Genomic DNA, 112,851 nt, shown 5'->3' on the forward strand with positions numbered 1-112,851 from the left:
CGCCTTTAACCGGTCGATTTCTTCGCGCAGATCGGCCTTGGTGGCCAAAAGCGCCGCCTCCGCATGCAGCCGGTCGCGATCGAGCGACGGCGCATCCTGCAGGAGTGCCGCAAGCTGGGCCGAAAGGCGCTTTGCGATCTCTTCCGGCGAGCGCGAAATATCGTTTTCGACCTGGGCCGTCAGCTCTGCAATGCGTGCGACGTGCCCCTTGAGCACACCCGCCATGGCAGCGCCTTCGCTCTCGCGCATCGCGACCAGACCGGCAATTGCCTGGTCAAGCGAGGTCAGGACGGCTGCATCGCGTGCCGCCTGCGTCTCGGCGCCATCCTCGGCCTCGCGGATATCGACCAGGCCACGGATGCCGAGCAGGGTATCGAGCCGGAGCGGTGCCGGATCGACGAGATCGCCCAATTCCTCGCGCAGCGCCAGAACGGCCTTCAGAGCGTCGCGGTTCAAGACAGCCTCGACATTCGCCTGCTCGACGGACAACGTCAGCGTCGCCTGCAGATTGCCGCGTGATAGCTTTTCGGAGATGCGCTTGCGCACTTCCTGTTCCAGCCTTTCCAGACCCGGTGGCAGGCGCAGGCGCACGTCGAGGCTCTTGCCGTTGACCGAGCGGATTTCCCAGCCGAAACGATAGCGTCCATCGGCTGCCTCGCTGCGGGCAAAGCCGGTCATGGATTGCAGGGTCATGAATGTCTCCAGACTGTCATTCCACCAAAGCGGAGGCAGCCCATGCGGGCTGCCGGTACCACTTCGGATCATATGCGCATCCAGCCTATAATGCCGGATGAAAGGCAATGCGCGGAAAGGCGATCAGTTGCCCTTCGGCGGCTTCTCGGCCTCGTCGCCATCCGGCTGGCCGTCGACGACCTCGTTTCCGCCACCGGCAGCCGCGCGCTCAGCCTCGACCCGACGCCAGCGCTTCACATTGGCATTGTGCTCTTCGAGCGTTGCCGCAAAGACGTGACCACCCGTGCCGTCGGCGACGAAATACAGATCCTTGCTGCGCCAGGGATTGGCGACGGCTTCGAGGGCTGCGCGGCCGGGATTGGAGATCGGCGTCGGCGGTAGGCCCTTGATCTGGTAGGTATTGTAGGGCGTCTGCTTGGCAATGTCGGACTTGTAGATCGGACGGTCGGAGGGTTTACCCTCGCCACCGAACAGGCCGTAGACGATGGTCGGATCGGACTGCAGGCGCATGCCCTTCTGGATACGGTTGAGGAAAACGGAAGCGACATGGGCGCGCTCATCTTCCTTGCCGGTTTCCTTCTCGACGATCGAGGCGAGGACCAGAAATTCCTCCTTGGTCTTCACCGGAAGATCCGGATCACGCTTTTCCCAGATCTGGTCGACCATCTTCTGCTGGGCGGCGCGCATCTGCGAGAGGATCTCGTTGCGCTTGGTGCCGCGCGAGAACTTGTAGGTATCCGGGCGCAGGCTGCCTTCCGGCGGCTGTTCGGACGGAAGGTCGCCTTCCAGAACCGGGTCCTCGGCAAGCCGCAGGAACATCTGGCGGACGGTCAGGCCTTCGGGCAGCACGACGGAATAGAGGATGGACTTGCCGGACACCATCGTGTCCATCACGTCCTTCATAGAGGCATGCGCCTTGATCTCGTATTCGCCGGCCTTCAGCGTCTCGCCATTGCGCAGATAGGTCGCGGTCACATAACGGAAGATGCGGGCTTCCGAAATGATGCCGTTGCGCTCCAGATTGGCGGCAATTTCCGACAGGCCATTGCCGGAGCGGACGAGGAAGTGGGAATTGGTCTCGAGCGGACCCGGCTCCTGATAGACGCGGATCATGTAATAGAAGCCGGCGACCGCGGCGATGCAGATCACCACGACCATGGTCATGACAAAATTCAGGAAGATGACGAACTGGCTGCGCGCCTTCTTGGAGCGGCGCGGCGGTTCCGGCACGCGCTCGGGGCGCAGCGCTTCGTTCGGCGATTTCGGAATGATCGGGCCACGCGCAGCACCATTGGTGCCGGCAGGTGCAGTACCGTTTCCGCCAGCAGCGGGGCCAGAACCTGGGGGATTGTCGCCTAGATTGTTGGAATTATTCACCCACACCCCCGTAAAGCACTAAAAACTACCGCTCGCTATCTGGCCAAGCAATGCGGCAAAAACAGGTCCCGAAGAGGATTGTGTCCCGACGCCCGCTCCGAAGAGCCGGCGCCGGGCATTGATTACGCTTCGTAGCGACGCAGAACGAGCGATGCGTTGGTGCCGCCGAAACCGAAGGAGTTCGACAGCGCCACGTTGATGTCGCGCTTGCGGGCCGTATGCGGCACGAGGTCGATCGCCGTCTCGACATCGGGATTGTCGAGGTTGAGCGTCGGCGGGGCAATGTTGTCGCGGATGGCAAGCGCCGAGAAGATCGCCTCGACGGCACCGGCAGCACCGAGAAGATGGCCGATAGCCGACTTGGTCGACGACATGGAGATCTTGGACGCGGCATTGCCGACCAGACGCTCGACAGCGCCAAGCTCGATCGTGTCGGCCATGGTCGAAGTGCCGTGGGCATTGATGTAATCGAGATCCGACGCGGCAAGGCCTGCACGCTTCAGAGCCGAGGTCATGCAACGGAAAGCGCCATCGCCATCTTCCGACGGGGCGGTGATGTGGAAAGCATCACCCGACAGGCCGTAACCGACAACTTCGGCATAGATCTTGGCGCCGCGCGCCTTGGCATGTTCGAGCTCTTCGAGCACGACGATGCCGGCGCCCTCGCCCATGACGAAACCGTCGCGGTCGCGGTCATAGGGGCGCGAGGCCTTCTGCGGATCGTCATTGTGCTGGGTCGACAGCGCCTTGCAGGCGGCAAAACCGGCCAGCGAGATGCGGCAGATCGGCGATTCGGCACCACCGGCAACCATGACATCGGCATCGCCGAGCATGATCAGACGGGCTGCGTCACCGATTGCATGCGCGCCGGTCGAACAGGCCGTGACGACCGAATGGTTCGGGCCGCGCAGCTTGTGACGGATCGAAACCTGGCCGGAGACCAGATTGATCAGGCGGCCGGGAATGAAGAAAGGAGAAATACGGCGCGGGCCCTTGTCGCGCAGCGTATAGCCAGCTTCGACAATGCCTTCGAGGCCGCCGATACCGGAACCGATCAGAACGCCGGTGGCGATCTGGTCTTCGTCGGTCTTCGGGTGCCAGCCGGCATCGGTCAGCGCCATGTCGGCGGCGGCCATGCCGTAAAGGATGAAAGGATCGATCTTGCGCTGTTCCTTCGGCTCCATCCAGTCATCTGCATGGAATGTGCCATTGGAACCATCGCCAACCGGAATACGGCAAGCGATCTTTGCGGGGAGGTCTTCGACCTCGAATTCGGTGACGACACGCGCGGCATTCTCGCCGGCGAGCAATCTCGACCAGCTGATTTCCGTTCCGCATCCGAGAGGAGATACCATGCCGGTACCGGTGATAACGACACGCCTCATCGCCAGCGCCCTACCCTGTTATTCATGTGCCAATTGCTGAAACGGCCCGAACTAGCGGGCCGTGACTGGGGCATTGCACGGAAGCCGTGCGCCCGAATGTATTCGCCGATCAGGCCTGGGCCTTCTCGATGAACTTGACGGCGTCGCCGACCGTCAGGATCGAGTCAGCAGCGTCGTCCGGAATTTCAACGCCGAATTCTTCTTCGAACGCCATGACCAGCTCGACGGTATCCAGCGAGTCCGCGCCGAGATCGTCGATGAAGCTTGCGCCTTCGACTACCTTTTCGGCGTCGACGCCGAGATGATCAACAACAATTTTCTTAACGCGTTCTGCGATATCGCTCATGTCGGTTTCCTCGACCTTTATCTTCTCGAATGCCTCAATGGCATCCGTACCCTGTTGATACCTGCCGCAGGCGCCGGATAGCGCCTATGCGGGCAAACCCCTTGGCCCCTCTCCAGGTTCCTGCCACATGCTCACGCATTATGACGACCTGAATTTCGGGGTGACTTTGATATAGTCTAGGCCCGCTTAACACGGTTTCCGTGCTACGCAAAGCCAGAATTTGTTCCTGCACACCCCCGCCAACAGCCTATCGCATATGGGCGGGAATGGCACAGGCCCTATCAGATCATTGCCATGCCGCCGTTGACGTGGAGAGTCTGGCCGGTGACGTAGCCTGCCTCGTCGGAAGCGAGATAAAGCACGGCTGCGGCGATGTCTGCGCCGGCGCCCATGCGCTTCATCGGAATGGCGCCCATGATGGCGTCCTTCTGCTTCTCATTGAGCTTGCCGGTCATCGCGCTTTCGATAAAGCCCGGTGCAACACAGTTGACCGTGACGTTACGCGTGGCGATTTCCTGGGCGAGCGACTTCGAAAAACCGATCATGCCGGCCTTGGAGGCGCAGTAGTTCGCCTGGCCCGGATTGCCGGTGACGCCGACGATCGAGGTTATGTTGATAATGCGGCCAAAACGGCGGCGCATCATCGGATGGGTGAGTTCGCGGGTCAGGCGGAAAACCGAGGTGAGGTTCACTTCCATGACCGCATCCCAGTCCGCATCGCTCATGCGCACGAACAGGCCGTCCTTGGTGATGCCGGCATTGTTGACGAGAATATCGACGCCGCCGAGTTCAGCTTCAGCCTTTTCGCCGAGCGCCTTGACTTCGTCACGGTCGGAAAGATTGGCCGGGAAGATGTGGACGCGTTCGCCAAGTTCGGCAGCCAGCGCCTCGAGCTTTTCGACGCGTGTGCCGTGCAGGCCGACAATGGCGCCCTGCTTGTGGAGGAGCCGGGCGATCTCTTCGCCGAGGCCGCCGGTTGCGCCCGTCACCAGTGCCTTGCGGCCGGTCAGATCAAACATGCTTCTGTTCCTTCTTCTTCAGCCGAGAATGGCGGCAATCGCCGCGTCAATGTCGGCCGGTGTATTGACGGCTACGCCGGAAATATTCTTGTCGATGCGGCGGGCAAGGCCGGTCAGCACTTTTCCCGAGCCGATTTCGTAAAGCGTGGTAACGCCATTGGCGCCGAACCATTCCACCGTCTCGCGCCAGCGCACCTGGCCGGTGACCTGGGTGACGAGGAGTTTTGCGATTTCGTCCGCATCGGTGACCGGCGTGGCGCGAACATTGGCGACGACCGGCACGATCGGGTTGTGCTTTTCGACCTTGTCGAGCGCGTGGCGCATGGCATCTGCCGCCGGCGCCATCAGGTCGCTGTGGAAAGGTGCCGAGACCGGCAGCATGATGGCGCGCTTGGCGCCCTTTTCGGTGGCAAGCGCCGCAGCCTTTTCGACCGCTGCCTTCGAGCCGGAAATCACCAGCTGGCCGCCGCCATTGTCATTGGCGATCTGGCAGACGCCGTCTGCACGGGCTTGCCCGCAGATCGCATCGACATCACCATGTTCGAGGCCGATGATCGCCGCCATGGCGCCCTGCCCGACCGGAACGGCCGACTGCATGGCATCGCCACGGATGCGAAGCAGGCGGGCAGTATCGGCAAGCGAGAACGTGCCGGCGGCACAGAGAGCGGAATATTCGCCGAGGGAGTGGCCGGCGACATAAGAAACCTTGTCGGCCAGCTTCAGGCCACGGGCTTCGAGAACCCGCATGGTCGCGATCGACACGGCCATCAGCGCCGGCTGGGCGTTTGCCGTCAGCGTCAGCGTGTCTTCCGGGCCGTTCCACATGATGTCGGAGAGCTTCTGGCCAAGCGCCTCATCGACTTCCTCGAAAACCGCGCGGGCTTCGGGGAAGGTCTCTGCAAGCTCCTTGCCCATGCCGACGGACTGGCTGCCCTGACCGGGAAACGTGAATGCGATGCTCATAGGGTATCCTTCCCTTGTATTTTGCCTCTCCATTCACATTCACAGCCGCAGAGTCAAGGGTTAGGCCCCTTGCGATGAAGCGGATCTGCGACACTCCACACCTCTTGCGCTGCAGCAAAAGCCGCTTAAAGTCCGCCGGCATTTCAAATGACGGGACTTCACTTGATGAAATACAGGACACTCGGACGCACGGAACTCTCCGTGTCGGAAATCTGCCTCGGCACCATGACATGGGGCTCGCAGAACAGCGAGGCCGACGCGCATGAGCAGATGGATTATGCGCTCGCAAACGGCGTCAATTTCTTCGATACGGCAGAACTCTATCCGACGACGCCGGTCAAGGCCGAGACGCATGGCCGCACCGAGGAACTGATCGGCACATGGCTGAAAAAGAGCGGCAAGCGCAAGGACATCGTGCTCGCCAGCAAGATCGCCGGCGGCGGCCGTCCGCATATCCGCGGCGGCCAGCCGATCACGCCTGCGACGATCGTCGAAGCGGTCGACGCCAGCCTGAAGCGGCTGCAGACCGATTATCTCGATCTCTACCAGATCCATTGGCCGAACCGCGGTCATTACCATTTCCGCGGTTCCTGGACCTATGACGCAAGCAAGCAGAACACGGCCGAGTCGATCGACGGCATTGCCGAAAAGCTGGAAGCGCTGGACGGCCAGGTCAAGGCGGGAAAGATCCGCGCCATCGGTCTTTCCAACGAGACCGCCTGGGGCACGATGCAATATGTCCGCATCGCCGAGGAAAAAGGCCTGCCGCGGGTCGCCTCGATCCAGAACGAATATAACCTGCTCTACCGGACGTTCGACCTCGACCTTGCCGAAGTCGCGCATCACGAAAATGTCGGCCTGCTTGCCTATTCGCCGCTCGCAGCCGGCCTTCTCTCCGGCAAATATGTCGGCGGCGCCCGGCCGACCGGTTCGCGCGGCACGATTAACACCGATCTCGGCGGCCGCCTGCAGCCGCTGCAGGAGCCGGCGGTCAAGGCCTATCTCGATGTCGCGAAAAAGCACGGCCTCGACCCGTCGCAGATGGCGCTCGCTTTCTGCCTGACGCGGCCCTTCATGGCCTCGGTCATCATCGGCGCCACGACGATGGACCAGCTGAAGCTGGATATCGCCTCGGCCGACCTGACGCTGTCGGATGAGGTGATGGCCGATATCGCTGCGGTTTACCGGCTTTATACGATGCCGATCTGAACTGGTGCGACGATAAGAAAAGTCCCCTCCCCACCCTCCCCACAAGGGGGAGGGCTTAACCCAGCCGATCCGTCAGCGCCCAAATTGAAGCGAGTGGGTGCGGCAGGTTTTCTCCCCCCTTGTGGGGGAGATGGCCGGCAGGCCAGAGAGGGTCTTCATGCTAAAACTCAGCATTGCATTTACCTCTCGCTTACCCATCCACGACAATTGCCTGTCGTGGCCGGTCATCGCGTCCTAATCTATTCTCAACGAAACTCCGGCATGATGGCGGATGGTGCGGCACGAGCCTGTTGGCTGTCGATGTGCGCATGCTGGAGAGTAGCGCCGTGACGACGATCACCAATGCCTTTTACCGGAATGCGAACGCGGCGAGTTACGCCTCGGTGCTGTTTACCGGTTCCGCATCGACTGCGGCGGCCTCGACGGCCCGGCAATCCGTGTCTTCTTCCGAAAGCGAAACGGGCGTTTCCACCGCGGCCCAGAAGGCGCTTGCCCGCATCACCGAAATCCTGGCGCTCGGCAATGGCACGGCCGATGATGGCGCCGGTGTCAGCGAGACCTATGGCTATATTACCAGCGCAACCGGCACCGAAGACGACGACAAGCTGACGCTGACGGGCCGCGCCGTCTCCAATCTGACAAGCGGCGGCGGCGATGACACCGTCATGATCAAGAGCGATACCGTTTCCAATATCGATTCTGGCGAAGGCAATGACACCCTGCAGATCAAGGGCGAACTTATTAACGACATTCAGGCAGGCAGCGGCGATGACAAGATCGAGCTGGCGGCAAAGCTGGTTCTCGATGTCTCGGGCGGCGACGGCAATGACGATATCAAAGTGTCCGGTGACACGCTGATCAATATCGATGGCGGCGACGGCGACGACCGCATGTATCTCGAAGGCAACCGCATCTTTGCGAGCGGTGGCGCCGGCAATGATACGGTGACCATCCACCAGACGGGCAAGGACAGCGTCGCCGAATACACGTTCGGCAAGGGCGACGGGCAGGATACGGTTGCGAGCGACGGGAGCCTTTCGGTGCGGTTCGATGGTTATACCGAAGACGACCTGTCGATCTCCGTCATCGGCAATGTGCTGACGGCCAGGGTCAAGGGTTCCGACGACAAGATCAGCGTCACCCTCGCAAACGAGGCGCTGAACGACGGCAAGCTCACCTATGCATTTGCAATGGATCAGGGCCAGACCGTTCTGAAGATCGGCTGAGACGACGCTCCTCTCTCACGATAGGTCATCCTCGGGCTTGCCCCCCGAGGATCTGATCACGCCCAATATGTTTCCAACAACACAGGTGGTTAGATGCTCGGGACAAGCCCGAGCATGACGGGTGAGAGCTTATTGCTCCGGTCCAAACAGCAAAGGCGCCACCTTGCGGCAGCGCCTAACGATCTTGAGATCGCGCTTTCGCCCGATCAGGCGATGATATCAAAATGCGCGGCCGTGAGTTTCAGGCCATGATCAAGCGTCGCGAACTGCACGGCAGCCCCCTTGCCATTGCCATCGGCATCATACCAGAGCTTTCCCGACTTGTTGTCGTAGATGATGCGGTCGCTGGCGTCATGCGCCTTGGTGCCGGTATAAAAGGCTGCGGCCGAGAGATCGCCGACCTTGCCGATTTTCTTGAAGATATCGTCGTCGAGAATGATGCGGTCGTCCTTCACCGAAAAATCGGTGATCGTGTCGACATTCGTCGCCCCCAGCTTGGTGTCGAAGACGAACGTGTCCTTGCCCGCACCGCCGGTCAGCACATCCTTGCCGAGGCCGCCATAGAGCGTGTCATTGCCGGCATCGCCCTTCAGCACATCGTTTCCGGCGCCGCCCTTCAGCGTGTCATTGCCCTTGCCGCCATAGATCGTGTCGGCAAACTTGCTGCCGGTGATCTTGTCATTGCCGGAAAGAATGGTGGCAACGGCCTTAGAAATATCTTCGCCATCACCGATCGCATTGAACTGGTCCGCGGTGATCTTGAACCCGGTGCCGACGAAGAGTTTGGTGCCGCTCGTCACCTGCGTCAGGCTGGTCAGCGTACCGCTCTCAAGACCCATGATCTCGCCATGTTCGGTGACGTAGCTCAGATCGTCGCCGCGCACTTCCGTATAGTTCTTCGAATCGGCGTAGACGCGCAGTCCGTCCTTTCCGTCGACACCATAGGTCTTGAGCTTGTCGTATTTGTCGAATTCGAAGAAATCGTAGTTTTCAAAATTGTCGAAGTGGAAGCCGGCAGATCCGATGCTGCCAAGAACAATATTCGCCATGAAATCCTCGTCATTATCAATGGGCTGGCGCGATCCGAAGAACTCGGTGCCATGTCGTTCTATTTGCACCCGCTTAAGATCGAACTTCCTGATACAGTAAAGGTTTAAGGAACCGCGTTTCAGAGCGACGGCTCCGCACCATCCCTTTGCGCTTTACTTCCGGCGGTGTTTCGGCCTGCTTCTTAAGGCTTTTATGCGCTTCGCTTTGACATTTCGCGGCCTTGTCGCTACGAGGGCGCCATGTTCGGTCGCGATCGTTGCGGCCAGGGCGCTCAAAATGCGCACGAAATTCCGAAAGACAGATTTATGACCGATTACAACGGCGCCGTTCCGGCGATCGCCAAGGCATTGGCCAAACGCGGCTATGAGACGCTGACGCCCGTCCAGCAGGCGATGCTCGATCCGGCACTGGTGAACTCCGACGCGCTCGTTTCGGCGCAGACCGGCTCCGGCAAGACGGTGGCCTTCGGCATCGCCATGGCGCCGACGCTGCTGGAAGACGGCGAAAAGTTCGACCGCGCCGGCGCGCCGCTTGCGATCGTCATCGCGCCGACCCGCGAACTTGCCATGCAGGTGAAGCGCGAGCTGGAATGGCTTTATGAAATGACCGGCGCCGTCATCACCTCCTGCGTCGGCGGCATGGATATCCGCTCAGAGCGGCGCGCGCTGGAACGCGGCGCACACATCGTCGTCGGCACGCCCGGCCGTATCTGCGACCATATTCGCCGCAATGCGCTCGACATGTCGGAAATCAAGGTCGCCGTTCTCGACGAAGCCGACGAGATGCTCGATCTCGGCTTCCGCGAGGATCTCGAATTCATCCTGGAATCGGCGCCGGATGGCCGCCGCACGCTGATGTTCTCGGCCACCGTGCCCGCTGCGATCGCAAAGCTTGCAAAAAGCTACCAGCGGGATGCCAAGCGCATCTCCACCCAGACCTCGGAAAAGCAGCATGTCGATATCGAATATCGCGCGCTGATGGTCGCTCCGTCGGACCGTGAAAACGCCATCGTCAACGTGCTGCGTTATTACGAAGCGCCGAATGCGATCGTGTTCTGCTCGACGCGCGCTGCCGTCAACCATCTGATGGCGCGGCTCAGCAACCGCAATTTTGCCGCCGTCGCCCTTTCCGGCGAACTGACCCAGAACGAACGCACCCATGCGCTGCAGGCCATGCGCGATGGCCGTGCCCGCGTCTGCATCGCCACCGACGTCGCTGCCCGCGGCATCGACCTGCCCGGCCTCGATCTCGTTATCCATGCCGACCTGCCGACCAATCCGGAAACCCTGCTTCACCGCAGCGGCCGTACCGGTCGCGCCGGCCGCAAGGGCATCAGCGCGCTGATCGTGCCGCTCAACCAGCGCCGCAAGGCCGAACGCATTCTTGGCGGCGCCGCCGTCACGCCGACCTGGGCGCGCCCGCCGTCGGCCGAAGAAGTCACGACCCGCGACGACGACCGGCTGCTCGCCGATCCGATTTTTGAAGAAAAGCCGGGCGAGGAAGAGGCAGGCCTGATCGCCCGCCTGATCGAAAGCCATGGCGCGGAAAAGCTGGCGAGCGCTTTCGTCAATCTCTACCGCTCCAAGAATTCGGCGCCGGAAGACCTGATCGAGGTTGCCGTCGATGGCACCCGCAAGCCGCGCGAAGGTGCCCGCGATGGCGGCGATCCGGCCTCGCGTCCGCTGACGCCGCGTGGCGATTTCGGCGAGGCCGTCTGGTTCTCGCTCTCCGTCGGCCGCAAGCAGCGCGCCGAACCGCGCTGGCTGATCCCGACCATCTGCCGTGCCGGCGACATCACCAAGAACGAGATCGGCGCGATCAAGATGCAGGCCGACGAGACGTTTGTCGAAATCGCTGCCGCCAATGCCGAGCGTTTCATGCAGAAGCTCGGCAAGGACGGCATGATGGAACGCGGCATCCGCGTCACCCGCCTCGACAGCGCGCCTGATTTTTCGAGCTTCAAGCGCGAGTCCTACGACGACAGCGCTCCCCGCCACGACGGTCCGCGCATGGACAAACCGTGGAAGGGCAAGAACAAGGAAGGCGGCTTCAAGGACAGCCCCCGCAAGGAGGGCGGCTACAAGGATGGCCCGCGCAAGGAAGGTGGCTATAAGGATGGCCCCCGCAAGGAATGGCAGGGCAAGGACCAGGCCGCCCCGAACAAGCCGACAAAGGGGGCCAAGTTCTCCGGTGGCGACAAGGCCCGCGACGACCGTCGGGTCGATGACGAAGTCTGGGGCGAAAAGCCCAAGGCCCGTCCGGCCGGCGACAAGCCTTTCAAGAAGCCCTACAAGGACGGCGCCTCGCAGGACAAGCCGTTCAAGGCTGGCAAGCCTTTCAGCAAGGACAAGCCGAAATCCGGTGGCCCGAAGCCCGGCGGCAAGGGCGGCTTCGGCCGCGGCAAGTAAATTCCGAAAGAGGCCGGCGGCCATCGCCGGTTCCCGAAGCGACAGCTTATTGGATCAATAGAAACCGACACCCCTGGTGGCCCCAGCCGCCGGGGGTGTTTGCTATTGGAAATTTAACGGCTCCTGCCCGCTTGCGCTTTCCGGTGCGGGAATTTTATGTCGCGCATTCACGCGGGCTGGAAAGTCGACAAATAGTCATGTATTAAAATCAACCTTGGGTTACGGCGCTAGCCACAGCAACCCAAATGCATTCGCTGCCATAAAATCGCATGACATTTTTATCCCGTGATTGTCGCCGGACCGCGAAGCCGTTTCGCCGCGTCCTTCCGCGTCCGGCTGGAGGAGGTCTGCCATGGCATTTCTGTACAAGATCACCCGCGACGGCCGGGACTTCTTTGCCGCTCCCGACACTCTGCCGCCCTTCTTCGTCGGCAGGCGCGTGCCCTACAAGGACAATATCGGGCTCTACAACATCTTCGGCGGCAGCAAACTGGAAAAGCTGGACTTCAAGGCCGCCGATTTCACAGGGCAATTCGGCTTCTGGGCAGAATTCATCGAGCCGACGGCGCTCTGCGAGGGACGCAACTTCCTGACACTGAATACCTATGACCGCGCGGCCTTCACTTTCGGCTTCGGCCAGTTCGCAGCGCATGTGCCGGACGGGGATTTCGTTGAATACCTGCGCTCGCTGCTCTCCCTACCGGATGCCGGCGATTATTTTCCGCATCTCGTTCTGTCCGGCGGCCATATCTGCAGCATCAATGGTGCCGGCCAGAAAGTGCCACTCGAAGACAGCAACTCCACCAATGGCTTGATGAAATACCTCAACCCCACGCTGGACGAGGTAGAAGATGCCGAGGTGATTGCGGCCGCAAGACTTATCCATTTCACCTCCCAGTCGAAAGATGCGCGCGCCGTGCAGGTCGACCAGATGGTCAAGACTTTCAAATCCTTCATGAAACGTGCCGAACAGCGGATACCGCTCGATGGACGGCCAGCCGAGCAATGCTGCCTCATTGCCGACGTGCTGCATCAGGGGCGCGGCGGCAAGATGACATGGCCGCTGATTGCCGAGGCTATGGCAAGCGCCCATCCTTTCGACGAACTTCTGGCGATCGGCTCGTCGGAATGGGACGGGAGACGAAAGACGCTGAAAAAGGCGCTTGCCGCCAATGCGAACTTTCAGGCAAAGCACTGGAACAGCGCCAGGCATGATTTCGCCTGACCTGCGTTCGATCCGGCAGGCACCTGCGAATACCTTCCTCAGGTAATTCCCCCTGCCCCTTGCCTTTCCCGCAAAAATCCGTATAAGCCGCCCTGTTCGAAACACCCGGTCTTCTGGCTGGTGGCTGTACGGAGGGCAGGTTCTGATAAGGAACCGCAGGACACATAAGTGGTCCGGCCTCCCGTGTCTCCGCTCTCGACCGTCTCGAAACAACAACTTTTCTTGCCGGCCAAAAGCCAACAGGAGCAGTCGTTGAGGCTTAGCCGCCGAAACCGGGTGACAAAACAACCGCAAGAAAAGGCAAAGCTTACATGGCTCTTTACGAACACGTATTCCTTGCCCGGCAGGATATGTCCGCTCAGCAGGTTGATGCCCTCGTCGAACAGTACAAGGGTGTCATCGAAGCTAACGGCGGCAAGGTCGGGCGCATTGAAAACTGGGGCCTCAAGTCCCTCACCTACCGCATCAAGAAGAACCGCAAGGCTCACTATGCGCTCATGGACATCGAAGCACCGGCAGCTGCCGTGCATGAGATGGAGCGTCAGATGCGCATCAACGAAGACGTTCTTCGTTACATGACCATCGCTGTCGAGAAGCACGAAGAAGGTGCGTCTGCCATGATGCAGAAGCGCGACCGTGACGACCGTCCGCGCCGCGAAGGCGACGACCGCGGCCCGCGCCGTGACTTCGGCGATCGTGGCCCGCGCCGCGAATTCGGCGACCGTCCCCCGCGTGAAGGCGGCTTCGAGCGCGCACCGCGCCCGGCTCGCGACGCTTAATCGGATAGAAGGAGATAAAGACCAATGGCTGACGTATCCTCTTCCCCGGCTCGCCGTCCGTTCCACCGCCGCCGCAAGACCTGCCCCTTCTCGGGTGCAAACGCTCCGCGGATCGACTACAAGGACGTTCGTCTCCTGCAGCGCTACATTTCCGAGCGCGGCAAGATCGTTCCTTCGCGTATCACGGCCGTTTCCCAGAAGAAGCAGCGCGAACTGGCCCAGGCCATCAAGCGCGCCCGCTTCCTCGGCCTGCTGCCTTACGTCCTGGCGTAATTGACTTTCGACCCGCCGGTCTCTGATCGGCGGGTCTTCTCCCTTCCGCGTTGGGCGCGGATCGGAAACTGAACCAAACCCCATGTTGGGGATGAAGCGTCTGACAAACAGATTCAGACTTCCTCCCCTAACTGCTTGAACCGGCAGGACAGCGAGACCCGTGACGAACAAGATTCAGACAGTGCTGCCGACCGGCATTATCGCCGGTATCGTTGCCACCCTGCTCGTGCTGGGTGCGAGCGCACAGTCGTCGCTTGCTTCCGTCCTTTATGCTGCTTCCGCACTTCCCATTCTGATCGCCGGTCTCGGCTGGGGCAATCGTGCCGCCATTATCGGCGTGCTGACCGCCGCCATTCTCGGCGCTGCCCTCGTCTCGCCGCTGTTTGCGCTGGCCATGGCGATCTTCACGCTGATCCCGGCCGGCTGGCTTTCGCATCTCGCCAATCTGGCGCGGCCGGCTTCCGAACTCGGCGGCCCTGACCACCTGATGGCCTGGTACCCGATCTCCGACATTCTCCTGCATCTCTGCGGTCTCGTGACGATCGCCGTCATCATCCTCGGGATTGCGATCGGTTACGGCCCGGAACTGACCGGTCAGATGGTCGATGCGATGAATTCCGCGCTGCAGGTGCAGGAACCGGATTTTGCCGTCCAGGCCGATGCGCTTGCGCAGACCAAAAGCATGCTGGTGCTGATGCTGCCGATGTTCCAGGGCGGCATCTGGGTCATGCTGCTGTTTGCGGCTTTCTACATTGCTGTGCGCATCGTCTCGCGCTCCGGCCGGGCGTTGCGTCCGCGCGAAGACATGCCGTCGGCGCTGCGCATGAACCGCCATGCGATCTTCATCTTTCTGGGTGGCGTGATCCTCACCTTCATCGGCGGCGTGCCGGCGATGATCGGTGCCACGATCTGCGGCACGTTTGGCGCCGGCTTCCTGATGGCCGGTTTCGCCTCGCTGCATTTCCGCACGCTTGGCAAGGACTGGCGCCTGCCGGCCCTCATCCTCTGCTATCTGTCGACCATGCTGGTCCTGCCGGCACTCGCCGTCGTGGTTCTCGGCCTCTCCGATACCCGCCGCACGATCGCGCTGACGCCGGTCAAGGGTACGGGCGGTGCAGCCGGCCCGAAGACAGACAAGACATCCGGTCGGGACGACAAAGACCCCGATCAATCCAACAATGACAGCAATTGAAAACTTGAAAGGAAACGAGAAATGCAAGTCATTCTGCTTGAACGTGTAGCCAAGCTTGGCCAGATGGGCGAAGTCGTCAAGGTTCGCGACGGTTTCGCACGTAACTTCCTGCTGCCGCAGGGCAAGGCACTGCGCGCCAACGACGCCAACAAGAAGCGCTTCGAAGCCGAGCGTGCAACGCTCGAAGCCCGTAACCTGGAGCGCAAGAGCGAGGCCCAGACCGTTGCCGAAGCCCTGAACGAAAAGAGCTTCGTCATGGTCCGTTCGGCTGGCGAAACCGGCCAGCTCTACGGTTCGGTTGCTGCCCGCGACATCGTCGAGGCGCTCGCTGCCGAAGGCTTCAACATCGGCCGCAACCAGGTCGACCTCAACGTTCCGATCAAGTCGATCGGCCTGCACAAGGTCACCCTGCACCTGCATTCGGAAGTCGAGATCGAAATCGAAATCAACGTTGCCCGTTCGGCTGAAGAAGCCGAGCGTCAGGCCAAGGGCGAAAGCCTCACCTCGGCCGACGCCATCTACGGCGTTGACGAAGACGCCCTGCGTCCGGAAGACTTCTTCGATCCGGAAGCCGACCGCGACGGCGACGACGAATAAGCCTCTTTACAGAGACCTTATCCACAGGACGCCCGGGTCTCGCACCCGGGCGTTTTTTTGTCTCTTTCATACGGTAAAATGCGAGTCGTTCCGGCCTCCCGCATGCGTGCACAGTCAACCGGTTTCGTCGCTTCATTGCGTTTTTTGTTTCTTGAAAATGACGGATGCTGTGGAAAGCTGTGGGAATCTCCGCTGCTGCAAAAGCACGGTTTATCGGCCCTGCGCTTGTCTCTAGAACCGACCGCTTGAATGGCTTTGGGAATGGATTGGACGGATCAGAAAAATGAATGAAGCCGCGCGCAACGTGACATCGCTTTCGAACAAGGCCGCCGAACCGCATTACCGCGAGGCGCCGAACAATATCGAGGCGGAACAGGCCCTGCTCGGCGCGATCCTCGTCAACAACGATGCCTATTACCGCGTTTCCGACTTCCTGAAGCCGACCCACCTGTTCGAGCCGCTGCATCGCAAGATTTTCGAGGTCGCCGGCGATATCATCCGCATGGGCAAGACCGCCAATCCGGTGACGATCAAGAATTTCGTGCCGGCCGACGAAAAGGTCGGCGACATGACGGTGGCGCAATATCTCGCCCGTCTCGCCGCCGAAGCCGTGTCGATCATCAACGCGGAAGATTATGGCCGGGCGATCTACGACCTGGCCTTGCGCCGTGCGCTGATCACCATCGGCGAGGATGTCGTCAATATCGCTTACGACGCGCCGCTTGACATGCCGCCGCAGAGCCAGATCGAAGATACCGAACGCCGCCTGTTCGAGCTTGCCGAAAACGGCCGCTACGACGGCGGCTTCCAGTCGTTCAACGACGCCGTGGCGCTCGCCATCGACATGGCGGGGCAGGCTTACGAGCGCGACGGTCACCTTTCTGGCATTTCGACCGGTATCATGTCGCTCGATGGCAAGATGGGCGGGTTGCAGCGCTCCGACTTGATCGTGCTTGCAGGACGCCCCGGCATGGGCAAGACCTCGCTTGCCACCAATATCGCCTATAATATTGCCGCGGCTTATGAGCCCGACTACCTGCCGGATGGCACGCCGAAGGCCAAGAACGGCGGCGTCGTCGGCTTCTATTCGCTGGAAATGTCGTCCGAACAGCTGGCCACGCGTATCATTTCCGAGCAGACGGAAGTTTCTTCGTCAAAGATCCGCCGCGGTGACATTACCGAGGCCGATTTCGAAAAGCTGGTCGCATGCTCCCAGATGATGCAGAAGGTTCCGCTCTTCATCGACCAGACCGGTGGTATTTCTATCGCCCAGCTTTCCGCCCGCGCCCGCCGTCTCAAGCGCCAGCGCGGCCTCGACTGCCTGGTGGTCGACTATATCCAGCTGATGACCGGTTCCGGCAAATCCGGCGAGAACCGCGTTCAGGAAATTACCCAGATCACCACGGGCCTGAAGGCGCTCGGCAAGGAGCTGAACGTTCCGATCATCGCCCTCTCCCAGCTGTCGCGCGGCGTCGAAAGCCGCGAAGACAAGCGTCCACAGCTCTCCGACCTTCGTGAATCCGGTTCGATCGAACAGGACGCCGACGTCGTGCTCTTCGTGTTCCGTGAGGAATATTACGTCAAGAACATGGAGCCTCGCGATCTCGCCGATCCAAAATACCCGGAATGGGAAGCGCATATGGACCGCGTCAAGGGCACGGCCGACGTGATCATCGCCAAGCAGCGCCACGGACCGACCGGCACCGTCAAGCTCGCCTTCCAGTCGGAATTCACCCGCTTCGCGGATCTGGCCGAGCCGAGCTTTACGCAATACGAAGAACCTTGATCGCTACGCCGATTTGACAGACGGCCTTCATGTTGGCACTCTCGCCAACATGAAGGCCGAACTGCTTTACCGGTCGAAAAACGTTCTGTCGGACGGCGCCATTGTCGAGATGGTGATCTGGAAAGTGCCAAGGCGCGTTGAGGGCAGCCAGCACTTCCATAAGTACAGCCTGTTCTACGGGTATGCAGGCAGTAGAATCGTCGCCTACGACAACGAACGTGGCAAGGGTGATCATCGGCATCTGGACGGCAACGAAGAGCCTTACGAATTCTCGACCGTCGAGGCGCTTATTTCCGACTTTCTTCGCGACGTGCATGTCAGGAGGCAAGGATCGAGATGACCACGGCAACGATCAGAATTCAGCGTTCCGACGACGACGCGTTGAAGCACGCGGCGGATGGTTTTGTGGTCGCCTGGAAATCCGGACAGGCACAGGAACACGTCTTCAGCTTTTCATCCCCCGAGCAGTTGTTCACCGTGCTCAGCCCCAAGCGCTGGAAGCTGATTGAGACCCTGCAGAAGCTCGGACCTTCGACCTACCGGGCGCTGGCGACCGCCCTCTCCCGTGATGTGAAGAGAGTTCACGAAGATACGGCAGTGCTGATCGAATGGGGACTCGTTGAAATCAACGAGGACGGCCGCATTCACGTTCCTTACGATGTCATCAAGGCCGACTTCGATCTGCGCAGCGTCGCCTAACCTTGAAGTTTCACGCATGAGGACGCTGACAAGCCCCTCACCCTAACCCTCTCCCCGCATGCGGGGAGAGGGGACGCGCCCAGCACGACGTCTGAGGGAGGCGGTGACCGTACAGCTATTCCCTTCTCCCCGTCAGAACGGGGAGAAGGTGCCGACAGGCGGATGAGGGGCGAGGCGCGCCGAATTTACATGTCTGTTTCCGACTTAATTGCCCGCAGCGATCGCCCGATAGGCTTCGCGGCCGCCTGAAAAAGTGCGGCGGACGGCGGGGGCGGCGCCTTCCGGCCAGTCGATCAGAACCAGATCGGCTCGTTTGCCGATCTCGATGGTGCCGCGGTCGTCGAGGCCGAGCGCACGGGCCGGGTTGGCGGAGACGAGCGGCCAGAGCTCGTGCAGGGCGCCGACGCCATCGGCCTTGAGGCGCGCGAGGCCGAGCAGCATGGCGGGATAGTAATAATCCGACGCCAGAATATCACAGAGTCCTTCGCGGATCATGTCGGCGGCGCCGATCGAAGCGAGATGGCTGCCGCCGCGAGTGGCGTTCGGGGCGCCGAAGATGATGAAATCGCCGGCCTCGCGGGCGGCGCGGGCGACACGCATGTTCATCGGGAACTCGCTGATGCGGGCGCCGCGGCCGCGGTAGAAATCGCGGGATTCGACCTGGCTGTCGTCATGGGAGAGCATCGGCGCGCCTGCTTCGCGGCCGAGTCTTGCCACTTCCTCGATCGCGGCCGGCACGTCAGGACGGCGCTCCCACATGGCGCGGACCATGGCGACCATGTCGACCACCGGCATTTTCGCCCGCTTGGCGCGGTCGGCCATCTTGTCGGCGAATGCCGGAGTTGCCGGATCCATGGCCGGATAGGCTGGGTCTAGATCGAAGGGACGTTCCTGCAGCGAGACGGACGGGTCGAGCAGCAGCATGGACGTATGATCGTTGAAGGCGATCGAAGGGCGCTTCGGGCCGGCGAGCGCCTCGCGGATCAGATCGATCGCCTCGAAGCAAAAGGTTTCCCAGCGCAGCTGGACGCGGTTGTCGACCATCAGGCGCGGTGCCAGCGTGTTCAGCGCCTCGACGACGGCGCGGCCGTTCTCGACCGAGCGCAGGCCCGGTTCCCAGCTCAAGGTGAGCGCATGATAGGCGGTGGCGATGCCGTTTGCGGCGAGCTGGCGGTCGGTTTCCAGAAGCGAGGCAGCGATCGGGAACATCGTGCCGGGACGCGGCATGATCTGACGCTCGAAGGCGTCGCCATGGATATCGACGAAGGCAGGGGCAAGCAGATGATCGCGGCCATCGATGATCTCGGCACCATCGCGGGCACCATCGATCGCAGTGATCTTGCCATTTTCGAAACGCACGGCAGCGCGCTCCAGACGATCACCAAAAACAACGGTCGCACCGTCGATCACCACTGCCGGATTGTTCTGCATCGATTTCATTCCATTCGAGAAAGAGGCTTTGCCGCGCAGTCGAATCCCAAGCTCAAGGCGATTCTGCGCGCGAGCGCGCTCTGTAGCTGCGCGATATAACAGATTTGAGAAGGCCGCTGTGCATCGATGCAATAGGCCGGAGGCGCGCGCAAAACCTGTGCAACGATCCGGAATCTTGGGGTGCTGTCTTTTTACCGCCGCGGAAACGGATAAGTATCGGCACACCCTATCTGTCGGCGAGGCCATTCTATGAGCGAGTTTGAAGTGAGCGATATCGACGTGGATTTCGAAGACGAGATCATCGACGAATTCGATATCGCGCCGGCAAGGCTCACGATCGATCTCGGTGCCCTCGCAGACAACTGGCGGGAGATGGCAAAACGTTCCGGCAAGGCGCGGACAGCCGCCGTGGTCAAGGCCGACGCCTATGGCCTCGGCCTCGAGGATTGCGGCGTGGCGTTTTACGAAGCCGGCGCCCGCGATTTCTTCGTCGCCGTGGTGCAGGAAGGCATGACGCTGAGGAATTACGCGCCGGATGCCCGCATCTACGTGCTGTCCGGTATCTGGCCGGGACAGGAAAAACTTTTCTTCGAAAACGACCTCGTGCCGGTTCTCGTCTCGGAAGAGCAGCTGGCTTTCTGGATGTCGGTGACGGCGGAGTTCGGCGAACACCCTTGCGCGCTGCATATTGATACCGGCTTCAACCGTCTCGGCATTCCGCTGGAAGATGCGATCGCCTTTGCCGACGACGTGTCGCGGCCGGCGAGCTTTTCACCGGTTCTCGTCCTGTCGCATCTGCATAGCGGCGACACGCCCTCCTCCGAGCTCAATCGCCGGCAGCTGGAGTCTTTCCAGCGGGTTGCAGCCGCTTTCGAAGGTGTTCCCGCAAGTCTCGCCGCCTCGTCCGGGACCTTTCTCGGGGCCGAGTATCATTTCGACCTCACTCGCCCCGGCATTGCCGTTTATGGCGGCGAAGCGGTCGGTGGCGTGAAAAATCCGATGCGGCCGGTCGCCAAGGCCGAGGCGCGCATCATCCAGATCCGCGATGCCAGGAAGGGCGAGACGGTAAGTTATGGTGGCACCACGACGCTTTCCCGCGACAGCCGGCTGGCGATCGTCTCGGCCGGTTATGCGGATGGCTATCTGCGTTCCCTCTCCGGCTCCGGCGTGCCCTTGCGCGGCGCGGTGCCGGAAGGCGCTTTCGGCTTTATCGCCGGCCACCGCGTGCCGGTCGTCGGCCGTGTGACCATGGATCTGACGATTTTCGACGTGACCGATGTGCCTGCGTCAAAAATCCAGGCCGGCGACTATGTCGAACTGTTCGGCCCCAACATGCCGCTCGACGAGGTTGCCCGCGCCGGCGGCACGATCGGCTACGAACTGCTCACCAGCCTCGGCCTGCGCTATGAGCGGCGGTATATCTATCCGGACGACTGATCCCGCCGTCTCGCCTTTTCGTATCCCTCTTGGAAGCCTGAAATCTTCGTGCTAAAAGAGAACAAAAGGAGATCGAAATGGCCGAGATCCATCTCAGCGACGAAGACAAAGCGTTCATCAACGAACAGGTGAAGGCTGGCATCTACAAGGATGCCGACGCGGTCGTGGCTGCCGGATTGCGTCTGCTCGGCAGCGACGAAGGCAAGGTGGAAGAGCTTCGCCACCTTATCCAGCAGGGCATTGACGATGTCGATGCAGGACGGGTGTTGCGTTTCGAAAGCGCCGAGGAGATGACGGCACATATTTTGAAGATGGCGGAGGAACGGAAGAATGAAGCCGCGTCGTCTCAAGATATCGCTCGAGGCGCTGAACGATCTTCGCGGCATGTATGAATATATCGCCGAATTCGATCCGACTGCCGGCAAGCGCTTTCTTGATGATATCAACGGCAAGATCGCATGGATGGCGAAGCTCGGCATTACCGGCAGCCCACGCACCTTTATCCCCGGCCTGAGAGCCTTTCCCTATCGAAAACGCACCATCTACTTCTTCGTCGATGAGGAAGAAATGACGGTGCTGCGTGTGCTGCACATGCGGCAGAAAGCTTCGCCGGACTATTTTCTTCCGCTGTACCAATCACCAGAAAAAGACTGACCTCCCCCATGGCAAAACCCAAAACCCAATTCGTGTGCCAGAACTGCGGCACGGTGCATAACCGCTGGGCCGGCAAGTGTGATGGCTGCGGCGAGTGGAATACGATTGTCGAGGAAGATCCGATGGGCGGCATCGGGTCGGGTCCCGGCAAGGTGCCGAAAAAGGGGCGTGCCGTGGCGCTGACGACGCTGTCGGGCGAGACTGAGGAAGCGCCGCGCATCCATACCGGGATTTCCGAACTGGATCGGGCGACGGGTGGCGGGTTTGTGCGCGGTTCGGCCGTGCTGATCGGCGGCGATCCAGGCATCGGCAAATCGACGCTGCTGATGCAGGCCGCAGCTGCCCTCTCCCGCCGCGGTCACCGGATCATCTATGTCTCGGGCGAAGAAGCCGTTGCCCAGGTCCGTCTGCGCGCCCAGCGGCTGGATGCCGCCAATACCGAAGTGCTGCTCGCGGCCGAGACGAATGTCGAAGACATTCTGGCGACGATTTCCGAGGGCAAGCGGCCGGATCTCGTCATCATCGATTCCATCCAGACGCTGTGGAGCGATACGGCGGATTCGGCGCCAGGCACCGTGACGCAGGTCAGGACAGGCGTGCAGGCGATGATCCGCTTTGCCAAGCAGACCGGGGCTGCGATGGTTCTCGTTGGCCATGTTACCAAGGAAGGCCAGATTGCAGGCCCCCGCGTCGTCGAGCATATGGTCGATGCCGTCCTCTATTTCGAAGGCGACCGCGGCCACCATTATCGCATCCTGCGCACGGTCAAGAACCGTTTTGGGCCGACAGACGAGATCGGCGTGTTCGAAATGTCGGATCGTGGACTTCGCGAAGTCACCAATCCCTCCGAACTGTTTCTGGGCGAGCGTAATGCCAAGGCACCGGGTGCCGCGGTCTTTGCCGGCATGGAAGGCACCCGGCCGGTTCTGGTCGAGGTGCAGGCGCTAGTGGCGCCGACCTCGCTCGGCACGCCGCGCCGCGCCGTCGTCGGCTGGGATTCATCGAGGCTTGCGATGATCCTTGCGGTGCTGGAAGCGCATTGCGGGGTCAGGCTTGGCCAGCACGACGTCTATCTCAACGTTGCCGGCGGTTACCGGATTTCCGAACCGGCGGCTGATATTGCCATTGCCTCGGCGCTCGTCTCGTCGCTTGCCGGGCTGGCGCTGCCGGCGGACCATGTCTATTTCGGCGAAATCAGCCTGTCTGGCGCCGTGCGCCCCGTGTCACAGACGGCGCAGCGGCTGAAGGAGGCGGAAAAGCTCGGTTTTGCCGGCGCCATGCTGCCGGCGAGTTCTGCCGAACTGCCGAAGGGCGGCAGCCGCTGGATCGAGATCGAGGATCTGCCCGATCTCGTCTCGCGCATTGCCGGTTCCGCCAAGAAGCTGGGGAAACCCGTTGAAGATGATTGATCTTCCGTTAACAGCGCGGCTGATGTATGAGACTGCGCCGGGTGAGAGATTGCCCGGCGAAAATGCCGGCATAAAACGGCAGGTCCTGGAGTAGAGTCTTTATGCCCATCACGATCTTCGACGGTATTGTCATTGGCGTCACCCTGTTCTCCGCCGTGCTCGCCATGGTCCGCGGCTTTTCCCGCGAAGTCCTGTCGATCGCAAGCTGGGCCGGATCGATCGCCGCCGCCTATTATCTGTACCCGATGGTCGTGCCCTACGCGGAAAAATACACGTCCGATCACCGGATCGCGATTGCCGCCTCTGCCGGCATCATCTTCCTGGTGGCGCTGATCGTCATTTCCTTCATCACCTCGCGGGTTGCCGATTTCATCATCGACAGCCGCATCGGCGCGTTGGACCGCACGCTCGGCTTCCTGTTCGGCGCTGCCCGCGGCATTTTGCTGCTGGTCGTCGCTGTCGCATTCTGGAACTGGCTGGTGGCCGAAAACGCCCAGCCGGCCTGGGTCACCCACGCCAAATCGAAGCCTTTCCTCGATACGCTGGTCGCGCGCCTCGAAGCCGTGCTGCCGGCCGATATCGACCCGCAGATCCGCGCCCGTATCCTTGGCCATGGCGAAGCGCCGGCAGAGGGCACGACCGGCACGGATCAGGCTCCGGCCGAGGACGCACCTGCAACAAATAATTGACGCTGTGTTGCGCTTGATGCAGCGCACATCGTCACTATCTGTGATAACATTCGAAATCTGATGAAAGACGGGCTGGTCTCCGGGGAGGATTCCCCGGCCGGCCTTTCCATTTTTTCCGAAAGGACACGGCCAGATGCTGCAGCCGGATTCGCAAACATTCGATGTCAAACAAGCCAACGAGTGGGAGGAAGACACTCTGCATGAAGAATGCGGTGTGTTCGGCATTCTCGGCCATCCGGACGCATCGACGCTGACGGCGCTTGGCCTGCACGCGCTCCAGCATCGCGGCCAGGAAGCGGCCGGTATCGTCTCCTTCGACGGCCTGCGCTTCCATTCGGAACGCCGCATGGGTCTGGTGGGCGACCATTACACCGATCCTGCCACGCTTGCCCGCCTGCCCGGCAATATCGCCATCGGCCATAACCGCTATTCGACGACCGGCGAAGTGGCACTGCGCAACGTGCAGCCGCTGTTTGCCGAACTCGAAGTCGGCGGCATCGCAATTGCCCATAACGGCAATTTCACCAACGGCCTGACGCTGCGTCGTCAGCTGATCGCCGGTGGCGCCATCTGTCAGTCTACCTCGGATACCGAAGTCGTCCTGCACCTGATCGCCCGCTCGCGCTATTCCTCGACCGCCGACCGTTTCATCGACGCCGTGCGCCAGATGGAAGGCGGTTATTCGATGCTGGCCATGACCCGCACGAAGCTGATCGCTGCCCGCGACCCGGTCGGCATCCGCCCGCTCGTCATGGGCGAGCTCGACGGCAAGCCGGTCTTCGCATCGGAAACCTGCGCGCTGGACATCATTGGCGCGAAATTCGTGCGTGACGTCGAAAACGGCGAAGTCATCATCTGCGAGATCCAGCCGGACGGTTCGATCGCCATCGATGCCCGCAAGGCCGGCAATGGCCAGCCGGAACGTCTGTGCCTGTTCGAATATGTCTATTTCGCCCGTCCGGATTCGGTCGTCGGCGGCCGCTCGGTCTATGTCGCGCGCAAGAACATGGGCATCAACCTTGCCAAGGAAGCCCCGGTTGCCGCCGACGTCGTCGTGCCGGTTCCGGATGGCGGCACCCCGGCTGCCCTCGGCTACGCCCAGGAAAGCGGCATTCCGTTCGAATACGGCATCATCCGCAACCACTATGTCGGCCGTACCTTCATCGAGCCGACGCAGCAGATCCGCGCCTTCGGCGTCAAGCTGAAGCATTCCGCCAACCGGGCGATGATCGAAGGCAAGCGCGTCGTTCTCGTGGATGACTCGGTCGTGCGCGGCACCACCTCGCTGAAGATCGTGCAGATGATCCGCGATGCCGGTGCCAAGGAAGTGCATTTGCGCGTCGCAAGCCCGATGATCTATTACCCGGACTTCTACGGCATCGATACGCCGGACCGCGAAAAGCTGCTCGCCAACCAGTATGACAGCCTCGAAGCGATGTGCAAATATATCGGCGCGGACAGTCTCGAATTCCTGTCGATCAACGGTCTTTACCGGGCCGTCGGCGGCGAAGACCGCAACGATGCGCGGCCGCAGTTTACCGACCACTATTTCACCGGTGACTATCCGACCCGCCTTCTCGACAAGGACGGCGAAGCTGTCGGCCGCAAGGTATCGCTGCTCGCCAGCAACGGCTGAGCTTCGACACCGCCATCAGCATTTCAACGAGGCCGCGGATCATCTCCGCGGCCTCGTTTGCGTTTGCAGAAAAGTAGCATTGCCCGTCTAGGATCACGGCCAATCAGGCCTCGTGATCGATGGAAAGACAATGGCAAAGCCCTATAGCGGTTATTTCGAAGCGCTCGGCCAGCGGGAATCCAGCGGTCGTTACGACGCCACCAATTCCTATGGATATCTTGGCAAATACCAGATGGGCGAAGGCGCGCTGATCGACAGCGGCTATTACACCTCGGACGGCAGCTGGCGAAACGATTGGGACAGCAGCCATTTCACCGGCAAGGACGGCGTTTTCAGCAAGGCCGATTTTCTTTCTTCGCCGGATGCTCAGGAAAACGCGATCCAGACCTATACGAGCCTGCTCTGGCGTTATCTCGGCAGCGCCCAGCAATATGAAGGCCAGGTAATCGACGGCATCAAGATCACCATTTCCGGCCTGCTCGGCGGCAGCCATCTGGTCGGGGCCGGCAATGTCGCGAAATACCTGAATTCCGGCGGCGATACCGTTCCCAAGGACGGCAATGCCGTTCCGGTGACCGATTACATCAAGCTGCTCGGCGATTACGACACACCTTTCTCCTACGATCACGGCAAGGCGGAAAAGCTGAATGGCGGCCATGGCCGCGACGTGCTTTACGGCTACGGTGGCAATGACACGCTGATCGGCAAGGGTGGCAATGACCGGCTTTATGGCGGCGATGGCAATGACCGTCTCTGGGGCGGTGCCGGCAATGACGTCATGGTCGGCGGCAAGGGCAATGACATCTTCATCTTCAAGCGCGCCGATATCGGCGGCATCGACACGATCACCGATTTTGCCAAGGGTGACCGGCTCGATTTTCGCTCCTTCGATGCGGACCGGTCGACGCCCGGCATCCAGGCCCTGACCTATCTCGGCGGAAAAGCCTTCACGGGCCATGACGGCGAGATGCGGATCGTCAAAACGTCGAGCATGACGAACATTCTCGTCGATACGGACGGCGACCGCGATGCGGATCTCACCATCCGCCTCAAGGGAAAATATGTGCTTTCAACCGCAGACTTCCTCGGCATCGAGGTGGCGCTGGTGACGAAATCCCACAAGCTGGTGGCCAGCAGTGATGCAGGCCACACCACCGTCTATGACGATCTTGCGGCGCTCGCCAGGCATGCCGGAGACTTCGACGGGCTGGTTTGATCGGGCGGGGACAGACAGCCCGCTCTTGCGCCTGCCCTCGTCCCTCGCCATCTTCGCCCCATGGCGAGAAAACAAAGAGGCGACATCGTTTCCTGGTATCAGCAGCCGGAACCGGAGATCTGCCCACTTTGCGGCCGGTCCATTCCGGCGGATCAGCGCGACGAACATCATCTTGTTCCAAAGAGCCGCGGCGGCAGGGAAACGCAGGCGCTGCACCGCATCTGCCACAGGCAGATCCACGCCCTGTTCAGCGAGGCCGAACTGGAAAAATCCTATTTTACAGTCGATGCGCTTCTCGATCATCCCGAGATGCGGAAATTCGTGAACTGGGTGATCAAGAAACCACCGGGTTTCTACGACGGCACAAAGAAAAGCCGCCGCAGGCGGGACGAGTAGGTTTTACGCCGCGCCGCGTTCAGTGAAGTGCCGCCATGCGGTGAAGCTGGGCGGTGATCTGCGAGGTATCATAGGGCTTGGAATAAAACACGCTGCGGGGCGGCAGCGTGACGTCACCGCCCTTGACGTGGCCTGAGACGATGATGATCTCGATCGGCGGCCAGCGGTCGCGTACCATCGCTGCCAGTCGCATGCCGTTCATGGTGCCCGGCATGTCGATATCGGTGAAGACGATGCGGATATCCTTGCGCGTCTGAAGAATTTCCAGCGCCTCGTCGGCATTGCGTGCCTCCACCGGCTCGAAACCGGCATCCTCGACGAGGTCGAGTGCCATCATCAGCAATAGCGGTTCATCCTCGACGACGAGGACGGCAGGCTTGGTAGGTGTCTTGGACGATCCCATTCAGAAGTCTGCCTGTTGGAGCTGAGATAATAACGCCCACATCTCTACGATGAGGCCAGAAGGTTCATAACGAACGTCGACGCCACCTGTTCCAGCCAGCCCCATACGAATCAGCTTGGACCCGAAACCTTTATTTTCCGGTTCCGCCACCAGCGGACCATTGGATTCCTTCCATGTGAAGCGGAAAACCGCCTGATCGCCCCTGCCCTCGACATGCCATCCGATGGCAACACGGCCGTTGAGACCGGAAAGGCTTCCATATTTTACAGCATTGGTCGCGAGCTCGTGCAGGACCAGCGAAAGCGACAAAGTGCCCTTCGGACCAAAGGTGACGGGCGAGCCATCGACATCCACCCTGTCGCGCACGGCAAGCCGATCGAGCGTTCTGTCGATCACGTTGACAACCGGCGCACTGCTCCAGTTGCGCTCGAGAAGGATCTCGTGCGCCGAGCTCAGCGCATGCAGGCGGCGCTCGAAGGCATGGACATGTTCACGCTCCTTCACCGGCCTCAGCGTCTGGGCGGCAATGGCCTGCACCATGGCAAGGGTGTTCTTGAGACGATGGCCCAGTTCGCGCTGCAGGACCTGCTGTTCGGCTTCCGCATGCACACGCGCGATCGCCGACTGGATGCGGTCACCGAAACTGCGCAGGAAGGCCAGTTCCTCACCACTCCAGGCATAGGGATGATTGTGATGGACGAAGACGACAAGGCTGAACCGGCCCTGATCCATGATCGGCACATTGACCAGAACCCGGATGTCGATATCGAGCAGGGCCTGCGCATTGGCGCTCGTGCGCGGATCCTGAGTGACATCGGGAATGACGACCGGATTGCCGATCTTCAGATCGTTGATGAAGGAGCCGTAATCGCGGAAATGATGCAGGCCGACCACCGAGGATACGCCTGGCGCCGTCCATTCCGGCTGCATCACGACCGTCTCTTCTGCCATGTTGACGATGCCGAACCCGGCGCGCGTCGCATCGAGCGCCTTGGCCATCAGGTCGGCAGCGGCCATTGCCATGGATTCCGTATCGGTCAGATGGCTCAGCCGATCACCGAGATCAAGCAAGGCCTGTACGCGGGCTGCAGCACGCTTGATGATCGTGATGTCCTTGACCGCACCGATCATCTTGACCGGCCGCCCCGCCTCGTCCCTGACAAAACTCGCCGTACGCGAAATCCAGCGAATGCCGAGATCGGTCTGGATCCGGTATTCGACCTCCAAGGCGGCGCTGGCATCGGCACGGGAACTGTCGTTCGACTGCGCACCCTGATCACCGGAGACGATCTTCGCTTCCAGCATGGCGGCCGGATAGGATGCGGCGACAGGCACATGGAAGATGCGGCAGAAGGTCGGCGACGGTTTCAGAATGCCGCTGGCGATATCCACCTCGAACGTGCCGATGCCGCCGGCCTCCTGCGCCGCCAGCGTCTCGTTGGCACTTGCGCGCATATTGGCCGTCAGGCTCTTCTGGCGGCGAAACAGATCATCCTTGCGCTGCGACAGTTTTCGCGCCTCGAACAGGACGATGACCTGCGCGGCCAGCGCCCGCAGGCCTTCCCGCTGTTCGGGCTCCAGCCCCTGCGGTCTCGGCACGGTGTCGATGACACAGAGACTGCCGATGATGACATTGTCCGGCGTGATCAAAGGCGCCCCGGCATAAAACCGGATATGCGGCTCTTCGGTCACCAACGTGTTGTCGCGGGTGCGCGGATCGGCTGTGAGGTCCGGGATGACGAGGAGATCGGTACCCGACAATGCATGGCGACAGACCGATTGTGAAATCGGCGTCTCGCAGGCTTCGAAGCCCACCCTTGCCTTGAACCACTGGCGATCCGCCTCGACAAGGCTGATCAGCGCGACAGGCGTCTTGCACAGCGCCGTGGCGATCTGGACGATGCCATCGAATTCGGCTTCGGCGGGAGAGTTGAGGATATCGTAGGCGGCTAACGCTTCAAGGCGGTCCAGCAACGCGGCCTCGTCATCATGGTCGAAATTACGCAAGGTCGGTCCCGAAACAACACAATCTTCCTGCAACATAGAGCGCGAAAAAGGTTTGTCATTGTTCCCGATCAAATTCCTCTTTCGGTTGCTTTCCGGTGAGAAGCAATCAGAGGCTTAAGTCTCGGAGATCATCCTTCGCCGGGAGGTGGGATGCATTATCCCACCCGTTTGAAAGCACCCGAGCTCGCGTAATTCCGACGCCTGGAGCGTCGATGCGACTGAAAAGGTCAGGAATAACTTTGGCGCAGGGACCGGGATGTCTCGACGATCTTGTCGATCAGCACACCATCATCGCGGATGCCAAGCTGGTAGAAGCGGATTGCCATCGCGGCCAGCCGCTCGGCCAGCGGATCGTGACGTGACAGGCAAGCCGTGTAGCGCGCCGTCTCGTAGATCACCTTCAACCTTTCCAGCTCTTCCGGAGAGATCGGGTCGTTTGTTGCGCGTTCTGAACTGTTCATCTCGCCTCCCATACAATGAGTTAGCATTCGCTAATAGAACGCAGACCGATGAAGGATGGAAGCATAAAGCGGTTTCTAAAATTAGCAAATGGTAAATTAATACCTATCGCGCGCTCCGCCTCGCATCCGACGTCGCCAAAAATCGCTGGCACACCGGGGAAAAGCCTGTCCCGGATCGACACGCGAAAATCTGACAATCAGACACATCCAAACTCCCTCCCCTGATCCGCCATGCCTGCAAAAGGCCAGCTGTCGCCGCCGTTAACTAATTAGAAATATCTAAAGTTCGGAATTGATATCTATCAAAAAGCAGGGAGGCTAACATGCCACAGGTCACAACAGCACCGAATGTCACCGTCCAGGCAGATGATTTCTGGGTGGAGAATGCAGCCCAGACCACGAACGAGGCTTTTGGCGATCAGACGTCGCAGACCGGCAATCTCGTTCTCGGCATAGGCAATGTCGTCACCAACTATAGCGACTACAGTTTCGAAAGCGGCGGGTTCACCTATCATTATATCGGCAACTGGGAAGTTGCCATCAATGGCGGCCTCCTCTCGGCGACGACCGGCGCGCAGGGCTATTACGACCAGGTCGTCATCGAACAGAACGGGCAGCCCTATGCCACGCTGACGCTCGATGCTCCGGTGGCCGTGAATTTCGGCAGCACCAGCGGAATCGACCTGCTCGGGCTCGGGCTGAACGGACTGACCGATCCGTTGCTTTCAGCGGTTTTCGGCGCCGAGCCGACCGCCTCGCTGGATAATCTGCATCTGGCAGCCGATCCGGACCTGCCCGTCGAAGTCGGGCTCGATCCGAATGCGGTCTTCAACGACGGCACGACGCCGGTGACCGGCACACCTGGTAGCGACGTGATCGGCGGCGATACCGGAAATAACGAGATCGATGGCGGCGCCGGTGACGATACGGTGACCGGCGATGCCGGCAACGATATCCTGCATGGCGGCGAAGGAAACGATACGCTGGATGGCGGGGCCGATAACGACACGCTGCATGGCGGTGTCGGTGCCGATGTGCTGATTGGCGGCAGCGGTGTCGATACGGCCGATTACAGCGATTCCGACGCGGGTGTCGTCATCGACCTTGCAGCCGGCACCGGGTCTGGCGGCCATGCCGAGGGTGATACGCTGAGCGGTATCGAAAATGCCGTTGGCAGTGCGCTCGGCGACGTTCTGTCCGGCGATGGCGGCGACAATGTGCTGAACGGCCAGGATGGCGACGATATGCTGCATGGCGGGGCCGGCAATGACACGCTGACCGGCGATGCCGGCAACGACATTCTCCACGGTGGCCTCGGTGCCGATATTCTCGATGGCGGCGACGGCACGGATACCGCCGATTACAGTGATTCCGACGCGGGCGTCGCGATCGATCTCGCTGCCGGGACCGGATCTGGTGGGCATGCCGAGGGTGATACGCTCACCAATATCGAAAATGCGGTCGGCAGTGGGCTCAATGACATCCTCTCCGGCAGTGCCGGCGACAACGTGCTGAACGGTCAGGATGGCGACGATGCCCTGAATGGCGGCGACGGTAATGACACGCTGACCGGCGATGCCGGCAATGATACCGTCAATGGCGGTGCAGGCGCCGATACGATGGATGGCGGCAGCGGCTCCGACACGGTCGATTACCAGGGCTCGTCCGGTGGCGTTCAGGTCAATCTCGGCACGGGTGCAGCCTCAGGCGGCCATGCCCAGGGCGACAAGATCGCCAATTTCGAAAACATCACCGGCAGCGATCTGTCCGACCGGCTTTATGGCGATGCCAATGCCAATATCATCAAGGGCCTCGGCGGCAATGACGTCATCTATGGTCTCGGTGGCAATGACACGATCGATGGCGGCAGCGGCAATGATATCGTCAATGGCGGCGCTGGCGCGGATGCCATGACCGGCGGTTCGGGCGTCGACACGCTCGATTACCGCGGCTCCAGTGCTGGTGTGAGAGTGGACCTCCTGATCGGCAAAGGAGGTGGTGGCGATGCGCAAAGCGACACTTTCTCCGGTTTTGAAAGGGCGGGAGGCAGCAGCTTCAACGACAAGCTGCTGGGTGACACGGGCGCCAACGTCCTGAGCGGGTACAACGGCAATGACAGTATAAACGGCCGCGCTGGCAATGACCGGCTCTATGGCAATGCCGGCAATGACACGTTGATAGGCGACAAGGGCAATGACGTCCTGCTCGGCTCGACGGGTCGCGATGCGCTCTATGGCGGGCTTGGCCGCGATAAGCTGCAAGGCGGCGCGGATGCGGACCGGTTCATCTTCAAGAAGATCGGAGAATCGACTGTCGCGACCGCGGGTCGCGATGTCATCCTGGATTTCAGCCAGGGCCAGCACGACAAGATCGACCTATCGGTCATTGACGCCAACAGCCATGCCGGTGGTAACCAGGCCTTCGATTTCATCGGATCGGACGGGTTCAGCGGCAAGGCCGGCGAGCTGAACACCAAGGTGGTTGGCGGCAATACCTACATCTATGGCGACGTGAACGGCGACGGCAAGGCCGATTTCTCGGTCGGCCTGCATGGTTCGATCCATCTGACCAGCAACGATTTCCTTCTGTGAAATCCGTTGCGGCACCGATCGGGCTGCGCTGCGCCGCCCCTCGCCTCCCCGGCCCGATCGGCTATAGCGGCCCGCGTATCCCCCTTGCGCGGGCCGCATCCCTATGACAATCCTCGACCGCCTTCAAAAGGCATGAGGAGAATGAAGGCGCCATTCCATAACGGCGTCTTGTCAGGGGAGACGGCATGACGATCGACTTGAAGGGCAGGATTGCGCTGGTGACCGGCGCATCGCGCGGCATCGGTTATTTCACGGCACTGGAACTCGCCAAGGCAGGCGCGCATGTGATCGCCACCGCCCGCACCGTTGGCGGACTGGAAGAACTCGACGACGCGATCAAGGCGCTTGGCGGCACAGCCACCCTCGTTCCCTTCGATCTCAACGACATGGAAGCCATCGACCGGCTCGGCGCCTCGATCTTCGAACGCTGGGGCAAGCTTGACATTCTGGTCGCCAATGCCGGGATTTTGGGTGTCATCTCGCCGCTCGGCCATATCGAGGCAAAGGTGTTCGAGAAGGTGATGATGACCAACGTCACCTCCGTCTGGCGGCTGATCCGCTCGGTGGAACCGCTTCTCACCCGCTCCGATGCCGGCCGCGCCCTGCTCTTCTCCTCCGGCGCCGCCTCCAAGGCTCCGGCCTTCTGGGGCGCCTATGCGATTTCCAAGGCTGCCGTCGAGACGATGGGCCGGATCTGGGCGGCCGAGACCGACCATACGCCGCTCAAGGTCAACATGGTCAATCCCGGCGCCACCCGCACCGCCATGCGCGCCCAGGCCGTGCCCGGCGAAGATCCGGAAACCCTGCCGCATCCGCAGGAGGTGGCCGAAAAGATCCTCTTCCTCGCCTCGCCGGAACTGAAGGATACCGGCCGCATGTTCGTGGTCCGGGAAAACCGTTTCGTGGATTTCAGGCTGCCCGATTAACGGCCTGGAAAGCCCGTCGTAAAATCTTCGCTATACGATCAGGTTATTTCGCGCTTAACTTGCAAGCATGAGCAACGACGATTCCTCCCCGAGCCTTCCCCTTCAAAACGGCAGGCCGCGGCCGCAGCGGCGTAATCCGTTCAGCCTGACACTGATCGTTTCCGGCCTTGTCGTGCTGGCGGTCCTCTATGTCATTTCCAGCGCCTATTACACGGTGGCCCAGGGCGAGCGTGGCGTTATCACCCGCTTCGGTGCGGTGACCGGAACGGCCGAGCCAGGGCTCGGCTTCAAGGTGCCTTTGATCACCAAGGTCAACCCGATCTCGGTGCAGACGCAGATCATCAAGCTCGACAATGAGGAAGCCTATAGCCAGGACCAGCAGGCAGCGCATCTGCAGCTATCGATCAACTATTCGATCATTCCGGCCGAGGCCTCCGCCGTTTTTGCGCAGTTCGGTTCCGAGGAAAACCTGCAGACGCGCCTGATCCGCCCGCGCGTGCGCCAGCAGCTGAAAAATGTCTTTGGCCATTACACCGCCGCAACCGCGATCAGCCAGCGTGACAAGCTGAATACCGAAGTGCGCGAGGCCGTTCAGGAAGCGGTCAAAGGTCTGGTCGAGGTCGAAGGCGTGCAGCTGGAAGACCTGAAATTCTCCAAGGAATATGAAAGCGCGATCGAGGCCCGGATGATGGCCGAGGTCGAGGTGCAGCGCTCCACCCAGCGTGTCGCCAATGAAAAGCAGCTGGCGCAAATCACCGTTACCCAGGCGCAGGCAAAGGCCGACAGCCAGCTCGCCGTCGCCAAGGCGGAAGCAGAAGCCACCCGCATCCGCGGCGAGGCGGAAGCCGCCGCCATCAAGGCCCGCGGCGATGCGCTGAAGCAGAACCCGGATCTGGTGGCGCTGACCCAGGCCGAACGCTGGGACGGCAAGCTGCCGACAACGATGATCCCGGGCGGCGCCGTGCCGATGCTCGGCGTGAAATAAGCCGGCCTCAGCCGCTCGCGGACAATTCCTCCGCCTTTTTACCGAGCCGGTCCGAATGCCGTTTCAGGCTTTCGCTCAACCGTTTCAGCTGTTTTTCGTCGAGCTTCTCGATGCCGACAAATTCGTTGGCGGCGTGGCTGGAAAGGATCAGCTCATCGAGCTTGGTCTGAACAGCTTCACTGTCGCGGTTCTGGGAATTCTGCAGCACGAAGACCATCAGGAAGGTGATGATCGTCGTGCCGGTATTGACCACCAGCTGCCAGGTTTCCGAAAAGCCGAAAAACGGGCCGCTGACACCCCAGACGACAATCAGCACAACGGCGGCCACGAAGGTGGCGGGTTTCCCGGCACCGGCGGAAACGGCGTTGGAGAAAACGTCGAAAATGCTGCGCTTGCCGCGATCATTCTGCTTTCCAACCGTGCCGCTGTCGTCGGACTCGGAACGGTTCGGTGTCCTGGCCGTCGAGCCGTCGTTACCGGTCGAGGCATCCCGCGGCGCCTCTGTTATCGCCATGCCGCCCTTGGCCTTGGCGGCATCCTTGGTTTTGGCGGCAGGCTTGGTTTTGCCGCCGGCGGGTTTCGATGCCGATCGGCTGTCCGCAGCCTGCTTTTTCGCCGAAGGTTTTGCGGCGGCAGCCGCATTTGCCGGCTGGACCTTTTTCACGCGTTTGCCGGCATTTTCGTCTTCACCCGCCATGCTGCTCCTCCAGTCTGGAACAAAGTTCGGGATCAACGCTTTACCGGGGCCAATCGATCCGGTCCGCCACCGTACGGACCAACTATCGCCGGCTTCGCTGAAACAATAGGATCGCGCGCAAACCCGCTGGAGACCCCGGTTCTTGTCACTCGAAACGCTGATTTCCCAATATGGCCCCGCGGCCGTCTTTGCCGGCGCTGCCTTTGAAGGCGAAACGGCGGCCTTTCTCGGTGGCGTCTTTGCGCACCGGCACCTCATGGCCTATTGGCAGGCGGCACTGGCGGCCGGGCTCGGCTCCTTTGCCGCCGACCAGGCGCTGTTCTTTGCCGGACGCCATGCCGGCCGCCTTGCCATCGTCAGACGTTTCATGCGCGGCGAGGCGGCGAGCCGGGTAAACGGACTGCTGGAAGCGCATCCGACCGGCTTCATTCTCGCCTTCCGCTTTGTCTACGGGATGCGGACGGTCAGCCCGGTTGCGATCGGCCTGTCTTCCGTACCGGCCCTGCGCTTCGTTATCCTCAACCTGATTTCGGCCATTGTCTGGGGCGTGGTCATCACCGCGGTCGGTTATCTGTTCGGCAATGCGGTCGAGGCGATTTTTGGCCGGCTGCGGCTGCACTCGCATCTTTTCATCGCGCTTGGGGTGATCGTGGTTGCGGTCGGCATTGCCGCTTTTATCGGGCGCAAATGGCTGCTTTCGGCCTTCAATCCTGCAGAGCCCAGGACTTGCTCGGAAGACGTGCCATCTCCGCATCTTCCGCCAAGCCGCCAGGATCTGGCCCCTTGACCAAATCCGCGACGCACGCCATAACCGAGCCCATGAAAACGGCGATTTCCATCTGCGGGATCATTATTCGCTAGCTTACCGCTGGCCCGGCCGTTTTCGTCTCTCGAAAAGCCTTGAAGACAAACGCCCGGTCCACCCGGATGCCTTGCTTTGGGAGAATTTTTCGATGAGCTCTTCGCTCAAGTTCTACAATACGCTGACCCGCGAAAAGACGGCTTTCCAGCCGATCGATGCCGATAACGTGCGCATGTATGTCTGCGGCCCGACCGTCTACGATTACGCCCATATCGGCAATGCACGCCCGGCTATCGTCTTCGACGTGCTGTTCCGGCTGCTGCGGCATGTCTATGGCGACACCCATGTCACCTATGCCCGCAACATCACCGACGTGGACGACAAGATCAACGCCCGCGCCCTGCGCGACCATCCCGGTCTGCCGCTCAACGATGCGATCCGGCTGGTCACGGAAAAGACCGAGACGCAATACCATCAGGACATAGCCGCACTCGGCTGCATCGAGCCGACGGTCGAACCGCGCGCCACCGACAATATCCCGCAGATGGTGACGATCATCGAGCGGCTGATCGCCCGCGGCCATGCCTATGTGGCGGAAGGCGAAGTGCTGTTCGACACGAAGTCGATGACCGATTACGGCCAGCTTTCCAAGCGCCCGCTCGACGAGCAGCAGGCCGGCGCCCGCATCGCCGTCGATGTGCACAAGAAGAACCCCGGCGACTTCGTTCTGTGGAAGCTTTCCTCCCATAACGAACCCGGCTGGGACAGCCCCTGGGGTCGCGGCCGGCCGGGCTGGCATATCGAATGCTCGGCGATGAGCGAGCGGTATCTCGGCGAAGTGTTCGACATTCATGGCGGCGGGCTGGACCTGATCTTCCCGCATCATGAAAACGAGATCGCCCAGTCGCGCTGCGCCCATGGCACGCATGTGATGGCGAATGTCTGGATGCATAACGGCTTCGTGCAGATCGAAGGCCGCAAGATGTCGAAGTCGGACGGCAATTTCATCACCATCCACGAATTGCTGGCGACGGAAACCTTCGGTGGCCGCCAATGGCCGGGCGAGATCCTGCGGCTTGCCATGCTGATGACCCATTATCGCGAGCCGATCGATTTTTCGGTCAAGCGGCTGGAAGAGGCTGAAAGGCTGATCGCCAAATGGCCGGCGGCAGATGCGCCGGACGCTTCCGTCGCGCCCTGCCCGATCGTCATCGAGGCGCTCGGCGACGATTTGAACACGGTGGCCGCCGTGCAGAGGCTGCACCAGCTTGCCCAGGAGGCCAATGCCGACCGGGCGCTGCTGCCGATGTTTGCCGCCAGTGCCGCTCTTCTCGGCGTGCTGCCGAAAATGGCGGAAGTCGACGAGGCGGTTGCAGCGGCGATCGATGCGCTGATCGGGATGCGGCTGGAAATGCTGAAGGCGAAGAATTTTGCCGAGGCCGACCGGATCCGCAACGAGCTTTCGGACAAGGGCATCCAGCTGAAGGATACCAAGGATGCCGCAACCGGCGAGCGCGTGACGACCTGGGAGGTCAAGCGCTAGCGCTGCCAATCTTTTTAAGGAGGGGGAAGAGATGATCGATCACATGGGCATCAAGGTCGCAAATTTCGACCGGTCCAAAGCCTTTTATGACGCAGCCTTCGCGCCGCTCGGCGCGTCGCTCCTCTACATCGTGCCGGTCGAATTTACCGCCGGCGCGACCATGGCCGGTTACGGCCGCGACCGGCCGGTCTATTGGCTGCACGAAACCACGCCCGTGGCAGGCCACACCCAGCATGTGGCCTTCACCGCCCGCAATCGTGCGGAGGTCGATGCCTTCTATGCGGCCGCAATTGCCGCCGGCGGCCGTGACAATGGCGCACCGGGCCTGCGGCCGCATTACCATCCCAACTATTACGGCGCCTTCGTTTTCGATCCGGACGGCAACAATGTCGAGGCGGTCTGCCATGACGCGGAGGGTGATGGGGCATGACCGAGGTCCATAGTGGCGGCTGCCAATGCGGCGCCCTTCGTTTCCGTATCACCGGCAAGCCCGGAAAATCGTCGATCTGCCATTGCCGCATGTGCCAGAAGGCGTTCGGCGCCTATTATGCACCGCTCGTTTCCGCCTACGGGGCAAAATTCGAATGGACCCGCGGGACGCCACGGTATTTCCAGTCGTCGAACCATGTGCAGCGCGGCTTCTGCGGCAATTGCGGCACGCCGCTGACCTATGAGGCGATGGACGGGATTTCGGTTGCGGCCGGCGCCTTTGACGATCCGGCCGCCTTTGCGCCGGTCATGCAATATGGCGTCGAAGGAAAGATCGGTTTCGTCGATCACCTGCACGAACTCCCCGCTCATCACACGATGGACGATCTGGAGGCCGCGCCTTTTCTCGCCGACATCGTTTCCAACCAGCATCCGGACCACGATACCGAGACCTGGCAGCCAAAGCCCGCCACAGGCGGCAGCACGGAGGACACTACACGATGACCGAACTTCTGAGATCCGGCGGCTGCCAATGCGGTGCCGTGCGTTTTCGCACCCGCGGTCAACTCGGCCGTGCCTCGATCTGCCATTGCCGCATGTGCCAGAAAGCCTTTGGCGGCTTTTTCGGGCCGCTCGTTTCGGCACCGAATGAAGGCCCGGAAGCCGGGATCGAATGGACCCGCGGCGAGCCGAAATATTATCAGTCCTCCGTCAATATCGACCGCGGTTTCTGCGGCGAATGCGGCACGCCGCTGACCTATCGCCATCCGCAGGGGCTGGAGCTTTCGATCGGCGCCTTCGACAATCGCGACGATCTCGTGCCGAAAATCCAGGTGAATTTCGACAGCCATATTCCCTGGGTCACGGAAATCTTCGATGCGCCGAAACGCGCCTCGGCGGACGATGTCGTCACCCAGGAGATGATCATCTCCTTCCAGCACCCCGACCACGACACCGAAATCTGGCCTGAAAAAGGACTGCATCTGTGACCGAAATTCTGCGCACGCTTTACCCCGAGATCGAGCCTTATGAGACCGGCATGCTCGATGTCGGCGACGGGCACGTGATCTATTGGGAACGTGTCGGTACCAAGGGCGCGAAACCCGCTGTCTTCCTGCATGGCGGGCCCGGCGGCGGCTGCAATGCCAACCAGCGCCGCATGTTCGATCCGGCCCTTTACGACGTCATGCTGTTCGACCAGCGCGGCTGCGGCCGCTCGACGCCGCATGCCAGCCTGGAGGCCAATACGACCTGGCATCTGGTGGCCGATATCGAACGGCTGCGGACCATGATCGGTGTCGACAAATGGCAGGTTTTTGGCGGCTCCTGGGGTTCGACGCTGGCGCTTGCCTATGCGGAAACCCATCCCGAGCGGGTGAGCGAGCTTCTGGTGCGCGGCATCTACACGCTGACCCGGCCGGAACTCGACTGGTATTATCAGTTCGGTGTCTCGGAAATGTTTCCCGACAAATGGGAAGCCTTTGTCGCGCCCATTCCCGAAAACGAGCGCCATGAGATGATGGCGGCCTATCACCGCCGCCTGACCGGCATCGACCGTGCCGAGCAGATCGCCTGCGCCAAGGCCTGGAGTGTGTGGGAAGGGTCGACCATCACCCTCCTGCCCGATCCGCATCTCGCCTCAAGCCATGACGACGACCGGTTTGCACTCGCCTTCGCGCGCATCGAAAACCACTTCTTCATGCATGCCGGCTGGCTGGAAGACGGGCAGCTTTTGCGCGATGCGGTGAAGCTGAAGGGCATTCCCGGCGTCATCGTGCATGGCCGCTACGACATGCCCTGCCCGCTGAAATATGCCTGGCAGCTGTCGAAGGTCTGGACGGATGCGGATTTCCACATCATCGAGGGGGCCGGACATGCCCTGTCGGAGCCTGGAATTACCGACCAGCTGATCCGCGCGACGGATCGGTTTGCGGGGAAGGGATAGGGGCGCGGCTGGCGGGTTGAGGTTTGCCCCTCACCCTAACCCTCTCCCCGCTTGCGGGGAGACGGGACGTGCCCTGATTGAGACAGGGAGCGTGCGGCATATCCCTTCTCCCCGTCAGAACGGGGAGAAGGTGCCGGCAGGCGGATGAGGGGCTGACTCGGATAGAACAGCAGGCCACGGGAGGAGAGCATGACCGAAAAACTGACCGGCGGCTGCCAGTGCGGCGCGATCCGCTATTCGACGCGCGGTCCTGTCACCGACCGGGCGATCTGTCATTGCCGCATGTGCCAGAAGGCGGTCGGCTCGGTGGTCTGGCCGTTCTTCACCGTCGATGTCGCCGATCTCGAATGGACGCGTGGCCGCCCTGCCCTTTATCGCAGCTCGGAAGCCGCCGAGCGCGGGTTCTGCGCCGCCTGCGGCACGCCGATCAGCTTTCAGCCGGTCGGCAAGAGCGCGATCGACCTGTCGATCGGCACGCTCGATGATCCGGCGGCCATCGAACCCGACAAGCAATATTTCGCCGGCCAGCGCATGCCCTGGTTCCACGCCATGGCGACGCTGCCGGAACAACCGAGTTCGGCCTCGCCCGACGAGATCGAGCGCCGCCGCCCCTATCAACATCCCGACCACGACACATCCGAATGGCCGCAACCCGGATCAAGACCATGACACGCGAACGCATCCACCTTTTCGACACGACCTTGCGCGACGGGCAGCAGACGCCCGGCGTCGACTTTTCCGTCGAGGACAAGATCGCGATTTCCGCCATGCTGGACGAATTCGGCTTCGATTATATCGAGGGCGGTTATCCCGGCGCCAATCCGACCGACACGGCCTTCTTCGCGGAAAAACGTACGAAAAAGGCGAAATTCACCGCCTTTGGCATGACCAAGCGGGCCGGGATTTCGACCTCCAACGATCCGGGCCTTGCCACGCTTCTGCAGGCGAAGAGCGATGCGGTCTGTTTCGTGGCGAAAAGCTGGGATTATCACGTGCGCGTTGCGCTCGGCTGCACGAACGAAGAGAACCTCGAATCGATACGGGACAGCGTCGCGGCGGCGAAGGACGCAGGCAAGGAACCGCTGGTCGATTGCGAACATTTCTTCGATGGTTTCAAGGCCAATCCCGACTACGCGCTCGCCTGCGCCCGCACGGCTTACGACGCCGGCGCCCGCTGGATCGTGCTCTGTGACACCAATGGCGGCACGCAGCCGAACGAGGTACGCGAGATCGTTGCCGCCGTCATCGCAGCCGGCATTCCGGGCGGCTCGCTCGGCATCCATGCCCATGACGATACCGGCCAGGCGGTCGCCAACTCGCTGGCTGCGGTCGAGGCGGGCTGTCGGCAGGTGCAGGGCACACTGAACGGCATCGGCGAGCGCTGCGGCAATGCCAATCTCGTGACGCTGATCGGCACGCTCTGTCTGAAGGAGGCCTATGCCTCCCGTTTCGAGACCGCGATCGACCCGGAGCGGCTTTCGGGCCTGACGCGTCTGTCGCATGCCTTCGACGAGCTGCTCAATCGCTCGCCGAACCATCAGGCGCCCTATGTCGGCGCCTCGGCCTTCGCCACCAAGGCCGGCATCCATGCCTCGGCGCTGTTAAAAGATCCGCGCACCTACGAACATGTGACGCCGGAAAGCGTCGGCAACTTTCGCAAGGTCATGGTGTCGGACCAGGGCGGCAAGTCGAATTTCATCAACGCCCTGAAGCGCCGCGGCATCGAGGTTTCCAAGGACGATCCGAAACTCGACCAGCTGATCTCGATCGTCAAGGAACGCGAGGCCTCGGGTTATGCCTATGAAGGCGCCGATGCGAGTTTTGAGCTGCTCGCTCGCAAGACGCTCGGCACCATTCCGGAATTCTTCTCGGTCGATGGGTTCCGCGTCATGGTCGAGCGCCGCTTCGACAGTTTTGGACGGGTGAAAACCGTGTCGGAAGCGGTGGTCCGGATCGTCGTCGACGGCGTCATGCACATGTCGGTCGCGGAAGGCGACGGTCCGGTCAACGCGCTTGATCTGGCGCTGCGCAAAGATTTCGGCAAATACCAGAACGAGATCGACGACCTTGTGCTCGCCGATTTCAAGGTGCGTATCCTGAACGGCGGCACCGAGGCGATCACCCGCGTTCTGATCGAATCGACCGATTCGAGCGGCGTGCGCTGGTGGACGGTCGGCGTGTCGGAAAACATCATCGATGCTTCATTCCAGGCGCTGATGGATTCGGTGATCTACAAGCTGATGAAGAACCGGGAACTGGCGGGACGGATTGCGGCGGAGTGAGCTGGCTCCAATGATCTCCCCCCTTGTGGGGGAGATGTCACGATAGTGACAGAGGGGGGTGAGCAATGGTTCGGTAGATTAAGAGGTTAAGTTGGCGCAAGAGCACCCCCCTCTGCCCTGCCGGGCATCTCCCCCACAAGGGGGGAGATCGGAATGCCGCACCGCCCTACCCTTCAATGCACAAACACCGGATAGATCGAGGCAACCAGCAGGATCGCCATCGTCATATTGAACACCCTCAGCCGCCGGCCCACAGTCAGCCAGTGACGCAATGCGGTCCCCATAAATGTCCAGACGGCGTTCGAGCCCATGCCGATCGTCGAGAAGGCAAGGCCGATCACCAGCATCGAAAGCACCGAGCGATCGGGCGCAAACAGCGTCATGGCCGAGAGGCCGGTTGCCCAGACTTTCGGATTGACCCATTGGAAAGCTGCGGCCTGCAGGAAAGTCAGCGGCTTACCCGGCGCAACACCCGCTTCCGGCGGTCTTGCATTGGCGATCTTCCAGGCGAGCCAGACGAGATATACGGCCGACGCGATTTTGAGTGCCGTTTCGAGGAAGGGCGCTGCCTTGAACACGGCCATCAGGCCGAACCCGGTCAGAAGGACGACGGCAAGCGCCCCGAGCGAAACGCCGAGCAGATGCGGGATCGACCGGCGGAAGCCAAAATTGGCGCCCGAGGTCATGACCATGATATTGTTGGGACCGGGCGTGATTGTCGCCGCGAAGACAAACCCCATCAGGGCGGGCAGGATTGCAGTTTCCATTCGCTTTTCCGTTCGGAAATCGGACGTGTTCATCGAGCCGGAAAAACAACAAGGCCGCCTCGATGCGGCGGCCCTGGTTGCACATGACACTGTTCATGACATCGCGGCGCCGCCTTCAGAGAAGCGGCCACCAACCGAGCATGGTTTTCGAAATCGTGTTCATGGGGAATTTCTAGCCACAAATTTTTCCCGCCATCAAGCGGTTTCAGAGTGTGCGGCGCAGCAACCTATCGTTTCTGGCCGAGCCAGATGACATGTTTTGCGCCGCGCTTGCCATTGGCGCGGGTATGGATAACCTCGACCTCGAAACCGCCGCCCCGCAGCCGCCGGGTAAAACCCTCGTCGGGATGGGCCGACCAGACGGCGAGCACGCCACCAGGAGTTAAGGCCTCGCGGGCGGCGCCAAGGCCGGCGCCGCTGTAGAGCCGGTCGTTGGAGGCACGGGTCAGTCCGTCCGGGCCGTTGTCGACATCGAGAAGAATGGCGTCATAGGCGGCCTTCTTCGAGCGGATCAGTTCTGCGACGTCGCCGACATGGATATCGGTGCGCGGGTCGTCGAGACAGCCCTTGAACACATCCGCCATCGGCCCCCGCGCCCAGCTGACAACGGCCGGCACGAGTTCGGCGACGGTGACTTTTGCCTTTTCCGGCAGAACGGCGAGCGCGGCGCGCAACGTAAAGCCCATGCCGAGGCCACCGATCAGCATGGAAGGTGCCGCGCGGCTGGCGATCCTCTCCTGCGACAGCGTCGCCAGTGCCTCTTCCGAACCGCTCAGGCGGCTGTTCATCAGCTCGTTGGAGCCGAGCATGATCGAAAATTCCTGGCCGCGCTGCTTTAGGCGCAGTTCGCCGCCGTCACCGGGAATGGTCGCGCTGTCGAGCTGGATCCAGGGAAGCATTTTTGAAAGACACCTTATTGCCGAAGGGGTTCTCCTAGTCGCTTTCCGGGACGATTGGAATGGGTGGGTGGAAGCGGGGGCAGTGGCAAATGGATTGGAGGCGGTGCGGCAAAGGATCTCCCCCCTTGTGGGGGAGATGTCACGAAGTGACAGAGGGGGGTGTCGGCAGTTCCGCAAACTCAAGGTGAAAGGGGGCGCCCGGCGATCCCCCCCTCTGCCCTGCCGGGCATCTCCCCCACAAGGGGGGAGATCGGCTGGCGGCACGCCCTTCGCCCAAATGCGATTGCCCCGGGTCAGTACCGCAGCAAGGAAACCGTGCAGAGGTTCAAACCTCGACCGGCACATAATAATCCACCGTCGAACCGGCCAGATTGACCGGCTTCGTGCCATCATAGCATTCGAAATCCGGCCCCCGCGCCAGCTTCACGCCGCTGGTCGGGATTAGTGTACCCCAGACCTCCTCCAGCGCCGCGGCAATCTGCAGGTGAACCGGGCCGCCATCGAAGGTGATGCGGAAGACGAGATAGGTGGCAGGCGCGATGACCCGTCGCTCGAAACCTTCGGGCAGAGCGGTATCGGGACCGATCTCGACGCCCGCCAGATAATTCAGCGTGCCCTTGTCGCGGTCGATATCGGACACGACACCATAACTCATCGCCCCGCCCCGCTGGCCGGGGATCGGCACGGTATTCAGCAGCCGGGACCAGAGCTGCGGAATGTCGCTTTTGTCGGTCTCGCCGAAACGCCGGGCGGGGCCGGCGACGATAAAACCGTCGCGGGTGACGAGATCGGGCAGGCGCGTGACATTCGTGGTCGTCTTTGCAAGTGCGGTCATCGGATATTGTCCTTCCAGGGGTTCGATGGTGAAACCCCGGCGAAAACGCGCCGGAGTGCTGCCGAACATCCGTTTGAAAGCTCGCGTGAATGCCTCCTGGGAGTCGAAACCGCTATCGAGCGCAAGCTCGACTAGTCGCAGATCCGGCTCTGCCAGCAGACGCCTGGCGCTTCGCACAAGCCGCCGTCCGCGCACATAATCCATCACCGTGCGACGGGTATGGGCGAGGAACATCCGCGAAAAATGATAGGGGGAATAACCGGCGCGGGCAGCGATGAGGTCGAGCGTAAGCTCGTCATCGAGATGCTGCTCGATCCAGAGAATGATTTCGCGGACGATATGGACGGGTTGGATGTTCATGGCGCCACGATGATCGATTGCCGCCGAAGGTTCCTGACCGAAATTGCGGTGCCTTGGCGCGGTCCCTCATGGGTCACCGGCTCAAACCTCGTCGAAGGACAGGCCCCATTCGTCTTCGCCATACCATTCCTGCCCGCCCGGTGGCTGCTGCCAGCGCAGGCTGCGAACACGGTAGGCGCGTTTCGATGCAAAGGCCTGCGCCAGTCCTTCGTGACGGCCGGCCGGCGTTTCTTCCTGGCCGCGGACCCAGATGAAGGAAACCGGCTGCAGAAATCTTGCGCCAAGCCCCCTTGCCTGCCGGTCGATCATCAGAAAACCGCCGGCTTTGGTAAAAGCCTGCTCCCTGCCCTCGCGCCTGTCGGGAAAACCGAGCGGGAACAGAAGGCGGCCGGACATGGCGAGGTTTTCGATCCAGGCGGATGGCGGGTGGTCGAGCGCGAAATTGGCATAGATGACATCGGCATCCGCCTTCGGAAGCGCGGTCGCATCTCCCTCGATCACCTCGACATTTTGATAGGTTTTAAGATTTTCGCGCGCCCGCGCGGCCAATGACGCATCGTATTCGACAGCGAAAACCTTGCCGGACGGGCCGACCAGTTCGGAGAGGATCGCGGCGTAATAACCGGTGCCCGTTCCCATATGGAACACTGTCTCACCTTCGCGGACATGAAGTGCATTGAGCGCGCCGGCATGCAGAGAGGGCATGCCGTTGTTGACGCCGCTATCTTTATCGAGGCCGACCAGAATGTCCTGATAGAGCGCCACGGGATCTGTGGATTGCAGTTCACGATAGCGGCTGAAATCGTGGAAATACCAGGGCGGCGGGCCGACAAAGTCCTCCCGCGCCACGCTGGCGAAAGCGTTCAGCAGGCGCGGGTTTTCCCTCACACCGGCCTTGGCAAAAATCTGGCGGGCATAGATCTGGCGATGCAGAGGTTGCTCGTCGAAGGTCATGGCGCGCTCCCAAGGGTTGCGCCGCATGATGGCAGGATCGATGAGCGGGCTCAATCCTTGCTTCAACGGAATGAATTGGTCGGGCTGCGGCGATTGGTTTAGAGACAGCGGATAATCAAGAACAGACTGCCGGAAACACCCAGATGTCCACCGATCACGCCGACACCGTCGCGGCACCGGCCGCTCCCGTCGCGGCTTCCGTTGCAACGCCTGCAAACGAAGATACGCCGCGCGGCTTCGCTTTCGGGCTCACGGCCTATTTCCTCTGGGGGTTCCTTCCCTTTTACCTGAAGGCGGTGGCGCATCTGCCGGCGCTTGAGGTTCTCGCCCATCGCGCGCTCTGGTCCGTGCCGGTTGCCGGCATCGTGCTGCTTCTGCTCGGTCGCACGAAGGAGCTGAAGACGGCGTTCCGCACGCCGCGCATGCTCGGCATGGCCTGCGTCACCGCGGCCTTCATCACCGGCAATTGGGGCATTTATGTCTGGGCCGTCGGTTCCGGCCATGCGCTCGATGCGGCGTTGGGTTATTTCATCAATCCGCTGTTCAGCATCTTTCTTGCCGCCGTGATCCTGAAAGAAAAGCTGTCGCCGCTGCAGATCGCGGCGATCGGGCTTGCCTTTGTCGGCGTCGTCATTCTCACCTGGGGTGCCGGCGGCCTGCCCTGGGTCTCGCTGGCGCTGACCTTCACCTGGGGTTTTTACGCGCTGTTCCGCAAGACCTTGCCGATCGGGCCCAATCAGGGCTTTTTCCTCGAAGTGCTTCTGATCAGCATTCCGATGCTGCCCTATGTCATCTATCTCGAAGCGACCGGACAGGGGCATTTCCTCGCCGGCAACAGCTATGACACGGTGATCCTGGCGCTGGCCGGCATCGTCACCGCCGGGCCGCTGATGATCTATGCCAATGGCGCAAAGCTTCTAAAGCTCTCGACCATCGGCATCATGCAATATATCGCGCCGACGATGATCTTTCTGATCGCGGTCTTTGCCTTCCACGAGGAATTGAGCGGCATAAAGCTCACGGCCTTCCTTTTCATCTGGGCGGCACTCGTGGTTTATACGACAGGCCTGCTGCGCCAGAAGCGCAGCGCCTGATCGGAGACTTTTTCAGAAATGCAGATTTCAGACATTCCCTTTGGCACGACCGACTGGTCGGATGTCGAGCCGACCCACCACAAGGGCGAGACCGGCAGCGCCACCTGGCGGACCCGCAATTTCGGCGCGATCCGCGTGCGTATCGTCGAATACACGCCGGGTTACCTCGCCGACCACTGGTGCGTGAAGGGCCATATCCTGATGTGCCTCGAAGGCGAGCTGAACACCGAGCTGGAAGACGGCCGTACCTTCACGCTGAAACCCGGCATGAGCTATCAGGTGGCCGACAATGCCGAGCCGCACCGCTCCTCGACCGCGATCGGCGCAAAGCTCTTCATCGTCGACTGAAACTCAGGTCTTTATTTTTCCGCACGTCTTCATCCCGAAACCGGTGACCACTTTCGGGAGACATGCGCTCAGCTTCTCTGCAGGGCAAGGTGCGCACCGAGCCCGACCAGAACCGCGCCGCCGGCCCGCTGTACCAGTTTCTGGGCCGTCGACGAGCGTTTCAGCCTTGCCATGACCAGTCCCGCCAGAAGCACGCTGACGAGATCGGCTATCGTGAACATGATGCTGACCACCGTTCCCAGAATGGTGAATTGCAGCCAGACCGGCAGGCTTGCCGCGCTGTCGACGAATTGCGGCAGGAAGGCGAGGAAGAACAAAGCCGTCTTCGGGTTCAGGACCTCAACGACGATGCTTTCGAAAAAGGCCTTGCGGGCGGATTTCGGCAGGGCCTGCGGCGCATCCCCGGAGCCGTTCGACCGCGACCGGAAAAGCGAAATGCCGAGCCAGATCAGGTAGATCGCGCCGAAAAGCTTGACCAGCGCATAAGCGACCGGCACGGCATGAAAAAGTGCCGACAGGCCGGCCGCGGCAGCAATGATATGGGCGTAGGAGCCGATATGGATGCCGAGCACCGCCATCAGCCCCGACCTGCGCCCACCCGCCATGGTGCGGGCCGCCACATAGAGCATGGCCGGCCCCGGCAGGAAGGCGAACAGCGCCGTGGTGATGAAGAAGGTGATCAACAGATCCATGCCCGGCATGTTTTTGTCCTTCGCTTGCCGCCTGTTTCGGCCTTACGCCTTACAGCTTGGAGATGACTTCCGCCTCGCCGCTCGTGGCGGCCTGTGCCTCGTCGCGTTCGAGGATGGCCGGAACGATGTCGTCCACTTCCGGGATGACCATCGGCTGCACCAGGTGGGCGCGGTGGATAAAGCCCTGTTCGCGCATATGGGTGACGAGCGAGAGCATCGGATCCCAGAAGCCGCCGATATTGGCAAAGACCATCGGCTTTTCGTGGCGGCCGAGCTGGCCCCAGGTCATGATCTCGACGATCTCTTCCAGCGTGCCGATACCGCCCGGCAGGGTGACGAAGGCATCGGAGCGCTCGAACATCTTGTGCTTGCGCTCGTGCATGTCCTTGGTGACGATCAATTCGTCGAGCTGGCCCAATGAATGGCGGGTTGCCTCCATATCGACAAGAAATTCGGGTATGATGCCAGTTACCTGACCGCCATTCGACAGGACGCCGGCAGCAACAGCCCCCATGATGCCTTTTGTGCCGCCGCCGTAAACCAGTCGCAACCCGTGGGCGGCAATGGATTTTCCGAGCGCGCGGCCGGCTGCGAGATAGGCTGGATCGCGGCCCGGCTGGGAACCGCAATAGACGCAGATGGATCGAATTGGCACAGTTTTCTCCATGGGCATTTCAAGGCAGGGCCAATGCATGCGCCCCGACACCTAAAATTGACGGGAAATGCCCGCAAGAGCAAGGCTTTATAGAGCGAATCGCTTGTTAAGATTGGAGGAAACGGGTAATCCGGAAGTTGCGATGGCCGTCGCCATCGGGAGAGGCTTTGATGATGAAAAACCGTGCCGGCTGGCTGGCTCTGATCGTACTTGCCATTGCATCCCTGCTGATGATCTTTTTCGTGCTGCCGCGGATCGGCCAGGACGCCAAACCGCTTGGCGACGCCATCAACGCAGCCGGCAATGCCGTCAAGGATGCGGTCAATGACGACAAGCAGGCATTGAAGCCCACGGAAGCGCCGAAAACCGGCGATCAGGCCGCCGTGACGCCCGCCCCGCAGGCCGCACAGCCGGTCGCTCCCCAGACGACGCCGAAAACCGGCCAGCTGGCGCCCGCCGCCAAGGCTGCCGTGACGCCTTCCTTCGATGTCCTGCGCGTCGAGCCGGACGGCTCTGCCGTCATCGCCGGCCGCGCCGATCCCCATTCGACGCTCGAAGTCACCGATGGCGCATCGACCATCGTCGCCAAGACCGATGTCGGCCCGAGCGGCGATTTCGTCGCCATTCTCGACAATCCGCTGCCGCCCGGCGACCATCAGCTGGTGCTGAAGGCAACCAACAAGGACGGCAAGGCCACCGTTTCGGAAGAAACGGCAACGATTTCCGTGCCGACGGACAAGAAAACCGGCAAGCTGCTCGCCATGGTAACGACACCGGGCAAGGCAAGCCGGCTGATCGCGACGCCGGAAGCGCCAAAGCCTGCGGATGCTGCCTCGCAGCCGGCAGTCACCGCAAATGCTGCCGCGCCGGCGGGCTCTGCCGCTCCAGTCACCACGCCTGCCCTGCCGCAGAATTCGACCGAGATTGCCACGACGGCACCGAATGTTCCGGTGACTACGCCGGCCGCACCGACCGCCGTCGCTCCGGCAACGGCCGGTGCGACGCCTGCCCTGCAGATCACGGCCGTCGAGCTTGAAGGTGCAAAAATCTTCATCGCCGGCATTTCCAAATCCGGCACGACGCTGCGCGGCCTTGCCGATGGCAAGCTCGTCGGCCAGACCCGCGCCGGCAGCGATGGCCATTTCGTCATCGAGGGTACGCTTGACCTGACGGTCGGCGATCACCGGATCAGCGTCGAGGCGCTCAACAATGCCGGCCAGCCGCAGCTGCGCGTCGAAGTGCCGTTCAACCGGCCGGTCGGCGATCAGGTTGCTGCTGTTGCGGCACCTTCGGTCTCGAGCCCGATGGCCTCGATCGATGGCGGCGCCTTCGACAAGCTGCGCAACGAGACGGTACGCGCCTTCAACCTGCTGCAGGGCCTTTATGTCAACGGCAAGGTACCGTCTGGAGAACAGATGGCAGCAGCCCGCTCCTCGACCGCAATCGCCTTGAAGTCGATCACCGAATACCGCCTGCCGGCGGATGCCTCGGTCGCGGCACGCTCGCTCACCGACAATGCCGCCAAGGATGCCGCAACGGCGCTTGCGGCCCTGAACGGGCTGCCCAACGATGTCACCGCTGTCGGGGCTGCCCTGAAGGACATTGCCCAGATGATTGCCAAGGTCGTCGGCCCGGCAATCGGCCAGCAGCTCGACAATGCGGACGTGGCCGCGACCGCCGCTGCGACGGACGGCAATGGCGCCACGACCATCCAGCAGGCGCCGCTCACCCAGAGCGCGCGTAACTCGGTGATCATCCGCCAGGGCGACACGCTGTGGCAGATTTCCCGCCGCGTTTATGGCCAGGGCGTGCGCTACACGACGATCTATCTCGCCAACGAGGACCAGATCCGCAATCCCGACGTGATCCAGCCCGGCCAGATCTTTGGCGTGCCGGACGAATATCGCCCGGATTCGGAAGAGCTTCACCGCGAACGGATGATGCAGCATCGCCGGTCCTGACAGCAGGGATTTTCGATGATCAGGCGCTGCGAGACGGCGCCTGAACGGCCTGCAAGACAACCCGATAGTATAAGCCCATGCCGGAGCATGGGGACGTTTGCCGCTGAGAAAAAATTAAAACGTAACCACTTCAATGGCTTGCGCGATTCTTTCGTGCGGATCGTCCCCGCATCGGAATCTGGGCGGATAATCATTCCGTCATCGGCAGGGAACCGGGTTCGCGAACCGGTTTTCGGCTTCCGGTTTAGCGTTTCCAGCAAGCTGGGCCCGGTCGCCGGTGATGGTCGAAAAAGCGGCGGAGAGGTTTGGCACTCCTCTTGAAACCGCCCGAAACGGCCGGGGCAGGCAAAACCTGACATCCCCATACCCAAAATACACCGCCTGCCCCATTCCCATCTTCTATCGTCGCGGACGCTTGTCCGGCGCGGCGTCTGCGGCTGTCGGGAATCAAGATGAGTACGACGCTGAGTCGTTGAAAAACGGAGCGCAGTGATTCTGCATGCAGGGCGCGAAATGATGCTCAGGCTGCACATTTCAGCGGGCATAAGGATACCGCAACGCAGCATCACAAGGGGGAAAACGAGTGGGAATCGGCTTTTCGCAAGTTTCGCGCAGGGTTCCAGGCGCAAACCCGGCTTATCCAGGCGGCATGAACAGAGCGATCTCCCGGATAACCCAGGAGACCCGCTCATGCCGCACTCAGCAGGGGGCATGCCATGGTTTCCAGCATCGATTCAATGCGGCTCTGGTCGCAACAGGCAGCGCTGAAGGCCTTCAAGGAGGTCGATCAGGGCACGACGTCCAATAGTTCGACTTCGGACGGGTCCAGCATGTCGCTGGCCGATTATTTTTATTCGCAGGACAATGCGGATGACGACGGCGAAGACAGCAAGCTCTCCGCGCTTATCGCCTCATTGCAGCAGCAGGCCATGACCGGCGGCGCGACCGAGACCGATACGGAAGACGACGGCTCCGTCGACGACATGTCGAGCAAGGCTTTCATGAAGGCTGTGCAGGAAAAGATCGACGCGCTCAAGAACAGTCCGGATACGGCTGCCATGGCCGAGACGATGCAGGAAGCGCTCGATTCCGGAAACCTGACGATTACCGACGTCGTTGCCGGCCAGCAGATCACCGGCTGGAATGTTGCCGATGACGGCACGCCGACGACACCGACCGATACCGATATTTCCGACTGGAGCAGTTATCTGAAGCAGCACCTGCTGCGGGATGACAATGGCCGCTACGTCCGCAATGGCGATTCCAGCCATCAGGACAAGACGACCGGCGCCAGCTCCTATTTCGGGATGATCGGCGAGACCTATTATTACCTGTCCTGGACCAAGGCGGTAACGACGACCGCATCGAGCTCCACGACAACCAAGTGATGAGCACCGAGATGATGAAACGGGGTGAGAACCCCGTTTCCGTTACCTGATCCACGACCTTGCGTCATGATCAGCCGATCAGCGCCGACAGCGTGTGGGCGACGTGCATATCCGGCACCATCTTCAGGAAACGATAGCCGGCAATGGCGGCCTCGAAAGAAACGACCCAGATGGCCAGGCTCAGGATGCTGGCGACGGCAAAAGTCTTCAAGCGCATGATATCCTCCCATTGAGTGGCGTGACGGGGAAATACTCAATCCCCGCCCCTCCCCGCAATTCGGAACTCTACCTAGGGAAAAGCCCCGCTGCTTTAAGACTAAAGTCCCTGAGGGCCGGTTTTGTGCCATTCGGTTACAAAACGTGATCGCCGGATGCAGGTCCACCGATCTTTGGCGGGAACGTTTTAACCTTCACAACAACGCCGCCAAAAAGCCATCGGAAATCATCCGGTCCACGATCTCGGCGTAAATCTGCAGCGATAGGTTCAAACCCACATTTGTGTTAATGTGGGTTTGAACATGGAGTTTCCTGATGAGCCGCCTCACCATCGACATTAGCGATCAGCAGCATAAAAGCCTGAAGGCACTGGCCGCCCTCCAGGGTAAGACGATCAAGCAATACGCGCTTGAGCGGCTTTTCCCTGACGGCCAGGAAGGTGATCAGGCATTGAACGAATTACAGTCGCTTCTTGAAGGCCGCATCAGCGAAGGGCTCGCTGGAAAAGTCTCCTCGAAGAGTATCGGCGAGATCCTCGAAGAGGAACTAGCGAAGGATAGCGGTCGGTGAACAAAGGATATGTCCTCACCGATGCGGCCGAAGCCGATTTGCGAGGGATTATCCGCCACACGCGTGAGCAATGGGGTGATGCGCAGACACGTCGATATATTGGCGAACTTGAGCGCGGCATTGCTAGGCTTGCGGCTCGTGACGGCATGTTCAAGGATCTCGGCGGCCTGCATCCCGAATTGCTGATGGCCCATTGCGGGCATCATTACATCTTCTGTCTCTCCCGCGAGAAGGCGCCGGCGCTTGTCCTCGCCATCCTTCACGAGCGCATGGACCTGATGGTGAGACTAAAAGACAGGCTGTAAGCACGGCGGCTAGCCAAGTTTCACCAAACCGTCATTGCAACACAGGCTCTTGGCCCTTATGTGCCGGGGGCGCAGCGATTGCGCTCCCCAAGGACCGGAACCACCCCATGGCAGCGAAGAAAAAGACCATCTCGGCGGATTCGAGCAATCCGCTCGGCACCCTCGTCAATCTCTGGCCCTATATGTGGCCGACCGGCCGCGCCGATCTGAAGGCACGGGTGGTCTGGGCGACGGTTTTTCTTCTCGCCGCCAAGCTGGTGCTGCTCTCGGTTCCATATTTCTTCAAATGGGCGACGGACGCGCTAAACGGCAAGCTCGACATGGCGGGCATCCTACCGGTCTTCCTGCTTGGCGCCGTGGTTCTCGTCATAGCCTACAACTTTACCCGCATCCTGCAGGTGGGGCTGAACCAGCTGCGTGACGCGCTGTTTGCCTCGGTCGGCCAGCATGCGGTGCGCCAGCTTGCCTACAAGACGTTCGTGCACATGCATGAACTGTCTCTGCGTTTCCATCTGGAGCGCAAGACCGGCGGCCTGTCGCGCATCATCGAACGCGGCACCAAGGGCATCGAAACGATCGTCCGTTTCACCATCCTGAATTCCGTGCCGACGCTGGTCGAATTCGTTCTGACCGCAATCATCTTCTGGGCCGCCTACGGTTTCTGGTACGTGCTCGTCACCGGCGTTACCGTCTGGCTGTATATCTGGTTCACGATCCGGGCGAGCGACTGGCGCATCGCCATTCGCCGGACGATGAACGACAACGACACCGACGCCAATACCAAGGCGATCGACTCGCTCCTCAATTTCGAAACGGTCAAATATTTCGGCAACGAGGAGATGGAGGCCAAACGCTTCGATGCCTCGATGGAGCGTTACGAAAAGGCCGCGACCGATGTCTGGACCTCGCTCGGCTGGCTCAACTTCGGCCAGGGCGTGATTTTTGGCCTCGGCCAGACCGTCATCATGATCATGTCGGCAATGGCCGTGCAGCGCGGCGAACAGTCGATCGGCGATTTCGTCTTCGTCAATGCGCTGCTGATGCAGCTTTCCGTGCCGCTCAATTTCATCGGCTTCGTCTATCGCGAAATCCGCCAGGGCCTGACCGATATCGAGGAAATGTTCGCGCTTCTCGAAGTGCAGGCCGAAGTGGTCGACAGCCCGGATGCAAAGGCGCTTGCCATCGGCCAGGGTGCCATCGCGTTCAAGGATGTCCGCTTTTCCTACGATCCGGCGCGGCCGATCCTGAAAGGCGTTTCCTTCGAGGTGCCGGCCGGCAAGACGGTGGCGATCGTCGGCCCCTCGGGCGCCGGCAAATCGACGATTTCGCGCCTGCTCTACCGTTTTTACGACATCCAGGGCGGTTCGATCACGATCGACGGGCAGGATGTGCGCGAAATCACCCAGAAATCGCTGCGCTCCGCGATCGGCATGGTGCCGCAGGATACGGTCCTGTTCAATGACACCGTCGCCTACAATATCCGTTACGGGCGTCCGGGCGCTTCCGAAACCGAGGTTCAGAAGGCCGCCGAAATCGCTCAGATCGACCGCTTCATCAAGCAGCTGCCGGAAGGGTACGAGACGAAGGTCGGCGAGCGTGGCCTGAAACTGTCGGGTGGAGAGAAGCAGCGTGTGGCGATCGCCCGCACGATTTTGAAGGCACCGCCGATCCTGATCCTCGACGAGGCGACCTCGGCGCTCGACACGACGACGGAACACGAGATCCAGTCGGCGCTCGACCAGGTGTCGAAGAACCGCACGACGCTGGTGATCGCGCACCGCCTCTCGACCGTCATCAATGCCGACGAGATCATCGTATTGCGCCATGGCGAGATCGCCGAGCGTGGCACCCATACGGCCTTGCTCGAAGAAAACGGGCTTTATGCCTCGATGTGGAACCGCCAGCGCGAAGCCGTGCAGGCGGAAGAACAGCTGCGCCGCGTGCGCGAAAGCGACGAGATGGGCGTGGTCGTGCGCGGCCAGCCGGCGGCGGAATGACCGACCGCGCGAGAGGAAAAGACAAGACCATGAACTATTCGCGCAAGAGAATGCTGATCGCCGGCACCCTGGTGCTTGCCTATCTGCTGACGCTGACCTTCTACGGCTCGCCGCTTCTCGCCTTCACCACCTGGATGGGCTGGGTCGATCCGCAGGCGGCGCGCTGATAGGTCAAGCTGTCTGGTCAAGCGGATCAGTCAAGACGTGATCGCGGCAATGGCGGACGCAGTGTTCACCGGAACGTGCCTGTGAACGCGGGAAGCGGCATGCCACTTAAGACCCAACGTCAATTGCAGCGAATTCGATACGCGAATTCAGGATGGTAATGTCATGAAGAAGATCGGTTTCCTCTCGTTCGGGCACTGGACGCCCTCCCCGCAATCCGGCACGCGGTCTGCCTGCGAAAACCTTCTGCAGTCGATCGACCTTGCGGTTGCGGCGGAAGAGCTCGGGCTCGACGGCGCCTATTACCGTGTCCACCATTTCGCCCGCCAGCACGCCTCGCCCTTCCCGCTTCTGGCCGCCGTCGGTGCCCGCACGAAGAAGATCGAGATCGGTACCGGCGTCATCGACATGCGCTATGAAAACCCGCTCTACATGGCGGAAGATGCCGGTGCTGCCGACCTGATTTCCGGCGGCCGCCTGCAGCTCGGCATCAGCCGTGGTTCGCCGGAACAGGTGATCGAAGGCTACAAATATTTCGGTTATGCCCCGGCCGAAGGCGAGACGGATGCCGATATGGGCCGCCGCCATGCAGAAGTGTTTTACGACGTGTTGCGCGGCCAGGGTTTTGCCAAGCCGAACCCGCGGCCGATGTTCCCGAACCCGCCGGGCCTCCTGCGCCTCGAGCCCTTTTCGGAAGGCCTGCGCGACCGGATCTGGTGGGGTGCCGGCTCGAATGCGACGGCCAAATGGGCGGCCAAGCTCGGCATGAACCTGCAGAGCTCGACGCTCAAGGACGACGAGACGGGCGAGCCCTTCCATGTCCAGCAGGCCGAGCAGATCCGCGTCTATCGCGAAGCGTTCAAGGAAGCCGGACATGCCCGCGAACCGCGCGTTTCGGTCAGCCGCAGCATCTTTGCGCTGACCAATGACATGGACCGGGCATATTTCGGCCGTTCGGGCGACAGCGATGATCAGATCGGCTTCATCGACGAGAACACGCGCGCCATCTTCGGCCGCTCCTATGCTGCCGAGCCGGACAAGCTGGTCGAGCAGTTGAAGAAGGACGAGGCAATCGCAGAAGCCGATACGCTGCTGCTCACCATCCCGAACCAGCTCGGCGTCGACTACAACGCACATTTGATCGAGAGCATTTTGACACACGTCGCGCCGGCCATGGGCTGGCGGTAACAACAGGATCGGCCGCATTGCCTCCTGACCAACGGGCTGTGAAGCGATGCGGGCGACCTTTTGCAGAAGCGCCACGGTCGGACCGTGGCGCTTTGAAGACCTGGATCAAAGCCCGATCTTCAGGCTGGCGCAAATCGACAGTTTGGACGTGCGAAATTTTTCCGCGCGGGCGGCAATTTCGGCCAGGTTTTCTTCAGGGCTTTGCAGGAGCTTGCCATCCTTGAAGAGGCGGTGGCCTTGTGGCGCGAGAACGGACCAGACGAAACGCGGCCATTCTGCCGGATCCTTCTGGCCTTCGCTGATCGCCAGAAGGATGAGCTGTTCGACGCGGCCGAACTCGATCCCGCCGCCGGTCACGGGCGATGCCAGGAATTGCAGCGCATCGCTTTCCTCCGCACGCCGACAGACTGCCCGGTTGAAGGCCTGACAGATCTTCAGCCGCTCCTCCTCGCCCTCTTCGGGCAGGCAGGGTTCGAGATTGCGGGTGCCGACCAGCACTTTCAGCGCCAGCGACAGGTGTTCCCAGCTGATCCCGCTAATCCCCGGCTGCGCCAGCAACTGCCTGACCGTCATCGGCCCTTTAGCGAAGGCGTCGAGAACCGGTTCGTAGATATGCGCGTGCAGCTCCCTCGTGCCGCCCCGACCCTTGACCGTCATGCTCACCTCGTCGCGCTGCACGGAGAGCGCAAAACGCGTGTTGAGCCAGACACCGACGCCGCTGCGGAAACTGTGTGGCAGCTGTCCCTTGGCAAAAATATCGGTGCGGAACTGTTCGTTCAGAACGAAATCCCGGAGTGCTTCCCGCCTGACCGGGTCTGTTTCGGCAGCCAGAAAAGCCTGCTGGGGACCGGTCAGAGCCAGATCGTCAATCTGGTCGAACAGATTGGCCGAACCGACATGGCTGAGCTTGGCGGCCGACAGTTCGCGGGCGACATCCTCGAAATAGAACGGCGTCCAGTCACGGTTGAAATATTCGTGGGCGAGATAGTTCCGCGACAGCGGCATCATGCTTTCGAGGCGCGATGCGGCAGGGCCATTCAGCCTGAAATAGGCAGGATCCACATCCACGAGCGACTGGGCGGCTTTCAGCGCCTCGTCGATACGCGATGTAATCGGGCCGCTGACCCTTGCCGCCTGATCCACCAGAAAGCGGCGCAGCGGCATGATCGGCGCCCATCCCGGCAGCGTATTGTAGCTGATATAGACAAACCCACCCGGCTTCAGGCGCCGGCCGATAAAATCAACCACCTGCGCCCGCGCTTCCGCAGAAATCCAGCTGTAGATGCCGTGCAGGGCGATGATATCGAAGCCCTCCTCGGGAAGGCTCTTTTCCTCGGTAAAATCGGCGAAGGAATGTTCGAAGAAATGCGTGTTGGTCAGCCCCGCCTGCCGTGCCAGACCACGGGCACCGGCAATATGCGCCGGGTTGAAGTCGTTGGCGTAGAATTCGATGCCGGGGTTGGCGGCCGCCAGAAGATTGACAGAAAAACCCTGACCGCAGCCAAGTTCGCAATATTTCAGCGTCTCCAGCGGGGCATCGAACCGACAGCCGCGCGACAATGCTGCCATGGAGATGATTGCGGGCGTCAGAACTCGATAGAAGCCATGGGTATAGTCCAGGCCGTCTACATAACCGGATGTCCAGTGATCCAAGACAATAGCTTTCAGTGAAACGCCGATAAGATCCGGCACGCAGCATGACCTCCCGCTTGCGGAATATCATCTGCCATTGCGATTCGTGGGGATATCACCCGGAGATCCCCACAATTCGTCGTGACCGCCGATCGTCAGGCGAAACAGCTCTCCGGCCGGATATGCCTCAGGAGAGGTTGCGGAAAATCAGGCTGCCGCGACGAAAGCCACATCCACCCGCTGGCGATCGCGCGTCGTCACCTTGCAACGCACCTCGCGGCCCTCGCCTTCTATGACGAGCGTGAATGTATCCGGAACCTCGGCCGTATCCGACAGATGCAGGCCGGCGCCATCATCACCGAGCGTGCGGATCGTGCAGGGCATGGCGAGTACTCCTTCGCCGAACACCAGCGTGCCGGCCCGCACCACGCGACGGCGGCGGGCAGACGGGCGCGGCGGGCGCACCGCATCCCATGTGACGCAGCGGTTACGGCCGGTCTGCTTGGCGCGGTACATGGCGGCATCTGCCTGGGCGAGCAGCGTCTCGATATCCTCGCGCACATTCGTCAGCGATGCGACACCGAAACTTGCCGTCACCTTGATGAAGGCGTTTTCGATGGCAACCGCCTTTTCCGCGAAGGCTGCCCGCAGCTTTTCCGCGACGACGACCGCATCGGCCTGGTCCATGCCCGGCAGGGCGACTGCGAACTCTTCGCCACCGAGACGGCCGAACAGTGCATCCGGACCGAGCACCCGGCGGGAAATCGCGGCAATCGTCTTCAGCACCTGATCGCCGGCCGGATGGCCGAACGTATCGTTTATGCGCTTGAAATGATCGACATCGAGGGTGATGACGGAGATATCGCCATTGACGCGCAGCGCATCCGTGACGTGCTGGGCAGCTTCGTTGCGGAAGGCGCGGCGTGTCATCGCGCCCGTCAGACCATCGGTCGCAGCGAACTGTAGAAGCTCGATACGGTCCATCACGGCGTCGGCGATTTCCTTCAGAATGCCGAGTTCGCGACCGGTGAAGCCGCGCGGCTGGCGGTCGATGGCGCAGATGGTGCCGATCGTGAAACCGTCCTTCGTCTTCAGCGGCATGCCGGCATAAAAGCGCACATGCGCCTCACCGGTGACGGCGGGATGATCCGAAAACCGCGCGTCCTGCGTCGCGTCCTCGACGATCATCACCTCTTCCTGCTCGACGACGATGCGGCAGAAGGTGGCGTCGCGCGGCACTTCATCGATATCGAAGCCGACACAGGCCTGATACCACTGGCGATGCGCATCGATGAGGGAGACAATGCCGATCTCCACCTCGAAAATGGCCTTGATCAGCCGGATGACGCGTTCGAAAGCCTCATCCTTCGGTGCATCCAGCATATCGAGGCGTTCGAGCGCCAGCAGTCTTGCGGATTCCCGACTTACCGCCGCCACTGAATTCCCGGGCATAGACGCTGCCGACGTTTCAAGCATGTACCACCTTGCCGCCCTGTCTCGACGGTCGCCTTCTGGCCTTGTCACCGATACGATCGGCGATACCCGGCCCCGGCATCGCCTTTGGGGCCGGAACCTACGGTTCTTGCGCCACTGGTGCAACCGACAAAAGGTCGATGCCGCCAGCGGTCCACATTGCATGCATCACCTTTACGCAGAAGCTGCGCGATTGGATTGGTCGCTCTCCGCATGACGATAAGAAAAGGCCTTCCGGTTAATCCGGTTAACTCCCGGGGCACTCCGTAGGGAACCGCATTGCTGCAAAAGCGGTTTTTATATAGTCAGTGGGCGCTGACACTGCAGGAGAACCCGGTTGATCAATCTTTTCGACACCATTCGCAACACGCTCGTACCGATCCACAAGGAAGGCTATGTCTTCGTGGCGGCCTTTTTCGTCGTCTCGCTGATCCTCGGTTATTTCGCCGAGCCGCTGTTCTGGATCGGGCTGGTCCTGACGCTGTGGTGCGCCTATTTCTTCCGTGATCCCGAGCGCATGGTGCCGCAGGACGACGATCTGATCATCTCGCCTGCCGATGGCCGTATCAGCCATGTCGCCATGGTCGTGCCGCCGGCCGAACTCGGTCTCGGTTCCGAGCCGATGCTGCGCATCTCGGTGTTCATGAACGTCTTCAACTGCCACATCAACCGTGCGCCCGTGCGCGGCGAAGTGACCCGTATCGAGTATCGCGCCGGCCAGTTCGTCAATGCCGAACTCGACAAGGCAAGCTCGGACAACGAGCGCAACGGCCTCGTTATCCGCAGCCGCCACGGTGATGTCGGTGTCGTGCAGATTGCCGGCTTCGTCGCTCGCCGCATCGTGTGCTGGGTCAAGCCTTCGGAGCCGGTCAATGCCGGTGAGCGTTTCGGCCTGATCCGCTTCGGTTCGCGCCTCGACGTTTTCGTGCCGAAGGGTGGCCAGGCACGCGTGACCGTTGGCCAGCTGGCACTCGGCGGCGAAACCGTGCTTGCCGAATTCGGTGCCGCCAAGGGCCCGACCGTCAGCCGCCGTACCTGATCAGGAGAGAATGGAAGCACCATGGAGGAGACGCCCGTGACGCCAGCACCGACGCCCGAGCAGAACCGCAAGAAGGATGAAGCGCGCGGCCCCAGGCTGCGCGAAATTCCGCTTCGTCTGATGGTGCCGAACCTGATCACGGTGCTGGCCATCTGCGCCGGCCTGACCGGGATCCGGCTTGCCTTCGAGGGGCGTTACGAGCTTGCCGTCGCCATGGTTCTGCTCGCCGCCTTTCTCGACGGCATTGACGGGCGCGTCGCGCGCCTGCTGAAAGCCACGTCGAGTTTCGGCGTGCAGATGGACTCGCTTGCCGACATCGTCAATTTCGGTGTCGCGCCGGCTCTCGTTTCCTATGCCTATCTTCTCCATAATGGCCATTCGCTGGGCTGGATTGCCGCGCTTATCTACGCAATCGGCGCCGGTCTGCGGCTTGCCCGTTTCAACGTGATGGAAGAGCGCGGCGTCAAGGCGCCATGGCAGTCGGAATTCTTCGTTGGCGTGCCGGCACCGATGGGAGCATTGTTGATGCTGCTGCCGGTCTATATCGGCTTTATGGGCGTGGAACCCTCGCCGGTCTTCGTTTATGCCAGCATCGCCTATACGGTCGTGATCGGTTACCTGCTCGTCTCGCGCCTGCCGGTCTGGTCGGGCAAGGCAAGCCGTATCCGCCGCGACATGATGCTGCCGATCCTGCTCGTGCTGGTTCTCTATGTGGCGCTGGTTATGAGCTATACATGGGAAATGCTGTCGATCAGCGTTGTTGCCTATCTCTGCGTCCTGCCTTTCAGCGCCCGCGCCTGGCACCGGCGTTTTGGCACGATCACCATCGAAGACGACATTACCCACGTCTGAGGCTTTTCAGCCTGCTTAACGACAGCTTTTCAGGGAAACTGCGCCTTCTTGCGGATGCGCAGTTTCTTGCTGCGGCGCAGCCACAGCTTGCGGCAAGATGACGCTTTTATAACAAACTCACGATGCGCGATATCGACGGCCACGATTCCGCCGAGATCCGCGGCGAAACGCGCCTTCCCGACTGATCGACCCGAAAGGCGGGCCCGACCGACGGGAATCATATTGCGAGGAGATTTTACGTGAGCACTGAAAAGACCAATCATCCGAAGCCTGAAGCCAGCACCCCTTACCGTCCGCTCGGCCTCAAGGCCGTCGCTGCCGCCGCCATGATGCTGAACCGCAAGCCGAAGCTTAATCCAGCTCGCTAACTGGCCGGCTCGCTAACTGGCCAGCTCGCTGATTGGCCTCACCTGCGCCCATCAGCCGCCGTGCAGAAAACTCACGAGCAGGCCGATCGCCAGAAGCCCCATCACCAGACCGATGACGACATCCAGCACCCGCCATGCGGCGGGTCTGGCGAAGAGCGGCGCCAGAAGACGCGCGCCGTAACCGAGCCCGAAGAACCAGACGAAGGACGCGATGGCTGCCCCTGCACCATAAGCGACCCTTTCCGGGCCCTCGAAAGCCGCAGACAGGCTGCCGAGCAGCAGGACCGTATCCAGATAGACATGCGGGTTGAGGAAGGTGAAGGCGAGGCAGGCGAGTACTGCAGCCTTCAGCGGCATGCCCTCCGGTGCGCCCGCGACCATCGCACCCGGCTTGATTGCCCGACGAAAGGCCATGGCCGAATAGGTGGCGAGAAAGGCTGCACCGGCGAGCGTGACGACCGCGATCAGCACCGGCGAGCTGGACACCAGCGTGCCGAGACCGCCGACGCCAGCGGCAATCAGCAGCGCATCCGACAGCGCACAGATGAAGCACAGCACGAAGACATGGGCGCGGATCAGGCCCTGGCGCAGGATGAAGGCGTTCTGCGCGCCGATCGCGACGATCAGCGAACCGCCAAGGGCAAAACCGGACAGACCGGCGGAGAGAAGGTTCATGATTGTATTCCGGTGGGATGAATGAGGTTCCGGCGGCATGGCTGCCACGGCCGGACCGGGTCTTGAGGCGGGTAAATCAGAAGAGCGACATCTGGGACGGATCGGATTTCCGCTTGGGCGGTTTTTCTTCCGGCGGCACGTCTCCGGGCGCTGCCACCGGCACCGGCTTCTGCAGGTCGGGGCCCATGTTCGAGACCTTGTTGACGAGGTCGGATACGGCGATCGCCTCGAAAAAATCCTCCTGCGCCGGCTGCATCAGATCCGCGACCTCGCGCGGCTCCTGCGTCTTGCAATCCAGCCAGCGTTCAAAATCCTCCGGCTGGATCACCACCGGCATGCGATCGTGGATCGGGCGGATGGCGGCATTGGCACCGGTCGTCAGGATCGCTGCGGTATCGACTTCCGAGCCTTCGGCGGAAGACCATGTCTCCATCAGCCCGGCAAAAGCGATGACACCACCGTTTTTCGGACGGATCCAATAGGCCTGCGGTTTGACGCCGCTTTCCTTGGGCGGACGGCGCCATTCGTAAAAGCCGCTGGCGGGAACAAGAATGCGACGGTGCCGCATGGCGGCGCGGAAGGACGCCTTGCCAACCGCGGTCTCAGCCCGGGCATTGATCAGCAGCGGGAAATCCTTGGGATCCTTGACCCAGCCCGGCAGAAAACCCCAGCGGGCCAGCATGGCGCGACGCTGCGGCAGGTTGCTGCCGGGACGCTGATGCTCCGACTGAACGACGATCAGAATCGGCTGGGTCGGGGCAATATTGTAGCGCGCCGGGAAATCCTCCTCCCCCAGCACCTGCAGATCTTCAAATACCTTCGTGTAATGCGCCGTCAGGGCGTAGCGTCCGCACATGCCAGTTTAGATGGCATCCGATATGAGGCGGGTCAAGCGACTGTGCTTCACGCCTTCGGATCAGGCGCTGCGTGGCCCGAACAGGATGACGGCACCGCCGATCAGGCAGATGACGACACCCGCAATATCCCAGCGATCGGGAAATTTGGCTTCGACGATCCAGAGCCAAAGGATCGAGGCGAGAATGTAGATCGCGCCATAAGCCGCATAGGTCCGCCCCGCAGCCTCGCTCGGCACCAGCGCCAGCGCATAGGCGAAAAGCACCAGCGACACGAGGCCCGGCGCGAGCCACCAGACAGTTTTGCCGAGCCTGAACCAGGCGAAAAAGGCAAAGCAGCCGGCAATCTCGGCAAGGGCGGCGAAGGCATAGAGGGCGTAGGTCTTGATCAAAGGCGAACCTTGAAGGTTTGTAGCTTATAAGCTACATTTCCATATGTTTGAGATCCTGGAAACCAAAATCTATGCGACATGGTTTTCCCGGCTGCGCGACGAGAGAGCCAAGGCCAGGATCAATGCGCGCATCTATCGCTTGTCGCGCGGCAATGCGGGCGATGTAAAGCCTGTTGGTGCCGGCATCAGCGAGATGCGGATCGATTACGGCCCCGGATACCGGCTTTATTTCATTCGGCGTGGAAAGACAGTGATCCTGCTTCTCTGCGGCGGGGACAAATCCAGCCAGTCGGCGGACATAACATTGGCCAAGGCGCTGGCGAACGAACTGGAGGCATGACGGTGGCGGTTGAAATGAAGAAGTGGGACATTGCCGAACATCTGGATAGCGATGAACGCATCGCACTCTTTCTGGAAGCCGTGTTCGAGGACGGCGATCCGGCAACGATCGCAGCCGCAATCGGCGACGTGGCGCGCGCACGCGGCATGAGCCAGGTCGCCAAGGATAGCGGCCTATCGCGCGAAAATCTCTATCGGGCACTGAGCGAAGACGGCAATCCGGAATTCGCAACCATCGTCAAAGTCATCAGGGCCATAGGGTATGATCTGACGATCGTACGGACTCCCGAGAAGGCTTGACGAAACGTAAGCTGAATGCTTACGTTTCTTATGATCAAGTCATTCAGGAACAAGGCTCTGGCTGCCCTGTTCGAAACCGGAAAGACTGGCAAGATTGACGCCAAGATGCACAAGCGCATTCTTGTGCGGCTGGACCGGCTTGATGTCGCGGAACGTCCCGAGGATATGAATCTGCCCGGATTTGATTTCCATTTGCTGCACGGCTTCGATCCAACGCGGTATACGATCCACGTCAACGGGCCTTGGTGCATCACATTCGAATTCGATGGCAAAGACGCGGCGCGCGTCGATTTCGAGCAATACCATTAGGAAAGATCGATGGCTGAGCAAGAAGTGAAACGACCCGTCGCACGTTGCCCGTCTCACCCCGGCGCATTGCTTGACGAGATCATTCCAGCGACCGGCAAGACCAAGGTGGAAATTGCCGAACTGCTCGGCATTTCGCGGCAGCAGCTTTATGACATCCTGCGGGAGCGCAAACCGGTCTCGCCCAACGTTGCGGCAAGGCTTGGAAAGATGTTCGGCGACGGCGCGGCTATCTGGCTGCGGATGCAGGCCGCTCATGACGCCTGGCATGCGGAGCGCGATGTCGATGTCAGCAAGATTCCGACGCTGACGGCTGCCTGACCATGTCCTCGCCAAAATCTGGATCCCCCCAAGCCGCATCCTCCGCCATTCTCGAACGGGACGGCCGGTTTCTGCTGATCCGGCGGATGAACCCGCCATCGGCCGATCTCTTTGCCTTTCCTGGCGGGCGGGCGGAGCCGGGAGAAACGCCACCGGAAACGGCGGTGCGGGAATTCTTCGAGGAAACGGGGATCGCCGTGCGCAATCCGGTCCTGTTCGCGACCTATGATCTCAATGGCGACAAGGACGATAAGCGGCATTTTTTCCTGTCGGTTTTCCGGGTCGAGGCCGATGAGGATATCGAGGCCGCGGCTGCCGATGATGCGGCCGATCCGGGCTGGTTTACGGTCGAGGAAATCCGCAATCTGCCGGTGCCGGCAAGCGTGCTGGAATGTGCCGAGAGGCTGGCCGCGGAGCTCGAAGGCCGTTAAAATAAAGCAACGAGTCAGGCTGGCAGAACAGGCTGGCGAGACATTTTGGCAGGACAGGCCGATACCCGAGAATCACCGATGATCCATCTATCGCGCCCCGCTGCCCTTCTTGTTTTCGCCGCGCTGACGGCGTTTTGCGCCTCCAGCCTGCCGCTTGGCGCAGCGCAGCCTGCCAAACCGGCAGCCGCACCCACCGCTCCGCCGCCTCCGGCCGAAGAAAAACCCGCACCTTATGATTCGCAGCTGACGCGGCTTGCCGAAGTGCTCGGTTCGATCAGCTATCTGCGGCAGCTCTGCGGTGCAGAGCAGGAGGATTGGCGGGCGATGATGGCAAAACTGCTCGATTCGGACACGGCCAACGAGCCGCGCCGTCGCGAGCGGTTGACGGCGGCCTTCAATCGCGGCTACCGGTCTTTTGCCGCGGTGCACACGACCTGCACCGATTCTGCGCGGGCTGCCGAGCAGCTGTACCGTAACGAAGGCGCAACACTTGCCGCAGAAATTGCAGGGCGGTTCGGAAATTAGGGTGTTATTTACCTCTTTTCGTCTGAGGCCGTGTCGTTTTGATAAAACGCTGCTAAACTTCTTAACGGGCTAGTAATCAATCGCGTACCGAGGAAGATCGAATGCAAACAGGCCGCAACGACATCGATGACATGATCGTCCACGAGAAGATGCAGGCTGCGCTGGAATATCAGAACGACGCGTGGGCCGACGGCCGCGCCGACGGTATCGAGCCTGAAATCATCGCCGACGCGGCAATCGCTTTCGCAATGCGGGAAACCATCCGCGTGCATGGCGAAACCGGAGCGGAAGCCCTGCTCGAATCCCTGCGCAGCCGTATGCTGGCCGGAGAGTTTTCGCCCGAACGCACCGTTCAGTAAGCGGATATGTCCAGGGTAAAGACGAACAGGGGTTTGCAGATGATGGCCGCCAAGCAGCCGATTTTTGCCCTGGCTCTGGCTGGCTTGATGGCTGGGACAGCCGTTGCGACGACGGCATCCTTCGCGGCGACCGGCTCTGCCTCTACGGCCGACCAGGGAAAGGCCGCGAGCGAATCGGATAGCAGCAAGACCATGGTGCAGCAGGCGCCTGAAAGCCCCGCAGCGCCTTCCTCTGCCTCCGATCAGCCCAAGAATCCGCTGACCGGCGCGCCGGCCCCCACCAGCCCGGCAGTTCCCGCCCAACCGAATTCAGGCCAGGCCGCTCCTGATCAATCCAATCCCGACGATGCTGCAGCGATCCTCGATGCTCCGTCCGGCGAGATCATCCGTGACATGTCGCAGCTTCCCGCCCCGGTGCGGCAGATGCGCGACAAGATCATCGAGGCGGCTGCCTCCGGCGACATCCAGCGCCTGCGCCCGCTCGTCAATATCGGGCCGAATCAGACCCTGGTCATGAATGCCGATTCGGATGATCCGGTCGAAATGCTGAAAAGCTTTGCCGGCGATGCGGACGGCCAGGAAATTCTTGCGATCTTCATCGACCTTCTGTCGACCGCAGCCGTCCGGCTCGAGGCGGGCAAGCAGGACGAGGTCTATGTCTGGCCTTATTTCGCCGGCACGCCGCTCTCCAGCCTGACGCCGCCCGAACGGGTCGAGCTGCTCAGGATCATCACCGCGGGTGACCTGCTCGGCATGGAAGAGACCGGTACTTATAATTTCTACCGGATCGGCATTTCGCCGGACGGGCAGTGGAAATTCGTGGCCGGCGGCGAATAAGGCCGGCCTTCCTTTCCAAACCTTATTTTCCGGCTCTCGTTGGTGCTTTCGGCACCGGCGTCTCTTTGCCGTGCCGAAAAATCGGCCAGTAGAGGCTATCGCCGGGGCATGCCAAACCCCTTGTCCGCCGCCGCCGAAAAGCCTACCTCAAGGCCTTCAACCTTGAACGGACCTGCCATGACCGCCGCCACTCTTCCCTCGCGCCATCTGATCCGCATCGGCGGCAAGGATGCCGGCGATTTTCTGCATTCGCTGATCACCACCGATGTCGATTCGCTGCCTGAAGGCGAAGCCCGGCCGGGCGCGCTTTTGACGCCGCAGGGAAAGATCCTGTTCGATTTCATTCTCTGGCGCGATGGCGACGGGTTTCTGATGGAAACCGACGAGAGCCAGCGCGACGGACTGATCCGCCGGCTCACCATGTACAAGCTACGGGCCGCGGTGGATATTTCGCCTGCAGGTGAAGGCGTGACCGTTTATTGGGGCGATGATGCCGGCCGTGGCACCGTCACCGATGCGGCCTTTGCAAAGGCGGGTGTGGCGCTCAGCCGCGCACCCGGCAAGGCGGCAGATGGTGGCGAAGAGGCCTATCAGGCTCTGCGCGTCGCCTCCGGCATTGCGACGTCAGGCGCTGATTTCGCGCTTCAGGATGCGTTTCCGCATGATGTCCTGCTTGATCGCACCGACGGGCTTTCGTTCCGCAAAGGGTGTTATGTCGGGCAGGAAGTCGTCTCCCGCATGCAGCATCGCGGCACCGCGCGCCGACGCGTGACACTGGTCGAGGCGGATGCCGATCTCCCCGCGACCGGAACGGAGATTGTTGCCGGCGGCAAGCCGGTTGGGGCACTCGGTTCCGTTTCGGGCAAAAGCGGTCTTGCGATCGTCAGGATCGATCGCGTGGCGGATGCCGCGGCAAGCGGCGTGCCGCTGACGGCCGGCGATATTGAAGTCCGAATCACCCTGCCCGCCTGGAGTGGGCTTACCTTCCCGGCAGAGAGCCAGGGAGCCGAATCGTGACGCCTGCCGCACCGGCGGCCTCTTCCGCACGGGCGTGGCAGCGCATGCTGTCCGGCCGCCGGCTCGACCTGCTCGATCCCTCGCCGCTCGATGTGGAAATTTCCGACATCGCCCATGGCCTTGCCCGCGTGGCCCGCTGGAATGGCCAGACGCGCGGCGACCATGCGTTTTCGGTTGCCCAGCACAGTCTCGTCGTCGAGGAAATCTTTCGCCGCTGCAATCCGGCCGCAACGCCGGACGCATTGCAGATGACCCTTCTGCACGATGCGCCGGAATATGTGATCGGCGACATGATCTCGCCCTTCAAGGCGGTGGTTGGCGGCGGCTACAAGACGGTGGAAATGCGGCTTGAGGCTGCCATCCACCTGCGTTTCGGGCTCGCTGCCCATCCGACCAAGGAATTGAAGGTGCTGATCAAGAAGGCCGATACGATCGCCGCCTATTTCGAGGCGGTGGAACTTGCCGGGTTTTCCGCCACCGAGGCGAAGAAGTTTTTCGGTCAGCCGCGCGACATCAGTGTCGACATGCTGACGATCGCGCCGATGCCGGTCCTGCAGGCGCAAGCGCTTTTCGTCGAACGTTTCGAGGCGATCGAGGCCCTCAGGACGGGCGCGGCAAAGGCATGAGCGCGATCATCGTCTGCCCGCTTGCCAGCATTGCAGAGATGGCCGTGCGGCATCGCGCCCGCGAAATGGTGAGCCTGATTGCCGAGAAGCAGGATTTTCATCGCCCAGGCGTGATCTCGGCCGAGCGCCATCTCAAACTGCAGATGAACGATATCGGTTTTGCCGGAACCGGCAACCTGATTGCACCGAGCGAAGCGCATGTGGAAAGCCTGATCGCCTTCGTGAAGGACTGGGACCAATCGTCGCCCCTCGTCGTCCATTGCTGGATGGGCGTGTCACGCTCACCGGCAGCGGCGCTGATTGCAGCGCTTTCGCTTTTTCCCGACGAGGACGATTTTGCGCTGTCCGCGAGGCTGCGTCAGGTGGCACCGCATGCGACGCCCAATACCCGCCTGATCGAGATCGGCGACCGGATTTTGGGCCGCGGAGGGCGGCTGGTGGCAGCGGTCAAAGGCATAGGCCGCGGCGCGGAAACCGATGGCAGAGCCTCCTTCGTGCTGCCGCTCAAAGCTCCCGTCTGAGCGTAAAAGTTGAGCCATACGAACAATTTAGCGCTACAAAAAATCGACCCGAAAAACCTTGACCTATCCGGCCTCTGCGCCAATTAAGGGCGGAATCAAAAGAAGCCTTAAAAACAAGGAGCGATCGGCCGCATGGAGCAGGCATCGGAATTCGTCGTCGCAACACGGGCAGCCCTGGCGCAACTCAGCGCGCTTGCGGTTCAATATTCCTTCTCCGTCGTCGGCGCCCTTGTCCTGCTTGTGATCGGCTGGCTGGCTGCAGGTGTGATGAGCCGTTGGGCGCATAACGGCCTGTCGCGCATCCACGGTATCGATGCGACACTGTCGCAATTCTTCTCCAACATCATCCGCTACGCCATTCTGGTTCTCGTCGTCGTCATGGTGCTCGGCCAGTTCGGCGTGCAGACGGCTTCGGTGCTGGCAGCACTCGGCGCGATCGGCCTTGCCGTCGGTCTGGCGCTGCAGGGTACGCTGCAGAATATCGCAGCTGGTATCATGCTTCTCGTGCTGCGCCCCTTCCGGGTCGGCGAAAGCATCGAAACGGGTAGCGTTACCGGCACCGTGGTCGATGTCGGCCTGTTTGCGACCGAGCTGCGCACGGCTGACGGCGTTTATCGCCTCGCTCCAAATTCGACGCTCTGGAACGTGCCGGTCACCAATTACAGCCGCCTGAAAACCCGCCGCCACGAGATTTCCGTCAGCATTCCGGCCGATGCCAATCTGGCAGAAGCGCAGACCAAACTGACTGCCGTGGCAACCGGCGACAACCGCGTGCAGAAAGATCCGGCGCCGAGCGCCTATGTTGCCGATTTCGATGCCGGCAGCACGAAGATGACCCTGCGCTACTGGACCAAGAGCCATGACTGGTGGAGTGCCAGCCGCGACCTGACCAAGGCGGTCAAGCTGGCCTTCGACCCGAAACCCGAGATTCCCAATCATCAGGGGGAGTAAAGTGCCGAACGGCCCCTCGCGGACCTGCCGCTTCCGAAAGCGGTAACGGGGCTTTCGACACCGACCTGATGCAAAGGATGCGCCGGTCTTTCAGCCTTTACGAGGGGCTGGGACCGGCGCTTTTATTTTTGCGGCTTTTCACTTGCTGCCCTCGCCCTCGCGATCCGTATTCCGTGACGAAAAGCCGGGATGGATGAAGGCCTGCCTTCCCTTCGCGGAACAATTGTATAATTTTGCCCGATCTTCCATCTGCCACCTCCCCTGACAAAGGGGCAAAGACGCGACGTGCCGATGATCGAACTGTTTCTCATTCTCCTGACCATTTTCCTGATCGCCTCGCAGCGAAAGCTGTCGAGCCGGGTGTCTTCGCTCGAGAAGGAACTCGCGGCCGTCAGGAAAGATCTTCAGAACAGCCCTACCGTCTTGGCGCAGGCTGGCGAGGCAGAAGAGACGAGCCCGGTTGCACGCGTCGATGGACCAGAAGCCGCAACGGCGGCCATGGCGGCGGACGCTGGCACAACGCAGAGCGATCTGCCGCCGGGCGAGACGAACAGTGCGCCGGAGCCATCCTTCACCTTCGACACATCTCCCGCTCGTGAAGGACTGACCCGCGAAAACCTCGAAAGTTATCTCGGGGCGCGCTGGCCGGTCTGGGTCGGCGGTGTGGCGCTGGCGCTGGGCGGCGTGTTTCTGGTGCGTTATTCGATCGAGGCCGGGCTTCTTGGCCCCGGCACGCGGCTGGCGCTCGCCGTCCTGTTCGGCCTCGTGCTGGCGGCGGCCGGTGAATTCATCCGGCGCCGCGGCATGCCGAACATGCCGCCAGCCTATAGCAATGCCTATAGCCATGCGATGATCCCCGGCGCGCTGACTGCCGCCGCGGCCGTAACGCTGATGGGAGCGGCCTATGCCGCCTATGGCATATATGGCTTCATCGGCCCGACGACGGCCTTCGGCCTGCTTGCGCTCGTCTCGTTTGCGACGATCGCGCTATCGCTTCTGCACGGTCAGGCCCTGGCCGGCCTTGGCCTGCTCGGCTCGATGGTGACGCCAGCACTGGTGGCGACCGGCCATCCTTATGCGCCGGGCCTGTTCACGTTCCTTGCCATCAGCTGGGCGGCGGTCAATGCCGCCTCGCGCAAGCCGCGCTGGACGGTGGTGCCGATGCTCGCCAATATCGGCATCGGCTTCTGGACCATCGCCTATACGCTGGGCGTCGGCATGTTCGATCCGCTGCCACCGGCGCTGACGCTGATCGTCATGCTGGCCGGGACGATCTTCTTCTGGCCGGGTGCCACCTATGGCGCCAAGCGGGCGGCAAAGCCCGGCTGGCCGGCACTTCTCAACCGGCCGCCTAAAAAGATAACCCTGTCGGCGGCGATCACCACCGTCTTCTCCGCCTTCGCCTTCCTGCTCGTTCCGACGCAGGCGAGTATCGATCCGCTCTTCGCTTCGGCTGCCGTTATCGCCGCGCTGGCGGCCTTCGGCGCAAGCCGCATCTATGCCGTCTGGCCGGCCCTGATCGCGGCTGCCGGCGCGGTCGGCATCATCAGCATGACGGCCTTCACCTGGCTCGACTATATCGCGCCGACGCCGATCGTCGGCAGCAACTCGCCGATCCTGACGTTTACCCACGAGATCGCCACCTTCCTGCTTCTCGGGGCAATATTCACCCTGCTCGGTGCTGCCTTCCTGCGCAAATTCCGTGCAACCGAAACCGAATTTTCGATCCTCTGGAGCGTGCTGATGTCGGGCGTGCCGGTGACGCTCGGTTTCATCAGCTTCCTGAATTTCGGCACGTTTTCGCGCGACTGGACGCATGGGCTCTACGGGCTGGCGCTCGGTTTCGTGCTGATCGGCCTTGCCGACTGGCTGTTCCGCACAAGCCCGGAAAAAGAAGGCAAGATCGACTGGCCGGCCAACCTCGCCGTCGCCGGCTCCTTCGCGGCGCTGACTCTTTCGCTGCATACGCTGACCAATGGCATCGTCACGACGATCCTCGTCTCGGCGCTCGGCTTTGCCTATCTGATGGCTGGCCGCATCCGCACCTGGCCGGCTCTGCCGTGGATGATGGCGGCGGCGACATTGGTCGTGTTCGGCCGGATCGCCTGGCAGCCGACGATCATCGGGCCGAACAGTCTCGGCACGACGCCGTTCTTCAACGCGCTCCTGCCCGGCTACGGTATCCCGACCCTGCTGGCGATCATCGCGGCCTTCCTTTTGCGCAATTCGCCTGATTTCCGGCTTCGCAATATCCTGCAGGCGCTTGCCTCGCTGGCAGCCCTGATGACGATCGCGGTTCTGGTGCGCCATGCGATGAATGGCGGCGTGCTGGATAGCCGGACGCCGACGCTTGGCGAACAATCGATCTACACGCTGGTGACGATCGGTTTCTCCGGCGTGCTGATGACACTCGACCTGAAAAGCCCGAGCCCCGTCTTCCGCTGGGGCTCGATGCTGGCCGGCGCGATCGCGACGCTCAATGTCCTGTCGCTGCATGTGTTTGCGCTCAACCCCTTCTTTAGCGGCGAGCGGACGGGTTCCTGGCCCTTCCTCAACCTGCTGCTGATCGGTTACCTCCTGCCGGCACTCGCCTATGGCCTCGTCGCCTATCTCGCCCGCACGCGGCGGCCTCCGCCCTATGTGGCGATGCTTGCCGTGGCCGGTGCAGTCCTCGGCTTCCTCTGGGCGACGCTTTCCGTGCGGCGTTTCTTCCAGGGCGAATATATCGCCTCCTGGAAAGGGTTTATGGAGGCCGAGACCTATGCCTATTCGGTCACCTGGCTTCTGATCGGCGTCGGGCTTCTGGTGCTCGGTTCGAGGCTCAACGCAAAAAGCCTGCGGCTTGCCTCGGCGGTGCTTGTCCTCGTCGCCGTGGTCAAGGTTTTCCTGATCGACATGTCGAACCTCGAAGGCATCTTGCGGGCGCTGTCCTTCATCGGGCTTGGCGGCGTGCTGATCGGGATCGGGCTTTTCTATCAGCGGATTCTGGTCAACAAGGGCGGCAAGACTGCCAATGCCGATTCCCGTCCTGATCCCAAGGAAGACACGCCTTGAATTCGAATATTGCTGCCGCCTTCACGCCCTTCGAAACACTTGCGGCACAGCTGATCCCGCATGCAACCGAAGGCGATGACGGGTCGCATGACATCGCCCATATCCTGCGCGTCTTCAAGAATGCCATGCGCATCCATGCGACCGAGGGCGGCGATGGCGAGGTGCTTGCCGCCGCCGTGCTGCTGCACGACTGCGTTTCGGTGGAAAAGAACTCGCCCCTGCGCAATCAGGCTTCAAGACTGGCAGCGGAAAAGGCGAGCGGTATTCTGGCTGGTCTCGGCTGGAGCGATGAGAAGATCGCGGCCGTCGCGCATGCCATCACCACCCACAGCTTCTCCGCCAATATCGCGCCCGAAACGCTGGAGGCGAAAATCCTGCAGGATGCCGATAGGCTGGATGCGATCGGCATGGTGGGTGCTGCGCGTTGCTTCTATATTGCCGGACGGATGGGCTCCGGTCTTTACGATCCTGCCGACCCGCTTGCAAAAGATCGGCCGCTGGACGACAAGGCTTTTGCCATCGACCATTTTCCGGTCAAGCTGTTCAAGCTGGCGGATGGTTTCCAGACGGCGACCGGCCGTGCATTTGCCACCGAACGCCATGAGCGGCTGAAGACGGTTCTCGATCTCTTCCTCGACGAGATCTGAGACCGAAGGCAGGACAGGTTTATCAGGGGGATATCTCATGCGTGTCAGCGAACTCAATTTCTACCCGCTGAAGAGCGGCCGCGGCATCGCCCTTCAGGAAGCCGAAATCGCGCCGGAAGGCATTCCCGGTGACCGCCGGATGATGCTGACCGATCCGTCCGGCCATTTCATCACCCAGCGCGAATTGCAGGCGCTGGCGCAGGTCGAGGTCACTCCGCAGGGCGAAAGTGTCAGGATCGCGATCGCCGGCAAGGGCGAAATCATCTCCGCCCTGCCGCCTGCCGACCGGCGGATGGATGTCGATGTCTGGAAATCGATCGTCAGCGCTGCCGTGGCCGATGACGAGACCAATGCGACGCTTTCCGGCTGGCTCGGCCGTGAGGTGCGTCTGGTGCATTTCGATGCCGTGGCGGAGCGGACGGCCAGCGCCGAATGGGCCGGCCCTGCCTCGCCCGTCACCTTTGCCGACGGTTATCAGGTTCTCGTCACCACGACCGGCTCGCTTGCCGGGCTCAATGCCAATATGAAGGCGCATGGCGAGGATGCGGTTGGCATGGAGCGGTTCCGGCCGAATATCGTGCTCGATCATGACGAGCCGTTTGCCGAGGACATGTGGGAAGGCATCGAGATCGCCGGCATCCGCTTCGATTTCGTCAAACCCTGCGCCCGCTGCATCATGACCACCCAGGATCAGGCAAGCGGATCGCGCGACGCTCCGAACCCGATGCCGGCCATGGGGCGTATCAGGATGTCGGCGGACAGGCGTGTGCCGGGCGTGCTTTTCGGCTGGAATGCCGTGCCGCGCAGCACGGGTCTCATCCGGATCGGCGACATGGCGACGGTGACCGGCGAACGCGATGCCTGGCCGCTCAAGCGCCGGGCCTGAATTATAGGATCCAGTCATCGAATTTTAGCGTGGAATTACACATTCCGCGGTGAGATCGGCTTGCATGACGGGCAGTCGGGAGGCAGGTTGTCAGACATCCCGCCTCCCATGCCTGAAGCGTGACCGCTATTGCGATCCGCGAACTACCGATGAAGAGACCTTGCGCATGATATCCCGGTCGACCGGCCTGCTTTTCGCCCTCATGGCGGTGACCATTTTTGCTATTCAGGACGGCATTTCCAAACATCTCGGAACCGCCTATCCGCCGATCTTCGTCACCATGATCCGTTACTGGGCCTTTGCCGGTTTCGTGCCCATTCTTTCGAGCCGGGCGCCAGGCGGGGTGAAGGGCACGGCCGTCTCGAATACGCTGTTCGTGCAGATCTGCCGTGGCGTTCTGCTGGTGGGGCAGATCGTCGTTTCGGTGTTTTCGTTTTCCCGAGTGGGACTTGCCGCCACCCATACGATCTTTGCCGCGACGCCGCTGATCGTTGCCTGTCTTTCCGTGCCGCTGCTGGGCGAAACCGTCGGCTGGCGGCGCTGGACTGCGATCGGCATCGGTTTCCTCGGCATCCTGATGATCGTCAATCCGCTGCATGCGACATTCGACTTCAAGATCATCGTGCCGATCCTCGGAACAACGATGTTTGCGCTCTATTCGGTGCTGACGCGGCTGGCAGGCCGCAGCGACAGACCGGAAACATCCTTCTTCTACACCGGCATGGCCGGCGCCGTGGCGATCACCTTCATCGGCCCGTTCTACTGGGCCAACATCACGTTCAGCGACTGGTTCTGGATGCTGATCCTCTGCATTACCGGCATGAGCGGCCATTATTTCCTGATCCGCGCCTATGCGGTGCTCGATGCAGTCGCAGTGCAGCCGATGTTCTATATCCAGTCGGTTCTGGTCTGCATTATCGGCGTTCTGCTGTTCGACGAGACGATGACGATCAACATGATCGCCGGCTGTGCCGTCGTCATCGGTGCCGGCGGCTTTACGCTCTGGCGCGAGGCGCGGCTGGGGAAAAGCCGCCCGCCGATCGAGCCGCCGGGCGCGCTCTAAATCTGCTCATTCCGCCTGTTTCGAGACGGCTTTCAAGGCCGCCTGGACAAAACCGTCGCGGGAAGAACTTTCCGTCAGGCCGCGCGGTTCGTAGACGTGGCGGTTGAGGAAATAGCCGGTCAACCGGAACGCCTGAACCAGAGTGTCCCGGTCGACCACGGGCGGGCGCCCCTCCCCGAGAAAAGCAGGTAAAGCCAACATCCGGTCCGCATAGGGTGCGCCGGCCTCACGGCTGACGGCGCGGCCGGATTTCGGCGAGACATAGACGAGATCGTCGCGGCTGCCGGTGGCGGCACATTCGGTCAGGTCCAGCCCATAGCCGAGGTCGTTCAGCACGGCGAGTTCGAAACGGATGAAGAGCTGGCCGGCATCGGCGGGATCGTCCATGGCATCGAGAATGATGTCGAGCGCCTCGAACAAATGCGGGTGCGGATCACGCTCCGGCAAGAGGCGCAAGAGAGCGCCCATGGCCTGCACGCCGTAGACGGCCGTCGCCGTTTCCATCAGCTTGGCGGCACGCAGTTGCAGCGGCTCCAGCTTGAACTCGCCCATATGCTCGTCGAGCCTTGCCCGCCAGACCGCCTCGACACGATTGCCCGGCTGCAGGACCGGCTGCATGGAGCGTGAACGGCCCGAGCGCACGATGCCGAGATGCCGGCCGCGCTCACGCGTCATCAGCTCGGCGATGACACTCGTCTCGCCGTGGCGCCTGACACCGATGATGATTGCCTCGTCCTGCCACTGCATTGCTGGCCACTGCATTCCTGGATGAAGATCTTTTGAGAGTGATTCAGTTCTAGCCGATAAGTCATTCAGACTGAATCGCTTTTTCGAAAGCACCGCATCTGCTGGTGCAATACGACTATCTGTCGGCACGGCTGGAACAAATTGCCACTCTCGCGGATTTTCCCGCCGAAATAATGACGTCCGGAGAGACCATGAAACACGCCCTCCTCCTTGCCGCAGCCCTTGCCTCGGCCCTTCCCGTCACGCTGGTTACCGCCTCGCCGGCTGCAGCGCAATCGCCGCAGCTGGAACAGGCCTGCATGGCCGTCGCCAAGAATTTTCTGCTGATCCCGTCCATCAAGACCGGCATCGTGCAATCCTTTCCGGAACTCGATCCGCCCGGCGCGCGCCTGACCTATTCCACCCGCGAAGACGCCAAGCCGACCGATTTCAACAACGAGATTGATTGCGAATTCGACAAGGCAAGCCCGCCCTTTACCCTGTTGCGCTTCTGCATTTCCAAGACCTGTTACGGGCCGGGCGAGCAGGAACCGGACAATCGTCGCCGCTACCAGGAAGTGAAGGCGTTGATGGATCGGCACAAATAGGCTTTAGGCTGATTGATCGGATGGCCGGAATGAAGGTGCGCCCCGCAAAGTATCGCCATTCCGGCCTCTGACGAAATGTTCTAGGTTCCTGCCATCACCATCGGCAGGACGATCAGTGCATGACAGGACATACCGGTTTTCTTGGTTTTCCCGAAAAGCTTCCGGACGGCCAGAAGCCGCGCCTTGTGATCTTCGGTGCGCCTTACGGGACCGAGTATCAGGGCAAGGACAGCAGCGGTTATGCGACGGCTGCGGCAAAGATCCGGGCAGCAGTGGCAGAGGATGCCGCGCTGATCGAAAACTGGGATTTCGATCTCGGTGGCCCGCTGTTCAACGGACAGGTGCCGAGCTGCGTCGACACCGGTGATCTGCCTACACGTGTTCGTAACGATGAGGGCAACAGGGAATTGATCGCGGCGAAGACGCGGGAAATCCTCTCGGCGGGTGCTGTTCCGATCATGATCGGCGGCGATGATTCGACACCCATCCCCTTCTTCGCCGGTTTTGCCGAAAGTGATCCGGTCTGGATCCTGCAGATAGACGCGCATATCGACTGGCGCGAAGAGTTGCATGGCGGCGAGCGCTTCGGTTATTCGAGCCCGATGCGGCGGGCGAGCGAGATGGCGCATGTTGCCGGCATCGTGCAGGTCGGCATGCGCGGCCTCGGCAGTGCCCGTATCCAGGAAGTCGAGGATGCACGGCGTTATGGGGCGAAAATCGTCACGGCCCGCGAAATCCATGCGCAGGGGATCGACAGCGCCATCCGGCATATCCCACAAGGAGCAAGGATCGTTATCACGCTCGACTGTGACGGGCTCGACCCGAGCATCATGCCGGGCGTGGTCGCGCCGACGCCCGGCGGGCTGAGCTATACGCAGGTGATCGAGCTGATCGAAGCCGCAGCCGCGCGTGGCCGCATTGCCGGCTTCGATCTGGTCGAATTCCACACGCCTTCCGACATCGCCAACCTGACGGCGCTGACGGCTGCACGCATTCTCGTCAATGCGATCGGCCAGATCCTGAGGCAGGCCTGACAAAGGGCCATCATCGCTGAAAACAATGGGGAAAATTCAGAAATCGACCTTGCGGCCGAGCGCGTTGAGGGCGGAGGACAGGTAGCGGGCCGCGAGAGCATGGCGGCGGCTCTTGGCGATATTCAGGGCTTGCAGGCAATGGGATTCGAGCGGATCGCTCGGTCCAATTTCGTTACCGCGTTCCGCCGCAACGACGGAGCCGGTATAGATCGACGGCACGCCGGCGCCGTCACGCAGGCAGCGCCCCTGCCCCGTCACGGTAATCTTGCGACCATCCGGATGGGTGATGCCATAACTCTGATTGCAGGGCTCACCGGTAATAATGGTCTCGTGCAGCGCCTTGGCGACACGCTGAAGATCACCGTCATCGATATTCTTCAAGACCAGCTCGATCGGCGCACCGGATGCGAGCATGTGCGGATCGACGCCATAGACATAGGCGAAGACCTTATCGCTATAGACCTTGTTCTCCTGAACATTCCAGCTGAAGAAACCAATCGCGTCCGTCAGGCTGATGACTTCGACCGGTTGCGAACGAATCTGTTTTCTCATTCAGAGACCTCCCGAATTTCCCGACATTTGATCCGAATTCTGGAACAGGCAAGTTGCATAACCTTATCCATTATATCTTCGGGTTGCCCGGAGAGTTTATTTTAGTAATTACTGTTTGATGTGCAACAATCCTTTGTTGAAAACTTTGGGGCACTAAACCGGAACAACAAGCCCGGTCAGCTGCCCCAAAAAAATTCAGCTCTTCTAAAGCTCAGCCCTTTGGAAATTCGAGACCCATCTCGCGGAAGCGCTGCGGGTCGTCGCCCCAGTTTTCGCGCACCTTGACGAACAGGAAGAGGTGCACCGGCTGTTCGAGGATTTCCGACAGTTCCTTGCGGGAGGCGCTGGAGATCGACTTGATTGCGTCGCCGCCTTTGCCAAGCGCGATCTTCTTCTGGCTTTCACGCTCGACATAGATGACCTGCTCGATACGAACCGAGCCGTCCTTCTTCTCCTCCCACTTCTCCGTCTCGACATGCGAGGCGTAGGGAAGCTCCTGATGCAGGCGCAGAAAAAGCTTTTCGCGGGTGATTTCGGCGGCGAGCTGGCGCATCGGCAGGTCGGAGATCTGATCCTCCGGATAATACCAGGGGCCTTCCGGCAGTTCGCGGGCAAAATAATCCATCAGGTCTTCGCAGCCCGAACCGGTCGTTGCCGAGATCATGAAGGTGCGGACGAAGTTGACCTTTTCATTGGCGGCAGCGGCGAGCGCCAGAAGGTCCTCGCGCTTGACCTGGTCGATCTTGTTCAGAAGCAGGATCTTCGGCTGCTGCACTTCCTGCAGGCCTTCGAGGATCGCTTCCGCATCGCCACGCAGGCCGCGTTCGCTGTCGATCAGGAGCGCGATCATGTCGGCATCCTTGGCGCCGCCCCAGGCGCTGGTCACCATGGCGCGGTCGAGCCTGCGGCGCGGCTTGAAGATGCCGGGCGTGTCCATGAAGACGATCTGGGCATTGTCGTGGATCGCGATACCGCGCACAATGGCGCGCGTCGTCTGAACCTTGTGGCTGACGATCGAGACCTTGGCGCCGACGAGACGGTTGACCAGGGTGGACTTGCCGGCATTGGTCGGGCCGATCAGCGCCACGAAACCCGAATGGGTCGGGCCGGCTGCGACTGCGTCCGCATCATTCTCCACCTCTGCACCGCCCTCGGGAAGGTTTTCGTCTTCGATCATCGTATCCACTATCAATCCTGTCTCCGGGATCCGCCCCCGGATCCGTTTCAATGCCCTTTTCGCCGGCGCCAGAGCGGCATATCCGCTCCCGCGCTGACGCAGGCCTCATCTTCAACTGTGCTGCATATCACGTTCCGGCTGCGAAAGCGATTTTCAACCTTACGCTTCGCCGGCCTGCTTCTGCCAGACGCCTTCGCGTTCCAGCATCTTCGTCGCCGCCACCTGTTCGGCGGCACGCTTGGAGCGGTCGACACCGGTGGTCGGCGCCACGCCCTTGATTTCCACGGTCACCGTGAAGCGCGGGTCATGGTCAGGACCATGCCTGTCGTCGACACGGTAGGTCGGCGCATAACCGAATTTTGCATGCGCCCATTCCTGCAGCTCGGTCTTGGCATCGCGGCGGGCGCCGTCGGCACGCGTCGCACGCTCCTGCCAGTGGCGGGTGATGAAGGCGCGGGCGGCCTCGAGGCCGGCATCGAGGTAAAGCGCCGCGATCAGGCTTTCCACCACGTCGGCGCGCACGTTCATCATGCGCTTGCCGGTCAGTTTCTTGACATCGGCGCCGGTGCGGATGAAGCGATGCAGTTCCAGCTCGTCAGCCACCAGCGCGCAGCTTTCGGCGCTGACCAGCTGGTTCAGGCGCACGGAAAGCTCACCTTCGGGTGCAGAACGGAACGTGTTGAACAGCAGTTCGGCGACACAGAGGCCAAGGACCCGGTCGCCGAGAAATTCCAGCCGTTCATAGTTCGCGACCTTGGCCGAACCGGTGCTTGCATGGGTCAGCGCCCGGTCCAGCCATTGCTTTTCGGAAAAGGTATGGCCGATCGCCTTTTCAAGCTGGGCCTTCTCCTCGTCCGAAATCGTCGCCTTCACTTTTGTCATTGAACGCTCTTGAACAGACGATCCCAACGCATGTTGGTCGGCCACTTCCAGAATTCACGGAAGGACGTGTCATTGCCGAGCGAGAAGAAGATCACGCTGGCGCGGCCAACAAGGTTTTCAGCCGGCACGTAACCGACGTCGAAACGGCTGTCGAGCGAGTTGTCGCGGTTGTCACCCATGAAGAAATAGTGGTCCGGCGGAACGACGAATTCCTGGGTATTGTCGCCGCGCGAGACAGGCGACTGGTCGAGCGTGTCGTAGGTCACGCCATTGTCCAGCGTTTCGCGGAAGACCGGAACGTTGGCGCCCGGATCAAGACGGTAATCCGAGGTGAAGAAGCCGTCGGGCTGCTTGGGAACAGGCTGGCCGTTGATCAGCAGAATGCCGTTGGTGACCTGGATACGGTCGCCCGGAAGGCCGACGAGACGCTTGATATAATCGACATCCGGCTGCGGCGGCAGGCGGAAGACGATGACATCACCGCGCTTCGGCGGGCTGAATTCGAGGACACGGCCAGAAAACAGGTTCGGCGAGAAAGGCAGCGAATATTTCGAGAAGCCGTAAGCGAACTTGTTGACGAAGATGTAGTCGCCCACGAGAAGCGTCGGCATCATCGATCCGGACGGGATCGTGAAAGGCTGGAAGAGCACCGTGCGGATGACCATCGCCAGCAGCAGTGCCTGGATGATGACCTTGATATTTTCCCAAAGGGCATTTGGCTGCTTGGTCTCGGCTTTATCAGACACGTGTCAGTCTTTCTTTATCAACAAGGCCGGGCTTTCTCGGCAATTTGGGTGCTTTGTCTAAACCCTTCCCCAATCCGCGGCAATGGCTGATTGATTACGGTTTATCCATGAGTCAGGCGCGGGATATCAGGCTGTGGGCGAAGGCTCCAAGGCCGGCAGCGCCTCGATGATCACAAAGGCCTGGGCGTAGGGATATTCGTCGGTAATGGTGACATGGATGACCGGCTTGTGCCCTGCCGGCATCAATTCCGCCAGCCTTTCGCCGGCGCCGCCAGTCAGAACCATGGTCGGCTTGCCGCCGGGCAGGTTGACGACGCCCATGTCCTTCCAGAACACGCCATTGGCAAGGCCGGTGCCGAGCGCCTTGGAACAGGCCTCCTTGGCGGCAAAGCGCTTTGCATAGGATTCAGCCCGGTTCTTGCGGCGATCCGATTTGGCGCGCTCGATATCGGTGAAACAGCGCTGGGTGAACCGCTCGCCAAACCGTTCGAGGGATTTCTCCACCCGTCTGATGTCGATGAGATCGCTGCCGAGGCCGATGATCATGCGCTGCCCTTCTTCAAGCTTGCAGTTCCGTGCGCACTGACTTGAGCATTCCGGCCCGCGCCGTCAAGCGCTCCAGCCGGCGATTGCGGAAACTGCGAATGCCGAGATAGGTGACGAGATAAAAGGCGAGACCGCAGAGAATGCCCGGCGGCAGGGAGCCGATCAGCATCGGCTCAAGGATCGGACGCCAGAGCTGCGACAGGTCGAGATGGGCAAAAAGTGCGGCAAGATCGATATGCTTGGCCCCATCGACGCGATTGCCGAGCATGAATTCTCCGATCTCCCAGCTCAGCGGCCAGATGATCGGACAGGTCAGGGGATTTGCGAAAGCGGTGCCGAGCGCTGCGGCCACCATGCTGCCACCCAGAAGATAGGCAACCGGAATGGCAAAGAGGATATGCAGGCCGAGAAACGGCGTCCAGGCGCTGACGACGCCGATGGCAAGGCCGATGGCGACGGCATGCGGCGAGCCGCCGATACGCATCACCTTGAGCCTGTAATAGCCGAGCGCTCGCCGGAAACCTTTCCGGGGCACAAGGGCATGGCGCAGTTTCTGGCTGAAATTCAACGGTATGCGACGGCGAAAAGGCATGGCGGATCTGCTTGCAGGTCACGGCAGCAATTGCGGCGGTGACATTCATCCCGGCTGGTTACAATCAATCCGATAGCGGAAGCCGAAGATGATGGCAAAAATTGGCCCGACGTTCAGGCCTTCATGCCGAACCGCGATCCATAACGGCCCGGAACCCGGACCATTCCCCGGCAGCGCGTCAGCCGCGCCGCCCGTCATCAGCTATGATCAGAAGCTCTTGCGGAACATGCCGCGATCGACCTGGCGCATGCGGTATTCGAGGTCGATACGGTCACGGGCTTCGTTGAGGTAAGCCATTTCCCGGTCCTGAGCAGAAGGAACGCGGAGAGCGCGGGCCAGCTTGCGTACAGAGTTCAACATCGTCGTGTCTTTCGTTCGTTGTGTCGTCGTTATTGCGTTGCAACATAAGTAATACGAACGACCTGCCTTTACCAACGCCACAACAGATGGCCAGCCATGCACAGGATGCATGGCGTGGACAAAATGTCGCACTCGAAATAGGCATAACTGACTTCAAAAGCAGCAGTCGGTGGAATTTCAGACCCGCAGATATGAAAAAGCCGCAGATATCGACTGATATCCGCGGCTTCTGTCTTTTTCAGGTATCAAACGCCCCTGCCCTCAAGGGAAAAGGGCGGTGGACTTCAGAATTCCTGCCATTCGTTGCTGACGGCAGCGGCGGCCGAAGAACCACCGAAGGCGCTGGCGATCTTGCGGCCAAGTGCACGGGCCGGAGATGCGGCCGGTGCGTCACGGCGCTCGGCAGCGCGGACCGGCTGGGCATAGCCCTGAGACTGGCCAGACAGCTTGAACTGCGACAGGAGCTCGTTGAGAGCCGCTGCATCGCGGGCAAGACCGTGGCTGGCAGCAGTCGATTCCTCGACCATGGCCGCGTTCTTCTGGGTGTCCTGGTCCATCGTGTTGACGGCCGTGTTGATCTGCTGGAGGCCCGAAGACTGTTCCTGGGCAGATTCCACGATCGCGACGACGTGCCGGTTGATTTCCTGCACTTCGGCAACGATGGTTTCCAGCGCCCGGCCGGTCTCGCCGACCAGCTGCACACCGGAATTGACCTGCTCGTTCGAGGTGGTGATCAGTGCCTTGATTTCCTTGGCAGCGTTTGCCGAGCGCTGTGCGAGTTCGCGCACTTCCTGTGCAACGACCGCAAAGCCCTTGCCGGCTTCGCCTGCACGCGCGGCTTCGACACCGGCGTTCAGGGCAAGCAGGTTGGTCTGGAAGGCGATATCATCGATGACACCGATGATATTGCCGATCTCGCCGGAAGACTTTTCGATACCTTCCATGGCTGCAACGGCGCGGCGGACGACTTCGCCCGACTTTTCGGCACCGGTGCGGGCGCGGGCAACGAGAGCGCCGGCTTCCTGGGCGCGCTTGGTGGCGTCCTTAACGGTCGTGGTGATTTCTTCGAGGGCAGCGGCCGTCTCTTCGACGGAAGCGGCCTGCTGTTCGGTGCGCTTGGCAAGGTCGTCAGCAGCCGACTTGATCTCGGCAGAACCGGCTTCGATGCTGCGAGCGTTCTGGGCAACCTGTTCCAGAGCGGTCTGCAGCTTGCTGGCGGAGGCGTTGAAGTCGTTACGGACGCCATCCAGCGATGCGGTGAACGGCTGGGCGATGCGGTAGGACACATTGCCATCCGACAGGTGGCTCAAGCCTTCTGCCAGATTGTCGACCGCAAACTTGATCTCGCCGGCTTCGCGGGCCTTCTGGGCTTCGCGCTCGACGCGCTCCTGCTCGGACATGCTGCGATTGCTTTCGGCTTCGCGCTCCAGACGGGTACGCTCAAGGGCGTTGTCGCGGAAGATCGAGACGGCCTTGGCCATGTCGCCGACTTCGTCCTTGCGGTCGAGGCCATCGATGGCGGCTTCGGTCTGGCCGGCTGCGAGCGAGGCCATACGTTCACGCAGGCTTGCCATCGGGCCAGTAATGCCCTTCTGGGCGATCGTCAGGGCGATGACGACGGCAATGGCGATGCCGATCAGCATGCCGATGATGGCGAACTGGATGGTCGAGGACACTTCGGCAGACAGGCGCTCGGCGCCGTTCTTGATGATTTCCGCCATGGCGCCATTGTTGGCACCGAACTTCGGCGACAGGTCGACGATCGCCTTGTCGAGGGTTGCCGAAACCGCGGTGACCTTGGCTTCGTCGCCGGCAGAATGGGCCTGCAGCAGCTGATCACCCAGCGCCTTCATGCCGTCGAGACCGGCGATCAGCTCGTCGATCGCAGACTTGCGGCTCGGGACGATGGCCGGGATCTGGGCCAGACGGTCACGCGCGCCGGAAATTTCCTTGGTGAAGCGGCCGGCGAAATCCTTGAAGGCATCCGACTTCGGATCCTGCGCCAAAGCGCGGCTGAGCCAGGTGGTCGAGGTCCACAGGCCGGCGGCGCCACGCGGACCAAAGGTCGCGGCATTGCTCTCGTTCTGCAAGAAGCTGGAATATGACTGGTTGGCATCGCTGAAGCGCTGGGTCACGAACAGCAGGCCGGCAAGGGAGATGATACCAAGGACGGCAATCGCCATCAAAAACTTGGTTTTGATCTTCAGATTCTTCAACATTGAATAACCCTATGAAAACGCGGCAGAAACCGCTGGGTGCGGAGAGCGGACAAAGGGCAGTAGCCGCCAAGAGAGCGGTGCACATCATGCGCGCAGAGATCGAGATCGATCATGTTGCCTTGCACAATAGGTACGGGCGTTTGGATAAGAAAATCTTACACTTGCGCTAAAGACTTATGCTTTTGGTGACGTTTGCACCCTCTCGGGGCAGAGTTGGACCGGAATCGAGCGCCTTTTGGCGACGAACGCTTAACCATTGTGCCAAAAGAGCATGGCTTGCATGTTGCAGTGCGAAAGCCGCGCCCGCTATCTAGGCGCCGCGAGCCATGATTGCGGCTCCCCCGCGCCTTGCCGGGCAATCGATATGAAATCAGATCATCATCAAAGGGCTTTCACACGTGGATTTCTCACGCCGTAACCTCATGACGTTCTCTGCCGCAGCACTTGCGGCCAGTGCCGCCCCCAGGCTCGCTTCGGCGCAGGCCATTCCGTTCCAGCCAAGCCCGATCTATCCCGATCCGGCCATCCAGATCCTCGATCCGAGCTTCGCGAAATACCGCGTCGCCTCCTCCTCGCTCGTTCAGGTCGGCACCGGTTGCGCCTGGCTGGAAGGCCCGGTCTGGTTCGGTGATGGCCGTTACCTTCTGGTCAGCGACGTGCCGAACAACCGCGTCATGAAATATGACGAGACCAATGAGACGTTCAGCGTCTTCAACGCCAATTCCAACTATTCGAACGGCCATGCCCGCGACCAGCAGGGCCGCCTTCTCTCCTGCGAACACCTGACCCGCCGTGTCACCCGCACGGAATATGACGGCTCGATCACCGTGCTTGCCGACAATTACAAGGGCAAGAAGCTGAACTCGCCGAACGACATCGTCTGCAAGTCGGACGGTTCGATCTGGTTCACCGACCCGCCCTTCGGCATTGCCGGCGACTGGGAAGGCGACAAGGCGACCCCGGAACTGCCGCATTCCGTCTACCGCATTTCGCCGGAAGGCGCGCTGGAACTCGTCACCGACGAGCTGAAGGGCCCGAACGGCCTCGCCTTCTCCGAGGACGAAAAGAAGTTTTACGTCGTCGAAGGCCGCGCTGCGCCTTACCGCATCATCTGGTCCTATGACGTCGGCAAGGACGGCAAGACGCTGTCGAACAAGAAGGCGCTCGTCACCGCCGACGACAATGGCGGCATTGACGGTTTCCGCGTCGACGTCGACGGCAACCTGTGGTGCGGCTGGGGTTCCAGTGGTGCCGCCGGCGCCAAGCCGGAAGACCTGAACGGCGTCAAGATCTTCAACAAGGAAGGCAAGGCGATCGGCTTCATCAAGCTGCCGGAACGTTGCCCGAACCTCGTCTTCGGCGGCGTCAAGAAGAACCGCCTCTACATGGCAAGCTCGCATTCGGTCTACGCCATCTACGTCGAGACCCGCGGCGCGGTCTGATCGGCATCTTTGACGGATCCCAAAAGACAGCGGGCCGGAGGAAACTCCGGCCCGTTTTCATTTTATCGAGGCCGTTTCAGCGGATCTTCGCGACAGCCATGCCCAGCCGAAAAAATACCCCTCCCCACCCTCCCCACAAGGGGGAGGGCTTAAGCCGGACGATCCGCCGAGGTTCAGCTGAGGCAGGCGAGCGCCGCGAGTCTTCTCCCCCCTTGTGGGGGAGATGGCCGGCAGGCCAGAGAGGGTATTCCCATAATCGGAAGAAGAGAGGCTCTTACCTCGACGGTTCGAACTTCAACATGCCGGCAACCCGTGCCGCGGAGCCTGTATCCGACGGATGCACGACGCCATCCATCACTGGCACTTCGGCAAAATCGAAGGGGCTGACACCTTCAATGCAGGCAACGTTGATGCCGAACAGGCTCGGGTCGGAGCGGCGCTGGTGATGGGTGTAGATGCCGCAGGTCTTGCAGAAATAGTGTTTTGCCGTGCGGGTGTTGAATTCGTAGAGCGTCAGATTGTCCTCGCCCTGAACGAATTCCATATCCGCCAGCTTTGCCGAGACGGCGATTGCGCCGCGCATCCGGCAATAGGAACAGGTGCAGCGGCGGATCGTGTTGAATTCGTCGGCAAGGCGCACCCGTAGGCGGACAGTGCCGCAATGGCAGGCGACGTCATGTTGTTTTACGTCTTCGTTCATTACTCACTCCCCTCGCCTTTTCCAGAAACGCTTCAGGCCCAGCGCTCGCAAAAGGCCCCGATATCGCTCGACTGGAAATCGCCGAGCCTTGCCATGATGGTTTCGAACGGCCAGTTCCACCAGGCGATCGCCGCCAGCTTTTCCGCAACTTCGCGCGAAAACCGTTCGCGGATGAATTTTGCCGGAACGCCGCCGACGATCGTATAGGGCGCAACGTCCTTCGTCACCACGGCACCGGCTGCCAGCACGGCGCCGTCACCGACCGTCACGCCCGGCAGGACGATGACGCCATGGCCGATCCAGACATCGTTGCCGATGATGACGCGGTCATTCTTGCGGTCGGCGAAAAAGGCTTGGTCGCGCTCCGCCTCGGCCGAATAATATTCCGGGCAATAGGTGAAGCGGTGCATGGAGGGCCGGCCCATCGGATGGTTCGGCGCACCGATCCGCACCTCGGCGGCAATGGCGCAGAATTTCCCGATCGCCGCATTGCCGACCATGCAGCGCTGGCCGAGATAGGAATAATCGCCGAGTTCCGCCGTATTCAGCGAGGTATCCTCAAGGATTTCGCAGCATTGGCCGATCTCAGTATCCCGCAGGTGCACCGTAGGATGGATGACGGTCTCGGCAATCTTGGGGCGGTTTTCCTGGGTGGTCGCGTTCATGACAGGCTCTTGTTCTCGCAGGCTGCGGATTTCGGCCTGCCTAGCCGGGCATGGTGAAGGATATGTGACGGAGAAAGCGCCAAACGCGGCGATATTCCGCGACAGCCGGCAGCAGACACAGCCTTGTCATCTCGCTCCATTAGAGCGCCCGACGATAAGGGAGACAGGTCATGGCACAGGTGATTTTTCTGCACGGCGCTTCGAGCAGCGGCAAATCCACCATTGCCAGAACCCTTCAGCAACGCATCGAAAAACCCTTCTGGCACATATCGATCGATCATCTGCGTGATGCCGGCGTGCTTCCGACGGCACGTTTCAAAAACGGAGATTTTCGCTGGTCCGAAGCGCGCACAGCGTTTTTCGACGGGTTTCACGGTTCATTGAAGGCTTATGCCGATGCCGGCAACAACCTCATCCTCGAACACATCCTGGACAATGAAGCCTGGCTGCAAATGCTGGTGGACCTTTTTATCGGCCACGATGTCTTCTTCGTCGCAGTCCATTGCCCGCTCGAGCTTCTGATCGAACGGGAGGTCGCCCGGGGAGACAGACCGATCGGTAGCGCGAAACAGGATTACGAGACGATCCATCTCGGCAAGCGTTACGACATCGAGCTGCAATCCCTCGATGGCGCGGATGCAAATGTGGAAAAACTGCTGCTTGCATGGCGGAGCGGAAAGCGGTCTTCCAGCTTCACCCTGTCAGGCGATGACATTGTGCAGGTAGCCAAAATTCTCCAGCCGGCCGCGCCTCAGTCGTAAACGCGCTTCAGGTTCGAAACGCAGTCCAGTTCCTTCAGCTGCAGCAGCAGCTGGTTGAGCTGGCGCACATCCCAGACTTCGACTTCCATCTCGATCTCGGAGAAATCGGCGGCGCGGTTGCTGCCCATGGTGAGGCCACGAATGTTGATATCGAGGCCGGCAATGGTCTGCGCGACGGTCGCGAGCGTGCCGGGTTCGTTAATCGTGTTGATCTCGATCCGAGCCGGGAAACGCGACTTGTTGGCCTCGTCGAGATCCCAGCGCACGTCGATCCAGCGCTCCGGCTGGTCGTCGAAACGCTGCAGGGCCGACGCCTGGATCGGGTAGATGGTGATGCCCTTGTTCTTGTCCTCATCCATGATGCCGACGATGCGATCGCCGGGCACGGCGCCGGAGGGGGCAAAACGGACCTGGGTATTGGCCGAGAGGCCCCGGATCGGCATCGGCTCGATTGCGGCGTCACCGGCCACCTGGCCTGCCTCTGCCGCCTTCTGCTGGTTGGGCAGCTTGAACATCATGCCAGATGCGCTGCGCATGTTGAACCAGCCTTCGTCGGCAGACGGCTTTACCGTAACGCGCTCGTCCTTGTAATCGGGGAATACGGCGCGCAGCACGTCGAGCGAGGAAAGCTCGCCACGGCCGACGGCGGCGATCGCATCCTCGACATCCTTGTGGGCGAGACGGTGCAGAGCCGGTTTCAGCGCCTCGCGCGAAAACTGTTTTCCGGCGCGTTCGAACGTGCGCTCCAGAATGCGGTGGCCGAGGCCGGAATATTGCTTGCGGATCGCCATTCGGGTGGCGCGGCGGATGGCGGAACGCGCCTTGCCGGTCACAACGATCTCTTCCCATGCGGCGGGCGGCACCTGCACGCCGGAACGAATGATCTCCACCTCATCGCCATTGTTGAGGCGGGTGACGAGCGGCATGATGCGGCCGTTGATCTTGGCGCCGACCGTCGTGTCGCCGATATTGGTATGGACCGCATAAGCGAAGTCGATCGGGGTTGCGCCACGCGGCAGGGCGATCAGCTTGCCCTTCGGCGTGAAGCAGAAGACCTGATCCTGGAACAGTTCGAGCTTGGTATGCTCAAGGAATTCTTCCGGGTTGTCGCCTTCGGCAAGCGACTCGATCGTGTGGCGCAGCCAGGAATAGGCATTGCTTTCCTTCGGCAGCAGCTCATCGCCCTTCACCGTACCGCGGCCGTCCTTGTAGAGCGCATGCGCGGCAATGCCGTATTCGGCGATTTCCTGCATCATCTCGGTGCGGATCTGCAGCTCGATACGCTGGCGTGACGGGCCGACGATGGTCGTGTGGATCGAGCGGTAATCGTTCTGCTTCGGGTTTGAGATATAGTCCTTGAAGCGGCCGGGCACGACGCGCCAGCGGGTATGGACGATGCCAAGCGCGCTGTAGCAGGCGGACGTATTGCCGACGACAATGCGGAAACCGTAAAGATCCGAAAGCTGCTCGAAGGAGAGCGACTTCGACTGCATCTTTCGGAAGATCGAATAGGGCTTTTTCTGCCGGCCCTTGACGGAGGCGTCGGTCAGGCCGTTTGCGACTAGGAGCTCGCGCAACTCATCCTCGATCTTCTTGATCAGGCCCTCATTGCGGGCCGACAGATCGGCAAGCCGGCGGGTGACGGTCTCATAGGCTTCGGGGTTGATGTAGCGGAAGGACAGGTCCTCCAGCTCGTCGCGCATGTCCTGCATGCCCATGCGGCCGGCAAGCGGCGCATAGATATCCATCGTCTCTTCGGAAATGCGCGCCTTCTGCTCGGCCTTCATATGGTCGAGCGTGCGCATGTTGTGCAGGCGGTCGGCGAGCTTGACGAGGAGAACGCGGACATCGTCGGAAATGGCGAGAAGAAGCTTGCGCAGGTTTTCCGCCTGCTTGGCCTTTTTCGAAACGAGATCGAGCCGCTTCAGCTTGGTCAGGCCTTCGACGAGACGGCCGATATCCTCGCCGAACAGTTCGTCGATTTCCGCGCGCGTTGCGGTCGTGTCCTCGATCGTGTCATGCAGGAGGGCGACCGCGATGGTCGACTCGTCCAGATGCATGTCGGTGAGGATGGCTGCGACTTCGAGAGGGTGGGAAATGTAAGGGTCGCCGGAGGCGCGCTTCTGCTGGCCATGCTTCTGCATGGCGTAAACATAGGCCTTGTTGAGAAGAGCTTCGTTGGCGTCGGGCTTGTATTTCTGAACCCGCTCGACGAGCTCGTATTGTCTCATCATCCCTTGATTTGCCTCAAACCCGTTCCTGCTACACGCGGCGCCATCCACCGCAGCAGCACTGCCGATAAAATGAAAAATGGCGCGCCAACCATCCGATTAGCGCAGCCATCATAACGAAGACAACGAGATTAGGGCGAGAGAATGAACGATCTCTTGCCGGAATGCGATTGGTCTTTAAACACCAACCATTTCCGGCAATCGTCTCTCTTAGTAATCGTCGCTCTTTTCCGGCGGCACGAGGCCTTCGATGCCGGCCAGCAGATCTTCTTCCGACATCTGGTCGAAGGTCATCGGCTCCGGTGCATCTTCATCTTCCGAAGAGGCCGTCAGGACGCCGGCAATGGCGACCGAAGCCGGATCGGGCTCGGGCTCGTCAACTTCGACATGCTTCTGCAGCGAATGGATCAGGTCTTCCTTCAGGTCGTCCGGCGAAAGGGTTTCGTCGGCAATCTCGCGCAAGGCGACGACCGGATTCTTGTCATTGTCGCGGTCGATCGTGATCGAGGCGCCCTGGGAAATCTGGCGGGCACGGTGGCTCGCGAGCAGGACCAGCTCAAAACGGTTATCGACTTTGTCAATGCAATCTTCTACTGTGACACGGGCCATTGCCTGTCCTTTGCGGTCGGTTATTTCTGGAATTGATACGCCCGATACAGCCATTGCAAGCGAAATTCAAGCTCTTCCTGCCCTGGCCCATCATTCACTCTGGAGGAAGTCGAGTGGCGGGCCCTACGAAGGTGGATAGGCGCAACCATGCGATTCAACGAAAAGTTGCTTGGAGAAACACGAATCGTGCCATACATGACGTTAATATGAATAATTCTTAATTTAATGAATTATTCCTTGGGTTTCGGCTCAACTTTTCGTTTTGTTCGAGCAGCGGCCAAGCAGCTACAAAGGGGATGGAGAACATATGTTTGACCCGAGAGAGAAAATTGCTCTCTTCATCGACGGCGCCAATCTTTACGCAGCTTCGAAAAGCCTCGGCTTCGATATAGACTATCGCAAGCTTCTGAAGGCCTTCCAGAAGCGCGGCTATCTTCTCAGGGCCTACTATTATACGGCGCTGATCGAGGATCAGGAATATTCCTCCATTCGCCCATTGATCGACTGGCTCGACTACAATGGCTACAAGGTCGTGACCAAGCCCGCCAAGGAGTTCACGGACTCGCTCGGCCGTCGCAAGATCAAGGGCAATATGGATATCGAGCTGGCCATCGACGCCATGGAACAGTCGGAAACCTGCGATCATCTGGTGATCTTCTCCGGCGACGGCGATTTCACGACGCTGGTCGAGGCGCTGCAGCGCAAGGGCCGCAAGGTATCGGTCGTCTCGACCATGCAGACCCAGCCGCCGATGATCGCCGACGACCTGCGTCGCCAGGCCGACCATTTCATCGATCTGATGACGATCAAGGCCGAGATCGGCCGCGACGCTTCCGAGCGCCCGCCGCGCGCTGCCGAACCGGCGGAGCCGATCGAAACGTGATGATCGCGATCTGTCGATAGTTCGGACGAAAACCGAATAGATTACGCCGCCCTCATGAGCGATCATGGGGGCGGTTTTCGTTTCGGCCCTTATTCGGCCGGCGCCATCTCGCTTGTTACCGGCGGATGCGACGACGACCCGCTGGAAGACTTCGCTTTGCGCGCGCGGAACACCGCTTCGACGATGAGGGAAAGCGGCAGGCCGATGAAAAGCGGAATGAAGAAATAGATCACCCGGAAAGCGACAAGCGAGCCGATCGAGGCCTGATCGCCCATCACATGCCGGACCGTCGCTTCCAGCACGCCGAGACCACCCGGTGCATGGGTGATGAGAATGGCGTAATTGGCGAGCGTAAAGGCGGTGACGGCCTTGAGGTAGCTTACATCACCGCTGACGGCCATGACTTCGCGCAGGCAGGCAGACACGAGCGCGAAATTCACCGTGCCGATGACGACCTGGGCAAGCGCGATCCGCAAGGTCGGCATCTGGAACGACCAGGACCTGATCTTGAGCGGTGCACGGACGAAGGCGGCGAGTGCAAGGTAAAGGGCCGTGACAGCGAGAAGGCCGACACCGATTGCGATGACCATCGTGTCCGGGAGTTTCAACACCGAGGCGGCATCGCCCGGATTGATGATCATCACCACGCCGGTCAGTACGCCCATGCCGATGCCGACCGTGAAGCCCGAAAGAAGCACGATCTTCGCGACATCCTCTGTCGTCATGCCCCAATGGGCATAATAACGATAGCGCAGTGCGCCGCTGCTGAGGCCAGACAGGCCGACGCTCTGGCCGATCGAAAGCGCGATGAAGGAGGCAAGCGCGATCTTCGGATAGGCGAGATCGTTCTTCACGTAACGCACGCCAGCCCAGTCGAAACCGGTCAGGCAGACATAGGACCCAAAGGCAAAAAGCAGCGCCAGCAGGAGGTTCGTCAGCGGAATGGCGCGGAAGGATTTTATGACGTCATCGAGCGAATAGTCGCGAAACGTATGGTAGAGCAGGTAAGCGGCAGCGCCGAAGCCGACCACCAGCATCAGATAGGTAAAGACCTGCTTTTTCGTCATCGCCCGCTCGCAACCCAGATTTCAACGAAATCAAACGGATGGAGAGGGCGATTGGTTCCGAGAGGCGCTTAGTGCAAGCCAAGTCTCAGATTTTGTTGGTGACGGGCTGGCGCCGTATGTCTCAGCGCCAGATCAATGATGCGACGGAACTGCCAGGGCGATCTCACCCCGTCTTCAGCAACCGCGACTTCTGCCGGTTCCAGTCGCGTTCCTTCTCGGTCTCGCGCTTGTCGTGCAGCTTCTTGCCCTTGGCGAGTGCCAGCTCCAGCTTGGCGCGGCCCTTTTCGTTGAAATAGATTTTCAAGGGCACCAGCGTCATGCCCTCGCGGTTGATGCTGGTGCGCAGGCGGTTGATCTCGCGCTTGGAGAGCAGCAGCTTGCGGCGGCGGCGGGGCTCGTGGTTGAAGCGGTTGGCCTGCAGATATTCCGGCAGATGCGAATTGATCAGCCAGATTTCCTCGCCCTCGTCAGACGCATAGGATTCGGCGATATTCGCCTTGCCTTCGCGCAGCGATTTGACCTCGGTCCCGGTCAGAACCAGACCGGCCTCGTAGGTATCGATGATTTCATAGTTGAAGCGGGCCTTGCGGTTTTCCGCGACAATCTTGTTCACCGTGCGCTGGCTGCCTTTGGGGGCCATGAGACTAACTTTCATCCAAAACAAATCCCCGCCCATCGTGATGAGCGGGGTTCTGACATTATGTAATGCGGCCAGGGCCGAAAGTGAAGCGCCCGCCCCGTCTTGGGCAGAGCGCCAGAAAAATCAGTTCAGCAGGCCAGCATGGACCAGCGCCGCATCGATCGCCGCTTCCGTTGCCGGCTCGAGGCTGGAGATCAGCGGCGAGCGGACGGTGCGGCTCATGCCGCGCAGCTTGCTCAGGCCGTATTTTGCGCCGCAGAGGCCGGGCTCCATGAAGATTGCCTTGTGCAGCGGCATCAGGCGGTCCTGATATTCCAGCGCTTTGGCAAAATCGCCGGCCAGCGTCGCGGCCTGGAATTCGGCACAGAGGCGCGGTGCGACATTGGCCGTCACCGAGATGCAACCGATGCCGCCATGGGCGTTGAAGCCGAGTGCGGTCGCATCCTCGCCCGAAAGCTGGATGAAATCCGTGCCGCAGGTGATGCGCTGTTCGGAGACGCGCTCGATCTTGCCGGTCGCGTCCTTCACACCGACGATGTTCTTGTGCGCCTTGACGAGCGCGCCCATCGTTTCCGGCGACATGTCGATCACCGAACGCGGCGGGATGTTGTAGATGATGATCGGCAGTTTGGTCGCTTCGGCCACGGCCGAGAAATGCGCGATCAAACCCTTCTGGGTCGGCTTGTTATAATAGGGCGTGACGACGAGCAGCGCATCCGCACCGGCCTTTTCGGCATGCTGGGCAAGCTCGACGGCTTCGCGCGTATTGTTGGAGCCGGCACCGGCGATGACGGGAACCCGGCCCTTGGCCGCCTCGACGCAGAGTTCGACGACACGTTTGTGCTCGGCATGCGAAAGGGTCGGCGATTCACCGGTCGTACCGACCGGGACGACACCGGAGCTCCCCTCGCCGATCTGCCAATCGACATAGGCGCTGAAAGCGTCTTCATCCACTGCGCCGGCAGCGGTGAAAGGGGTAATGAGGGCGGGGATGGATCCCTTGAACATGCAAAACTCCCGAGAGGCCGCAGTCCATGCTTCGGCCGTATTCCATAACTATAAGGTCGGGCACCATAAAGCCGCGACAAGGTTGCGACAAGCGGGAGCCGGCATGATTTCATGCGGAATTCCATATATGAAACGCTCTTGTTTCATAGGCGTGATAAGGCTTTGTTAAACAACACAACAGCAGAGTGAGAGGTCTTAACGTTCTTGTCGCGAGTTGCCGGATGAACAAACCTGTTCTGATCCTTGCCGCCTTGGGGCTTGGGGCCTTTGCGATGGGGGCCGCGAGCCTGAGCGCCTATGCCGGTCCTGCCAGCGATGCCGTCGTGGCGCCGCTTCCATTTGCGCGGCCGAACGCGCCGATTTCCGTGCCTTTGCCCATGCCCGCGCCGATGCAGGCCCCTGCTCCGCCGGCGGCCCAGGTGACGCCGGCTGCGATTCCTGTTCCCGACATTACTGGCGCCATCCCACGCACCAACCGGCCGACCGTAACCCCAGTGCTGAAATCCGGCCTCGACGCGCTGTCCGCAAACGACGCCTTGACGGCAATGGCGATCCGCGACGGCATGGAAGACGGGTCACTTGACCAGCGTATTCTAACATGGGCGATCGCCACATCCGGCCTGAAGGGCGTCCCCTCCGGCGAGATTGCCGCCGCCCAGCGCAAGCTCAGAGGCTGGCCGGGCCTGAGCGGGTTGCGTGCCCAGTCCGAACGCGCGCTTTACCGCGAAAACCCCGATCCGGCGCAGGTTCTGGCCGCCTTCGGCAATACAAAGCCTGAAACCACGGACGGCGCGATCATTCTGTCACGCGCTCTCGTGGCCACCGGCCGTTCTGCCGATGCCGGGCGCATCCTCAAGGCCATCTGGATTTCCGACGCGCTGGACAAGCCGACCGAAGACAAGATTCTGGGCGAGTTTTCAGGCTTGTTCACCGCCGCCGACCATCGGGCGCGGATGGACTATCTGATGTATCGTGGCAAGACTGCGCAGGCAAAACGGTTTGGCGATCTCGGCGGCAGCCAGTCGCTCTACAAGGCCTGGAGCGCCGTCACCTCCAATGCCAAGACCGCAGCCAGCCTTCTGACCTCCGTCGATGCACCTTTGATGAGCGATCCCGCCTATCTGTTCGCGCGCGTCGAATTCATGCGCCGGCAGGACAAATATGCGGAAGCGGCGCAGCTTCTCTCCAAGGCGCCACGCGACACGGCGCGGCTGGTCAGCCCGTCGGAATGGTGGAACGAACAGCGCATCATCGCCCGCGGCCTTGCCGATGACGGCAATTTCAAGCTCGCCTATCAGACGGTCGCCAATCCGATGGCGGTGATGTCCACCGACAAGGTGGATGCGGAATTCCATGCGGGCTGGTATGCGCTGCGCGCCCTGAACGATCCGGTGACGGCGGAAAAGCATTTTCGCAACATCATGGAAGCTTCGAGCCGGCCGCTTTCGTCCTCGCGCGCCTGGTATTGGCTCGGTCGCGCGGCCGAAGCCGGCGGCCCCGGCTCGGCGCAGGAGTTTTACACCAAGGCCTCGCATTATTCCGGCACGTTCTACGGCCAGCTGGCCGCGGCACGACTGGGTGTGCGCACGCTCGACGTTTCTTATCCGACGCCGTCGCCTTCCGACCGGCGTAATTTCGAAAGCCGCGACGTCGTGCAGGCGATCATCCGCCTCGACGAGACCGGCCATGACCGGCGTTCGGCCATGCTCTACAGGGCGCTGGGCGAAGAGCTGACCAGCCCCGGTGAACTGGCGCTTCTTTCGGCCCGCGCCGAAATGCAGGGCGATCATGCTTTGTCCCTACAGATCGGCAAGAGCGCGTTTTCGCGCGGCATCGATGTGGCAGCGCTCGCCTTCCCGCTCGGCGTCATTCCGCAGGGCGCCGATATTGCCGGCTCTGGCAAGGCGCTCGCCTATGCCATCGCCCGTCAGGAAAGCGCCTTCAATCCCTCTGCGGTCTCGGCCGCCAATGCGCGCGGCCTGTTGCAGATCCTGCCGACAACGGCACAGGGTGTCGCCAAGCGGCACGGCATGAACTTCAAGGCCGACCGGCTGACCTCGGATGCCGGTTATAACGCGACGCTCGGCGCCCATTATCTCGGCGAGCAGATCGACACGTTCGGCGGCTCCTATATCATGACCTTCATCGCCTATAATGCCGGTCCGCGTCGGGTGACCGACTGGATCGAACGTTATGGCGATCCGCGCGGCAAATCGATCGATGAGGTCGTCGACTGGATCGAACGCATCCCCTTCCCCGAAACGCGCAATTACGTGCAGCGGGTGATGGAGAATTATCAGGTCTACAAGACCCGGCTCGGCCAGAAGGCAGATATCGTCGGCGACCTGCGATATGGGCGGCAGCAGTAGGGGCGTGTTGCGCTCATTGTCGCTGGCAAAAGCCTCCCCTGCCTCCGTCATCCTCGAGCTTGTCCCGGGGATCTGTAACGGCCTGATGTAACTCACGTGGTTAGATCCTCGGCACAAGCTGGAGGATGACGAAATCCGTGATGCCTGCCATCTCCATTTGCCAGCATCAAAGCTTCGACTGTGACTTTCGCCCGTTCGGCGATTGACTGCCGGCCCGGCAAGGGCTGTGATCTCTAAAACGATGGAGAGATAAAATGTCCAAAGCCTATTGGGTCGCCACATACCGTTCGATCAGCAATCCAGACGCTTTTGCCGCTTATGCCAAGCTGAGCGGCCCGGCGATCACTACTGCCGGCGGCCGTATTCTCGCGCGCGGCATGCCGTCCCAGGTCTATGAGGCCGGGCTCGAACAGCGCACGGTTCTGATCGAGTTCGACAGTGTCGAGCAGGCAAAAGCTGCACATGACAGCCCGGCCTATCAGGAGGCCATGGCGCTGCTCGGCGATGGAGCTGTTCGGGATATCCGGATCGTCGAGGGGCTATAAAAGCCCCTCGACCTCGATGGCTTCGCCTGCTCAGCTTAGGCCCTCCTCCGCAAGCGCCCGAGCCACCGACGGCCGCGCGCGCAGGCGGGCAAACAGCGCGCCGAGATTTTCCGGCAGTTCGACGCCGCTCTTCGGCGCGACCATCAGCACCCAGAACAGGTAGCAATCGGCGATCGTCATTTCGTCTCCGACCAGGAACGGCTTTTCTCCAAGCTGGGCCGACAGGATCGCGAAGCATTTTTCGAGCTTTTCGCGGGCCCGCGCCTTTTCCGGCTCCGGAAAATCCCGGAAGAAAGGCTGGTAGCTTCCGTGGATTTCGGAAGCCATGAAGGCCAGCGCCTCCAGCGCACGCCAGCGGGCAATGCCATCCCTGGGCAACAGCTTGCCGCTCGTTTCGGCGATGTAGTTCAGAATGACCGGGTTTTCGGTGAGGATCGACCCGTCCTCCAGTTCCAGAGCCGGAATATAGCCTTTCGGATTGAGCGCGCGAAAATCGCGGCCATCCTCGGTCATTCTGTCGTGGTCGATGCTGATGATCTTGTGGGAGAGGCCCGCCTCGATCAGCGCGATATGATCGGCCAGGCTGCAGGCGGCGGGGTAATAGATGAGGTTCATGATGGTCTCCTTGCATCAGACCTCCTCTCGATATGTTTTCGAGAGAAGGTCTAGAATGTTGACCACGCCCATTTATGGGACCTAAAAATACCCGTCAAAAGCATATGTTTGGGAGCAGGTCAGATGGATGTGACCGCAAAACCGTCAGGCGCGGACTGCCGGAGTGTCAGCGAGATCTTGAGCCGCGTCGGCGACAAGTGGACGATCCAGGTCGTTGTGGTCCTGCGCATGGGCTCGCGACGGTTCAACGGGCTGAAGCGCGACGTCAACGGCATTTCGCAGCAGATGCTGACGAGAACGCTGAAGACGCTGGAGCGGGACGGCATGGTGGAACGGGCCGTTCTGCCCAGCACTCCGCCGCAGGTCGAATATACGCTGACGCCGCTCGGTTATTCCCTTTCGGAAACCGTGCATCAGCTTGCCAACTGGGCCGTGGCACACCGGCAGGATATCGAGGACAACCGTTTTCGCTACGATGCCCGACAGGCCTGAGACGAAGCAGTTTAGCGGCACAGCGCCTTGCGCCAGACATGCGCCAAAAGACAATTCGGGCGGCCGTTTTTCCATTCGCTGTTGATCGTCACATCACGCGCGCGACTATTACTATAAATATGAGCGAATGAGTCTTGTTATCCATACCGGAGCAAGGTTATACCCCCGCGCGCATAATTTCCTTCATCAGCGGCATCTTTAAAAGAAGGCTCTCCGTGAAAACCCTGAAATCCCTCCTCACCGCCTCCGGTCTCCTTGCCGTCCTCGGCTTTGCCGCTGCGCCCGCTCAGGCCGAACCGACGAAATATCCGCTCACGCTTGAGAATTGCGGCGCGCAGGTGACCATTCCGGCTGCACCGCAGCGGGCGATCGGCCTTGGCCAGAACAGCGCGGAAATCCTGCTGCTGCTCGGCCTTCAGGACAGGATGGCCGGCACGGCTTTCTGGCCGAGCAAGGTTCTTCCCGAGCTTGCCGAAGCCAATGCCAAGGTAAAACTGCTCACCGTCGAATTCCCGACCTTCGAATCCATCCTGGCGCAGAACCCGGATTTCGTCGCAGCCGCCCTGCCGAGCCTGATCGGCCCGACCAGCAAGGTCGCCAAGCGCGAGGATTTCGAAAAGGTCGGCGTGCCGTCCTACATCTCGCCCAGCACCTGCCTCTCCACCGAAAAGGTGAAGAACGAGTATGGCAGCCGTGACCAGCTCTGGAACATGGACCTGCTCTACAAGGAAATCGACGAGCTTTCCCGCATCTTCGACGTGGCCGACCGCGGCCAGGCGCTGATTGCCGATTTCAAAAAGCGTGAGGCCGATCTGCGCGCCAGCGTTTCGAAGGATGGCAAGCCGCTTTCCTACGTCTTCTGGTTCTCCAGCCAGTCGCCGACCGCAGACGCCTATCTCGGCGGCAAGAACGGTGCTTCGGGCTTCATCGCAGATGTACTGGGCGGCAAGAACGCGATCACCGCCGAAGCCGAATGGCCGACGCTCGGCTGGGAAGGCATCATCGCCGCCAATCCCGACGTCATCGTCGTTGCCAATCTCGACCGTAACCGTTGGGAACTCGACAAGCCGGAAGCCAAGATCAAGTTCCTGACCACGGATCCGGCCGTCAGCCAGATGCCGGCCGTCAAGAACAAGGCGATCGTCGTGATGGACGGTCAGGCGATGAACCCGACCGTGCGCACCATCTATGGTGCCGAACAGGTTCAGAAGCAGCTCAAGGCTGCCGGTCTCCTGAAGTGATCGAAGGACGTCACCACGTGCGGCAGTTCGCCCTAGTCGGCGCCTTAGTTCTGGCCTCGCTCGTCGCGATCGGTCTCGTGGTCGGCGTCAGTGTCGGGATCGGCGATCTACCGATCCCGCTTTCCACCACGTTTTCAGCCGTGACCAACCGTCTCGGCTGGACCTCGGTTCAACTCAACCGCATCCATGAGACGGTGATCTGGGATTACCGCCTCAGCCGGGCGCTGGTTGCCGCCTTCTGCGGCGCGGGCCTCGCGCTTTCCGGCGCTATCATGCAGTCGCTGCTGCGTAACCCGCTGGCGGAACCCTATGTTCTCGGCATTTCGGCCGGCGCCTCGACGGGGGCGGTCACCGTCGTCATTCTGGGCATCGGTTCGGGCGCCGTGTCGCTCTCGGCCGGCGCATTTGCCGGCGCTTTTGCCGCCTTCTTTTTCGTGGCGCTGCTGTCCAACGGCACGCGCGGCGGCGCGGACAGGACGATCCTTGCCGGTGTCGCCGCCTCGCAGCTGTTCAATGCCGCCACATCCTATGTCGTCACCACATCCGGCAATGCGCAGCAGGCCCGTGACGTGATGTTCTGGCTGCTCGGCAGCTTTGGCGGCGTCCGCTGGCCGGAATTCATGCTTGTCTCGGTGGTGATCGGTTTCGGGCTGATTGCCTGCCTTTGTTATGCGCGCATCCTCGATGCCTTTGCCTTCGGTGACGAAGCGGCGTCTTCGCTCGGCGTCAATGTCGGCCGGGCCCGGATCGTGCTCTTTGCGCTGACCGCGATGATGACGGCGACCGTGGTCAGCATGGTCGGCTCGATCGGTTTCGTCGGGCTCGTCGTGCCGCATGCCGCCCGCTTCGTCGTCGGGCCGCTGCACAGCCGGTTGCTGCCGGCCTGCGCGATCGTCGGGGCGATCTTCATGGTCTTGGCCGATATCGCCGCGCGCGCGCTTATTCCGCAGCAGGTCCTGCCGATCGGCGTCGTCACGGCGCTTGTCGGTGTTCCCTTCTTCTCCATCATCCTCTACCGGTTCCAGAAGGCGTCATGAGCATCACGGCCGACAATCTCATCTGGAAGATCGGGCGCAAGACCGTGCTCGACGGCGTGTCGCTGCAGGCGGAACCCGGAAAAATGCTCGGCCTGCTCGGGCCGAACGGTTCCGGCAAGACCTCGCTCCTGCGCCTGCTGGCCGGGCTGAAGAAACCGCATTCGGGGCGGATCACGCTTGGCGGACAGGATCTGAAAACCATCGACCGGAAAGCGATCGCGCAGCGGGTGGCGTTTGTCGAACAGCATGCGGCCACCAATGCCAGCCTGCGCGTCATCGATGTCGTCAAACTCGGCCGGTTTCCGCATCGCTCGATGTTTTCCGGCTGGACGAAGGCCGATAGCGATGCCGTCGATCAGGCGCTGGAACGCACCGGCATGGCGGTGAAGCGTGACGAGCGCTGGCAGAGCCTGTCCGGCGGCGAAAAGCAGCGGGCGCAGATTGCCCGTGCGCTGGCGCAATCGCCGCAGGAATTGATCCTCGACGAACCGACCAACCATCTCGACATCCAGCATCAGATCAACCTGATGCGGCTTGTCGCCGACCTGCCGATCACCAGCATCATCGCCCTGCACGACCTGAACCATGCGGCGATGTTCTGCGATGGCCTGATCGTCATGCAGGCCGGCAAGATCGTCGCGACCGGTACGCCGGAAAAGGTGCTGACGGAAAGCCTGTTGCGCGATGTGTTTTCGATCGAGGCGCGGGTGGAAGCATCCCCCCACCATGCCAGGCCGCATATTCATTATCTGCGCTGACAGACAAGGCTGAGACCTTCTTTCTAAAGCGCGAATGCAAAAAGGCCCGGCAATGCCGGGCCTTTTCGATTTCTGCTGGGATCTGAAAAGATCAGAACGTGCGCTGGAAGCGCAGCATACCGGACCATGCGTCGTCGTTGACGACAGGATTGTCCCAGTTCGTGTAGGCGACTTCCGGCATGATCAGGACACCGGCAATCGGGGTCCACTGAACGTTGCCGACAACCGAGAGGGTCTTGTTGTCGCTGTAGGCGACCTGTACGTTCGCCGACACCTTGTCGGAGAATTCGTAACCGGCGCCGCTCCACAGAGCCCAATCGCCCCAACCGACATAGGTGTCGCCCGGTGCGTAGGAGTTGGTGGTCTTGCCGTCGGTGTTCCAGCCGCCCATGATGAAGGCGTTGAATGCGCCGAACTTGCCGCCGATGCGAGCCTTGATCGCGCCTTCTTCAGCCGATTCGTCATAACCGCCGACGAGAGCTGCCATGAAGGTGCCGTTGTCGAACTTCACACCGCCCGAAACGTTCGGCCAATCGCTGCTTGCACCGATATGGTCGTGCTTGATCTGGCCGTCATCTTCAACAGCGACGAAGGCCGAGAAGCCGTTGTCTGCCTTGTAGGTGTAGGAGATCTGGTTGACTTCCGACGGGCCGTAATCGATCACGTCGTCGCTGTCGACGTTACCGGCGTAGTCGACGAAGCTCTCATAGAGCGAGTCGGCCAGGCCAACCTGGAAACCGCCGAGCGAGATCGTGGCTTCCATGATGCGCGTACGGGTGTTGTTGCCGTCGAGCGTGGAAACGTCGTAACGCGGGTTGTAGTCGAAACGGGCGACGAGGCTGGTCTTCAGAGCGCCGTATTCCGTGTCAGACGCCGAGTTCATGTAGAGTTCGGCGCGGGTATTGGTGTAGGTGCCGTCATTGTTGACGGAGTACGCGTCGCCATAGGTGGCGTCGAAGCGGACGCGGCCGCCGACCTTCAAGCAGGTCTCAGTGCCCGGGATATAGAAATAGCCGGTGCCGAACGCATCGCAGACGCGCACGTATTCCATCGGTTCCGGTTCAGCAGCGACGATTGCGTCGGCAGCCTGTGCGCCGGAAACAGCTACGAGTGCCGCAGCCGAGCCAAAAAGAAGGCCCTTGATATTCATTGTAAGTAATCTCCAAGATGTGTGTGAGGGTGTCGATAGCTGCCCAAGGCCGCCATGGCATCCGGAGGAATTGGAGAGGGCGGCAAACCTGTCGCTCTCTGCCTGGATAATTTATGAGGGTCTGAATTAGCCGGCAACTGGACAGTGGTGTCCAAAAGCACTTGCACCCTGCTTTAAGAACAGGAGTGTTGCAGTATGGATACGACAGATATCCGCAAGGTTGCACCATTGTGACGGCATTGTGGCCCGCCATATTTGGCGCCTGCCCGCCGTCACAGGAACGTGTCTGCAAGACCCGATATCCGGTCCTGGTCCGGATCCCGCCAATAAAGGCGTAAAAACGAAAAGGGCCCAACTTGCGCCGGGCCTTTTTCGGAGACATTTGAACCGATCAGAAGGTCCGCTGGAAGCGCACCATGCCGCTCCACTGGTCGCCATCGCCGATGGCATTGTCCCAGCTTGTATAACCGAGTTCCGGGGCGATGAAGAAACCGGCCGCCGGCGACCACTGGACATTGGCGGTGGCGGCCAAAATCTTGCTGTCGGTATAAGCGACCTGCAGATTGCCCGTAAGCTTGTCGGTGAATTTATAGGCGCCGCCGCCCCAGACCGCCCAGTCGCCCCAGCCGACCGGTGTGCTCGATGTGCCGTAACGGCTTGCCGGCGCATAGGAATTCGGAATGTCGCCGTCCGTGTTCCAGGCGCCCATCAGGAAGACGCTGAGCGGACCGAACTTGCCACCGATCCTTGCCTTGATCACGGCCTCCTCGGCCGATTCGTCGTAACCGGCGGCGAGTGCGGCAAGATAGGTGCCGTCATCATACTTGATACCGCCCGCCACATTCGGCCAGTCGCTGGCCGAGCCGCCGTCGCTCTTTATCTGGCCGTCATCCTCGAGCGCCAGGAAAGCGGCAAAGCCGTTATCGGCCTTGTAGCTATAGGCGATCATCGCCACTTCGCTCGGGCCGTAGTCGATGACATCGTCATTGGCGACATTGCCGGCATAATAGGTGAAGGTCTCGAACATCGAGTCCTGCAGGCCGACGGTGAAGCCGCCGAACTCGATCGTCGCGACCATCAGGCGCGTGCGGGTATTGTTGCTGTCGAGCGTCGAGACGTCATAGCGCGGGTTATATTCGAAACGCGCCGTCATGTTGGTTTTCAGGGCGCCCCATTCGGTGTCCGAAGCCGAGCTCGTATAGATTTCCGAACGCAGGTTGGTGAAAAGGCCATCGCCCTTGAAGGCATAGGCATTGCCGACCTTGACGTCGAAACGGACTCGGCCGCCGACCTTGAGACAGGTTTCCGTGCCCGGAATATAGAAATAGCCGGTGCCGAACGCGTCGCAGACGCGCACGTATTCCATCGGTTCCGGTTCGGCTGCGACGATCGCATCGGCAGCGTTTGCACCGGAAAATGCCGCAAGCGCTGCGGCCGAGCCAAGAAACAGGCCCTTGATACCCATCATGATCTCCAAATCCGTTCTGAAATGACTTGCGAAGGCACTTTTCAGGCGCTGATGAGGCCGCGACATGCGGGCAGCCGACCGTTCGGCCCGCACCATGAAGGATAGGCTATGGGTATCTCAACCGGGTGACAAGAATAGCTTTGGTACAGGATGGAGGTCGCCCGCGAAATCATCGCGGTGTTGCCGGGCGGCTACGACGGCCCTGCCCTCTCCTTTGGCGCACCCAAACGCAAAAAGGCCCGGCTTTCGCCAGGCCTTTCCACAAATCCTTGGGTAAGGATTAGAACGTGCGCTGGAAGCGAACCATACCAGACCACATGTCGTCGTTGGTCGTAGCGTTGTCAACGTTCGTGTAAGCAACTTCCGGCTGGATGAGGAAGCCAGCAACCGGCGTCCACTGCAGGTTAGCTGCAGCCGAGAAGATCTTGCTGTCGGTGTAAGCAACCTGGAAGTTACCGGCCAGCTTGTCGGTGAACTTGTAGCCAGCGCCACCCCAAACAGCCCAGTCACCCCAGCCGATCGTGCCGTCGCCGAAATTCGTGCCCGGAGCGTAGGAGTTGACGGTGTCGCCGTCGGTGTTCCAGCCGCCCATGACGAAAGCGTTGAACGCGCCGAACTTGCCTTCGAGGCGAGCCTTGACAGCGCCTTCTTCCATGGATTCGTCGTAACCAGCGGTTACGCCAGCCAGGAACGTGCCGTTGTCGAACTTGACACCGCCCGAAACGTTCGGCCAATCGCTGGCCTTGCCGCCGTCGCTTTCGATCTGGCCGTCGTCTTCAACAGCTACGAAAGCCGAGAAGCCGTTGCCAGCCTTGTAGGTGTAGGCGATCTGGTTAACTTCCGACGGGCCGTAGTTGATGACGTCGTCGCTGTTGACGTTGCCGGCGTAGTTGATGAAGGATTCATAGAGCGAATCCTGCAGACCGACGGTGAAGCCACCGAGTTCGATCGTTGCCTTCATCAGACGCGTACGGGTGTTGTTGCCGTCGAGCGTCGATACGTCGTAACGCGGGTTGTAGTCGAAACGTGCCGTGATGTTGGTCTTCAGAGCACCGAATTCGGTGTCGGAAGCCGACGACAGGTACAGTTCAGCGCGGGTGTTGGTGTAGGTGCCGTCAGCGTCACGAGCGTAGGCGCTGCCGTAGGTGGCGTCAAAACGAACGCGGCCGCCAACCTTCAGGCAGGTTTCGGTGCCCGGGATGTAGAAGTAGCCGGTGCCGAACGCGTCACAGACGCGAACGTATTCCATCGGTTCCGGCTCAGCAGCGACGATTGCGTCAGCAGCCTGAGCGCCGGAAACAGCTGCGAGAGCCGCAGCCGAGCCAAGAAGGAGGCTCTTAATGTTCATTGTAATCTCCAAAAGCAGTTTTATTAGGCGGAACCGATGGCTTTAGGATGGAGCCACCGCACCCGGAAGGCGGGTCGGCGCATACCATCGCGCCGCACCTCTGCAAATTACGAATATCTCCGACGCCTGACAACGACCGGCAGCCCGTCAGAGCGCTTTCGCCTCTTCTAAAACAGGGTGGTGTTGCACTGCGGTTACGCAAACTGTCATGAAATCGACACGCGATCGCCCAAACCGTGTGCAATGCAATATTGCGCGCAACCACGGGACGTTATTTTCATTTCGGCACAAAAAAGGCCCGACGAATCGCCGGGCCTTCTCCGAATCGTAATCCTGAATGAGGATTAGAAGGTGCGCTGTACGCGCAGCATGCCAGACCACTGGCTTTCGTCGATTGCATCCCAGTCGGTGTAGGAAACTTCCGGCTGAATCAGGAAGCCCTTAACCGGGGTCCAGGCAATGTTGCCGGTCGCAGCGAAGGTCTTGTTGTCGGTGTAGGCGAGCTGCAGGTTAGCAGCAACCTTGTCCGAGAACTTGTAGCCGCCGCCACCCCAGACAGCCCAGTCACCCCAGCCGATACCGGCGCTGTCGCCAGGAGCGTACTTGTTGGTGGTGTCGCCGTCGGTGTTCCAGCCACCTTCAACGAAGAGCGACAGGGCGCCGACGTTGCCGCCGATACGAGCCTTGATGCCGCCTTCTTCAGCCGATTCGTCGTAGCCAGCTACGACAGCAGCCATGAAGGAGCCGTTGTCGAACTTGACGCCGCCGACGACGTCCGGCCAATCGCTGGCAGAACCGCCATCCGATTCGATGTTGCCATCGTCTTCGATTGCGACAACAGCCGAGAAGCCGTTGCCGGCATCAAACGTGTAGCTGACCTGGTTCAGTTCGAACGGGCCGTAGGAGATGACGTCGTCGTTGATGACGTCAGCGGTGTAGCCGATGAAGGCCGAGTACTGCGAGTCAGCGAGACCGACGAGGAAGCCGCCGAGCTGGATGTTGGCGCCGATCAGACGGGTACGGGTGTTGTTGCCGTCGAGCGTCGAAACGTCGTAACGCGGGTTGTAGTCAAAACGAGCGGTGATGCTGGTCTTGAGAGCGCCCCACTCGGTGTCCGTTGCCGAATCCATGTAGATTTCAGCGCGGGTGTTGGTGTAGGTGCCGTCGCTGTTCGGGGTGTAGGGATCAGCGTAAGCAGCGTCGAAACGAACGCGGCCGCCGATCTTGAGGCAGGTTTCCGTGCCCGGGATGTAGAAATAGCCGGTGCCGAACGCGTCGCAGACGCGAACGTATTCCATCGGTTCCGGCTCAGCAGCGACGATAGCGTCGGCAGCCTGAGCGCCGGATACTGCTGCGAGAGCCGCAGCGGAGCCAAGAAGAAGGCTCTTGATGTTCATGTTGACCTCCAGTCATTTTTCATTTGGGTCTGGTCGAATGCAAAACGCATTCCCTGCCCATCCCCTCGACTTACAGAAAACCGGCAAAACAACCACCGCGTTTCCTTGAGGCAAGGTAGAATCGTGTCTGGAATGTGACAAGCATTTCACGCGACACGCGAGGCGTTTGGCACGTGTAATTTCTGAAAGTGTTGCAACGTTTCATCGCATTGCACAGCCGAAAGCCCACAAACGCTCACCATTCATTAGAGATTGCGTCAAATACCCCCGAATTTCAGGGGCAACTCATACGTGAGCGAAAATTATCGATTCGCAAGAACGTCACAAATCCTCCAACAAATTTCGCGTCACATTGGGGTCTTTTCGGCGACTTATTTCTATATAGTAATATCTCTTTATGGTTGCGCGAACTGTGTGCAGTGCAGCAAACAGGGCGAGCAAAATACGCCCTCACAAGGGCAAAAGAGCCCGGTGCCAAAGGCTTACAGCTGCATCGCGACCGACCCGGAGAGCCCTGGCGACCGATGGCCGGAACATCCCCTCACCTTTAAAGCCATTTCTGGATTTCAGACGCGTGTCATCGAGCGGCCGCCATCGCGAGAGTGCGGCATGCCTTGCGAGAGATGGATGAGACGATGCGAAAATCCCGCTGACGGCAATCTGCCAGATCGCCGATTCGGTCGGCATGCCCCTCGCCTCTTCGTCGAGGCGAGATACCGATTCGACGAACGAGCAATCACGAGGTCGAGCGGTCAGAAGAGGCCGGCAAAAATGCTGAGGCGTGATGGACAGGCAGGCCCATCAAGAAAACGGTCGTGTGCAAAAGGTAGATGCACAAACAAAAAGGCCTGGCTTTCGCCAGGCCTTTCCGAAGAATAATCCTTGGGTAAGGATTAGAAGGTCCGCTGCAGGCGGATCATGCCCTGCCACTGGTCTTCGTTGATTGCATCCCAGTCGGTGTAGGAAACTTCCGGCTGGATCAGGAGGCCAGCAACCGGGGTCCACTTGACGTTACCGGTGATGGCGAGCGTCTTGTTGTCGGTGTAAGCAACCTGCAGGTTAGCAGCAACCTTGTCGGTGAACTTGTAGCCGAGACCGCCCCAGAGAGCCCAGTCACCCCAGCCGATGCCGTTCGAAGAAGGAGCATACTTGTTGGAGGTGTCGCCGTCGGTGTTCCAGCCGCCCATGATGAAGGCCGAGAATGCGCCAACGTTGCCGCCGATGCGAGCCTTAACAGCGCCTTCTTCAGCCGATTCGTCGTAACCAGCTACGACTGCAGCCATGAAGGTGCCGTTGTCGTACTTGATACCACCGGTGACGTCCGGCCAATCGCTGGAAGAACCGCCGTCAGATTCGATCTGGCCGTCGTCTTCAACTGCGATAACAGCCTTGAAGCCGTTGCCAGCGTCGAAGGTGTAAGCAACCTGGTTGAGTTCGAACGGGCCGTAGGAGACCACGTCGTCGTTGATGACGTCGCCAGCGTAGCCGATGAAGGCCGAGTACTGCGAGTCAGCGAGACCGACGAGGAAGCCGCCGAGCTGGATGTTGGCGCCGATCAGACGGGTACGGGTGTTGTTGCCGTCGAGCGTCGAAACGTCATAACGCGGGTTGTAGTCGAAACGAACGGTCGTGCTCGTCTTGAGAGCGCCCCATTCGGTGTCCGTAGCGGACGACATGTAGATTTCAGCGCGGGTGTTGGTGTAGGTGCCGTTGCTGTTGTCGTTGTAAGCGTCGCCGTACTTGGCGTCGAAGCGAACGCGGCCGCCGATCTTGAGGCAGGTTTCCGTGCCCGGGATGTAGAAGTAGCCAGTGCCGAATGCGTCGCAAACGCGAACGTATTCCATCGGTTCCGGCTCAGCAGCTACGATAGCGTCGGCAGCCTGAGCGCCGGATACTGCTGCGAGAGCTGCAGCGGAGCCAAGGAGAAGGCTCTTGATGTTCATTGTTGACCTCCAGTCAAGTTTTCATAAGGGGCTGGGTCTTTAGTGCCGAAGCATTTGTTCCCTGCCCATCCCCGGACTTAAGAAAACGGACGAACCACCGCCGCGCTTCCGGACTTCAAGATACAAAACGCAGAAGGTCATGCAATCTTGAACTGATGCTGGAACACACCATCAACCCTGCTTCCCCGAAGCCTGTTGCCGAAAGGACACAAAACCGTGAGGTGGCGACCCCAAGTGTTTACCGGTTGTTAAGAAACGTCTTTTGGAGCAGGCACTTAGACCGCAAACGCGAGAGCCCGCCACAGGTGCGGCAACACAGATTATGAAATTTGGGAAGATGTAAAAGCCGGATCATCCGGAATGGCGGAGAAGATGGGATTCGAACCCACGATACGCTTTTGACGTATACTCCCTTAGCAGGGGAGCGCCTTCGACCACTCGGCCACCTCTCCGGTGCGGCCTGATTATTTCGAAACGAAACCGATTGCAAGGTCTTATCGAAACAGTCCCGCATTTCCTTGGCCACGAAAGGCCATGCCCACAGTTTTCGGGGCGCATTTCACCACAAAGGCAGCGAATCGCGCCCCGGACACGGCATTGCTCAGTAGCTGGCCGGACCGCGCGCCTCTGCGGAACCGCGGCCGTAACGGCCCGCCAGCGAGCGCAGGGCGGTGGAAAACTCCGTCACATCGGCGCCGACAGCGACAAAAGTCGCGCCGAGATCGAGATAACGGCGATTCAGTTCTTCATTGAAGGTCAGGATGCCGGCCGGCTTGCCTGCGGCAACGATTCGGCGAATCGCCTTCTCGATCACCTCCTGGACCTCCGGCGCCTCTATGCGGCCGCGATAGCCCATGTCGGCGGAAAGATCGGCCGGGCCGATGAAAATGCCATCGACGCCTTCGATCGCCGCAATCGCCTCGATATTGTCGATCGCCATGCGGGTTTCGGCCTGAACAAGCAGGCAGATCTCGTCGGCAGCGGTATCGGCATAGTCGGCAATCGTGCTGAAGGCCGAGGCGCGGGCGACGGCGGCGCCGAGCCCACGCTTGCCTTCCGGCGGATAACGCACAGCCGAAACGAGTTCCCGCGCCTGTTCGGGCGAATCGACCATCGGCACCAGAAGCGTGCGGGCACCGATATCGAGAAGCTGCTTGATCACCCAGGTCTCGCCGATCGGCGGCCGCACGACCGCTTCGGACGGCGAGGTCGCCAGCGCCTGCAATTGCGCCAGGATACTGCGCAGATCGTTCGGGCCGTGTTCGCCATCGATCACCAGCCAGTCGAAACCGGTCTGACCGGCGATTTCGGCCGGAAGGGCTTCGGCCATATTCAGCCAGAGGCCGATCTGCCGGTTTCGGGCGACAAGCGCCTGCTTGAACAGGTTTTTGGGTGCCGGCATGATTCTCTGCTCCTCCGATTGTCTGGTCGTCAGTGGTCCGGCTCAGGCAAGCAGCTGCTTGAGATCGAAGGCGGGATCGGCAATCTGCGCCTTTTCGGCATTTCGGCCGGTTTCGAGCAGTTTCTTGCCGGTCACATAGGCCTTGGCATCGTTGATCGCATCGACGGCAATCAGCCTGCCCTCGCGATAATACCAGACCGAAGAGCTGCCTTCGCGGGCGCCGGGACGCAGGACCGTCTCGTCATAACCCATATTAAAGCCGGCGATCTGCAGCTTGACGTCATACTGGTCCGACCAGAACCACGGTTTTGCGTCATAAGGCTCGGTGCCGCCGACGAGGAATGCCGCGACCGATTCGGCCTGGTCGACGGCGTTCTGTACCGATTCGAGACGGATCGGCATGCCGCGCCAGGGCAGAAGCGCACAGTCGCCCATCGCAAAGATCGACGGATCGGAGGTGCGGGCGAATTCATCGACGACGATGCCGTTGCCGACGGTGAGGCCGCAATCCTGCGCCAGACGGTCATTGGGGGTAACGCCGATCCCGACGATCGCCAGATCGACCTCGATGACCGAACCGTCCGAAAGCTCGGCAGCCTTCAGCTTGCCGTTCTCGCCGATCAGCTTGTGCAGACCGGTCTTTTCGCGGATGACGGCGCCATGGGCCTCGTGGACGGAGCGCATGATATCGGCGGTTTCCTTGGCGGCAACGCGCTGCAGGATACGCTCGGCCATTTCGATCAGCGTCACTTCAAGGCCGAGATGGCGGGCAACCGCCGCAGCCTCGAGGCCGATATAACCGCCACCGATGATCAGGAGACGACGGCCGGCCTTCATCTCGCCGGCGAGCAGATCCGCGTCACGCTTGTCGCGCACCGTATAGACGCCGGCAAGATCACCGCCGATGCTGGCCGGCAGGGTGCGCGGAGTCGAGCCCGTCGTCAGTGCCAGCGTCTCGTATTCCAGGACCGAGCCATCCTGCATGCGGATGCTCTTGGCGCTGCGGTCGATCTCTTCCACGAAGGTGGAGAGCTTTATCTCGACATTGTTTTCGGCAAACCAGGTCTCGGGCCTGAACGTCAGCCGCTCGAAGGTCATTTCGCCGAGAAGGTATTTTTTCGAAAGCGGCGGGCGCTGATAGGGAATGACATCTTCCGAACCGATCATCGTGATCGGCCGCTCATCTTTCAGGGCGCGCAGCTTAGCGGCCAATGCGAACCCGGCCTGCCCTGCCCCGACGATCACCAATCTGCCTGCCACGCCCTGCTCCCTGCCATGTTTGGAATTGTTGGCTAAACGGGGTACCGCCGCTCCGGCGGCCCGTCAACCGCGCTTGCAGCCGGACATTAGCGGCAGGGGCCCGTGAGCAATCGCTCGTGCAGCGACGAAAACGCGCAGATGCGCGGCATTTTACAGATCTGTTTCAGAATGATTCAGGGAAAGAGGAATAAAGTCACATCAGAGGAGACATGAGGGAGGGTGTTATGCCCTTTGCGATGAACCAGGACACGAACAACAAAACCCCGATCCCCGACCAGGCTTTCGAAAAATTCTCGATCGACCGGCCCGGCAAGATCGTTTTCGTCGGCCACCACCTGAGCACCAAGACA

General features: G+C 60.9%; 118 protein-coding genes and 1 tRNA gene (2 of these 119 cut by a window edge). 70 read left to right on the forward strand and 49 right to left on the reverse strand.

What is annotated here, in order from left to right:
* The 6 genes from FHW37_RS07955 to fabD form a co-directional block, all read right to left on the reverse strand.
* Window positions 1-693: the 5' portion of a YicC/YloC family endoribonuclease gene (locus tag FHW37_RS07955; protein ID WP_145634720.1), read on the reverse strand. Its footprint begins 195 nt before the window's first position; the window shows 693 of its 888 coding nt (coding positions 1-693); its start codon is at window positions 691-693; its stop codon lies beyond the left edge, outside the window.
* Between the two features lie 123 nt (window positions 694-816).
* Entirely contained in the window at window positions 817-1,965 is a 1,149-nt protein-coding gene (mltG, locus tag FHW37_RS07960) for an endolytic transglycosylase MltG (protein ID WP_246690730.1), read from the reverse strand.
* Between the two features lie 227 nt (window positions 1,966-2,192).
* Window positions 2,193-3,455 carry a beta-ketoacyl-ACP synthase II gene (fabF, locus tag FHW37_RS07965; RefSeq protein ID WP_145634725.1) on the reverse strand — a complete coding sequence of 421 codons (1,263 nt, stop codon included), beginning with the start codon at window positions 3,453-3,455 and terminating at the stop codon, window positions 2,193-2,195.
* Between the two features lie 109 nt (window positions 3,456-3,564).
* Window positions 3,565-3,801, reverse strand: coding sequence for an acyl carrier protein (locus FHW37_RS07970; protein ID WP_006727438.1), 237 nt, complete (start codon window positions 3,799-3,801; stop codon window positions 3,565-3,567).
* A gap of 281 nt (window positions 3,802-4,082) precedes the next feature.
* Window positions 4,083-4,820: a 3-oxoacyl-[acyl-carrier-protein] reductase gene (fabG, locus tag FHW37_RS07975; RefSeq protein WP_145634727.1), complete on the reverse strand. Its 738-nt coding sequence runs from the start codon at window positions 4,818-4,820 to the stop codon at window positions 4,083-4,085.
* An 18-nt stretch (window positions 4,821-4,838) separates the two neighbouring features.
* Complete coding sequence (fabD, locus tag FHW37_RS07980) at window positions 4,839-5,783, reverse strand: ACP S-malonyltransferase (RefSeq protein WP_145634730.1); 945 nt, start codon at window positions 5,781-5,783, stop codon at window positions 4,839-4,841.
* 165 nt (window positions 5,784-5,948) lie between these two features.
* Between fabD and FHW37_RS07985 the strand changes: the two genes are divergently transcribed.
* A complete protein-coding gene (locus FHW37_RS07985; RefSeq protein ID WP_145634732.1) occupies window positions 5,949-6,992 on the forward strand; it encodes an aldo/keto reductase in 1,044 nt (347 codons plus the stop codon).
* Between the two features lie 308 nt (window positions 6,993-7,300).
* Window positions 7,301-8,218, forward strand: coding sequence for an RTX toxin (locus FHW37_RS07990; RefSeq protein ID WP_145634734.1), 918 nt, complete (start codon window positions 7,301-7,303; stop codon window positions 8,216-8,218).
* Between the two features lie 206 nt (window positions 8,219-8,424).
* Here the strand turns inward: FHW37_RS07990 and FHW37_RS34445 are convergent, their stop codons facing one another.
* Window positions 8,425-9,267: a calcium-binding protein gene (locus tag FHW37_RS34445; RefSeq protein ID WP_145634737.1), complete on the reverse strand. Its 843-nt coding sequence runs from the start codon at window positions 9,265-9,267 to the stop codon at window positions 8,425-8,427.
* A 306-nt stretch (window positions 9,268-9,573) separates the two neighbouring features.
* On the opposite strand from FHW37_RS34445, the gene FHW37_RS08000 reads away from it, so the two are divergent.
* The 9 genes from FHW37_RS08000 to FHW37_RS08045 all read left to right on the forward strand — a co-directional run bounded on the left by FHW37_RS08000 (window position 9,574) and on the right by FHW37_RS08045 (window position 18,227).
* Entirely contained in the window at window positions 9,574-11,676 is a 2,103-nt protein-coding gene (locus FHW37_RS08000) for a DEAD/DEAH box helicase (protein ID WP_145634739.1), read from the forward strand.
* A 352-nt stretch (window positions 11,677-12,028) separates the two neighbouring features.
* Entirely contained in the window at window positions 12,029-12,901 is an 873-nt protein-coding gene (locus FHW37_RS08005) for a hypothetical protein (RefSeq protein ID WP_145634741.1), read from the forward strand.
* A gap of 311 nt (window positions 12,902-13,212) precedes the next feature.
* On the forward strand, window positions 13,213-13,680 hold the full coding sequence (gene rpsF, locus FHW37_RS08015; RefSeq protein WP_145634744.1) for a 30S ribosomal protein S6: 468 nt from the start codon (window positions 13,213-13,215) through the stop codon (window positions 13,678-13,680).
* A gap of 24 nt (window positions 13,681-13,704) precedes the next feature.
* Window positions 13,705-13,953, forward strand: a complete 249-nt coding sequence (gene rpsR / locus FHW37_RS08020; RefSeq protein ID WP_105373679.1) for a 30S ribosomal protein S18 — start codon at window positions 13,705-13,707, stop codon at window positions 13,951-13,953.
* A gap of 160 nt (window positions 13,954-14,113) precedes the next feature.
* Window positions 14,114-15,145: a DUF2232 domain-containing protein gene (locus tag FHW37_RS08025; protein WP_145634746.1), complete on the forward strand. Its 1,032-nt coding sequence runs from the start codon at window positions 14,114-14,116 to the stop codon at window positions 15,143-15,145.
* A gap of 21 nt (window positions 15,146-15,166) precedes the next feature.
* Complete coding sequence (gene rplI / locus FHW37_RS08030) at window positions 15,167-15,742, forward strand: 50S ribosomal protein L9 (protein WP_145634748.1); 576 nt, start codon at window positions 15,167-15,169, stop codon at window positions 15,740-15,742.
* Between the two features lie 283 nt (window positions 15,743-16,025).
* On the forward strand, window positions 16,026-17,528 hold the full coding sequence (locus FHW37_RS08035; RefSeq protein WP_145634751.1) for a replicative DNA helicase: 1,503 nt from the start codon (window positions 16,026-16,028) through the stop codon (window positions 17,526-17,528).
* A 49-nt stretch (window positions 17,529-17,577) separates the two neighbouring features.
* The gene (locus tag FHW37_RS08040; protein ID WP_145634754.1) at window positions 17,578-17,868 is read left to right on the forward strand and encodes a toxin-antitoxin system TumE family protein; all 291 of its coding nucleotides are present in this window, start codon (window positions 17,578-17,580) and stop codon (window positions 17,866-17,868) included.
* Window positions 17,865-18,227: a transcriptional regulator gene (locus FHW37_RS08045; RefSeq protein WP_145634757.1), complete on the forward strand. Its 363-nt coding sequence runs from the start codon at window positions 17,865-17,867 to the stop codon at window positions 18,225-18,227. Before FHW37_RS08040 ends, FHW37_RS08045 begins: the two co-directional genes overlap by 4 nt.
* A 204-nt stretch (window positions 18,228-18,431) precedes the next feature.
* Here the strand turns inward: FHW37_RS08045 and FHW37_RS08050 are convergent, their stop codons facing one another.
* Window positions 18,432-19,658 carry an alpha-D-ribose 1-methylphosphonate 5-triphosphate diphosphatase gene (locus FHW37_RS08050; protein WP_145634760.1) on the reverse strand — a complete coding sequence of 409 codons (1,227 nt, stop codon included), beginning with the start codon at window positions 19,656-19,658 and terminating at the stop codon, window positions 18,432-18,434.
* 249 nt (window positions 19,659-19,907) lie between these two features.
* Between FHW37_RS08050 and alr the strand changes: the two genes are divergently transcribed.
* The 8 genes from alr to FHW37_RS08090 all read left to right on the forward strand — a co-directional run bounded on the left by alr (window position 19,908) and on the right by FHW37_RS08090 (window position 27,095).
* A complete protein-coding gene (gene alr / locus FHW37_RS08055) occupies window positions 19,908-21,095 on the forward strand; it encodes an alanine racemase (protein WP_145634763.1) in 1,188 nt (395 codons plus the stop codon).
* A 77-nt stretch (window positions 21,096-21,172) separates the two neighbouring features.
* A complete protein-coding gene (locus FHW37_RS08060) occupies window positions 21,173-21,487 on the forward strand; it encodes a type II toxin-antitoxin system ParD family antitoxin (RefSeq protein WP_145634766.1) in 315 nt (104 codons plus the stop codon).
* Window positions 21,480-21,749, forward strand: a complete 270-nt coding sequence (locus FHW37_RS08065) for a type II toxin-antitoxin system RelE/ParE family toxin (RefSeq protein WP_246690702.1) — start codon at window positions 21,480-21,482, stop codon at window positions 21,747-21,749. Before FHW37_RS08060 ends, FHW37_RS08065 begins: the two co-directional genes overlap by 8 nt.
* 8 nt (window positions 21,750-21,757) lie before the next feature.
* Window positions 21,758-23,158, forward strand: a complete 1,401-nt coding sequence (radA, locus tag FHW37_RS08070) for a DNA repair protein RadA (protein ID WP_145634773.1) — start codon at window positions 21,758-21,760, stop codon at window positions 23,156-23,158.
* Window positions 23,159-23,259: 101 nt separating this feature from the next.
* Window positions 23,260-23,847 carry a CvpA family protein gene (locus FHW37_RS08075; protein WP_145634776.1) on the forward strand — a complete coding sequence of 196 codons (588 nt, stop codon included), beginning with the start codon at window positions 23,260-23,262 and terminating at the stop codon, window positions 23,845-23,847.
* Between the two features lie 133 nt (window positions 23,848-23,980).
* Complete coding sequence (gene purF, locus FHW37_RS08080; protein ID WP_145634779.1) at window positions 23,981-25,483, forward strand: amidophosphoribosyltransferase; 1,503 nt, start codon at window positions 23,981-23,983, stop codon at window positions 25,481-25,483.
* Between the two features lie 130 nt (window positions 25,484-25,613).
* Window positions 25,614-26,699 (forward strand): M10 family metallopeptidase C-terminal domain-containing protein, encoded by a 1,086-nt coding sequence (locus FHW37_RS34450; protein WP_145634782.1) that lies wholly within the window; start codon window positions 25,614-25,616, stop codon window positions 26,697-26,699.
* 60 nt (window positions 26,700-26,759) lie between these two features.
* Window positions 26,760-27,095, forward strand: coding sequence for an HNH endonuclease (locus tag FHW37_RS08090; protein WP_145634784.1), 336 nt, complete (start codon window positions 26,760-26,762; stop codon window positions 27,093-27,095).
* A gap of 19 nt (window positions 27,096-27,114) precedes the next feature.
* Here FHW37_RS08090 and FHW37_RS08095 read toward each other — a convergent pair whose 3' ends face one another.
* The 3 genes from FHW37_RS08095 to FHW37_RS08105 all read right to left on the reverse strand — a co-directional run bounded on the left by FHW37_RS08095 (window position 27,115) and on the right by FHW37_RS08105 (window position 29,966).
* Window positions 27,115-27,498, reverse strand: a complete 384-nt coding sequence (locus tag FHW37_RS08095) for a response regulator transcription factor (RefSeq protein ID WP_145634786.1) — start codon at window positions 27,496-27,498, stop codon at window positions 27,115-27,117.
* Complete coding sequence (locus tag FHW37_RS08100; protein ID WP_186458186.1) at window positions 27,499-29,505, reverse strand: GAF domain-containing protein; 2,007 nt, start codon at window positions 29,503-29,505, stop codon at window positions 27,499-27,501.
* 227 nt (window positions 29,506-29,732) lie between these two features.
* Window positions 29,733-29,966: a hypothetical protein gene (locus FHW37_RS08105; RefSeq protein ID WP_145634791.1), complete on the reverse strand. Its 234-nt coding sequence runs from the start codon at window positions 29,964-29,966 to the stop codon at window positions 29,733-29,735.
* 323 nt (window positions 29,967-30,289) lie between these two features.
* Between FHW37_RS08105 and FHW37_RS08110 the strand changes: the two genes are divergently transcribed.
* The 3 genes from FHW37_RS08110 to FHW37_RS08120 all read left to right on the forward strand — a co-directional run bounded on the left by FHW37_RS08110 (window position 30,290) and on the right by FHW37_RS08120 (window position 34,468).
* Window positions 30,290-32,557, forward strand: a complete 2,268-nt coding sequence (locus FHW37_RS08110; protein WP_145634794.1) for a calcium-binding protein — start codon at window positions 30,290-30,292, stop codon at window positions 32,555-32,557.
* Window positions 32,558-32,742: 185 nt separating this feature from the next.
* A complete protein-coding gene (locus FHW37_RS08115; protein WP_145634797.1) occupies window positions 32,743-33,483 on the forward strand; it encodes an SDR family NAD(P)-dependent oxidoreductase in 741 nt (246 codons plus the stop codon).
* A 67-nt stretch (window positions 33,484-33,550) separates the two neighbouring features.
* Window positions 33,551-34,468, forward strand: a complete 918-nt coding sequence (locus FHW37_RS08120; protein ID WP_145634800.1) for an SPFH domain-containing protein — start codon at window positions 33,551-33,553, stop codon at window positions 34,466-34,468.
* A gap of 7 nt (window positions 34,469-34,475) precedes the next feature.
* Here FHW37_RS08120 and FHW37_RS08125 read toward each other — a convergent pair whose 3' ends face one another.
* Window positions 34,476-34,853 carry a low affinity iron permease family protein gene (locus FHW37_RS08125; RefSeq protein WP_246690732.1) on the reverse strand — a complete coding sequence of 126 codons (378 nt, stop codon included), beginning with the start codon at window positions 34,851-34,853 and terminating at the stop codon, window positions 34,476-34,478.
* 454 nt (window positions 34,854-35,307) lie between these two features.
* Between FHW37_RS08125 and FHW37_RS08130 the strand changes: the two genes are divergently transcribed.
* The 8 genes from FHW37_RS08130 (at window position 35,308) to cimA (ending at window position 42,166) form a co-directional block, all read left to right on the forward strand.
* A complete protein-coding gene (locus tag FHW37_RS08130; protein WP_246690703.1) occupies window positions 35,308-35,952 on the forward strand; it encodes a DedA family protein in 645 nt (214 codons plus the stop codon).
* Between the two features lie 166 nt (window positions 35,953-36,118).
* Complete coding sequence (cysS, locus tag FHW37_RS08135; RefSeq protein ID WP_145634803.1) at window positions 36,119-37,510, forward strand: cysteine--tRNA ligase; 1,392 nt, start codon at window positions 36,119-36,121, stop codon at window positions 37,508-37,510.
* Window positions 37,511-37,541: 31 nt separating this feature from the next.
* Window positions 37,542-37,940: a VOC family protein gene (locus tag FHW37_RS08140; RefSeq protein ID WP_145634805.1), complete on the forward strand. Its 399-nt coding sequence runs from the start codon at window positions 37,542-37,544 to the stop codon at window positions 37,938-37,940.
* Window positions 37,937-38,443: a GFA family protein gene (locus tag FHW37_RS08145; RefSeq protein WP_145634808.1), complete on the forward strand. Its 507-nt coding sequence runs from the start codon at window positions 37,937-37,939 to the stop codon at window positions 38,441-38,443. Before FHW37_RS08140 ends, FHW37_RS08145 begins: the two co-directional genes overlap by 4 nt.
* The gene (locus FHW37_RS08150; RefSeq protein WP_145634811.1) at window positions 38,440-38,928 is read left to right on the forward strand and encodes a GFA family protein; all 489 of its coding nucleotides are present in this window, start codon (window positions 38,440-38,442) and stop codon (window positions 38,926-38,928) included. The genes FHW37_RS08145 and FHW37_RS08150 overlap by 4 nt, the downstream gene beginning before the upstream one ends.
* The gene (gene pip, locus FHW37_RS08155) at window positions 38,925-39,884 is read left to right on the forward strand and encodes a prolyl aminopeptidase (protein WP_145634814.1); all 960 of its coding nucleotides are present in this window, start codon (window positions 38,925-38,927) and stop codon (window positions 39,882-39,884) included. Before FHW37_RS08150 ends, pip begins: the two co-directional genes overlap by 4 nt.
* Before the next feature lie 189 nt (window positions 39,885-40,073).
* Window positions 40,074-40,553, forward strand: coding sequence for a GFA family protein (locus tag FHW37_RS08160; protein WP_145634817.1), 480 nt, complete (start codon window positions 40,074-40,076; stop codon window positions 40,551-40,553).
* Entirely contained in the window at window positions 40,550-42,166 is a 1,617-nt protein-coding gene (cimA, locus tag FHW37_RS08165) for a citramalate synthase (RefSeq protein WP_145634820.1), read from the forward strand. The genes FHW37_RS08160 and cimA overlap by 4 nt, the downstream gene beginning before the upstream one ends.
* 173 nt (window positions 42,167-42,339) lie before the next feature.
* Here cimA and FHW37_RS08170 read toward each other — a convergent pair whose 3' ends face one another.
* The 4 genes from FHW37_RS08170 to FHW37_RS08185 form a co-directional block, all read right to left on the reverse strand.
* Complete coding sequence (locus tag FHW37_RS08170) at window positions 42,340-42,933, reverse strand: LysE family translocator (protein WP_145634823.1); 594 nt, start codon at window positions 42,931-42,933, stop codon at window positions 42,340-42,342.
* A gap of 227 nt (window positions 42,934-43,160) precedes the next feature.
* Window positions 43,161-43,832: a spermidine synthase gene (locus FHW37_RS08175; protein ID WP_145634826.1), complete on the reverse strand. Its 672-nt coding sequence runs from the start codon at window positions 43,830-43,832 to the stop codon at window positions 43,161-43,163.
* 325 nt (window positions 43,833-44,157) lie between these two features.
* The gene (locus FHW37_RS08180; protein ID WP_145634829.1) at window positions 44,158-45,027 is read right to left on the reverse strand and encodes an AraC family transcriptional regulator; all 870 of its coding nucleotides are present in this window, start codon (window positions 45,025-45,027) and stop codon (window positions 44,158-44,160) included.
* Between the two features lie 81 nt (window positions 45,028-45,108).
* Window positions 45,109-45,981, reverse strand: coding sequence for a protein-L-isoaspartate O-methyltransferase family protein (locus FHW37_RS08185; protein ID WP_145634833.1), 873 nt, complete (start codon window positions 45,979-45,981; stop codon window positions 45,109-45,111).
* Between the two features lie 143 nt (window positions 45,982-46,124).
* On the opposite strand from FHW37_RS08185, the gene rarD reads away from it, so the two are divergent.
* A complete protein-coding gene (gene rarD, locus FHW37_RS08190) occupies window positions 46,125-47,075 on the forward strand; it encodes an EamA family transporter RarD (RefSeq protein ID WP_145634836.1) in 951 nt (316 codons plus the stop codon).
* An 18-nt stretch (window positions 47,076-47,093) separates the two neighbouring features.
* The gene (locus FHW37_RS08195) at window positions 47,094-47,423 is read left to right on the forward strand and encodes a DHCW motif cupin fold protein (RefSeq protein ID WP_145634838.1); all 330 of its coding nucleotides are present in this window, start codon (window positions 47,094-47,096) and stop codon (window positions 47,421-47,423) included.
* 68 nt (window positions 47,424-47,491) lie between these two features.
* On the opposite strand, the gene FHW37_RS08200 is transcribed toward FHW37_RS08195, so the two are convergent.
* Window positions 47,492-48,124 carry a LysE family translocator gene (locus tag FHW37_RS08200; RefSeq protein WP_145634841.1) on the reverse strand — a complete coding sequence of 211 codons (633 nt, stop codon included), beginning with the start codon at window positions 48,122-48,124 and terminating at the stop codon, window positions 47,492-47,494.
* Between the two features lie 40 nt (window positions 48,125-48,164).
* Entirely contained in the window at window positions 48,165-48,782 is a 618-nt protein-coding gene (locus tag FHW37_RS08205) for a TIGR00730 family Rossman fold protein (protein ID WP_145634844.1), read from the reverse strand.
* A gap of 158 nt (window positions 48,783-48,940) precedes the next feature.
* Here FHW37_RS08205 and FHW37_RS08210 point away from each other — a divergent pair, with 158 nt between their 5' ends.
* Both FHW37_RS08210 and FHW37_RS08215 read left to right on the forward strand, forming a co-directional pair.
* A complete protein-coding gene (locus FHW37_RS08210; protein ID WP_145634847.1) occupies window positions 48,941-50,731 on the forward strand; it encodes a LysM peptidoglycan-binding domain-containing protein in 1,791 nt (596 codons plus the stop codon).
* A 716-nt stretch (window positions 50,732-51,447) separates the two neighbouring features.
* Complete coding sequence (locus FHW37_RS08215) at window positions 51,448-52,119, forward strand: hypothetical protein (RefSeq protein WP_145634850.1); 672 nt, start codon at window positions 51,448-51,450, stop codon at window positions 52,117-52,119.
* 70 nt (window positions 52,120-52,189) lie between these two features.
* Here the strand turns inward: FHW37_RS08215 and FHW37_RS33490 are convergent, their stop codons facing one another.
* The gene (locus tag FHW37_RS33490; RefSeq protein ID WP_186458187.1) at window positions 52,190-52,336 is read right to left on the reverse strand and encodes a hypothetical protein; all 147 of its coding nucleotides are present in this window, start codon (window positions 52,334-52,336) and stop codon (window positions 52,190-52,192) included.
* Window positions 52,337-52,650: 314 nt separating this feature from the next.
* Here FHW37_RS33490 and FHW37_RS08220 point away from each other — a divergent pair, with 314 nt between their 5' ends.
* From FHW37_RS08220 to FHW37_RS08235, 5 genes are all read left to right on the forward strand, one after another.
* Window positions 52,651-52,905, forward strand: a complete 255-nt coding sequence (locus FHW37_RS08220; RefSeq protein WP_145634853.1) for an antitoxin — start codon at window positions 52,651-52,653, stop codon at window positions 52,903-52,905.
* Window positions 52,902-53,210: a type II toxin-antitoxin system RelE/ParE family toxin gene (locus FHW37_RS08225; RefSeq protein ID WP_145634856.1), complete on the forward strand. Its 309-nt coding sequence runs from the start codon at window positions 52,902-52,904 to the stop codon at window positions 53,208-53,210. The genes FHW37_RS08220 and FHW37_RS08225 overlap by 4 nt, the downstream gene beginning before the upstream one ends.
* A gap of 107 nt (window positions 53,211-53,317) precedes the next feature.
* On the forward strand, window positions 53,318-55,207 hold the full coding sequence (locus FHW37_RS08230) for an ABCB family ABC transporter ATP-binding protein/permease (protein ID WP_145634859.1): 1,890 nt from the start codon (window positions 53,318-53,320) through the stop codon (window positions 55,205-55,207).
* A 29-nt stretch (window positions 55,208-55,236) separates the two neighbouring features.
* Window positions 55,237-55,374, forward strand: coding sequence for a hypothetical protein (locus FHW37_RS33495; protein WP_186458188.1), 138 nt, complete (start codon window positions 55,237-55,239; stop codon window positions 55,372-55,374).
* Between the two features lie 163 nt (window positions 55,375-55,537).
* The gene (locus FHW37_RS08235; protein ID WP_145634862.1) at window positions 55,538-56,560 is read left to right on the forward strand and encodes an LLM class flavin-dependent oxidoreductase; all 1,023 of its coding nucleotides are present in this window, start codon (window positions 55,538-55,540) and stop codon (window positions 56,558-56,560) included.
* Window positions 56,561-56,665: 105 nt separating this feature from the next.
* Here FHW37_RS08235 and FHW37_RS08240 read toward each other — a convergent pair whose 3' ends face one another.
* Together FHW37_RS08240 and FHW37_RS08245 are read right to left on the reverse strand one after the other, a co-directional pair.
* Window positions 56,666-58,252, reverse strand: a complete 1,587-nt coding sequence (locus tag FHW37_RS08240; protein ID WP_246690704.1) for a class I SAM-dependent methyltransferase — start codon at window positions 58,250-58,252, stop codon at window positions 56,666-56,668.
* A gap of 147 nt (window positions 58,253-58,399) precedes the next feature.
* Window positions 58,400-59,644, reverse strand: coding sequence for a sensor domain-containing diguanylate cyclase (locus FHW37_RS08245; RefSeq protein WP_145634864.1), 1,245 nt, complete (start codon window positions 59,642-59,644; stop codon window positions 58,400-58,402).
* Window positions 59,645-60,005: 361 nt separating this feature from the next.
* Here FHW37_RS08245 and FHW37_RS08250 point away from each other — a divergent pair, with 361 nt between their 5' ends.
* The 3 genes from FHW37_RS08250 (at window position 60,006) to FHW37_RS34455 (ending at window position 61,924) form a co-directional block, all read left to right on the forward strand.
* Window positions 60,006-60,704, forward strand: coding sequence for a phosphatidylserine decarboxylase (locus FHW37_RS08250; RefSeq protein ID WP_145635993.1), 699 nt, complete (start codon window positions 60,006-60,008; stop codon window positions 60,702-60,704).
* Window positions 60,705-60,725: 21 nt separating this feature from the next.
* Window positions 60,726-61,556 (forward strand): CDP-diacylglycerol--serine O-phosphatidyltransferase, encoded by an 831-nt coding sequence (gene pssA, locus FHW37_RS08255; protein ID WP_145634867.1) that lies wholly within the window; start codon window positions 60,726-60,728, stop codon window positions 61,554-61,556.
* Window positions 61,557-61,795: 239 nt separating this feature from the next.
* Entirely contained in the window at window positions 61,796-61,924 is a 129-nt protein-coding gene (locus FHW37_RS34455) for a hypothetical protein (protein WP_281407241.1), read from the forward strand.
* 51 nt (window positions 61,925-61,975) lie between these two features.
* On the opposite strand, the gene FHW37_RS08260 is transcribed toward FHW37_RS34455, so the two are convergent.
* From FHW37_RS08260 to FHW37_RS08270, 3 genes are all read right to left on the reverse strand, one after another.
* Window positions 61,976-62,599, reverse strand: a complete 624-nt coding sequence (locus FHW37_RS08260) for a LysE/ArgO family amino acid transporter (protein ID WP_145634870.1) — start codon at window positions 62,597-62,599, stop codon at window positions 61,976-61,978.
* A gap of 76 nt (window positions 62,600-62,675) precedes the next feature.
* Window positions 62,676-63,455, reverse strand: coding sequence for an SOS response-associated peptidase (locus tag FHW37_RS08265; protein WP_145634873.1), 780 nt, complete (start codon window positions 63,453-63,455; stop codon window positions 62,676-62,678).
* Between the two features lie 60 nt (window positions 63,456-63,515).
* A complete protein-coding gene (locus FHW37_RS08270) occupies window positions 63,516-63,842 on the reverse strand; it encodes a YnfA family protein (protein ID WP_186458215.1) in 327 nt (108 codons plus the stop codon).
* A 46-nt stretch (window positions 63,843-63,888) separates the two neighbouring features.
* On the opposite strand from FHW37_RS08270, the gene FHW37_RS08275 reads away from it, so the two are divergent.
* The 16 genes from FHW37_RS08275 (at window position 63,889) to FHW37_RS08350 (ending at window position 76,028) form a co-directional block, all read left to right on the forward strand.
* On the forward strand, window positions 63,889-64,185 hold the full coding sequence (locus FHW37_RS08275) for a type II toxin-antitoxin system RelE/ParE family toxin (protein WP_145634879.1): 297 nt from the start codon (window positions 63,889-63,891) through the stop codon (window positions 64,183-64,185).
* A gap of 14 nt (window positions 64,186-64,199) precedes the next feature.
* Window positions 64,200-64,484, forward strand: a complete 285-nt coding sequence (locus FHW37_RS08280; RefSeq protein WP_145634882.1) for an addiction module antidote protein — start codon at window positions 64,200-64,202, stop codon at window positions 64,482-64,484.
* A gap of 30 nt (window positions 64,485-64,514) precedes the next feature.
* Window positions 64,515-64,793 (forward strand): type II toxin-antitoxin system RelE/ParE family toxin, encoded by a 279-nt coding sequence (locus FHW37_RS08285; RefSeq protein ID WP_145635996.1) that lies wholly within the window; start codon window positions 64,515-64,517, stop codon window positions 64,791-64,793.
* Between the two features lie 9 nt (window positions 64,794-64,802).
* Window positions 64,803-65,111: a HigA family addiction module antitoxin gene (locus FHW37_RS08290; RefSeq protein ID WP_145634885.1), complete on the forward strand. Its 309-nt coding sequence runs from the start codon at window positions 64,803-64,805 to the stop codon at window positions 65,109-65,111.
* A 2-nt stretch (window positions 65,112-65,113) separates the two neighbouring features.
* Window positions 65,114-65,542, forward strand: a complete 429-nt coding sequence (locus tag FHW37_RS08295) for an NUDIX hydrolase (RefSeq protein ID WP_145634888.1) — start codon at window positions 65,114-65,116, stop codon at window positions 65,540-65,542.
* A gap of 78 nt (window positions 65,543-65,620) precedes the next feature.
* Window positions 65,621-66,067 (forward strand): TIGR02301 family protein, encoded by a 447-nt coding sequence (locus tag FHW37_RS08300; RefSeq protein ID WP_145634890.1) that lies wholly within the window; start codon window positions 65,621-65,623, stop codon window positions 66,065-66,067.
* A 101-nt stretch (window positions 66,068-66,168) separates the two neighbouring features.
* Complete coding sequence (locus tag FHW37_RS08305; RefSeq protein WP_145634893.1) at window positions 66,169-66,426, forward strand: hypothetical protein; 258 nt, start codon at window positions 66,169-66,171, stop codon at window positions 66,424-66,426.
* A 39-nt stretch (window positions 66,427-66,465) separates the two neighbouring features.
* The gene (locus FHW37_RS08310; RefSeq protein ID WP_145634896.1) at window positions 66,466-67,263 is read left to right on the forward strand and encodes a hypothetical protein; all 798 of its coding nucleotides are present in this window, start codon (window positions 66,466-66,468) and stop codon (window positions 67,261-67,263) included.
* Between the two features lie 177 nt (window positions 67,264-67,440).
* Entirely contained in the window at window positions 67,441-68,280 is an 840-nt protein-coding gene (locus tag FHW37_RS08315; protein WP_145634898.1) for a YgfZ/GcvT domain-containing protein, read from the forward strand.
* Between the two features lie 44 nt (window positions 68,281-68,324).
* Window positions 68,325-68,906 carry an HD domain-containing protein gene (locus FHW37_RS08320; RefSeq protein WP_145635999.1) on the forward strand — a complete coding sequence of 194 codons (582 nt, stop codon included), beginning with the start codon at window positions 68,325-68,327 and terminating at the stop codon, window positions 68,904-68,906.
* A complete protein-coding gene (locus tag FHW37_RS08325; protein WP_145634900.1) occupies window positions 68,903-69,427 on the forward strand; it encodes a tyrosine phosphatase family protein in 525 nt (174 codons plus the stop codon). Before FHW37_RS08320 ends, FHW37_RS08325 begins: the two co-directional genes overlap by 4 nt.
* Window positions 69,428-69,559: 132 nt before the next feature.
* Complete coding sequence (locus tag FHW37_RS08330) at window positions 69,560-70,378, forward strand: mechanosensitive ion channel family protein (protein ID WP_145634903.1); 819 nt, start codon at window positions 69,560-69,562, stop codon at window positions 70,376-70,378.
* A gap of 291 nt (window positions 70,379-70,669) precedes the next feature.
* Window positions 70,670-73,432: a DUF2339 domain-containing protein gene (locus FHW37_RS08335; RefSeq protein ID WP_145634906.1), complete on the forward strand. Its 2,763-nt coding sequence runs from the start codon at window positions 70,670-70,672 to the stop codon at window positions 73,430-73,432.
* Complete coding sequence (locus tag FHW37_RS08340) at window positions 73,429-74,079, forward strand: HD domain-containing protein (protein ID WP_186458189.1); 651 nt, start codon at window positions 73,429-73,431, stop codon at window positions 74,077-74,079. The genes FHW37_RS08335 and FHW37_RS08340 overlap by 4 nt, the downstream gene beginning before the upstream one ends.
* A 37-nt stretch (window positions 74,080-74,116) precedes the next feature.
* Window positions 74,117-74,965 carry an MOSC domain-containing protein gene (locus tag FHW37_RS08345; RefSeq protein WP_145634908.1) on the forward strand — a complete coding sequence of 283 codons (849 nt, stop codon included), beginning with the start codon at window positions 74,117-74,119 and terminating at the stop codon, window positions 74,963-74,965.
* Between the two features lie 166 nt (window positions 74,966-75,131).
* The gene (locus tag FHW37_RS08350) at window positions 75,132-76,028 is read left to right on the forward strand and encodes a DMT family transporter (protein ID WP_145634911.1); all 897 of its coding nucleotides are present in this window, start codon (window positions 75,132-75,134) and stop codon (window positions 76,026-76,028) included.
* Between the two features lie 6 nt (window positions 76,029-76,034).
* Here FHW37_RS08350 and recO read toward each other — a convergent pair whose 3' ends face one another.
* Window positions 76,035-76,775 carry a DNA repair protein RecO gene (recO, locus tag FHW37_RS08355; RefSeq protein WP_145636005.1) on the reverse strand — a complete coding sequence of 247 codons (741 nt, stop codon included), beginning with the start codon at window positions 76,773-76,775 and terminating at the stop codon, window positions 76,035-76,037.
* Between the two features lie 191 nt (window positions 76,776-76,966).
* On the opposite strand from recO, the gene FHW37_RS08360 reads away from it, so the two are divergent.
* Both FHW37_RS08360 and FHW37_RS08365 read left to right on the forward strand, forming a co-directional pair.
* Window positions 76,967-77,362, forward strand: a complete 396-nt coding sequence (locus FHW37_RS08360) for a hypothetical protein (protein WP_145634914.1) — start codon at window positions 76,967-76,969, stop codon at window positions 77,360-77,362.
* Between the two features lie 119 nt (window positions 77,363-77,481).
* Window positions 77,482-78,396, forward strand: coding sequence for an arginase family protein (locus tag FHW37_RS08365; RefSeq protein WP_145634917.1), 915 nt, complete (start codon window positions 77,482-77,484; stop codon window positions 78,394-78,396).
* A gap of 36 nt (window positions 78,397-78,432) precedes the next feature.
* Here the strand turns inward: FHW37_RS08365 and FHW37_RS08370 are convergent, their stop codons facing one another.
* The 8 genes from FHW37_RS08370 to FHW37_RS08405 form a co-directional block, all read right to left on the reverse strand.
* On the reverse strand, window positions 78,433-78,948 hold the full coding sequence (locus FHW37_RS08370; RefSeq protein WP_145634920.1) for a hypothetical protein: 516 nt from the start codon (window positions 78,946-78,948) through the stop codon (window positions 78,433-78,435).
* A 211-nt stretch (window positions 78,949-79,159) separates the two neighbouring features.
* Window positions 79,160-80,125, reverse strand: coding sequence for a GTPase Era (era, locus tag FHW37_RS08375; RefSeq protein ID WP_246690733.1), 966 nt, complete (start codon window positions 80,123-80,125; stop codon window positions 79,160-79,162).
* A gap of 159 nt (window positions 80,126-80,284) precedes the next feature.
* Window positions 80,285-81,007, reverse strand: coding sequence for a ribonuclease III (gene rnc / locus FHW37_RS08380; RefSeq protein ID WP_145634922.1), 723 nt, complete (start codon window positions 81,005-81,007; stop codon window positions 80,285-80,287).
* Entirely contained in the window at window positions 81,004-81,753 is a 750-nt protein-coding gene (gene lepB / locus FHW37_RS08385) for a signal peptidase I (RefSeq protein WP_145634925.1), read from the reverse strand. The genes rnc and lepB overlap by 4 nt, the downstream gene beginning before the upstream one ends.
* Before the next feature lie 126 nt (window positions 81,754-81,879).
* Window positions 81,880-82,299 (reverse strand): holo-ACP synthase, encoded by a 420-nt coding sequence (gene acpS, locus FHW37_RS08390; protein ID WP_145634928.1) that lies wholly within the window; start codon window positions 82,297-82,299, stop codon window positions 81,880-81,882.
* A gap of 13 nt (window positions 82,300-82,312) precedes the next feature.
* Window positions 82,313-82,891 (reverse strand): DUF2062 domain-containing protein, encoded by a 579-nt coding sequence (locus tag FHW37_RS08395; protein WP_145634931.1) that lies wholly within the window; start codon window positions 82,889-82,891, stop codon window positions 82,313-82,315.
* Window positions 82,892-83,098: 207 nt separating this feature from the next.
* Window positions 83,099-83,251, reverse strand: a complete 153-nt coding sequence (locus FHW37_RS08400) for a DUF3563 family protein (protein WP_145634934.1) — start codon at window positions 83,249-83,251, stop codon at window positions 83,099-83,101.
* Between the two features lie 284 nt (window positions 83,252-83,535).
* Complete coding sequence (locus tag FHW37_RS08405) at window positions 83,536-85,470, reverse strand: methyl-accepting chemotaxis protein (protein ID WP_145634937.1); 1,935 nt, start codon at window positions 85,468-85,470, stop codon at window positions 83,536-83,538.
* Between the two features lie 398 nt (window positions 85,471-85,868).
* On the opposite strand from FHW37_RS08405, the gene FHW37_RS08410 reads away from it, so the two are divergent.
* Window positions 85,869-86,912: an SMP-30/gluconolactonase/LRE family protein gene (locus FHW37_RS08410; protein WP_145634940.1), complete on the forward strand. Its 1,044-nt coding sequence runs from the start codon at window positions 85,869-85,871 to the stop codon at window positions 86,910-86,912.
* A gap of 274 nt (window positions 86,913-87,186) precedes the next feature.
* Here the strand turns inward: FHW37_RS08410 and FHW37_RS08415 are convergent, their stop codons facing one another.
* Together FHW37_RS08415 and FHW37_RS08420 are read right to left on the reverse strand one after the other, a co-directional pair.
* The gene (locus FHW37_RS08415) at window positions 87,187-87,612 is read right to left on the reverse strand and encodes a GFA family protein (RefSeq protein ID WP_145634943.1); all 426 of its coding nucleotides are present in this window, start codon (window positions 87,610-87,612) and stop codon (window positions 87,187-87,189) included.
* 32 nt (window positions 87,613-87,644) lie between these two features.
* On the reverse strand, window positions 87,645-88,277 hold the full coding sequence (locus FHW37_RS08420; protein WP_145634946.1) for a DapH/DapD/GlmU-related protein: 633 nt from the start codon (window positions 88,275-88,277) through the stop codon (window positions 87,645-87,647).
* Window positions 88,278-88,447: 170 nt separating this feature from the next.
* On the opposite strand from FHW37_RS08420, the gene FHW37_RS08425 reads away from it, so the two are divergent.
* A complete protein-coding gene (locus tag FHW37_RS08425; RefSeq protein ID WP_145634949.1) occupies window positions 88,448-89,038 on the forward strand; it encodes a chloramphenicol phosphotransferase CPT family protein in 591 nt (196 codons plus the stop codon).
* On the opposite strand, the gene FHW37_RS08430 is transcribed toward FHW37_RS08425, so the two are convergent.
* Together FHW37_RS08430 and rpoZ are read right to left on the reverse strand one after the other, a co-directional pair.
* The gene (locus tag FHW37_RS08430; protein ID WP_145634951.1) at window positions 89,029-91,272 is read right to left on the reverse strand and encodes a RelA/SpoT family protein; all 2,244 of its coding nucleotides are present in this window, start codon (window positions 91,270-91,272) and stop codon (window positions 89,029-89,031) included. The two genes, FHW37_RS08425 and FHW37_RS08430, sit on opposite strands and share 10 nt — an antisense overlap.
* Window positions 91,273-91,479: 207 nt before the next feature.
* Window positions 91,480-91,878: a DNA-directed RNA polymerase subunit omega gene (rpoZ, locus tag FHW37_RS08435; RefSeq protein WP_145634954.1), complete on the reverse strand. Its 399-nt coding sequence runs from the start codon at window positions 91,876-91,878 to the stop codon at window positions 91,480-91,482.
* Between the two features lie 307 nt (window positions 91,879-92,185).
* Here rpoZ and FHW37_RS08440 point away from each other — a divergent pair, with 307 nt between their 5' ends.
* A complete protein-coding gene (locus FHW37_RS08440) occupies window positions 92,186-92,761 on the forward strand; it encodes an NYN domain-containing protein (protein ID WP_145634957.1) in 576 nt (191 codons plus the stop codon).
* A gap of 89 nt (window positions 92,762-92,850) precedes the next feature.
* Here FHW37_RS08440 and FHW37_RS08445 read toward each other — a convergent pair whose 3' ends face one another.
* The 3 genes from FHW37_RS08445 to dapA form a co-directional block, all read right to left on the reverse strand.
* Window positions 92,851-93,828, reverse strand: coding sequence for a lysylphosphatidylglycerol synthase transmembrane domain-containing protein (locus FHW37_RS08445; RefSeq protein WP_145634960.1), 978 nt, complete (start codon window positions 93,826-93,828; stop codon window positions 92,851-92,853).
* A gap of 163 nt (window positions 93,829-93,991) precedes the next feature.
* The gene (gene smpB / locus FHW37_RS08450; RefSeq protein ID WP_145636010.1) at window positions 93,992-94,468 is read right to left on the reverse strand and encodes an SsrA-binding protein SmpB; all 477 of its coding nucleotides are present in this window, start codon (window positions 94,466-94,468) and stop codon (window positions 93,992-93,994) included.
* Between the two features lie 123 nt (window positions 94,469-94,591).
* On the reverse strand, window positions 94,592-95,476 hold the full coding sequence (gene dapA, locus FHW37_RS08455) for a 4-hydroxy-tetrahydrodipicolinate synthase (protein ID WP_145634963.1): 885 nt from the start codon (window positions 95,474-95,476) through the stop codon (window positions 94,592-94,594).
* Between the two features lie 221 nt (window positions 95,477-95,697).
* Between dapA and FHW37_RS08460 the strand changes: the two genes are divergently transcribed.
* Window positions 95,698-97,845: a lytic transglycosylase domain-containing protein gene (locus FHW37_RS08460; RefSeq protein ID WP_432442832.1), complete on the forward strand. Its 2,148-nt coding sequence runs from the start codon at window positions 95,698-95,700 to the stop codon at window positions 97,843-97,845.
* A 254-nt stretch (window positions 97,846-98,099) separates the two neighbouring features.
* A complete protein-coding gene (locus FHW37_RS08465) occupies window positions 98,100-98,390 on the forward strand; it encodes a DUF1330 domain-containing protein (RefSeq protein ID WP_145634966.1) in 291 nt (96 codons plus the stop codon).
* 30 nt (window positions 98,391-98,420) lie between these two features.
* Here FHW37_RS08465 and FHW37_RS08470 read toward each other — a convergent pair whose 3' ends face one another.
* Window positions 98,421-99,005: a glutathione binding-like protein gene (locus tag FHW37_RS08470; RefSeq protein ID WP_145634969.1), complete on the reverse strand. Its 585-nt coding sequence runs from the start codon at window positions 99,003-99,005 to the stop codon at window positions 98,421-98,423.
* A 123-nt stretch (window positions 99,006-99,128) separates the two neighbouring features.
* Between FHW37_RS08470 and FHW37_RS08475 the strand changes: the two genes are divergently transcribed.
* The 4 genes from FHW37_RS08475 to FHW37_RS08490 all read left to right on the forward strand — a co-directional run bounded on the left by FHW37_RS08475 (window position 99,129) and on the right by FHW37_RS08490 (window position 102,533).
* Window positions 99,129-99,497, forward strand: coding sequence for a winged helix-turn-helix transcriptional regulator (locus FHW37_RS08475; protein ID WP_145634972.1), 369 nt, complete (start codon window positions 99,129-99,131; stop codon window positions 99,495-99,497).
* 215 nt (window positions 99,498-99,712) lie between these two features.
* Window positions 99,713-100,738 carry an ABC transporter substrate-binding protein gene (locus tag FHW37_RS08480; protein WP_145634975.1) on the forward strand — a complete coding sequence of 342 codons (1,026 nt, stop codon included), beginning with the start codon at window positions 99,713-99,715 and terminating at the stop codon, window positions 100,736-100,738.
* A gap of 17 nt (window positions 100,739-100,755) precedes the next feature.
* Window positions 100,756-101,775 carry a FecCD family ABC transporter permease gene (locus FHW37_RS08485; RefSeq protein WP_246690705.1) on the forward strand — a complete coding sequence of 340 codons (1,020 nt, stop codon included), beginning with the start codon at window positions 100,756-100,758 and terminating at the stop codon, window positions 101,773-101,775.
* Complete coding sequence (locus tag FHW37_RS08490) at window positions 101,772-102,533, forward strand: ABC transporter ATP-binding protein (RefSeq protein WP_145634981.1); 762 nt, start codon at window positions 101,772-101,774, stop codon at window positions 102,531-102,533. Before FHW37_RS08485 ends, FHW37_RS08490 begins: the two co-directional genes overlap by 4 nt.
* 91 nt (window positions 102,534-102,624) lie before the next feature.
* Here the strand turns inward: FHW37_RS08490 and FHW37_RS08495 are convergent, their stop codons facing one another.
* From FHW37_RS08495 to FHW37_RS08530, 8 genes are all read right to left on the reverse strand, one after another.
* A complete protein-coding gene (locus FHW37_RS08495; RefSeq protein WP_145634984.1) occupies window positions 102,625-103,683 on the reverse strand; it encodes a porin in 1,059 nt (352 codons plus the stop codon).
* A 391-nt stretch (window positions 103,684-104,074) separates the two neighbouring features.
* A complete protein-coding gene (locus tag FHW37_RS08500; protein WP_348642834.1) occupies window positions 104,075-105,151 on the reverse strand; it encodes a porin in 1,077 nt (358 codons plus the stop codon).
* Between the two features lie 280 nt (window positions 105,152-105,431).
* Window positions 105,432-106,499, reverse strand: coding sequence for a porin (locus FHW37_RS08505; RefSeq protein ID WP_145634987.1), 1,068 nt, complete (start codon window positions 106,497-106,499; stop codon window positions 105,432-105,434).
* A 344-nt stretch (window positions 106,500-106,843) separates the two neighbouring features.
* Complete coding sequence (locus FHW37_RS08510; protein WP_145634990.1) at window positions 106,844-107,896, reverse strand: porin; 1,053 nt, start codon at window positions 107,894-107,896, stop codon at window positions 106,844-106,846.
* Between the two features lie 893 nt (window positions 107,897-108,789).
* Window positions 108,790-109,839: a porin gene (locus tag FHW37_RS08515; protein WP_145634993.1), complete on the reverse strand. Its 1,050-nt coding sequence runs from the start codon at window positions 109,837-109,839 to the stop codon at window positions 108,790-108,792.
* Between the two features lie 361 nt (window positions 109,840-110,200).
* A tRNA-Ser gene (locus tag FHW37_RS08520) sits at window positions 110,201-110,291 on the reverse strand.
* A 149-nt stretch (window positions 110,292-110,440) separates the two neighbouring features.
* Entirely contained in the window at window positions 110,441-111,241 is an 801-nt protein-coding gene (locus tag FHW37_RS08525) for an aldolase/citrate lyase family protein (RefSeq protein WP_145634996.1), read from the reverse strand.
* Window positions 111,242-111,283: 42 nt separating this feature from the next.
* On the reverse strand, window positions 111,284-112,501 hold the full coding sequence (locus FHW37_RS08530) for an NAD(P)/FAD-dependent oxidoreductase (protein ID WP_145634999.1): 1,218 nt from the start codon (window positions 112,499-112,501) through the stop codon (window positions 111,284-111,286).
* Window positions 112,502-112,725: 224 nt separating this feature from the next.
* Here FHW37_RS08530 and FHW37_RS08535 point away from each other — a divergent pair, with 224 nt between their 5' ends.
* Window positions 112,726-112,851: the start of a hypothetical protein gene (locus tag FHW37_RS08535; RefSeq protein ID WP_186458217.1), read on the forward strand. 231 nt of this gene lie beyond the right edge of the window; the window shows 126 of its 357 coding nt (coding positions 1-126); the start codon lies at window positions 112,726-112,728; the stop codon falls past the right edge of the window.

Source organism: Neorhizobium alkalisoli, from assembly GCF_007829835.1.
Taxonomy (GTDB): domain Bacteria; phylum Pseudomonadota; class Alphaproteobacteria; order Rhizobiales; family Rhizobiaceae; genus Neorhizobium.

Coding starts and splice junctions, on each gene's coding strand:
- fabF (WP_145634725.1), bottom strand. CDS start 3,455: ATGAGGCGTGTCGTTATCACCGGTACCGGCATGGTATCTCCTCTCGGA.
- FHW37_RS07970 (WP_006727438.1), bottom strand. CDS start 3,801: ATGAGCGATATCGCAGAACGCGTTAAGAAAATTGTTGTTGATCATCTC.
- fabG (WP_145634727.1), bottom strand. CDS start 4,820: ATGTTTGATCTGACCGGCCGCAAGGCACTGGTGACGGGCGCAACCGGC.
- fabD (WP_145634730.1), bottom strand. CDS start 5,783: ATGAGCATCGCATTCACGTTTCCCGGTCAGGGCAGCCAGTCCGTCGGC.
- FHW37_RS07985 (WP_145634732.1), top strand. CDS start 5,949: ATGAAATACAGGACACTCGGACGCACGGAACTCTCCGTGTCGGAAATC.
- FHW37_RS07990 (WP_145634734.1), top strand. CDS start 7,301: ATGCTGGAGAGTAGCGCCGTGACGACGATCACCAATGCCTTTTACCGG.
- FHW37_RS34445 (WP_145634737.1), bottom strand. CDS start 9,267: ATGGCGAATATTGTTCTTGGCAGCATCGGATCTGCCGGCTTCCACTTC.
- FHW37_RS08000 (WP_145634739.1), top strand. CDS start 9,574: ATGACCGATTACAACGGCGCCGTTCCGGCGATCGCCAAGGCATTGGCC.
- FHW37_RS08005 (WP_145634741.1), top strand. CDS start 12,029: ATGGCATTTCTGTACAAGATCACCCGCGACGGCCGGGACTTCTTTGCC.
- rpsF (WP_145634744.1), top strand. CDS start 13,213: ATGGCTCTTTACGAACACGTATTCCTTGCCCGGCAGGATATGTCCGCT.
- rpsR (WP_105373679.1), top strand. CDS start 13,705: ATGGCTGACGTATCCTCTTCCCCGGCTCGCCGTCCGTTCCACCGCCGC.
- rplI (WP_145634748.1), top strand. CDS start 15,167: ATGCAAGTCATTCTGCTTGAACGTGTAGCCAAGCTTGGCCAGATGGGC.
- FHW37_RS08035 (WP_145634751.1), top strand. CDS start 16,026: ATGAATGAAGCCGCGCGCAACGTGACATCGCTTTCGAACAAGGCCGCC.
- FHW37_RS08040 (WP_145634754.1), top strand. CDS start 17,578: ATGAAGGCCGAACTGCTTTACCGGTCGAAAAACGTTCTGTCGGACGGC.
- FHW37_RS08045 (WP_145634757.1), top strand. CDS start 17,865: ATGACCACGGCAACGATCAGAATTCAGCGTTCCGACGACGACGCGTTG.
- FHW37_RS08050 (WP_145634760.1), bottom strand. CDS start 19,658: ATGCAGAACAATCCGGCAGTGGTGATCGACGGTGCGACCGTTGTTTTT.
- alr (WP_145634763.1), top strand. CDS start 19,908: ATGAGCGAGTTTGAAGTGAGCGATATCGACGTGGATTTCGAAGACGAG.
- FHW37_RS08060 (WP_145634766.1), top strand. CDS start 21,173: ATGGCCGAGATCCATCTCAGCGACGAAGACAAAGCGTTCATCAACGAA.
- FHW37_RS08065 (WP_246690702.1), top strand. CDS start 21,480: ATGTATGAATATATCGCCGAATTCGATCCGACTGCCGGCAAGCGCTTT.
- radA (WP_145634773.1), top strand. CDS start 21,758: ATGGCAAAACCCAAAACCCAATTCGTGTGCCAGAACTGCGGCACGGTG.
- FHW37_RS08075 (WP_145634776.1), top strand. CDS start 23,260: ATGCCCATCACGATCTTCGACGGTATTGTCATTGGCGTCACCCTGTTC.
- purF (WP_145634779.1), top strand. CDS start 23,981: ATGCTGCAGCCGGATTCGCAAACATTCGATGTCAAACAAGCCAACGAG.
- FHW37_RS34450 (WP_145634782.1), top strand. CDS start 25,614: ATGGCAAAGCCCTATAGCGGTTATTTCGAAGCGCTCGGCCAGCGGGAA.
- FHW37_RS08090 (WP_145634784.1), top strand. CDS start 26,760: ATGGCGAGAAAACAAAGAGGCGACATCGTTTCCTGGTATCAGCAGCCG.
- FHW37_RS08095 (WP_145634786.1), bottom strand. CDS start 27,498: ATGGGATCGTCCAAGACACCTACCAAGCCTGCCGTCCTCGTCGTCGAG.
- FHW37_RS08105 (WP_145634791.1), bottom strand. CDS start 29,966: ATGAACAGTTCAGAACGCGCAACAAACGACCCGATCTCTCCGGAAGAG.
- FHW37_RS08110 (WP_145634794.1), top strand. CDS start 30,290: ATGCCACAGGTCACAACAGCACCGAATGTCACCGTCCAGGCAGATGAT.
- FHW37_RS08115 (WP_145634797.1), top strand. CDS start 32,743: ATGACGATCGACTTGAAGGGCAGGATTGCGCTGGTGACCGGCGCATCG.
- FHW37_RS08120 (WP_145634800.1), top strand. CDS start 33,551: ATGAGCAACGACGATTCCTCCCCGAGCCTTCCCCTTCAAAACGGCAGG.
- cysS (WP_145634803.1), top strand. CDS start 36,119: ATGAGCTCTTCGCTCAAGTTCTACAATACGCTGACCCGCGAAAAGACG.
- FHW37_RS08140 (WP_145634805.1), top strand. CDS start 37,542: ATGATCGATCACATGGGCATCAAGGTCGCAAATTTCGACCGGTCCAAA.
- FHW37_RS08145 (WP_145634808.1), top strand. CDS start 37,937: ATGACCGAGGTCCATAGTGGCGGCTGCCAATGCGGCGCCCTTCGTTTC.
- FHW37_RS08150 (WP_145634811.1), top strand. CDS start 38,440: ATGACCGAACTTCTGAGATCCGGCGGCTGCCAATGCGGTGCCGTGCGT.
- FHW37_RS08160 (WP_145634817.1), top strand. CDS start 40,074: ATGACCGAAAAACTGACCGGCGGCTGCCAGTGCGGCGCGATCCGCTAT.
- cimA (WP_145634820.1), top strand. CDS start 40,550: ATGACACGCGAACGCATCCACCTTTTCGACACGACCTTGCGCGACGGG.
- FHW37_RS08170 (WP_145634823.1), bottom strand. CDS start 42,933: ATGGAAACTGCAATCCTGCCCGCCCTGATGGGGTTTGTCTTCGCGGCG.
- FHW37_RS08175 (WP_145634826.1), bottom strand. CDS start 43,832: ATGCTTCCCTGGATCCAGCTCGACAGCGCGACCATTCCCGGTGACGGC.
- FHW37_RS08180 (WP_145634829.1), bottom strand. CDS start 45,027: ATGAACATCCAACCCGTCCATATCGTCCGCGAAATCATTCTCTGGATC.
- FHW37_RS08185 (WP_145634833.1), bottom strand. CDS start 45,981: ATGACCTTCGACGAGCAACCTCTGCATCGCCAGATCTATGCCCGCCAG.
- rarD (WP_145634836.1), top strand. CDS start 46,125: ATGTCCACCGATCACGCCGACACCGTCGCGGCACCGGCCGCTCCCGTC.
- FHW37_RS08195 (WP_145634838.1), top strand. CDS start 47,094: ATGCAGATTTCAGACATTCCCTTTGGCACGACCGACTGGTCGGATGTC.
- FHW37_RS08200 (WP_145634841.1), bottom strand. CDS start 48,124: ATGCCGGGCATGGATCTGTTGATCACCTTCTTCATCACCACGGCGCTG.
- FHW37_RS08205 (WP_145634844.1), bottom strand. CDS start 48,782: ATGGAGAAAACTGTGCCAATTCGATCCATCTGCGTCTATTGCGGTTCC.
- FHW37_RS08210 (WP_145634847.1), top strand. CDS start 48,941: ATGATGAAAAACCGTGCCGGCTGGCTGGCTCTGATCGTACTTGCCATT.
- FHW37_RS08215 (WP_145634850.1), top strand. CDS start 51,448: ATGGTTTCCAGCATCGATTCAATGCGGCTCTGGTCGCAACAGGCAGCG.
- FHW37_RS33490 (WP_186458187.1), bottom strand. CDS start 52,336: ATGCGCTTGAAGACTTTTGCCGTCGCCAGCATCCTGAGCCTGGCCATC.
- FHW37_RS08220 (WP_145634853.1), top strand. CDS start 52,651: ATGAGCCGCCTCACCATCGACATTAGCGATCAGCAGCATAAAAGCCTG.
- FHW37_RS08230 (WP_145634859.1), top strand. CDS start 53,318: ATGGCAGCGAAGAAAAAGACCATCTCGGCGGATTCGAGCAATCCGCTC.
- FHW37_RS33495 (WP_186458188.1), top strand. CDS start 55,237: ATGAACTATTCGCGCAAGAGAATGCTGATCGCCGGCACCCTGGTGCTT.
- FHW37_RS08235 (WP_145634862.1), top strand. CDS start 55,538: ATGAAGAAGATCGGTTTCCTCTCGTTCGGGCACTGGACGCCCTCCCCG.
- FHW37_RS08245 (WP_145634864.1), bottom strand. CDS start 59,644: ATGCCCGGGAATTCAGTGGCGGCGGTAAGTCGGGAATCCGCAAGACTG.
- pssA (WP_145634867.1), top strand. CDS start 60,726: ATGGAGGAGACGCCCGTGACGCCAGCACCGACGCCCGAGCAGAACCGC.
- FHW37_RS08260 (WP_145634870.1), bottom strand. CDS start 62,599: ATGAACCTTCTCTCCGCCGGTCTGTCCGGTTTTGCCCTTGGCGGTTCG.
- FHW37_RS08265 (WP_145634873.1), bottom strand. CDS start 63,455: ATGTGCGGACGCTACGCCCTGACGGCGCATTACACGAAGGTATTTGAA.
- FHW37_RS08275 (WP_145634879.1), top strand. CDS start 63,889: ATGTTTGAGATCCTGGAAACCAAAATCTATGCGACATGGTTTTCCCGG.
- FHW37_RS08280 (WP_145634882.1), top strand. CDS start 64,200: ATGAAGAAGTGGGACATTGCCGAACATCTGGATAGCGATGAACGCATC.
- FHW37_RS08285 (WP_145635996.1), top strand. CDS start 64,515: ATGATCAAGTCATTCAGGAACAAGGCTCTGGCTGCCCTGTTCGAAACC.
- FHW37_RS08290 (WP_145634885.1), top strand. CDS start 64,803: ATGGCTGAGCAAGAAGTGAAACGACCCGTCGCACGTTGCCCGTCTCAC.
- FHW37_RS08295 (WP_145634888.1), top strand. CDS start 65,114: ATGTCCTCGCCAAAATCTGGATCCCCCCAAGCCGCATCCTCCGCCATT.
- FHW37_RS08300 (WP_145634890.1), top strand. CDS start 65,621: ATGATCCATCTATCGCGCCCCGCTGCCCTTCTTGTTTTCGCCGCGCTG.
- FHW37_RS08305 (WP_145634893.1), top strand. CDS start 66,169: ATGCAAACAGGCCGCAACGACATCGATGACATGATCGTCCACGAGAAG.
- FHW37_RS08310 (WP_145634896.1), top strand. CDS start 66,466: ATGATGGCCGCCAAGCAGCCGATTTTTGCCCTGGCTCTGGCTGGCTTG.
- FHW37_RS08315 (WP_145634898.1), top strand. CDS start 67,441: ATGACCGCCGCCACTCTTCCCTCGCGCCATCTGATCCGCATCGGCGGC.
- FHW37_RS08320 (WP_145635999.1), top strand. CDS start 68,325: ATGCTGTCCGGCCGCCGGCTCGACCTGCTCGATCCCTCGCCGCTCGAT.
- FHW37_RS08325 (WP_145634900.1), top strand. CDS start 68,903: ATGAGCGCGATCATCGTCTGCCCGCTTGCCAGCATTGCAGAGATGGCC.
- FHW37_RS08330 (WP_145634903.1), top strand. CDS start 69,560: ATGGAGCAGGCATCGGAATTCGTCGTCGCAACACGGGCAGCCCTGGCG.
- FHW37_RS08335 (WP_145634906.1), top strand. CDS start 70,670: ATGATCGAACTGTTTCTCATTCTCCTGACCATTTTCCTGATCGCCTCG.
- FHW37_RS08345 (WP_145634908.1), top strand. CDS start 74,117: ATGCGTGTCAGCGAACTCAATTTCTACCCGCTGAAGAGCGGCCGCGGC.
- FHW37_RS08350 (WP_145634911.1), top strand. CDS start 75,132: ATGATATCCCGGTCGACCGGCCTGCTTTTCGCCCTCATGGCGGTGACC.
- recO (WP_145636005.1), bottom strand. CDS start 76,775: ATGCAGTGGCAGGACGAGGCAATCATCATCGGTGTCAGGCGCCACGGC.
- FHW37_RS08360 (WP_145634914.1), top strand. CDS start 76,967: ATGAAACACGCCCTCCTCCTTGCCGCAGCCCTTGCCTCGGCCCTTCCC.
- FHW37_RS08365 (WP_145634917.1), top strand. CDS start 77,482: ATGACAGGACATACCGGTTTTCTTGGTTTTCCCGAAAAGCTTCCGGAC.
- FHW37_RS08370 (WP_145634920.1), bottom strand. CDS start 78,948: ATGAGAAAACAGATTCGTTCGCAACCGGTCGAAGTCATCAGCCTGACG.
- era (WP_246690733.1), bottom strand. CDS start 80,125: ATGATCGAAGACGAAAACCTTCCCGAGGGCGGTGCAGAGGTGGAGAAT.
- rnc (WP_145634922.1), bottom strand. CDS start 81,007: ATGACAAAAGTGAAGGCGACGATTTCGGACGAGGAGAAGGCCCAGCTT.
- acpS (WP_145634928.1), bottom strand. CDS start 82,299: ATGATCATCGGCCTCGGCAGCGATCTCATCGACATCAGACGGGTGGAG.
- FHW37_RS08395 (WP_145634931.1), bottom strand. CDS start 82,891: ATGCCTTTTCGCCGTCGCATACCGTTGAATTTCAGCCAGAAACTGCGC.
- FHW37_RS08400 (WP_145634934.1), bottom strand. CDS start 83,251: ATGTTGAACTCTGTACGCAAGCTGGCCCGCGCTCTCCGCGTTCCTTCT.
- FHW37_RS08405 (WP_145634937.1), bottom strand. CDS start 85,470: ATGTTGAAGAATCTGAAGATCAAAACCAAGTTTTTGATGGCGATTGCC.
- FHW37_RS08415 (WP_145634943.1), bottom strand. CDS start 87,612: ATGAACGAAGACGTAAAACAACATGACGTCGCCTGCCATTGCGGCACT.
- FHW37_RS08420 (WP_145634946.1), bottom strand. CDS start 88,277: ATGAACGCGACCACCCAGGAAAACCGCCCCAAGATTGCCGAGACCGTC.
- FHW37_RS08425 (WP_145634949.1), top strand. CDS start 88,448: ATGGCACAGGTGATTTTTCTGCACGGCGCTTCGAGCAGCGGCAAATCC.
- FHW37_RS08430 (WP_145634951.1), bottom strand. CDS start 91,272: ATGATGAGACAATACGAGCTCGTCGAGCGGGTTCAGAAATACAAGCCC.
- rpoZ (WP_145634954.1), bottom strand. CDS start 91,878: ATGGCCCGTGTCACAGTAGAAGATTGCATTGACAAAGTCGATAACCGT.
- FHW37_RS08440 (WP_145634957.1), top strand. CDS start 92,186: ATGTTTGACCCGAGAGAGAAAATTGCTCTCTTCATCGACGGCGCCAAT.
- FHW37_RS08445 (WP_145634960.1), bottom strand. CDS start 93,828: ATGACGAAAAAGCAGGTCTTTACCTATCTGATGCTGGTGGTCGGCTTC.
- smpB (WP_145636010.1), bottom strand. CDS start 94,468: ATGGCCCCCAAAGGCAGCCAGCGCACGGTGAACAAGATTGTCGCGGAA.
- dapA (WP_145634963.1), bottom strand. CDS start 95,476: ATGTTCAAGGGATCCATCCCCGCCCTCATTACCCCTTTCACCGCTGCC.
- FHW37_RS08460 (WP_432442832.1), top strand. CDS start 95,698: ATGAACAAACCTGTTCTGATCCTTGCCGCCTTGGGGCTTGGGGCCTTT.
- FHW37_RS08465 (WP_145634966.1), top strand. CDS start 98,100: ATGTCCAAAGCCTATTGGGTCGCCACATACCGTTCGATCAGCAATCCA.
- FHW37_RS08470 (WP_145634969.1), bottom strand. CDS start 99,005: ATGAACCTCATCTATTACCCCGCCGCCTGCAGCCTGGCCGATCATATC.
- FHW37_RS08475 (WP_145634972.1), top strand. CDS start 99,129: ATGGATGTGACCGCAAAACCGTCAGGCGCGGACTGCCGGAGTGTCAGC.
- FHW37_RS08490 (WP_145634981.1), top strand. CDS start 101,772: ATGAGCATCACGGCCGACAATCTCATCTGGAAGATCGGGCGCAAGACC.
- FHW37_RS08495 (WP_145634984.1), bottom strand. CDS start 103,683: ATGAATATCAAGGGCCTTCTTTTTGGCTCGGCTGCGGCACTCGTAGCT.
- FHW37_RS08500 (WP_348642834.1), bottom strand. CDS start 105,151: ATGATGGGTATCAAGGGCCTGTTTCTTGGCTCGGCCGCAGCGCTTGCG.
- FHW37_RS08505 (WP_145634987.1), bottom strand. CDS start 106,499: ATGAACATTAAGAGCCTCCTTCTTGGCTCGGCTGCGGCTCTCGCAGCT.
- FHW37_RS08510 (WP_145634990.1), bottom strand. CDS start 107,896: ATGAACATCAAGAGCCTTCTTCTTGGCTCCGCTGCGGCTCTCGCAGCA.
- FHW37_RS08515 (WP_145634993.1), bottom strand. CDS start 109,839: ATGAACATCAAGAGCCTTCTCCTTGGCTCCGCTGCAGCTCTCGCAGCA.
- FHW37_RS08525 (WP_145634996.1), bottom strand. CDS start 111,241: ATGCCGGCACCCAAAAACCTGTTCAAGCAGGCGCTTGTCGCCCGAAAC.